Genomic DNA, 113151 nt, shown 5'->3' on the forward strand with positions numbered 1-113151 from the left:
GCGTGGGGCTGGCGGGTCCTTCCCGGCACGCGGGGGTGGCCCCCCGGTGCCGGCAGGGGCCCCCCGGGGGCCCGCCCCCCCGGGGGGGCCCCCCCCCGGGGGGCCGGGGCCGCCGGCTACTCCACGCCGATCAGGAGGGGCGGGGCCCCGGCGCCCGCGTGGTACGTGGCCGTGTCCACCGCCAGATACGTCTCACGGACGTGGCGTTCCAGGGAGTCCGACAGGGACGGCGGCGTCTCGTCCGAGACGATCAGGGTCACCAGTTCGCCGCCCGCCGAGAGCATGCGGTCCAGGACCGTGCGGGCCGTCTCCGCGAGGTCCTGGCCGATGACCGCCACGTCGCCCTCGATCAGGCCGAGGACGTCGCCGGCCTGGCAGACGCCCGCCGAGGTGAAGGACTGGCGTTCGGCGACGGCGAGTTCCGCGTAGCGGGTCGCGCCCGCCGCCGCCGTCATCGCCACGACGTCCTCGTCGAAGCGCCGGTCCGGCTCGTGGACGGCCAGCGCCGCGATGCCCTGGACGGCCGCCCGGGTGGGGATCAGGGCGACGCGGATGCCCTCGGCGCGGGCCTGTTCGGCGGCCGCGCCCGCCGTGTGGCGCAGGTCGGTGTCGTTGGGCAGCAGTACGACCTCGCGCGCGTGGGCCCGCCGGATCGCGTCGACCAGGTCCCCGCTCGCGGGCGGCGCCCCCGGTCCGGCCAGCACCGTCGTCGCGCCCGCCTCCGCGCACAGGCCCGCGAGCCCCTGACCGGGTACGACCGCCACCACGGCGCGCTGCAGCCGCTCCCGGGCCTCCGAGGCGCCCGCGAAGTGCGTGATGCGGATCCGGTACGGGCGACCCGCCTCCACGCCGGCCTCCACGGCCGCACCCGCGTCGTCGACGTGGACGTGCACGTTCCACAGCCCGTCCCCGCCCACCACGACCAGGGAGTCGCCGAGCCCGTCGAGCCTGGCCCGTAGCCGGTCCACGGCCGCGTCCTCGGCCTCAAGGAGGTAGATCACCTCGAAGGCCGGCCCGCCCCTCGGGGCGCAGTCCTCCGGCGAGGACGCGGGCACCGCGCGCGTCGGCGGGCGCAGCTGCGCCTCGCCCGACACGGCCTCCACCAGCGCCCCGAGGACCGCCACCAGACCCCGTCCGCCCGCGTCCACGACCCCCGCGCGCTCCAGGACGGCCAACTGTCCGGGGGTCGCCTCCAGGGCCGTCCTGGCCCCCTCGTACGCCCCTCTGGCCACCGCCACCAGGCTTCCGCCGCTCCCGCACGCGTCCGCGGCCGCCGTCGCCACGCTCAGGATCGTTCCCTCGACCGGGTGCGCCACGGCCTCCCGGGCCGCGCGGGCGGCCGCCGCCAGGGCGCGGGCGAGGTGCTCGCCGTCGCGCCCGTCGGCGAGCACGGACGCCATGCCGCGCAGCAGCTGCGAGAGGATCGTCCCGGAGTTGCCCCGGGCCCCGATCAGGGCGCCGTGCGCCATGGCGCGTACGACCTCACCCGCGTCGGGATCGTCCGCCGCGAAGACCGCCTCGACCGCCTGGGCCGCGGACTCCACCGTCAGGTACAGGTTCGTTCCGGTGTCGCCGTCGGCGATCGGGTAGACGTTGATCGCGTCGATCTCCTCGCGCTCCCGGCCGAGCGCGTCCAGCGCCCGTACGCACCAGGATCGGACCGCTGCGGCGTCCAGGGTCTGCGCGGTCTGCGGCAACTGGTGATCCTCCTGCTAGGCGGCCTTCTGCGGTGAGCTCACCGCAGGGTAGACCCGCTCGTGACCTGGGGCCGGGGCGGGGGCCGCGATGTCCGTGGTAGTTTCGTTCTACGGGAGCAGCCGTTGTATGCTGCTTCGGTTGCCCGGCGAGAGTCGGGCCATTCCCCCGGCAAGCCACTTCAGAACTCTGATTCCGGTGCGCCGGTTTCACTGTAAATCTGAAGTCTTTGGAGTGACCCGTGGCTGCCAACTGCGACGTCTGCGGCAAGGGGCCGGGCTTCGGCAACAACATTTCGCACTCGCACCGCCGTACGTCTCGTCGCTGGAACCCGAACATCCAGCGTGTGCGTGCCGTGGTCGGTCGGACGCCGAAGCGGCTCAACGTCTGCACCTCGTGCATCAAGGCCGGCAAGGTCTCGCGCTAACGCCGACGTTTCGTCGTAGCGCAGCCCCTGCGGTTGCCTTGAAAGGCCGGTTCACCTTGGTGAACCGGCCTTTTGCCATGCCCGGCGCCCGCTAGGCGCGCAAGCGCCAGCCGTGGTCCACCGGGCCGATCCCCGCGCCCAGCGCGAAGCCGGCCGCGATCGCCCCGGTGACGTACGCCTTCGCCTCCTGCACCGCCTCCGGTACGGCGAGCCCCTTCGCGAGGCCCGACGCTACCGCCGAGGCGAGGGTGCAGCCCGTGCCGTGGGTGTGCCGGTTGTCGTGGCGCGGCGCACGCAGCCAGTGCTCCTCGTCGCCGTCGGTGAGCAGGTCCACGGCGTCCCCGTCGAGATGCCCGCCCTTGATGAGCGCCCAGCGCGGCCCGTACGACAGGATCGCGGCCGCGGCCTCCCGGAGATCCGCCTCCGATCCGACCCGTACGCCTGTGAGCTGCGCCACCTCGTCCAGGTTGGGCGTGGCGACGGTGGCGACCGGCAGCAGCTTCGTCCGTACGGAGTCCAGCGCCGAGGCCGCGAGCAGCGGGTCGCCGTGCTTGGAGACGCCGACCGGGTCCACGACGACGGGCGCGACCGTCCCGGCGAGGAGCTCCGCGACCGTCTCGACCAGCCCGGCGGAGGCGAGCATGCCGGTCTTGACGGCCTGGACGCCGATGTCGTCGACGACGGCGCGGTACTGGGCCCGCACGGCCTCCTCGGGGAGCTCCCAGGCGCCTCGCACGCCCTGCGAGTTCTGCGCGGTGACGGCGGTGATCACGCTCATGCCGTGGACGCCGAGGGCGAGCATCGTCTTCAGGTCGGCCTGGATGCCCGCGCCGCCGCCGGAGTCGGATCCGGCGACGGTCAGGACGAGCGGCGGCGGCGTCACTCGTGACCCCCGAAGTGGTCCCAGCCGCCCTTGCTGTGCCAGGGCGCACCGTCCACGGTGACCTGCGGCAGCGCGGAGGGGTTCAGGACCTCGCCGATGACCTTCCAGCGGGCCGGCAGCTTCACGTCCGGCGGGAAGGTGGCCACGATCGCGTGGTCCTCTCCCCCGGTGAGCACCCACTGCAGCGGGTCCACGCCCACGGCCTGGCCGATGTCGTTCATCTGGGTGGGAATGTCGATGAGTCCCGAGCGCAGGTCGATGCGGACCTTGCTGGCCTCGGCGATGTGGCCGAGGTCGGCGATGAGCCCGTCGCTGACGTCGCACATGGCGGTGGCGCCGAGCCCGGCGGCCGCGGGGCCCGCGTGGTAGGGCGGCTCGGGCCGCCGGTGGGCCTCGACGAAGGCGCGCGGGGAGCGGAAACCGCGGGAGAGCACCGCGTAGCCGGCCGCGGACCAGCCGAGCCAGCCCGTGTACGCGACGACGTCGCCCGGCTGGGCTCCGCCGCGGGTCACCGGGTCGTGGTTGCGCAGGTCGCCGAGGGCGGTGATGGCGACGGTGATGGTGTCGCCGCGGACGACGTCGCCGCCGACGACGGCCGCGCCCGCCACCTGGCACTCGTCCCGCAGACCGTCCATCAGCTCGGTGGGCCAGGTGACCGGGAGTTCGGCCGGGACGACCAGGCCGAGGAGGAGAGCGGTCGGGACGGCGCCCATGGCGGCGATGTCGGCGAGGTTCTGCGCAGCGGCCTTGCGGCCGACGTCGTACGCCGTCGACCAGTCGCGGCGGAAGTGACGTCCTTCGAGCAGGATGTCCGTACTGGCCACCACGCGCCGGTCGGGTGCGGAGACGACCGCGGCGTCGTCGCCGGGTCCGATCCGCACCGCCGGGGTGGAGGTGAGCCGGGAGGTGAGCTCTCTGATGAGCCCGAACTCCCCCAACTCTCCTACTGTGCCCTTCACCGCGTCTCACCTCGTGTTGTCGTGCGGTACCGTCAATGAGGAACCGTCTAGACCGTCAACTGCTGTCTTGTCTACGCCACACTGTGGGCGCCTCGGGGCACGCAGGTCTCCCCGCGGCCCGCGGCGACGCGGTACCGTGGCGTCTCTTTCTCCCACAAGATCCTCGTGGCCGCCCTGGAGGTTCCGTGGTACAGGCGTACATCCTCATCCAGACCGAGGTGGGCAAGGCGTCGACCGTCGCCGAGACCATCTCCAAGATCGCGGGAGTGATCCAGGCGGAAGACGTGACGGGACCGTACGACGTCATCGTCCGCGCCCAGGCCGACACGGTCGACGAACTCGGCCGGATGGTGGTCGCCAAGGTCCAGCAAGTGGAGGGCATCACGCGGACCCTCACCTGCCCGGTCGTGCATCTGTAGCCCCCGTCTACCCTTGGCCGGTGATGTCTTCTCACCGGCCTTTCGGCCTGCCCGCCGCCGTCGCGGCAGCGCTGCTGCTGCTGACCGCCGCGGGCTGCTCCTCCACGGACGCGAAGGCTTCGATCCCGGTTCCCAGCCCGCCGGCCGGGGAGGCGACCCTCTGCCAGGCTCTGGCGAAGGAGCTTCCCGACACCGTGGCGGAGCTGGAGCGGAACGATCCTGAGCCGGACTCCGAGCTGACCGCCGGGTGGGGGGATGCGGCGATCGTACTGCGCTGCGGGGTCCCCCGGCCCGAGAAGATGAGCGATCCGCAGACGCAGGGCGTCTCGGCGGACGGCGTGCGCTGGATGCTGGAGCAGCGGGAGGGCGACGGCCCCCGGTTCACCTCGGTGTATCGCGAGACGTACATCGAGGTGAGCCTCGACGAGCGGTTCGCCCATGACATCGGACCGCTCGTCGATCTCGCCGCCCCCGTGCAGAAGACCGTGCCCTGCGCCCTTGAACCGGAGTGCGACTAGCGCCTTCCGCTAGCGCAGGCCCGTGGAGCGGTCGAGGGCCGCCTGGATCAGGCGGTCCACCAGCTCCGGGTAGCCGACACCGCTCTCCTGCCACATGCGCGGGTACATGGAGATCGGGGTGAAGCCCGGCATGGTGTTGATCTCGTTGATCACGAACCCGCCGTCCTCGGTCAGGAAGAAGTCGGCGCGGACCAGGCCCTCGCAGGAGACCGCCTCGTACGCGGCGACCGCGAGCCGCTGGACCTCGGCGGTGGCCTCGTCGCCGATCGGCGCGGGGACGATTCCGGACGCCGAGTCGATGTACTTGGCCTCGAAGTCGTAGAAGTCGTGGTCGGTGACGGGCGGGATCTCCGCCGGCACGCTCGCGCGCGGGCCGTCCTCGAACTCCAGGACGCCGCACTCGATCTCACGGCCGCGCAGCAGCGACTCGACGAGGATCTTGGGGTCGTGGCGCCGGGCCTCCTCGATGGCCTCGTCCAGGCCCGAGAGGTCGTCGACCTTGGTGATGCCCATGGACGAGCCGCCACGGGCCGGCTTCACGAAGAGCGGCCAGCCGTGGTCGGCGGCGAACTCGACGATCTTCTTGCGCGCCGCCGCGGGGCTCTGCTCCCACTCGCGCGGCCGGATGACCTCGTACGGGCCGACGGGCAGCCCGAAGGAGGTGAACACCCGCTTCATGTACTCCTTGTCCTGGCCGACGGCGGAGGCGAGCACGCCCGCGCCGACGTAGGGGACGCCGGAGAGCTCCAGGAGGCCCTGGAGGGTGCCGTCCTCGCCGTACGGACCGTGCAGCATCGGGAAGACGACGTCGACCTCGCCGAGGGCCTTGGGCACGGAGCCGGGCTCGGTGTACACGACCTCGCGGTTGGCCGGGTCGACGGAGAGGACCACGCCGCCCTGCTCGGATTCGGCGAGGTCCGTGACGTTCGGCAGGGTGCGGTCGGCGATCGCCATCCGCTCGGGGGCGTCGGCGGTCAGCGCCCAGCGCCCGTCCGTGGTGATGCCGATGGGCAGCACGTCGTACTTGGTCCGGTCGATGGCCTTGAGGACGGCGCCGGCCGTGACGACGGAGATGGCGTGCTCGGAGCTGCGTCCGCCGAAGACGACGGCCACGCGCGGCTTGCGGGGGCTCTGGGTGTTCTCGCTCATATCGCGTTGAGCGTACCTTGCGTGTTCGATCCGCTTAAGAGCCCCGGCCCGCCGCGCGCGTCCGGGCTAGCGCGCGCCCCGGCGCGAGCCTCAGCGGCGCTCGGACTTGGCGCTGCGCGACATCAGTTCCTTGAGGGCGACGATCGGCGGCTTGCCCTCGTGGACGATCGAGACGACCGTCTCGGTGATCGGCATGTCGACCCCGTGGCGGCGGGCCAGATCGAGCACGGACTCGCAGGACTTGACGCCCTCCGCGGTCTGCTTGGTCGCCGCGATGGTCTCCTCCAGGGTCATCCCGCGGCCCAGGTTGGTGCCGAAGGTGTTGTTCCGGGAGAGCGGCGAGGAGCAGGTGGCGACCAGGTCGCCGAGGCCGGCGAGGCCGGAGAAGGTGAGCGGGTCGGCGCCCATGGCGAGGCCGAGCCGGGTGGTCTCGGCGAGGCCGCGGGTGATGAGGGTGGCCTTGGAGTTGTCACCGAGCCCCATGCCGTTGGCGATGCCGACGGCGAGCCCGATGACGTTCTTGACGGCGCCGCCGAGCTCGCAGCCGACGACGTCGGTGCTGGTGTACGGGCGGAAGTACGGGGTCATGCAGGCGGCCTGGAGCCGCCGCGCGACCGATTCGTCGGCGCAGGCGACGACGGCACCGGCGGGCTGCCGGGCGGCGATCTCCTTGGCCAGGTTGGGACCGGTCAGGACGGCGACGCGCTCGGCGGGCACGTCGGCGACCTCCATGACGACCTCGCTCATGCGCTCGGCGGTGCCGAGTTCCACGCCCTTCATCAGCGAGACGAGGACGGTGTGGGGGGCCAGCTTGGGGGCCCACTCGGCGAGGTTGGCGCGGAGGGTCTGCGAGGGGACGACCAGGACGGTGAAGTCGGCGTCCTGGGCGGCCTCGGCCGGGTCGGTGGTGGCCCTGACGTTCGCGGGGAGTTCGACACCCGGGAGGTAGTCGGGGTTGGTGCGGGTCGTGTTGACGGCCTCGACGAGCTCGGCGCGGCGGCCCCAGAGCGTCACGTCGCATCCCGCGTCGGCGAGCACCATGCCGAAGGCGGTACCCCAGGACCCGGTTCCGAATACGGCTGCCTTGGTCACTTCGTGCCCTCCCCGGCGGCCTTGCGCCGCTGCTCCAGACGCGCCCTGCGGTGGTCGTACGGCTCGGCCGGCGCCTTCTCGCCCCGGACGTCCTCCAGAAGCGACGTGATCGCCGCCATGATGACCTCGGTCGCCTCGCGCAGCACCTCGGGCGTGGGCTCCTGGCCGTGGAATCGGGAGAGGTCGACGGGCGGACCGGCCTGCACGATCAGCGTCTTGCGCGGGAACAGGCTGAGCTTGTTCTCCTTGGCGTACGGCGGCATGGCGAGGTTGGCGCCCCACTGGGCGACCGGGATGACCGGGGCCTTGGTGAGGAGTGCGACGCGGGCGGCGCCGGTCTTGCCCGCCATGGGCCACATCTCGGGGTCGCGGGTGAGGGTGCCCTCGGGGTAGAAGGCGACGCACTCGCCGCGCTCGATGGCGTCGACGGCGGCCCGGAAGGCGTCCAGGGCGTTGGTCGTCTCGCGGTAGACGGGGATCTGTCCGGTGCCGCGGAGCATGGTGCCGACGAACGAGCCCTTGAAGAGAGCGGCCTTGGCGAGAAAGCGCGGGACACGTCCGGTGTTGTACTGGAAATGCGCGTAGGACAGCGGGTCCAGATACGAGTTGTGATTGACGGCGGTGATGAATCCGCCGTCGGCCGGAATGTGTTCCGTTCCGCGCCAGTCCCGCTTGAACAGAACCACCAGTGGGGGTTTGGCGATGACCGCCGCCAGGCGGTACCAGAAGCCGATTCTGCGGCGGGACACTCGTGCACCTTCCTCTGGGACTGGCGTGCAGGGGGCCAAGTGTCGCCCCATGCTCCTGGTCTGTCGAGAACACCGTACGCCCCGAGATCGCGCGGGCGCCGGGCGCCGGGCTCTCCGGCTCGTCGGACGCGGGGGCGTGGTGCCGGGTCACAATGGGCCGCGATGAACATCGATCCGGACGACGGCTGGTCCCTGGTCGTACCCCTGAAGCCCCTTGCCCGGGCGAAGAGCAGGCTCGCCGCGACCGCCGGGAGCGGCTTGCGTCCACGGCTCGCGCTGGCGTTCGCGCAGGACACGGTGGCCGCGGCGCTGGAATGCGGGCGGGTGCGGGATGTGGCGGTCGTCACGGACGATCAGGCCGCCGCGGTGGCGCTGACGGCGCTCGGGGCGCGCATCGTGCCCGACTCCCCGGCCGCCGGGCTCAACGCGGCGCTGGCGCACGGGGCGCGGACGGTACGGGACGCCCGGCCCCACGCGCGCGTGGCGGCGCTCAACGCGGACCTGCCCGCGCTGCGGCCGGAGGAACTGGCCCGGGTCCTCGATGCCGCCTGTGAATTCCCCCGGACATTTCTCGCGGATGCCGCCGAAATAGGTACGACATTCCTCTCGGCGGGCCCTGGGGTGGAATTGGCACCTGCATTCGGAGGCGCTTCGCGGCTCAGGCATTTGTCGTCGGGGGCCGTGGAAATCAGACTGGCCGGGGTGGATTCCGTACGCCGGGACGTGGACACCGGCGAGGATCTGGCGGCCGCGCTGGCGTTGGGGATCGGTCCGCGGACGGCCGCCCGCTGGGATCGTGCGGCCGGTGATCGCGCGGCCGGATAGGCTGCGGCCCATGCAGGCGACCGCGTACACGTACGACCCCGAGACCCGCAGCGGCAGTGTGCTGCTCGACGACGGCACCCCGGTGGACTTCGGGGCCGAGGCCTTCGACGCGGGCGGGCTGCTGCTCCTGCGTCCGGGGCAGCGGGTGCGGATCGAGACGGAGCCCGGCGCGAGCGGCGCGGGGCTGCGGATCACGCTGGTGACGCTGCAGACCCTCTGAGCGACCGGTCCGGCTCACTGGGCCGAACAGGGCGGCGGCCACGAGCCGAAGAGCGTGCGGACGCGCCGCGGGCCGGGCTCCCCGAGGGGAGCCCGGCCCGGCGTGTGAGTGGCCTTCGACCCTTGTGCCGCTTACTTCTACTTCTTCGCGGCGGTCTTCTTGGCGGTGGTCTTGCGCGCCGTCGTCTTCTTGGCGGGCGCCTTCTTCGCCGTGGCCTTCTTCGCCGGCGCGGTCTTCTTCGCGGTGGTCTTCTTGGCCGCGGCGGTGGTGGTCTTCTTCGCCGGGGTCGCCTTCTTCGCCGCCGAGGTGGTCTTCTTGGCCGCGGCGCTGGTCTTCTTGGCCGCCGCCGTCGTCTTCTTGGCCGCCGCGGTGGTCTTCTTGACGGCCGCCTTCTTGGCGGTGGTCGCCTTCTTCGCGGCTGCCTTCTTGGCGGTGGTGGCCTTCTTGGCCGCCGCCTTCTTCACGGTCGCCGAGGCGCCGCCCATCAGGCTGCCCTTGGGCGCCTTCTTGACCGCGACCTCGCCGCCCTTGGGGAGCTTCTTCGAGCCGCTGACCAGGTCCTTGAAGCCCTGACCCGCACGGAAGCGCGGAACCGAGGTCTTCTTGACCCGCACGCGCTCACCCGTCTGCGGGTTACGGGCGTACCGGGCCGGACGGTCGACCTTCTCGAACGAGCCGAAGCCGGTGACCGAGACACGGTCTCCGGAGACCACGGCACGCACGATGGCGTCGAGCACGTGGTCGACGGCGTCGGCCGCCTGCTGGCGACCGCCCATCTTGTCGGCAATCGCTTCTACGAGCTGCGCCTTGTTCACGTCTTCCCCTTCGGAGACATTGCCAGAACGAAAGTGTTCAAGCTTTTTCGCACGTTAGGCATGTATATACCGCAAATCAAACACGAAACGGGCTAATCACCCTAGTGCCGCAACGCGGAAGTGCCGTTGCGGAGTTCCTGGTGTCAGTCGTCTTCAGGGAATCGGCCCTCGTCGAGGTCCTTCATCAACCGGTCGAGACGCGTTGCCGCGTCCGCGAGATCGTGCTTCGCCGCTGCCGTGACGACCAGCAGCTTCCGGGACAGCGCCATCCTTACGCCCTCCGGGACTTGCAGTGAGCGCACTCTTGTGTGCGCTTCCTTCAATCGGGCGGCGACTGCCTCGTAGAGCTCGAGTTGGCTGTCGCGTTCCATGCACCGATTGTGCCATCTAGGGCGAGTTGTCGCCCGACAGGGTCTCAACAAGCGACTGCGCCCCCCACCGGACGGTGGGGGGCGCAGTCGTGGAAAAGCGCTGCTCAGGCCGTAATTGTACGGGGCTTGAAGGCCGGCCTTGACGCCTCGTAGGCGGCGATGTCGGCTTCGTTCTGAAGGGTGAGGCTGATGTCGTCCAGACCGTTCAGGAGACGCCAGCGGGCGTTCTCGTCGAGCTCGAAGTCGGCGTCGATCCCGGTCGCCAGCACCTTGCGGCGCTCCAAGTCAACAGTGATTTCGGCCGTCGGGTCGGCCTCCGTCAGCTCCCAGAGGGCGTCCACGGTGGACTGGTCGAGGACGACCGTCAGCAGACCGTTCTTCAGCGAGTTGCCGCGGAAGATGTCGGCGAAGCGGGAGGAGATGACGGTCTTGAAGCCGTAGTTCTGCAGCGCCCAGACGGCGTGCTCACGGGAGGAGCCGGTACCGAAGTCGGGGCCGGCGACCAGGACCGAGGCACCCTGCCGCTCGGGGCGGTTGAGCACGAACTCGGGGTCCTTGCGCCAGGCCTCGAACAGCCCGTCCTCGAAGCCGTCGCGGGTGACCTTCTTGAGCCAGTGCGCGGGGATGATCTGGTCGGTGTCGACGTTGCTGCGGCGCAGCGGGACGGCCCGGCCGGTGTGCGTGGTGAAAGCTTCCATGGTTCCTCAGACCCCCGCGGGCGTAGCGACGTCGGACAGATCGGCCGGGGAGGCCAGGTGGCCCAGTACGGCGGTGGCGGCGGCGACCTGGGGCGAGACCAGGTGGGTGCGTCCGCCCTTGCCCTGCCGGCCCTCGAAGTTGCGGTTGGAGGTGGACGCGGAGCGCTCACCGGGCGCCAGTTGGTCGGGGTTCATGCCCAGGCACATGGAGCAGCCCGCGTGCCGCCATTCGGCGCCGGACTCCTTGAAGACCTTGTCCAGGCCCTCCTCGACGGCCTGCAGGGCGACGCGCACCGAGCCGGGGACGACCAGCATCCGGACGCCGTCGGCGACCTTGCGCCCCTCCAGCAGGGCGGCGGCGTTGCGCAGGTCCTCGATGCGGCCGTTGGTGCACGAGCCTACGAAGACGGTGTCGACCTTGATGTCCCGCAGCGGCTGCCCGGCGGTCAACCCCATGTACTCCAGGGCCTTTTCGGCGGCCAGGCGCTCCGAAGCGTCTTCGTACGAAGCCGGGTCGGGGACGTTCGCCGAAAGCGGCGCGCCCTGGCCGGGGTTGGTTCCCCAGGTGACGAACGGCGCCAGGGAGGCGGCGTCGATGACGACCTCGGCGTCGAAGACCGCGTCCTCGTCGGACTTCAGGGTCTTCCAGTACGCGACGGCGGCGTTCCAGTCCTCGCCCTCGGGGGCGTGGGCGCGGCCCTTCAGGTACGCGAAGGTGGTCTCGTCCGGGGCGATCATGCCCGCGCGGGCGCCGGCCTCGATCGACATGTTGCAGATGGTCATCCGGGCTTCCATCGAGAGCTTCTCGACGGCGGAGCCGCGGTACTCCAGGACGTAGCCCTGACCGCCGCCGGTGCCGATCTTGGCGATGATCGCCAGGATCAGGTCCTTGGCGGTGACGTCCTCGGGCAGCTCGCCGTCGACCGTGATCGCCATGGTCTTGGGGCGGGCCAGCGGCAGGGTCTGGGTGGCCAGGACGTGCTCGACCTGACTGGTGCCGATACCGAAGGCCAGTGCGCCGAAGGCACCGTGCGTGGAGGTGTGGGAGTCGCCGCAGACCACGGTGGTGCCGGGCTGGGTCAGGCCCAGCTGCGGGCCCACGACGTGGACGACGCCCTGCTCGACGTCGCCCAGCGGGTGCAGCCGTACGCCGAACTCGGCGCAGTTCTTCCGCAGCGTCTCCAACTGGGCGCGCGAGACCGGGTCGGCGATGGGCTTGTCGATGTCGAGGGTCGGGGTGTTGTGGTCCTCGGTGGCGATGGTGAGGTCGAGGCGCCGCACCTGCCGGCCGTTCTGACGCAGGCCGTCGAACGCCTGGGGGCTGGTCACCTCGTGCAGCAGGTGCAGATCGATGAAGAGGAGGTCGGGCTCGCCCTCGGCGCGCCGGACGACGTGGTCGTCCCAGACCTTCTCCGCGAGTGTCCTACCCATCGCTTTCCCTCCGGCCGACGTCTACGTCGGCACAACTAGAGACCCGTTTCGCGAGCCGTTGTGCGGCCGCCTCACCAGGGTCGCAAGATCCCCGGAAAATTGAACTTGCGTTTCACAGAGTGAGACGTGAATATCGTTGCATGGACAACTCTAGCGGCGTGGGTGTTCTCGACAAGGCAGCCCTTGTCCTGAGCGCCCTGGAGTCCGGTCCGGCCACCCTCGCAGGTCTGGTCGCGGCGACGGGACTCGCAAGACCCACGGCACATCGCCTCGCCGTGGCACTGGAACACCACCGGATGGTGGCGCGCGACATGCAGGGCCGGTTCATCCTCGGACCGCGCCTGGCGGAGCTCGCCGCCGCGGCCGGTGAGGACCGCCTGCTCGCCACGGCCGGCCCGGTACTGACGCATCTGCGCGATGTCACCGGCGAGAGCGCCCAGCTCTACCGGCGCCAAGGCGACATGCGCATCTGCGTGGCGGCCGCCGAGCGGCTGTCCGGCCTTCGGGACACCGTCCCGGTCGGCTCCACGCTGACGATGAAGGCCGGCTCCTCGGCGCAGATCCTGATGGCCTGGGAGGAGCCCGAGCGGCTCCACCGCGGCCTTCAGGGTGCCCGCTTCACGGCGACGGCCCTCTCGGGCGTACGGCGCCGCGGGTGGGCCCAGTCGATCGGCGAGCGGGAGCCGGGCGTCGCGTCCGTCTCCGCGCCCGTACGCGGCCCCTCGAACCGCGTGGTGGCCGCCGTGTCGGTCTCCGGGCCGATCGAGCGCCTGACCCGCCACCCGGGGCGCATGCACGCCCAGGCGGTCATCGACGCCGCCGCCCGCCTCTCCGAGGCGCTCCGCCGCAACGGCTGACGCGCTTCGCCCCTTCCTGCCCGTACGACCGGCCCACCGCTTCAACGCCGCAGCGGTGGGCCGGAGTTGTGTCCTCACACCCCGAACGACGAAGAAGCCCTCCCCCGAAGGGGAGGGCTTCTTCGTTCTGTACCCCCGACCGGATTCGAACCGGCGCTACCGCCTTGAGAGGGCGGCGTGCTAGGCCGCTACACAACGGGGGCCTTGCGGATGAGATCCGCGTACGTGCAGATGAGCTCTGCGAGCTGGCCTACCAGGACTCGAACCTAGAATGACGGTACCAGAAACCGTAGTGTTGCCAATTACACCATAGGCCATGGTGGTTTAGACCAGTACCCCCGACCGGATTCGAACCGGCGCTACCGCCTTGAGAGGGCGGCGTGCTAGGCCGCTACACAACGGGGGCCCTAGCGATCCTGCATCGGGTTCACCGGGTGCGACCCAGGTGATCCCGCGGGAAGGATCTGTACCCCCGACCGGATTCGAACCGGCGCTACTGCCGTGAGAGGGCAGCGTGCTAGGCCGCTACACAACGGGGGCTTTGCGGATGAGATCCGCGTACGTGCAGATGAGCTCTGCGAGCTGGCCTACCAGGACTCGAACCTAGACTAACTGAACCAGAATCAGTCGTGCTGCCAATTACACCATAGGCCACCAAAACGCGATCCCCGCCGTGGGGGATCTTGTTCAGGTTGCGCTTCGTGGGTTTCTGCCTTTCGGCTTGCTCCCCTCGGCGCAGGAAGAACATTACCCGAAGGTGTCCGGGGCTCCAAAACGGGTATCCCCGCGCAGCAGTCCGGGGAGCTGGTGGAGGTCGGTGATCCGGGTCAGCTCGGGCCGTCCGCCGGTCCCGGCCCGGTCCAGCCAGATGCCCCGCAGGCCCGCCGCCTCCGCGCCCAGGGCGTCGATGTCCGGCTGGTCACCGACGTACGCCACCTCCTCCGGGGCCAGCCCGAGGGCGGCGCAGGCGGCGTGGAAGGCCTCCGCGGCCGGCTTGGCGACCCCGAGCTCCGCGGCGCAGACGACCGCCTCGAAGCGGTCCCGTACGCCGAGCACGCGCAGCTTGCGGTCCTGGTTGTGGATCGAGGAGTTCGACAGGACGGCGTGACGGTAGTCACGCGCGAGCAGGTCGAGCACGGGGACGGCGTCGGGAAAGAGCTCCCAGGCCGCCTCGTAGTGCGCGAGATACCGCTCGAACCAGGCGTCGGCCTCCACGGCGACCAGGCCGGGCACCGCGAGGAACGCCCGCACCCGTTCGCGCCGCTGCTCCTGGAAGTCCACGCCGCCGGCCTCGAAGCGCCGCCAGTGCACGACCGTGAGCTCCTGCCAATGACGGAGGGCCTGCTCGACGGAGTCGAATCCGTCCACCAGGCCCTCGGCCGTCAGATGGTCGCGCATGCCGGTCAGGTCCGCTCGCGAGTAGTCGAAGATCGTGTCGTCGACGTCCCAGAGGACCGCGCGGATGGCCATGCCCCGAACGTACTCCAGCGCCGGCCGCGGTGTGGGGTGTTCCGCCCGGGATCAGCGGCGCAGCGCCTCCGCGGGCTGGATCCCGGCCGCGCGCCACGCCGGGTGGAGGCCCGCGACGACGCCCGTCATCAGGCGGACGGCCGGGGCGGCCGCCGCCGTCACCGGGTGGATGACCGGTGCCCAGTCACGGACGACGGCGACCACCACGACCGTCAGGTCGCCCAGGGAGGTCCCGACGAGCCCGCCGAGGCGGGTGTGCTCGACATGACGGAGCTCCCGCGCAGCACCGAGATCTGTGCGGCGCACGGCACGCGCCGGTGCTCCTGCCCGCGGCGTGAGCGGCGGGCAGGACGGCAGGACACGACACGAGAAGGGGCGCCGGCCATGTGGCCGGCGCCCCTTCTCGTGTCTCTGCGACCGCTACGCGGCGAGCTTGGCCAGCGCCGCGTCGATGCGAGTGAGGGTCTTCTCCTTGCCCAGGATCTCCAGGGACTCGAAGAGCGGCAGACCCACGGTGCGGCCCGTGACCGCGACGCGGACCGGGGCCTGGGCCTTGCCGAGCTTCAGGCCGTGCTCCTCGCCGGCGGCCAGGACGGCGTTCTTGAGCGACTCTGGGTCGCTCCAGTCGGCCGACTCCAGCTTGCCGCGGGCGGTGGTCAGGAGGGCCGCCGGCTCGCCCTTCATGGCCTTGTCCCACGAGGGCTGGTCGAAGACCGGCTCGGGCAGGAAGAGGAAGTCCACGTTGGCCGTGATGTCGGAGAGGACCGTGAGGCGGGTCTGGGCGTGCGGAGCGATGGCCTCCCAGGCGGCGCGGTCGAAGTCCTCGGGCGCCCAGTCGGCGTGCGGCGCCGTCAGCCAGGGCTCACAGGCCGCCGCGAAGGTCTTCACGTCCAGCATGCGGATGTGGTCCGCGTTGATCGACTCGGCCTTCTTCAGGTCGAAGCGCGCCGGGTTGGCGTTCACGTCGGAGATGTCGAACTTCTCGATCATCTGCTCGATCGTGAAGATGTCCTGGTCCGCCGAGAACGACCAGCCCAGGAGCGAGAGGTAGTTCAGGAGGCCCTCGGGGAGGAAGCCCCGCTCCCGGTAGAGGTTGAGGGAGGCCTGCGGGTCGCGCTTGGAGAGCTTCTTGTTGCCCTCGCCCATCACGTACGGCAGGTGGCCGAAGGCGGGGATCTCCTTGGCGACGCCCAGCTCGATCAGCGCCTTGTAGAGCGCGATCTGGCGCGGGGTGGAGGAGAGCAGGTCCTCGCCGCGCAGGACGTGGGTGATCTCCATCAGCGCGTCGTCGACCGGGTTGACCAGGGTGTACAGCGGGGCGCCGTTGGCGCGCACGATGCCGTAGTCCGGGACGTTGTCCGGGGTGAAGGTGAGCTCGCCGCGGACCAGGTCGGTGAAGGTGATCGGCTCGTCGGGCATCTTGAAGCGGACGATCGACTCGCGGCCCTCGGCGCGGTAGCGCTCGATGCGCTCGGCGCTCAGGTTGCGGCAGGTGCCGTCGTAGCCCGAGGGCTTGCCGGCCAGGCGGGCGGCGTCACGGCGGGCCTCCAGCTCCACGGCGGTGCAGAAGCAGTGGTACGCGTGTCCGGCGTCGAGCAGCCGCTGGGCGACGTCCTTGTAGATGTCCATCCGCTGCGACTGGCGGTACGGCTCGTGGGGGCCGCCGATCTCCGGGCCCTCGTCCCAGTCGAGTCCGAGCCAGCGCATCGAGTCGAGCAGCTGCGCGTACGACTCCTCGGAGTCGCGCGCCGCGTCGGTGTCCTCGATGCGGAAGACCATGGTGCCCTCGTTGTGCCGGGCGAAGGCCCAGTTGAAGAGGGCGGTGCGGACCAGACCCACGTGGGGGTTGCCGGTCGGCGAGGGACAGAAACGTACGCGGATGTTCGCGTTAGCCACGCTTGATCACCTTGTTGGTGAGAGTGCCGATGCCTTCGATGGTGACGGCGACCTCGTCGCCGACGTTGAGGGGGCCGACCCCGGCCGGAGTGCCGGTGAGGATGACGTCGCCCGGGAGCAGTGTCATGGCCTCGGTGATGTGGACGACCAGGTCCTCGATGGAGCGGACCATGTCACTCGTACGACCCAGCTGGCGCTGTTCGCCGTTGACCGTGGCCTGGATGGTGAGGTCGCTCGGGTCGAGGTCCGTCTCCACCCAGGGGCCGAGCGGGCAGCTGGTGTCGAAGCCCTTGGCCCGGGCCCACTGCTTCTCGCGCCGCTGTGCGTCGCGGGCGGTGACGTCGTTGGCGCAGGTGTAGCCGAAGACGACGTCCTTGACCCGCTCGCGGGGAACCTCGCGGCACATACGGCCGATGACCACGGCCAGTTCGGCCTCGTGGTGCAGTTCGTTCGAGAAGGAGGGGTACTCGATGGCGTCGCCGGGGCCGATCACGGAGGTGGTCGGCTTGAAGAAGGCGACGGGGACCTCCGGCACCTCGTTGCCGAGTTCGGCGGCGTGCTCCGCGTAGTTGCGGCCGATGGCCACGACCTTGTTGGGGAGCACGGGCGGCAGGAGCCGTACCTTGCTGAGCGGGACCTTCGTGCCGCTCAGCTCGAAGTCGGTGTACGGGATGCCCTTGATGATGTCGAGGACGAGACCGCCGGACTCGACGGTTCCCTCGCCCTCGACGGCGCCGAAGGCGACATTGCCGTCGATGGAGAATCTGGCGATGCGCACGAGTGCTGTCGCCCCTCACTTGGTACTGGCTGGAGTCTGACGCTCCAGGCTAACGCGGCGAGGGACGCCGTCCGGCGGATTACTGTGCGGGGAGCGCGGCCTCGGGGGCGGTCATGAGGACGGTGCGGCGGGGGTTGGCCGTCTGGGTGGGCAGCTCGACCGTGTGCTCCGTCTGCACACCCCGGCCGAGCTGCTCGGCGTCGTCGAGGTGGGCGAGCGTGGTGCGGCGGGGGTTGGCCGTGGAGCGGAGCAGCATCGTCGTCTTCATCGTCATCGCGGAAGGCCTCTACAGAACGGGGGGTCGTGTAAAGCGTCAGGCTAAACGTGCAATTCCCTTCGAATGCATGGGGGAGACATCGATCTACGTGTGAGTTTGCTCACCACTGCCGGGACGATCCCGACATTACGGGCCACGCTTCGGGGTCAAGCAACCGGACATTTCCCCACTGAATGCTTCATTCCGCTCCTGATCATGGCGACTGGGACACACGGAGTCCATGAGCCTTTGGGGGTAATAAATCCGATTCATCCATGATCATCTTCTACGTGGGGTGACATGATGCGTACGGGTTGTCATGCCGTCCGGTGGCCGACACGCGGCCCTTGTTGGAGATCCGGCACTGTGCTGGAATTCCACGCACCGCCGCGGGTTTCAAACCGGCGCGCAGGTGGCGCAACGCAGCGCCGGGTGAGCGGCGGGGAAGGGGGAACTGCGCCGGTCATCGACGACCACCACTGGGGCGCATTCGCGTCCCGAGACGCCGACACCGTCCGATCCGTTCATCCGGAAGGACGCCTGGTCCAGAGGTTGCGACGCTAGTGCAGGGACGATTCAAGAGGGATGGCAGCAACGCTGCCGCGGAGCAGGAGCCTCGCGCCGGGACCGACCGCGGTTCCTCGGCCCAGCACGCCCAGAACCCCGGTCAGGGTGCGTCGGGTGGCGACGGCTCGACGGCCGCCGCTTCCGAGTCCACCGCCCCGGCCGCCAAGAAGCCCAGGGGCGAGAACGAGGTCGGGCCTCGAATAGCCCTCCGCAACTGGCGCATCTCGACGCGTCTGGTCGCCCTGCTGACCCTCCCCGTGGTCGCGGCCACCAGCCTCGGCGGCATCCGGATCAGCGAGTCGCTCCAGGACATGGAGCAGCTCGACCACATGCAGCTGCTCACGAAGCTGACCGAAGAGGCGACCGACCTCGCCAAGGCGCTCCAGGCCGAGCGTGACCTGTCCGCCGGCCCGCTGGCCAACGGCAAGTCGGCCAGTGACTACCAGATCGCGAACCCGCGGAAGAACACCGACCGGGCCCAGAAGGCGTTCATGGACGCCACCTCGGAGATCCCGGCCACCGAGGGCGACGAGGCGCTGCAGAGCATCCGCCAGAACGTCAGCCAGATCGCGTCCCAGGTCGTCCAGATCGGCGGCATCCGCCAGGAGGCGTACAAGGACGGCGTCGCGCGCTCGGTGACGGTCGAGGCGTACAGCCGCCTCATCCGCTCGCTGCTCAGCCTCTCCCAGGACATGGCTCAGGCGACCAGCAACCCCGAGATGATCAAGCGGACCCGTGCCCTCGCGGCCTTCTCGTCCGCCAAGGAGTACGCCTCCGTCCAGCAGGCGATCATCGCCTCGGCGCTCCCCGCGAACGACAGCCGGACCGGCAAGCTGGAGCCCGGTGACCGTCTGTACGGCTACGCCGCCCAGCAGGGCGAGAAGGTGGAACTCAAGCAGTTCCAGACCATCTTCGAGTCGGCCGGCGGCGACGCCGACGGGCTGACCAGCTCGCTGAGCACCGGCAACCCGTCCATCGACGCCGCTGACAAGTACGCGGACCGGGTGCTGAGCAACGACTCCGGGCTGGCCGGCCGCGCCCCGCGTGGTTACCTCAACTTCACGGACGAGTACGGCACCAAGATCACGGCCATGAACAAGATCGAGGCCGACCTCCTCGACAAGATGGAGACCAAGGCCCGTGAGCTGCGCGCGGAGTCGCAGCGCGAAGCGATCATCAACGGTGCCCTGATCCTGCTCGTCCTCGGCGTCTCCCTCGTCGGCGCCTTCGTCGTGGCCCGGTCCATGATCCGGTCGCTGCGGCGACTGCAGGACACCGCCACGAAGGTCGCCCAGGACCGTCTGCCCGAGCTCGTCAAGCAGCTCTCCGAGGCCGACCCGCAGGATGTCGACACCTCGGTCGAGTCCGTCGGTGTGCACTCCCGGGACGAGATCGGCCAGGTGGCCGCGGCCTTCGACGACGTGCACCGCGAGGCGGTCCGCCTCGCCGCCGAGCAGGCTCTCCTCCGGGGCAACGTCAACGCGATGTTCACCAACCTCTCGCGCCGCTCCCAGGGCCTCATCCAGCGTCAGCTCTCGCTCATCTCCGAACTGGAGTCCCGCGAGGCCGACCCGGACCAGCTCTCCTCGCTCTTCAAGCTCGACCACCTCGCGACCCGCATGCGGCGTAACGGTGAGAACCTCCTCGTCCTCGCCGGTGAGGAGCCGGGCCGCCGGTGGACCCGTCCGGTCCCGCTGGTCGACGTGCTCCGTGCCGCCGCCTCCGAGGTGGAGCAGTACGAGCGCATCGAACTGGCCGCCGTCCCGGCGACCGAGGTCGCCGGCCGCGTCGTCAACGACCTCGTGCACCTGCTCGCCGAGCTGCTGGAGAACGCCACCTCGTTCTCCTCGCCGCAGACGAAGGTCCGCGTCACCGGTCACGCGCTGCCCGACGGCCGGGTGCTCGTCGAGATCCACGACACCGGCATCGGCCTCTCCCCCGAGGACCTCGCCGCGATCAACGAGCGGCTCGCGTCGCCGCCCACCGTGGACGTCTCCGTCTCCCGCCGCATGGGTCTGTTCGTGGTCGGCCGCCTGTCCCTGCGACACGGCATCCGTATCCAGCTCCGCCCGTCGGACTCCGGCGGCACCACCGCGCTCGTCATGCTCCCGGTCGACGTCGCCCACGGCGGCAAGAAGCCTGCGCCCAAGCCGGGTGCCGGCGGCCAGGGCGCGATGCCCCAGGGCCCGTCCGCTCCCGGTGGCCGTCTGACCGGCGGTCCCGGCGCGGCCGGAGGCGCCGGTGCCGGTGCCCGTCCGGGCCTCGGCGGTCCGCCGTCGGCGTCCGCCGCCGGCCGGATCGGTGCCGGGGCGGCCCCCCGTGGACAGGTCGGCGCCGGAAACGGTCCGCGGGCCGCGCTCCCGGGTCGCGACGGCGCTCCGCGCCAGAACGCGCCGCAGGGCCAGGCACAGCAGCAGTCTCAGCAGCAGGGCCAGCCGACGGCGCAGATGCCGCAGGTCCCCGCGGAGCCGCAGCGGCCGGGCCTCGGCGCCGGTGGCTTCGGCGGCGCGCAGAGCGCCATCCCGTCCCGTACGGACGTCTGGGGCGGACAGCCCAACCAGGGCCAGGGCAACCAGGGCCAGCCCAACCAGGGCCAGGGGCAGCAGGGCCAGGGTCAGCAGCCGCAGCAGCAGGGCCAGGGCGGTTTCTCGCGTGGCGAGCTGCCCGGTGGCAACCCGCAGCAGCAGCGTCCGCAGTCCGCGAGCTGGGGCAACGACCAGGCTCAGCCGGTCCGCCGCCCGCAGCAGGACATGTCGCCGCTGGACGCGCCGCGCGGTCACGAGGAGCCGGAGAACACGGGCCAGTACGCCCGTCCGTCGGCGCCGCAGGGACCGGGCTCCACGGGCCAGTTCCCGCGCCCGGACTTCGGTCAGCAGCAGGCGCCCCAGCAGCAGGCCCCGCAGGGCTACCAGGCCGGACCGCAGGACGCGGCGTCCACCGCCCAGTTCCCGCGCCCGGACTTCGGTCAGCAGCAGGCGCCCCAGCAGCAGGCCCCGCAGGGCTACCAGCAGCAGGCTCCCCAGGGTCCGGCCCCGCGTCAGCGCGGCGGCGGCGACTACGGTGCGCCCCGCCCGGGCGGGAACCTGCCCCAGCAGCCCCAGCAGCCCCAGCTTCAGCAGCCCCGCCAGCCCGAGGCGCTGCCTCCGGCCGGCTCCTCCGCCGACGCTCGTACCCCGCTGTACGACACGCTGGAGACGAACTGGTTCCACCAGAGCCAGGGCGGCCAGCAGCAGGGCGGCCCGGGTCAGGGCAACCAGGGTCAGGGCGACCAGGACCAGCAGCGCTCCAACGGCATGGGCCCGGACGGCCGGCAGGCCCCGCAGGGCCCGTCCGCTCCCCCGGCTCAGCGGCGCCCCGCCGCTCCGGCCGGCGGCAACGCCGGTCAGCAGCAGGCCGGTCCCGCCTCCTGGCGGACCTCGCCCAACGACGAGCTGGTGCGCCAGGCCGAGCGGGTCCGCAAGCCCGCGGCCGGCGGCATCACCACCTCCGGGCTGCCGAAGCGCGTACCCCGCGCCAACCTCGTACCCGGGACCGCGCAGGAGCAGGCCCACACGGCCGGCCCGCAGGTCTCGCGTGCACCCGATGACGTCCGCGGCCGGCTCACCAATCTGCGCCGCGGCATCCAGCAGGGCCGCCAGGCGGGCAACTCCACGACCGGCAGTTTCCACGTCGGCCCCACCACCCAGCAGGAGCACTAGTTGAGCGCGATGAGCCAGGCTGCGCAGAATCTGAACTGGTTGATCACCAACTTCGTGGACAACACCCCCGGGGTGTCCCACACGGTGGTGGTCTCCGCCGACGGTCTGCTCCTTGCCATGTCGGAAGGCTTCCCCCGCGACCGCGCCGACCAGCTCGCGGCGGTCGCCTCGGGACTGACCTCGCTGACCGCGGGCGCGTCCCGGATCTTCGAGGGCGGTCCCGTCTCCCAGACGGTCGTGGAGATGGAGCGCGGCTTCCTCTTCCTGATGTCCGTCTCCGACGGTTCCTCGCTGGCCGTACTCGCGCACCCCGAGTGCGACATCGGCCTCGTGGGCTACGAGATGACGCTGCTGGTCGACCGGGCCGGCAGTGTCCTCACCCCGGACCTCCGTGCCGAGCTCCAGGGGAGCCTGCTGCACTAGACACGTTTCGGCACATGTATCGACAGGGCGGCACGCCCCTCCGTGCCGCCCTGGGCATCAAGAAACCGTCCGGCCGCCCCACCCGGCCCCCCACCGGCCCCATCGAACGGCATGACCTCGTGCCGTCACGCCCGGAGGATTCATGACCCCGCCCCCCGCCTCTCACGATCCGTACGGCGGCTCGCTCGACGAGTCGTACGGACATGAGGGCGACCAGCCGCTGGTCCGGCCCTATGCGATGACCGGCGGCCGGACCCGGCCGCGGTACCAACTCGCCATAGAGGCCCTGGTCAGCACCACGGCCGACCCGGCGCACCTCGCCACCCTGCTCCCCGAGCACCAGCGCATCTGCCACCTCTGCCGCGAGGTCAAGTCGGTGGCGGAGGTCTCGGCACTCCTGTCGATGCCGCTCGGTGTGGCCCGGATCCTCGTGGCCGACCTGGCCGAGGCGGGCATGGTGGCCATCCACCAGCCGGGCAACGGAGAGGCCGGCGGTACGCCGGACGTGACACTGCTCGAAAGGGTGCTCAGTGGACTTCGGAAGATCTAGCGGCGGTTCCGCTCCTCAGGCGGCCCGGTCGACCACCAGCGCGAAGATCGTGGTGGCGGGCGGCTTCGGCGTGGGCAAGACCACGTTCGTCGGCGCCGTCTCCGAGATCAACCCGCTGCGTACCGAGGCCGTGATGACCTCGGCCTCGGCCGGCATCGACGACCTCACGCACACCGGCGACAAGACCACCACCACGGTGGCCATGGACTTCGGCCGTATCACCCTGGACCAGGACCTGATCCTGTACCTCTTCGGTACGCCCGGTCAGGACCGCTTCTGGTTCATGTGGGACGACCTGGTCCGCGGCGCCATCGGCGCCGTCGTGCTCGTCGACACCCGCCGCCTCGCCGACTGCTTCCCGGCCGTCGACTACTTCGAGAACAGCGGCCTGCCGTTCGTCGTCGCCCTGAACGGATTCGAGGGGCACCAGCCGTACACGCCCGAGGAGGTCCGCGAGGCCCTCCAGATCGGCCCCGGCACCCCGATCATCACCACCGACGCCCGTCACCGTGCCGACGCCAAGAGCGCGTTGATCACGCTGGTGGAGCACGCATTGATGGCACGACTCAAGTAGGAGAACGCGTACGGAAGTTGTCGTACGCCTTTTGGGGGGCGGCCTGTGTCCTTTGCCACGGTCCGCCCCCGTGTTCATAACGTTTCGACAGAGAATTGTGCCGCGACGGACACCCGACGCATCCGATCGGTACCACTGCGCTCACATGAGCCCCGTCATTTGGCGGGGCTCGTTCTTTATGCCCGTTTTATCTGGGGCTTCAGACGACGAAAACCGAAGCTCAGCGACGTTTGGAGGGGACCCCCTTCACGTGCTGCAATTCATGAACTCCCGAGTAGTACGGCCCTGAACGAAACACCGGCACAACGTAGGTGCCGACGCCGAGAGGTTGTTGGTCGAGTGAGGCGAAGCAAGGAAAGCTCCGCGGAGCAGCAGGCGCGAGGCAACTTCACGCCGCCTGCGCGTACGGTGGCGCCTCCCGCGGAGGTGCCCGCGACGCCCGCCGCCACCAGCGGCAAGGGGAGCTCCAGCAAGCTGTCCCCCCGCAACTGGCGCGTGCCGACCAGGCTGAACGCGATCCTGCTCGTACCCGTGCTGGTCGGCCTCGTCATGGGCGGCTTCCAGGTGAACGGGGCGATCAACACCTGGCAGGAGGCGCAGAACGCCGAGAAGACGGCGCTCATCGTGCGAGCCGCCTCGGAGTACAGCCAGGCGCTGCTCAACGAGCGTGACCTGACCGCCGCTCCCCTGCTGACGGCGAAGTCCGCCGAGGACCGCAAGAGCGACGAGGTGGCCCAGGCGTACGCCGCCACCGACGCCGCCAAGGTCAAGTTCGACGAGGCCGTCAAGGACATGCCGGAGGGCGAGGGCCTCGAGCGCCGCCTGCGGCTGTTCCAGGACGAGATACCCAAGCTGGAGAAGCTCCGCCAGGCCGCGTACACGCGGGCCCTGGACCCGGTGAACACCCAGCTCGGGTACACCGGCGTCCAGCACTACCTGATGGAGTTCTCCAACGAGCTCGGGCTCGGCACCGGCAACGTCACCGCCTACGGCCGTACGCTCTACGCCGTCCAGCTCGCCAAGGGCGCCGCGTCGCTCCAGCGCTCGATCGGCACCCAGCTCCTGGTCCGCCCCAGCCAGAAGGGCGACGTCTTCGCCCAGCAGTCGGTGGCGTTCAACTCGTACAACTACCTGGAGCAGATCGCCCTCGGCGAGTACAACTCCGGTGGCACCCAGGCGGACGTCGACCGCCTGAAGGAAGTCATGGCCGGCAAGGCCGCCGAGGGCGCCAAGAGGATGGAGGCGGCGGGCATCACGCTGCCCAAGGGCCCCGACGGCTCCGTCTTCACCGGTATGGCCAAGGAGATCGGTTCCGCCAAGGACGCCGACGCGATCGAGGACCTCCAGAAGAAGGGCATCACGCCCGAGACCTGGATGGCGGTCGCCACCGGCAAGTTCGACGGCTACACCGAGGTCGAGAAGGAGCTCGTCGACAAGGCCGTGACCGAGGCCGCCGACATCTCCTCCGACGCCAAGACCGACGCGTGGGTCACCGGTGGCATCGTCGTCATCGCGCTGCTGGCCGCGTTCATCCTCGCGGGGATGATGGCCCGCCAGATGAGCCGCTCGATGCGCGAGCTGCGCACCGCCGCCTTCGCCATCGCCGAGCAGCGCCTGCCGATGCTCGTCGACCAGCTCTCCCGGACCGAGCCGGGCCGCGTGGACACCCGTGTCCAGCCGATCCCGATCGACTCCCAGGACGAGATCGGCGAGGTCGCCCGCGCCTTCGACCAGGTCCACCGCGAGGCCGTCCGGCTCGCCGCCGAGCAGGCCATGCTGCGGGGCAACGTCAACGCGATCTTCACCAACCTCTCGCGCCGCAACCAGTCGCTGATCGAGGGCCAGCTGACCCTCATCACCGACCTGGAGAACAACGAGGCCGACCCGGACCAGCTGGAGAACCTCTTCCGCCTGGACCACCTGGCCACCCGTATGCGCCGCAACGGCGAGAACCTCCTGGTCCTCGCCGGCGAGGAGCCGGGCCGCCGCTGGGACCAGCCGGTCCCGCTGGTCGACGTGATGCGCGCCGCCGCCTCCGAGGTGGAGCAGTACGAGCGCATCGAGCTGGCCGGTGTCCCCGAGGCGGAGATCCACGGCCAGGCCGTGACCGACCTCGTGCACCTGCTCGCCGAGCTCCTGGAGAACGCCACCACGTTCTCCTCCCCGCAGACCAAGGTCCGCGTCACCGCGACCCGGCTGCCCGACGGCCGCGTGATGGTCGAGATCCACGACAAGGGCATCGGCCTCACCGCCGAGGACTTCGCGGACATCAACCACAAGCTGGCCAACCCGCCGACCGTGGACGCCGCCGTCTCGCAGCGCATGGGCCTCTTCGTGGTCGGCCGACTGGCCGACCGGCACGGCATCCGTGTCCAGCTCCGTCCCTCGGGCGAGCAGGCCGGTACGACCTCGCTCGTCATGCTGCCCGACGCGATCACCCACGGTGGTGGTGGCGAGCAGCTCCCCGAGAACGACTTCACGGTCTCGCAGATCATCCCGCAACAGCAGCAGCACGCCTTCGAGCCGGCGCAGCCGCAGATGCGGACGGCGGCGGAGCTGGGCTTCGACGACTCCCGTTACGAGCAGCCGGCCGACGACCGTCAGCTCGACCCGGTGAACCGTTCGCTGATGCGCGAGGAGCGCAGGGCGGCTCTGGAGTCGCAGGCTCAGGGCGGCGAGCGTCCCCTGTTCCGCGACGAGATCGACGCCTCGCAGCAGGGCTACGTCCAGCACGAGCGCGAGCAGGAGTACGCGCAGGACCAGCAGTACGGGCAGGAGTACGCCGCGGAGTACGGGCAGCAGCAGGCCGCCCCGCACGACGGCTACGCCTACCAGGAGCAGGGCTACGACGGCTATGCGCAGCCCGCTGCCGGCTACCCCGAGCAGTCCTATGCGGAATCCGGCTATCCGGCTCAGGACAACGGCCACGTCGCGTACGACAACGGCTACGAGTCCCAGGCACAGCAGGGCGAGTGGCAGGATCAGGCCGCATACCAGGGCGGCTACGAACAGTCGTACGGAACGCAATCGGAATCTGCCCCTGGCGCTCCCGAAGCGGCTCCCGAGCGCGTAGGCTTCGACCGTCCGGGTTCGACTCCGAACCCCACCCCGGATGCCGGCCACGCGCTGACCGACGCCGGTCTGCCGCGTCGTGGCAGCAGCGCTCCGCAGGGCTCCCAGCCCACGCAGCAGCCTCTGTCGACGCGGACGGCCCAGCAGTCGGCCCAGCGACCGGCGGCGGCGCAGCAGAACCAAGCCGAAGGCTCCGAAGAGTGGCGCTCGACGAACGACGAGCGCTGGCAGCGGGCCGAGAAGCTCCGCGACCCGAAGGCGGGCGGGGTCACCTCCTCCGGTCTTCCGAAGCGGGTCCCCAAGGCCAATCTGGTCGAGGGCACGGCGGAGCAGACCCCGCAGGGCGGCCCCCAGGTCTCCCGCGCTCCTGAGGACGTGCGGGGCAGGTTGAGCAACCTGCGCCGTGGTGTGCAGCAGGGTCGCACCGCGGGAACGGACACGAACGGATCGGGCCTCGGCCCGGGCAGTACCTACAACCAGGAGCGTTAGTGTGAGCATGAGCCAGGCGGCGCAGAATCTGAACTGGTTGATCACCAACTTCGTGGACAACACCCCCGGGGTGTCCCACACGGTGGTGGTCTCCGCCGACGGACTCCTGCTGGCGATGTCCGAGGGTTTCCCCCGGGACCGAGCCGACCAGCTGGCGGCCGTCGCCTCCGGACTGACCTCGCTGACCGCGGGCGCGTCCCGCATCTTCGAGGGCGGTGCGGTCAACCAGACCGTCGTGGAGATGGAGCGCGGCTTCCTCTTCATCATGTCGATCTCGGACGGCTCCTCGCTGGCCGTTCTCGCGCACCCGGAGGCCGACATCGGTCTCGTGGGCTACGAGATGGCTCTGCTCGTCGACCGCGCGGGCAGTGTTCTGACGCCTGACCTCCGGGCGGAACTTCAGGGAAGTCTTCTCAACTAACAGACAGACAGTGCGTTTCACGCCACCGCACCGTAAGGTGCGGTGGCGCGGCTCCACAGGGACATGGACCGCGAGGCAGTCGGAGGAGGAGACGTGGGGACACCCCCGGGCGGACACCCGTACAACGGTTTTGACGCGCACGCACAGGGAGAAACCGCGCAGAACCGGTTCAACTTCCCCTCTGCCCCGAGCAGACAGGGCATGCAGCAGCCCTATCAGGCCCCGCAGGCACCGCAGGCACCCGTGGGCGGCCCCGCCGCCCAGCGGAACGCGGGCGGCGGGGGCGGTTCGCGTGGCGCGGCGGGCAGGCAGGGCGGGAACAACAACCCGCTCGTGCGCCCGTACGCCATGACCGGCGGCCGGACCCGGCCGCGTTACCAGCTCGCCATCGAGGCGCTGGTCAGTACGACGGCCGATCCGTCACGGCTGCAGGGGCAGTTGCCCGAGCACCAGCGGATCTGCCAGCTGTGCTTCGAGATCAAGTCGGTGGCCGAGATCTCGGCGCTTCTCTCGATTCCCCTCGGCGTTGCCCGGATCCTCGTGGCCGACCTGGCCGAGGCCGGACTTGTCGCCATCCACCAGCCCGGCGGCGACGAGGCCGCCGGCGGTCAGCCAGACGTGACACTGCTCGAAAGGGTGCTCAGTGGACTTCGCAAGCTCTAGCGGCGGCGCGGCCCGTTCAACCACCAGCGCGAAGATCGTGGTGGCGGGTGGCTTCGGCGTGGGCAAGACCACGTTCGTCGGCGCCGTCTCGGAGATCAACCCGCTGCGTACCGAGGCCGTGATGACGTCTGCGTCCGCGGGCATCGACGACCTCACGCACACCGGCGACAAGACGACGACGACTGTCGCGATGGACTTCGGCCGTATCACCCTGGACCAGGACCTGATCCTGTACCTCTTCGGTACGCCCGGTCAGGACCGCTTCTGGTTCATGTGGGACGACCTGGTCCGCGGCGCCATCGGCGCCGTCGTGCTCGTCGACACCCGCCGCCTCGCCGACTGCTTCCCGGCCGTCGACTACTTCGAGAACAGCGGCCTGCCGTTCGTCATCGCCCTGAACGGATTCGACGGTCACCAGCCGTACAACCCGGAGGAGGTCCGCGAGGCCCTCCAGATCGGCCCGGACACGCCGATCATCACGACGGACGCCCGCCACCGCGCGGACGCCAAGAGCGCGCTCATCACCCTGGTCGAGCACGCCCTGATGGCCCGCCTGCGGTAGCCGTCCCCTCGGCAGTACGGAGAAGGCCTCGCGCACCGGTCCCGGTGCCGCGAGGCCTTCCGCGTCCCCACATGCCCTCCAGACGGCCGCGTGGGCTCTCCAGGGCCCCGCGGGAGCCCCGGGCATGGCGAAGGCCCCGTCTCCGGTCGGAGACGGGGCCTTCGGTGCGGCGGGGGTCAGCCCTGCCAGGAGTGGGAGGGGCGGAAGCCCGACTGGCGCTCCAGGCGGCGCCAGCCGGCCGTGGAGCGGCCGTGGCGGGACGTCGAGGCGTCGTCGGCGGGCTGGGCCGCCGCGCGGGCCAGGAGGACCGCGGTGATGGCGGCCAGCTCCTCGGGGTCGGCGTGGCCCTTCTCGACTCGGAGAAGGTTGGCGGCTGTGGCAGGCGTGGTCACGTCTGTGGCTCCTCTTACTGAGGCGGGTTGCCGTGCTTGCGGGACGGCAGGTCGGCGTGCTTGGTGCGGAGCATGGCGAGGGACCTGATGAGGACCTCCCGCGTCTCCGCGGGGTCGATCACGTCGTCGACCAGACCGCGCTCCGCGGCGTAGTACGGGTGCATCAGCTCGGCCTTGTACTCCTTGACCATGCGGGCCCGCATGGCCTCCGAGTCCTCGGCCTCCGCGATCTGCTTGCGGAAGATGACGTTCGCGGCGCCTTCGGCGCCCATCACCGCGATTTCGTTGGTGGGCCAGGCGTACGTCAGGTCGGCGCCGATGGACTGGGAGTCCATGACGATGTACGCGCCGCCGTACGCCTTGCGCAGGATCAGGCTGATCCGGGGCACGGTCGCGTTGCAGTACGCGTACAGCAGCTTCGCGCCGTGGCGGATGATTCCACCGTGCTCCTGGTCGACGCCCGGGAGGAAGCCGGGCACGTCCAAAAGGGTGATGATCGGGATATTGAAAGCATCGCACATCTGGACGAACCGGGCGGCCTTCTCCGAGGCCTCGATGTCCAGCACACCCGCCAGCGACTGCGGCTGGTTGGCGACGATGCCCACGACCTGGCCGTCCAGACGGGCCAGCGCGCAGATGATGTTGCGTGCCCAGCGCTCGTGGATCTCCAGGTAGTCGCCCTCGTCGACGAGCTCCTCGATCACCTTGTGCATGTCGTACGGACGGTTGCCGTCCGCCGGCACCAGGTCGAGCAGGACGTCCGAGCGGCGGTCCGCCGGGTCCTCGGAGGCCGCGGTCGGCGGGTTCTCGCGGTTGTTCTGCGGCAGCATCGACAGGAGGTAGCGCACCTCCGCGATGCAGGTCTCCTCGTCGTCGTACGCGAAGTGGGCCACACCGCTGGTCTCCGCGTGCACGTCCGCGCCGCCGAGGCCGTTCTGGGTGATCTCCTCGCCGGTGACCGCCTTGACGACGTCCGGGCCGGTGATGAACATCTGCGAGGTCTCACGGACCATGAAGACGAAGTCGGTGAGGGCGGGACTGTAGGCCGCGCCGCCGGCGCACGGGCCGAGCATCACGCTGATCTGCGGGATGACTCCGGACGCCTTGGTATTGCGCTGGAAGATGCCGCCGTAGCCGGCAAGAGCGGAGACGCCCTCCTGGATACGGGCGCCGGCGCCGTCGTTCAGCGAGACCAGCGGAGCACCGGCCGCCATGGCCATGTCCATGATCTTGTGGATCTTGGTGGCGTGGGCCTCGCCCAGGGCGCCGCCGAAGATCCGGAAGTCGTGCGCGTAGACGAAGACCGTGCGGCCCTCGACGGTGCCCCAGCCGGTGATGACACCGTCGGTGTACGGCTTCTTGGCCTCCAGGCCGAAGCCGGTGGCGCGGTGCCGGCGGAGCTGCTCGACCTCGTTGAAGGAACCCGGGTCGACCAGCAGCTCGATGCGCTCACGAGCGGTCAGCTTGCCCTTGGCGTGCTGCGCCTCGGTCGCCCGGTCGCTCGGCCCGCGCCGCGCTTCCTCGCGCAGGGCGTGCAGTTCGGCCACGCGGCCTCGGGCGTCGGTCGGCTCGCTCGGGATCTGGTCCACAACGGTCATGTACCGACCCTACGAAGCCGACCAAGGAAATCCTGCCGTTGACTCCGTACAGTCTCCCGAGTCGAATCCTGGTGGAGTAAGACAGAACCGTGTCCGGCACGGGCCGAGTCGACAGCCGGAGGCCCCTTCGCTTTGTGGAGATCTCACAGAAGCGGCTTCAGCGGCTCTCCAGTGAGCCTACAGCGATCCTCACGACGGTGGGTGACTCCGACAGTACCCGGCGTGATCCGCGGCGCAGCGCGCGGGGCCCGGCCCCGGCGTCGAAGCCGGAGCCGGGCCCGACGGCGGGACGCCCTAGCCTCCGCAGTGGAAGCGCGCGTCTCCCCAGTCCGCGTGGTCGTTGCCGTTGCCGTCCCCGCCGTCGTCGGCCACGAGCTCCACGTAGGACGCTCCGGTGACGTCGGCGGTGAGCGACCAGGCGGAGTCGGCCGCCTTCAGGACCGGCGACCTCACCTTCTCCGTACCGTCGGCGACGACGCTGAACCGGACCGAGCCGCGACTGGTCTGCGCGTCGTCCACGCCGACCTCGGCGGTGAAGGAGGTGCATCCGCCGCCCAGGTAGTAGCGCACCTTCGACGGGGCGTGGGCGCCCAGGCCCTTGGTGTACGTCACTCCCCCGATCCGCAGCGGTCCGCCGTCGCCGGTGCCCGTCTCGCCGTTGGAACCGTCGCGCTCGACCGGTCCCCAGCCGTTCGCGGCCGACGTCCAGTCCAGGTCACTGGCCCAGCTGTCCGTGGCGGGCGGCGGGGGCAGCGTACGGACCGTGGCGGTGGCGCTCAGCTTCCGCGACTGCCCCCCGACGGTGTAGGCGAGCGTCGAACCGAGCGCGTACGGCTGGAACTTCGCGTCCGCCGGGGGTGTCACGCGCCAGGTGACGGTGGCCTCGGCGCCGGCGGCGACCGTCCCGAGCGCCACGGGGGCGGCCGGCTCGGCGGTCCAGCCCGCGGGAAGCTCCAGCGACGCCGTGGCGCCGTCCACGGCCCCGGCCTCGTCGTTGGCGAAGGTGGCCGTGACCTGGTTCGGCCGCCCCGGCTCCAGCGTCTCCGGCGCGGCGAGCGCGAGCGTGCCGCAGGCCGCCTTCTCGGGCGCCGGGCCCAGGTCGGTGACGGTGAAGGAGTCGAGGACGAAGTCGGCGCCCTCGGGAGCGTCGGCCCGCTTGCGCAGGCCGGTCCAGGTGTCGCCGCAGCCGGCGGTCACGGTCTCGGAGAAGCGGCCGGTGGTCCGCTGCTGCCCGATGGGCGTACGCCGGGTCTCCACCGAGGTCCCGTCCGCGCGGTCGTAGCCGGTGATCCACTCGTAGGCGCCCGCGTGGCTGGACTGGTGGTCGTACGTGACGCGGTAGGCGTGCCCGTCCTTCATGGGCACGGTCCACGGCGCGGTCCGGTAGACCAGGCCGCTGTTCTCGTCGTGGGACTTCAGCGACTCGGCGCCGCCGATGACGTCGTCGACGAGCTTTCCGTTCCAGCCCGCCTGGGTGTACGGGGCGTGGAGCTGGGCGATGTGGGTGCGGGGGTCGGTCGTGCCTCCGGAGTCGCCCTTGAGGAAGGGGCCCCAGCCCTGGTCGACGGCCTCGAAGTCCTCGTACGCGAGCGCTCCGGGCCTGGCCGCCGGGTCGTTGGCGACGACGCGGACGTCGTCGATCCGGACGCGGGCCGTGCTGCCTGCCGCGGCCTGGATCCCGAGCGTGGTGGAGCCGCCCGCGGGGGCGGTGAAGGTGACCTTGGCGCGCTGCATGCGGGTGCCGTTCCAGTCGGACGCGGCGACCCGGTCCTCGATCGACGAGCGCTCCACGGTGACCGACCTCCCGCCGACGGAGAGGGTGGTCGGGCGGGTCCGGCCCGGCTCGACCTCGATCAGGGCGGAGGCGGTGTAGCGCGTGCCGGGGGTGAGTCCGGTGATCCGCTGGCGTACGGAGGCGGCTGCGGCGCCGGCCAGTTCGGCGCTGTTGCGGCCCTGGTCGTCGGTGTCACGGACGACCGTGCCCGTCGTGGACCAGGCGTCGAGGCCGGCATCGTTGAAACCGGGGTCGTCGACCGGGGTGCCCTGGCCCCAGCGCGGGTCGCGTGGCTCGGGGGCGCGGTCGGGGTAGAGGACGTACGGCTGTCCCGCGACGGCGTCGAGGGTGATCGTGCCGTCGCTCGGCCGGACCGTCCCGGTCCTGACGCGTCCGTTGTCGGTGAGCTTGTAGACGCTGTACGAGCCGGTGGCGGGCACCGCCCAACTCGTCTTCCCGCCGGTCTTGTTGTAGTGGTACAGCTTCTTGCCGCCGTCCCAGGGCAGCAGGTAGTTCTCGCCGTCGAGGACCTTGCGCCCGTTCTCGTGGAAGGTGCGGCGGCCGTTCTCGACGGTGCCGCGGACGCCGCCGGTGAAGGTGAGGTCGTCACCGTTCCAGCGGGTGATCCGCTGCTGCTGGAGGTACTTGGCGGGCAGGTTCTTCTGCCAGATGTTGGCGTAGAAGCGGTTCCAGTCGGTCTCGCCGGTCCAGCCCTCGAAATCCTCCAGGGCGGTCTGGCCGAGTACCGGGTGGTTGTTCCAGACGTCCTTCTCGCCGTTGCGGATGAAGCGGACGATCTGGGAGTTGAGGCCCTTGTTGGTGGCGCCGCCGTAGTTCAGGTCGTTGGCCCAGTGGGACCAGAGGGAGGCCCGCTCGAACTTCTCGGACCACTCGGTGGCGACGTTCCAGCCCTGGGCCTGCACGGCCTGGAGCGTCTTGTCGGCGATCCAGCCGTGTGTGTAGTAGACGTCGACGTAGAGCGTGGACAGGTTCGGGTCGGTCTCGTCGCGGAGCTGCTGGAAGCGGCGGGCGAGGTCGCCGCTGTTGATGTCCCGGCGCTGGTCGATGTAGTAGCTCTGGTTGAGCCAGTTCCAGCCGGGCTTGGTCCTGTCGACGAGGGTCTCGCTGAAGTTCTTCGCCTCGGGATAGGACTCGGTGGCGTTGACGTGGACGCCGAAGCCCGCACCCCACTTCCTGCCTTCCTTGAGGAGGGTGTTGAGGTCCGCGAGGCCGCCGGCCCGCTTGTTGTAGTTGCCGCCGTAGTCCGGGTGGGCGGAGTCGTGGCCCTCGGAGCCGTACCCCTTGAGCAGGGCGAACTGGCCGAGTCCGTCGGTGGCGAGGGAGATCCGCTTGACGTCGTCGAGGGTGCGCAGGAAGGGGTGGGTGGCGTGGGAGGCGAAGTTGAAGGGGATGTGGGCGATCACCCGGTCCGGGGTCTGCTCGCCGCCCGGGGTCCTGATGCCGATGGCGGGGAAGGCGAGGGCGCCGTCCTGCCAGTCCACGCGTCCGTCGCCGTTGGCGTCGGGGGTGACGACGACCTTGGCCCAGGGGAGGTTCTCCCCGCTCTCGGGGGCGGGGGCGCCCTCGCCGCGGTAGGTCCACTGGCCGGACCAGACGCCGACGCGGGTCTCGCCGCCGTTCTTGCGGGCCTGGTGCCAGAAGCGGGCGCCGTCGCGGGCGCTCGGGCCGGAGGGCTTGTCGTAGGAGGAGTTGGACTCGACGGCGGCGGCGAGGGAGCCGGTGTTGACCAGGGCGTAGCTCGCGCCGGTGGCGGTGGCCTCGGCCGGGGTGGCGTCCGTGATGTCGGCGAAGACGTCGGCGGTACGGGTGGAGTCGGGGTCGAGCCGGGTGAAGGCGGTCTCGGCGCCCGCGTCCGAGGAGCCGACGGAGACGAGGTCGTGGCCGGGTATGTCGATCGTGCCGACCCGGAGGGCCTCGGTGTCCCGGACGGCGTTCACCTTGAAGGTGGTGGCCCGGCCGGTGACGCTCAGCGTGGCGTCGATCTCGACGCCCGGGAGGGCCGGGAAGGCCAGGGTGTACGCGGCGGAGGAGGCGGTCAGGACGGGCGCGCCGGTGACCCGGACGTCGTACGCGGTGCCGTTGAGCACGATCTGGGTGACCGGTGCCGTACTGCCGAGGAGGCGGGCGCCGGTGGCACGGTCCGTGTACGAGACGACGCGCGGGAAGTCCTCGGCGACGGCGACGGAGAGCTGGGCGGAGCCGATGCGGGCCTCGGCGGCCTCGGCCCCGGCGGGCGCCCTCGACTCGGCGAGGGCCGGTCCCGAGAGGGCGAACACGGCGGATGACGCGGCGGCGAGCGCGCAGGCCACACGGATTCTTGGCGACTTGGGGAGGGGCATGGGGACTAGTTGGGCCCGTTCGACAGGACACCGTCAACGAGATCGCGCCCCGGCGGCCCCACCAGTCCAAGAACCCCCTTCGGTTAGTCCAAGCGGGGGGACATCGAACCAGGATGTTGAAAGTTGAACGGAATAGGGTTATGGTCGTTCTCGTTGAAGGTTCAACGAACTGCATCACAAGCCTCCGCGCCACCCGCGCACCGTCCCCAAGGAGCACGTCATGGGCATCTTCAACCGCAAGAACGACACCGCCACCGCCGTCGCCACCCTCCCCGTCGACCCGGCGCTGGCCGCCCTGACCGGCGAGTACACGATCGACCCGGCGCACAGCAGCATCGGCTTCACCGTGCGTCACGCCATGGTCACCAACGTGCGCGGCTCCTTCGGAGACCACGAGGGCACCCTGCAGCTGGACGGCTCGAACCCGGGCGCCTCCGCCGCCTCGATCGAGATCAGGATCGCCTCCGTCGACACCGGCATCGGCGACCGTGACAACCACCTGCGCAGCGGCGACTTCTTCGACGCCGAGCAGTTCCCGCTGATGACCTTCCGCTCGACCGAGGCGGAGCAGCTGGGCGGCGACAAGTACCGCATGACCGGCGACCTCACGATCAAGGACGTCACCAAGCCGCTCTCCCTCGACCTGGAGTTCAACGGCTCGGCCACCGACCCGTACGGCAACGAGCGTGTCGGCTTCGAGGGCTCGGCCGAGATCCTCCGGTCCGACTGGGGCCTGACCTGGAACGCGGCGCTGGAGACCGGTGGTGTCGTGGTCAGCGACAAGGTGAAGCTGAACTTCGACATCTCCGCGATCAAGAACGCCGCCTGATCCCGGGTCCGGGATCCCGGATCCCGGATCGCGCCCAACGAGGGCACCACGAGCGCGCCCGCCTCTCCGTCCCGACGGAGGGCGGGCGCTCGGCGTTCCGGTGGAGCCGGGGCGTTGTCAGTGTGGCCCGCTAGCGTCGCGGACATGGAATTCCGTATCGACAGCAGCGAGTTGACCGACGCCGTGGCCTGGGCCGCGCGCGTGCTCCCGGCCCGGTCCCCCGTCCCGGTGCTCGGCGGGCTGCTCCTGGAGTCGGCCGAGGGCCGGCTGCGCGTGTCCGGGCTCGACTACGAGGCGTCGGCGCGCATCGAGGTCGAGGCCGACACCGTGCGGGACGGCCGTGCGCTCGTTCTCGGGCGTCGGCTGCTCGACATCTGCAAGGTGCTGCCCAGGGGCCCGGTCGAGTGCGCGGTCGAGGGGGCGCGGCTCTCCGTGACGGGCGGGGGCGCCCGCTTCGGGCTCTCCCTGCTGCCGCTTGACGACTATCCGGCGCCGCCCGGGCTGCCCGCGTTCCGGGGCGTCGTGGACGCAGGGGCGTTCGCGGCGGCGGTCGGGCAGGTGGCGGTGGCCGCCGGCCGGGACGACTCGCTGCCGGTGCTGACGGGGGTACGGCTCGCCCTGGACGGTACGACGATGACGCTGGCCGCGACCGACCGGTACCGCTACGCGGTCCGCACGCTGGAGTGGAAGCCGGAGGGCGAGGAGCCGCGAGGGGACGGGTGCGGCGCGGACGTCGTCGTACCGGCCCGCCGGCTGACCGAGATCGCCCGCTCGCTCCCCTCGGCGGGGTCCGTCCGCCTCGCCCTCGACGGAGGATCGGTCGGTTTCGAGAGCGAGGGGACGCGGACGACGACCCGGCTGCTCGACGGCCGTCTCCCCCGGCACGACAAGCTCTTCGCCCTGGGCGAGCACGCCGTCGCCGAGACGGAGCGGGTTCCGCTGGTCGAGGCCGTGAAGCGGGTCGCGGTGGTCGCGGAGGGCGACAGCCCGGTGCAGCTCGCGTTCGGCGGGGACGCCGTCCACCTCCACGCGGGCTACGAGGACGACGTCGCCTCGCAGCGGCTCCCGGCGGCCCTCTCGGGGTCACAGGCGATGACGGTCGCGTTCAACCCCGGATACCTGCTGGACGCGCTGGGCTCCTTCGACACCGACTCGGTCCGCTTCCACCTGCTGGGTCCGGGGCAGCGCGCCCTGATCACGGACCGTGCGGGCGGGGTCCACCAGCATCTGCTGATGTCGGTGAAGCCCCTGGTGTAGGTCTTCGAGGCGCCGCGCTAGAAGCCGCCGCCGAAGTCCCCGCCGCCTCCGAAGTCGCCGAAGCCGCCACCCCCACCGCCGCCGAAGTCGCCCGATCCGAAGTCGCCGGAGTCGAAGTCGCCCCCGGAGAAGTCGCCGCCCCCGAACTCGCCTCCGCCGTACTCACCGGCGTAGGCGGGGGTGGCGAGCATGGAGCCGAGCAGGGTGCCGGCGAGGAGGCCGGGGAGCAGCCCGCCGCCGAAGTAGCCGCCCGCCCACGGGCCGTACGCCGGTCCCGCCTCCCAGTACGGGCGGCGGCCGGTCTCGGTCTCGACGGTCCGGGCCAGGGGGTCCTGGCCGCTGTCGAGGCGGGTGGCGTCGGCGGCGCAGACCGGGACCTCACGGGCGGTGCCGCCCGTCGGCGTCCAGGTCCGGTCCTCGGTCGAGGGGCCGTGGCGCGGGTCGAAGAAGCAGGGCGGGCGGCGCTCGGGCAGCGGCCGGGACTCGCGGCGCGCGGCCAGGGCGGCGAGCGAGTAGCGGCCGTCCTCCAGCGCCTGGGTCACGGCCCTGACGTCGTGCGGGTGCGTCGCCGATCCCATCAGGGACTTCGCCTTGTCGTACGCGTCGAGCGCCCGCTCGTAGTCGCCGCGCATGGCGTCGTCCGCGCCGGGCTCGGCGGGATGGAAGTCCAGCCGTTCGAGCTCCTCGCCGAAGGCCGTGATGTCCTCGTCGACGACGACCCGGAGCTTGTCGAGCGCCTCGCGCTCCTCTGCCTGCTTGCGGAGCCGGTTGCGGCGGACGATCGCGTAGGCGCCCGCGCCACCGGCGGCGACGAGCGCGCCGAGGGTGATCAGCCCGCCGACCGGGACACCGTCGTCGGCGCCGACCGAGCCCCAGGAGGCGGGGGCGGAACCGTTCATGGTCGGGAGGGCCTGGTCGACGAAGTTGTTCAGCTCGGTGGCGGTGTCCACCCCGGGCTGGCGCACGGAGGTGACCAGGTTGTCCACGGCCTGCGCGGACATCACCGTACGGTCGGCGGCGGCGTCGAACCCGTCGCCGAGCCGGACGGCGTACAGCCCCGTCACCCCGGTCTGGGTGCGCAGGTTGCGCAGCAGGTTCTCGGGCGGGTACTCGCTGCCCGCGGGCAGTACGGCGATGAAGAGCGGCTTGTCCGCGTCCTCGATCTTCTGGGCGAGGGCATCCGCCTGGGCAGTCGAGAGCTGGTCGGCGGCGCCCGGATCAACATAGACCGGCCCCTGCTTCAGGGCCGCTCCGGCGTCCGGGATCCCGGTGATCCCGGCCCCCGCGGAGGGGGCCAGGACCAGGAGCAGCAGCATGGCCAGCCCCGCGAGGGCCGACAGAAGGTGGAACGGCCTGGTCCTCATACCATCGAAACTACCCCTAAAGAGGGTTTCCGAGACATAGCGGACCGAAGGTTGTGGCCGATTCCGCGTCTATTCCGCGGGGTCGATGCCCACGCGCAGCAGTCCGTAGGTGAACGCGTCCTCCAGCGCCTGCCAGGAGGCGGCGATCACGTTCTCCCCCACGCCGACCGTCGCCCACTCGGCGTTGCCGTCGCTGGTCGTGATCAGGACGCGGGTCGTGGACTCCGTGCCGTGACGCCCTTCCAGGATGCGGACCTTGTAGTCCACCAGCTCGAACTTGGCGAGCTGCGGGTAGATCCGCTCCAGGCCGACCCGCATCGCCCGGTCGAGGGCGTTGACGGGGCCGTTCCCCTCGGCGGTGGCGACGATCCGCTCGCCCTTGGCCCAGAGCTTCACGGTCGCCTCGTTGGCGTGGGTGCCGTCGGGCCGGTCCTCGACGATCGCGCGCCAGGACTCCGTACGGAAGTAGCGGCGGGCGCGGCCCTCCACCTCCTCGCGGAGCAGCAGCTCGAAGGAGGCGTCGGCGGCCTCGTAGGTGTAACCGGAGAGCTCGCGCTCCTTGACGCGCTCGACGACACGGGCGACCAGCGCGCGGTCGTCGCCCAGGTCGACGCCGAGCTCCTTGCCCTTCAGCTCGATGGAGGCGCGGCCGGCCATGTCGGAGACGAGCATCCGCATGGTGTTGCCGACGAGCTCGGGATCGATGTGCTGGTAGAGGTCCGGGTCGACCTTGATCGCGGAGGCGTGCAGCCCGGCCTTGTGCGCGAAGGCCGAGACACCCACGTACGGCTGATGCGTGGAGGGCGTCAGATTGACGACCTCGGCGATGGCGTGCGAGATCCGGGTCATCTCGGCGAGCGCGCCCTCGGGCAGCACCCGCTTGTCGTACTTGAGTTCCAGGGCGGCGACGACGGGGAAGAGGTTGGCGTTGCCCACCCGCTCGCCGTAGCCGTTGGCGGTGCACTGGACGTGCGTGGCGCCCGCGTCGACGGCGGCGAGCGTGTTGGCGACGGCGCAGCCCGTGTCGTCCTGGGCGTGGATGCCGAGCCGGGCACCGGTGTCGGCGATGACGGTGGCGACGACGGCCTGGACCTGGGCGGGGAGCATGCCGCCGTTGGTGTCGCAGAGGATCACGACGTCGGCGCCGGCCTCGGAGGCGGCGCGGACCACGTCCTTGGCGTACTGCGGGTTGGCCTTGTAGCCGTCGAAGAAGTGCTCGCAGTCGACGAAGACGCGGCGGCCCTGGGACCGCAGGTAGGAGACGGTGTCGCGGACCATCTCCAGGTTCTCGTCCAGAGTGGTGCGCAGAGCCAGCTCGACGTGCCGGTCGTGCGACTTGGCGACCAGGGTGATCACGGGGGCGCCGGAGTCCAGGAGCGCCTTGACCTGCGGGTCCTCGGCGGCGTTGCCGCCGGCCCTGCGGGTCGCGCCGAACGCGACGAGCCGCGCGTTCTTGAACGTGATCTCCTGCTTCGCCCGGGCGAAGAACTCCGTGTCGCGCGGGTTGGCACCGGGCCAGCCGCCCTCGATGAAACCGACGCCGAAGTCGTCGAGGTGTCGCGCGATGGTCAGCTTGTCCGCGACGGTGAGGTTGATGCCTTCACGCTGCGCTCCGTCGCGCAGCGTCGTGTCGAAGACATGGAAGCTGTCGTCGAGGCGCGAGCTCTCGTCGGTCTCCGTGGTCATGGCTCTGATGGCTCCTGTCGGATGTGGCTCCGGAAGGTCTGGATCCACTTGCCCCCATTCTCACGCGCTGTCCGTTTCCGGCGGTGGTGGGGCCGGAAAACGAAAAAACCTCTCGCGGGTGCGAGAGGTCTGCGCGCGGGTCTGGGGCACGGTGTCCACTGCCGCGGGGGTGGAGTCGCGGATCAGTGGCCACTGCGGACCGGCGCGCTGCTGCCCATAATCATGGTGGTAGCAAGCACGCCCGCAGTCTGCCACACCCCTGCCGCACGCGGGACGCAGGTCTCAGGATGTGGGCACCCGGTCGGCCGTGCCGCCGGAAGAACGCGTTGGCCGGTGTGACGACCGGCGCGAGCAGCGAGAGACGAGCGAGCGAGCCAGCAGGACCCGGCGTGGGTGTAGCCCGCAACGATCGGGAGGACGTACGTTCGCTACGTTCGCAGGAGCAGGGTTTCGGCGACGAACTCCCCTACGTGCGCGATGACATGATCGCGGCCCGTGCCCGGGATGCCGACCGCGACATGGACGCTGAAGCCGTCGAGCAGGGCCCGCATCCGGGCCGCGTAGCGGTCGGGGTCGACGGGCCGGAACTCCCCGCGCGAGACGCCCTCGGCGATCAGGGCGACCAGGTCGCGGTGCCAGGCGCCCTCGATGGCGGCCTGCCGGCCGCGGGCGTCGTCGTCGGCGTTCTGGGAACGGTTCCAGACCTCCAGCCAGAGGGTCCAGTGGGGGTCGCGGGGGCCGTCGGGGACGTAGACGTCGATGTAGCCGTCGAGCCGCTCGCGTGCGGTCCCGGGCCGAGAGAGCAGCGCGCTGCGCTGGGCTCCGAGCCGCCCCTCGCTCCACTCCAGGGTCTGCAGCAGCAGCTCGTCCTTGGTGCGGAAGTAGTAGAGCAGGTGCCCACTGCTCATCCCGACCTCGCGCCCGAGGCCGGCCATGGTCAGCCCGTCGAGACCGCGCTCGGCGATGGTGTCCATGGCGGCGGCGAGAAGCTCCTCACGCGGAGGCGCGGCGTTGTTGCGTCGCCGGGGTCCGGCGGGACTGATGCGGGTCACTCGTCTGTTCTACCTCACGCCTCCGCCGGCGTTCCGGCCGAACGCCGCCTCCAGGACCGCGGGCAGATCCTCGGCGGGCACGGTCGCCCGCAGCTCCGCGAGCACGGGCCCGAACCGCTCGTCGTCGATCGCCCCGAGGTACTCCTCGCGCAGCCCGCGGATGAGCTCGACGAGTTCGGGCCTCAGCCGCATCCACCCCCGTGACGAGCGGATCTCCGCGTCCACGTGCTCCATGTACCAGCGCAGGACGTCGTACGGAATCCGGTGGTGCCCCGACACGGGGTCGACGGACACGGTCGGCTCCCGGGCCGGGTCCTCGTCGGGGACCACGGCGGTCAGTACGGTCCGGTTCTCGGCGACGTGGTCCAGTTCGAGGTACCAGGCCTCGTCCGGTACGGAGTACAGGATCCGGAGCGCGTAGTCGGCTCCGTCGTGGGAGATCAGCGGCATGGCCGCAGGCTGTCACGAGGCCCGCGGCCGCCGCCAAGGGGTTTCAGACCTTCGGCTGCTGCTGGGTGATGCAGTGGATGCCGCCGCCGCCCGCGAAGATGGGGCGCGCGTCGACCAGCGTGACGATCCGGTCCGGGAAGAGCCGGCGGAAGATGCCCGCCGCGATCTCGTCGTGGGGGTCGTCGAAGCCGCACAGGACCACGCCGCCGTTGCAGAGGTAGTGGTTGATGTACGAGTAGTCCACCCAGTCGCCCTCCTCGTCCTTCAGGACGGTCGGGGCCGGGATCTCGACGACCTCCAGGAGGCGGCCCCGGGCGTCCGTCGAGCGGCTGAGGATGTCGACGTACATCCGTGAGCGCTCGTGGTCCGGGTGGGCCGGGTCCTGCTGGCTGTGGACGACCACGACGCCCGGCTTGGCGAAGGCGGCGACGATGTCGACGTGGCCCTGGGTGCCGTACATGCCGTAGTCGCCGGCGAGGCCGTGCGGGAGCCAGATCGCCTTCGTGGTGCCGAGCTTCGCGTGGATCTCCGCCTCGACCTGCGCGCGGCTCCACTCGGGGTTGCGGCCGGAGCCCAGCTGGACGGTGTCGGTCAGCAGGACCGTTCCCTCCCCGTCGACGTGGATCGCGCCGCCCTCGTTCACGAGCGTGCTGCTCAGCACCGGTACGTCGACGAGGTCGGCGACATGGCGGGCGATCTTGGAGTCGTGCTCCCAGCGGGCCCAGTCCTGGGCGCCCCACCCGTTGAAGACCCAGTCGACGGCGGCCAGCTCGGTGCCGTTCGTGACGAAGGTCGGGCCGATGTCGCGCATCCACGCGTCGTCGAGCTCGCGCTCCACCAGGTCGACCGCGTCGCCGAGCAGGGCGCGCGCGGAGTCCAGCTGGCCGGGGCCGACCACCATCGTGACCGGCTCGAAGCGGCGTACGGCGCGGGCCACGGAGGCCCACGCGGTGCGGGCCTCGGCCAGCTCCTCGTCATCGGTGAACGTGGGGTTGGGGCCGGGCCAGGCCATCCAGGTGCGCTCGTGCGGGGCCCACTCGGCCGGCATGCGGAAGGTCTCGGAGGTCATGGGTCAGGTCCTAGAGGGAGTAGGGCGGTTGAGGGAGACGGACTCGGCCGGTTCGGAGCGGAGCGGGTCGCCGTCCAGCGACACCGGGCCCGTCAGGCCGTCGACCTGGACGCGGCCGCAGGCCCCGTGCCCGGGCGAGCTCCGCTGCGCCGAAGAGCGCCGGCCGGTCTCGTGCCGTGGGGGTCAGTCGCACGTCCACACACCTCCTGTTTGAGCGACACTCTAAACGTTCGGCGCTTCGTAGCCAAGCATTGACGTACGCGTCGGTAGTGGGTCACATTGAGCGCCACTCTAAAACCTGTCCATCCGCTTGCACCGCAGGGAGCCCCATGCCGATCGAACAGCGCGGAGTCGACACCATCCCCGAAGCGGAACGCACCAGCGGTCCGCGAGACCTGCTGGCGATCCTCCTCGGCTCGAACCTCTGCCTCGGAGTGATCGTCTTCGGCTGGCTGCCGGTCTCCTTCGGCCTCGGGCTGTGGGCGTCGGTGACCTCCGTGGTCACCGGCACGCTCGTCGGCGTCGCCGTGACCGCCCCGCTCGCCCTCGTCTCGCTGCGCACCGCGACCAACCTCTCCACCTCCAGCGGCGCCTTCTTCGGCGTCCGCGGCCGGCTGGTCGGCTCGGTCGTGGGGCTGCTGCTCTCGCTCGGGTACACGGCGCTGACGCTGTGGATCGGCGGCGACGTGGTGGTCGGAACGCTCGCCCGGCTGGCCGGCGTACCGACCGGGGACACCACGCACGCGGTGGTGTACGCGGTGCTCGCCGCCTGCACGGTCGTCTTCGCGGTCTTCGGCTACGGCCTGCTGCTCCGGCTCAGCAAGGGGCTCGCGATCGGCATGACCCTGCTGCTCGGCCTCGGGCTCGTCGCCTACGCGGGCGACGTCACCGCCGCCCCGGTGCCCGACACCCCGTATCTGCTCGGCTCGTTCTGGCCGACCTGGGTGCTCTCGGCGGTGGCCGCCGGCCTCAGCGGCCCCGTCGCCTTCATCACCCTGCTCGGCGACTACACCCGCTACATATCCCCCGAGCGGTACAGCCCGAAGACCGTCTGGAGGACCACCTGCGTGGGCCTGGTCCTCGGCCTGCTGATCCCTCAGCTCTTCGGTACGTACACGGCGTTGGCGGCGCGCGGCGCACTGGACTACGCGGGCCCGCTCGTCGCGGCCTCCCCCGCCTGGTACGTGGTGCCGCTGCTCCTCGCGGCGACCGCCGGCACCGTCGGCAACGCGGGTCTGATGCTGTACTCGATGGGCCTGGACCTGGACGCGATCCTGCCGCGGGCGACGCGGGCGCGGGCGACGCTCGTGGTGGCGGCGGTGGCGACGGCCTTCGTCTTCCTCGGCCACTTCGCCTCGGACGCGCAGTCGGCGATGACGTCCTTCGTGCTGCTGCTGACGGCGATCGGTACGCCGTGGGCCGTGATCACGCTGATCGGTCACGCGCGCTGTCGTGGCGCGTACGACCCGGAGGCGCTCCAGGTGTACAACCGCCGGGCGCGGGGCGGCGCGTACTGGTTCTCGGCGGGCTGGCACCCGCGGGCCACGGTCAGCTGGGCGCTGGGCGCGACGGTGGGTCTCGCCTCGGTGTCGACCCCGCTGTACGAGGGGCCGCTGCTCACCCTCACGGGCGGGATCGACTGCAGCTTCGTGCTGTCGGGAGTGGTGGGCGGCGCGCTGTACGCGGCGCTGACGCCGCGGGCGGCGACGGCGCCGACGCCGGCGGCCGAGCCTGACGTGGCCGTCTCCTGAGTGTGCCCCCGGGGAGAACGGACCTGACCGCGCAACGACCCTCGGGGGTGGGCACCCGTCCCGCCCTGCGGAACGACTGCCCACCCCCGGGGAGGCTCGGTCAGCCCAGCTGATGCGTCCAGCCGTGGACGTCCTCGGACCTGCCCGTCTGGATCGCGAGCAGCGCGTCGCGGAGCTTCATCGTGACCTCGCCGGGCTGCCCGCCCGACTGCTGCCACTCTCCGCGCGCCGACTTCACGGTGCCGACGGGCGTGATGACGGCGGCCGTTCCGCAGGCGAAGACCTCGGTGAGCGAGCCGTTCTCGCTGTCGGCCTTCCACTGGTCGATGGAGACGCGGCCCTCCTCGGAGCTGTAGCCGAGGTCCTTGGCGAGCTGGAGGAGCGAGTCACGGGTGATGCCGGCGAGCAGGGAGCCCGTGAGCGTCGGGGTGACGATCCTGTCCCCGTACACGAAGTACAGGTTCATGCCGCCGAGCTCCTCGACCCACTTGTGCTCCACGGCGTCGAGGTACGCGACCTGGTCGCAGCCCTTCCCGGCCGCCTCGGCCTGAGCCAGCAGGGAGGCCGCGTAGTTGCCGCCGGTCTTGGCGTCGCCCATGCCGCCGGGGACGGCGCGGACGCGGTCCTCCGAGAGCCAGATCGAGACCGGCTTCACGCCACCGGGGAAGTACGGTCCGGCGGGCGAGGCGATGACACAGAACAGGTACTCGTTCGCCGGCCGCACACCGAGACCGACCTCGGTCGCGATCATGAACGGACGCAGGTAGAGCGACTCCTCGCCGCCGTGGGCCGGAACCCATGCCTTGTCCTGCTGGACCAGGACGTCACAGGCCTCGATGAAGGTCTCGACGGGCAGCTCCGGCATGGCGAGCCGGCGGGCGGAGGCCTGGAAGCGCCGGGCGTTGGCGTCGGGGCGGAAGGTGGCGACGGTGCCGTCGGGACGGCGGTACGCCTTCAGGCCCTCGAAGATCTCCTGGGCGTAGTGCAGGACGTTCGTGGCCGGGTCGAGCGAGAGCGGGCCGTACGGGACGAGCTGGCCGTCGTGCCAGCCGCGCCCCTCCGTCCAGCGGATGGTCACCATGTGGTCGGTGAAGTGGCGGCCGAATCCGGGGTTGGCCAGGATCGCCTCGCGCTCCGCGTCGGACAGCGGGCTGGAGGAGGGCTTGAGCTCGATCGTGGGCGTCGTCATGAGTGCTAGTCCTTCACCGGTTGTGTGTGACGGACCGCGCTCACGCCGCTATCAGTGCTCTGCTAGGACGTCCGAGCTCTACCGCATGCCGCGGCCCCACGTTCGATTATCGCCCGTGGGGACCGGTGCACGAAACGGTGTGTGGCGCGGTCCAGGGTTTGATGGTGGCACCCTGCGACCGCATAGGTACAGCCGCCGGGTGCTGGTGCGACCCGGCGGCTGTGTGCGTGGCTCGTCGGGTCAGCTCGCTACGCGTACCGCGAGCGCGTCGCCGATCTCGTCCGTCGTACGGACGGAGTCGCCCCGCTCGGTCAGGTCCGCCGCGACGGCGGCCTCGATGCGGGCGGCCTCGGACTCGTAGCCGAGGTGGCGCAGGAGGAGGGCGACGGAGAGCACGGTGGCCGTGGGGTCGGCCTTGCCCTGGCCCGCGATGTCCGGCGCGGAGCCGTGGACGGGCTCGAACATGGACGGGAACTCGCCGCTCGGGTTGATGTTGCCCGAGGCGGCGACGCCGATGCCGCCGGAGACGGCCGCGGCCAGGTCGGTGATGATGTCGCCGAAGAGGTTGTCGGTGACGATCACGTCGAACCGCTCGGGCTGCGTGACGAGGAAGATCGTCGCCGCGTCCACGTGCAGGTAGTCGGTGGTGACCTCGGGGAACTCCTCGGCCACCTTGTTGAAGATGTTGGTCCAGAGGTGGCCCGCGTACGCCAGGACGTTGTTCTTGTGGACCAGCGTCAGCTTCTTGCGCGGGCGGGCCTGGGCGCGGGCGAAGGCGTCGCGGACGACGCGCTCGACACCGAAGGCCGTGTTGACGGAGACCTCGGTGGCGACCTCGTGCGGGGTGCCGGTGCGGATCGAGCCGCCGTTGCCGGTGTACGGGCCCTCGGTGCCCTCGCGGACCACGATGAAGTCGATCTCGGGCTGGCCCTTGAGCGGGGTGGACACACCCGGGAGCAGCTTCGAAGGACGCAGGTTGACGTGGTGGTCGAAGAGGAAGCGGAGCTTCAGCAGGAAGCCGCGCTCCAGCACGCCGGACGGGACCGAGGGGTCGCCGATCGCGCCGAGCAGGATCGCGTCGTGCTGCTTGAGGGCCTCGACGTCGGCGTCGGTGAGGGTCTCACCGGTCGCGTGGTAGCGCTTGGCGCCGAAGTCGAACTCCTTCGTCTCCAGCTTCACGTCCTGCGGGAGCGCGGCAGCGAGGACCTTGAGGCCCTGGGCCACGACTTCCTGTCCGATGCCGTCGCCGGGAATGACTGCGAGATTGATGCTGTGAGACATGTCGGCACCCTACTCCTCGTCCCACCGTCTGACATTCGAAGTCCATCATGTGGACGCGGGCGTGTTCTCCGCAGGCAGGCGTCCGCGCTCGCCGGGAGCGGCGAGCGCGTCGACCGCCTCCGAGGCCGGACGTACGGCCCCGGCGTCGCGTCAGTGCCCGGTGGAGCCGCCGTTGTCGCGGCGGTCGAGGGCGCGCTGGAGGGCGGCGGCGGCGTTCTTGCGGGCGTCGTCGCCGGTGGGGCGGACGACGGAGTGGCGGACACGGCGGGTGGTCTCAGCGGCCATGGGGGATCGACTCCTTGAGATCAGTGATGATCCGAGATCAGTGGTGATCGAAGGCGCCGGAAGGGGCGGGGAGCGGGCCCGCAGGGGTTGCCTGCACGGGGGCATCGCGCTCACGACCGCCATTCGCTGATGGAGCGAGACGTTCGGCTCCTACAAAGCTAGGACAGGCGGCCGCATCTGTCTCCACAATTACTCGGACTTCCTACTATCTGAGACGGCGCTCGACTCACACCGACTGCCGGACGGCCCGCAGCTCCCGGACGAGCGCCCGCACCGCGAGGGATTGCGCCAGTTCAGGGGTGGTGACATAGCCGACGGTCCGGGTCGGCCGCTCCGGGCCGAGATCGGTGATCTCCACCGAGGGCGGTGCTCCGATCAGGGAGAGTTCCGGCATCACGGCCATGCCGAAACCACTGCTCACCATCGAGAGCACCGCTCCGTCGTCCTCGGCCTCCACGGTCGCCGCCGGCAGCCACTCCTGCTCCGCCCACCATCGCCGGGTGTAGGAGGTGCAGTTCTCCGCCCAGTCGACGAGCGGCAGCGAGCGCGGCGCCGGATGCCCGGCAGGGTGCACCAGCGCGTACGCCTCCTCGACCAGCACACCCCCGACGAGCTGCGGCGGTACGGGAGAGGTCGTCCCGATCGTCGCGATGCCGAGGTCCGCCCGCCCGTCCAGGACTTCGCCGGCCGTCCCCCGCCCCACCTCCCGGACGATCCGCACCTCCGGGACCACGTCGGGGTACCGGGCGGCGAGCCGCTCCAGGGCGCGCGGCAGCAGATGCAGGGCGGCGCTGCGGAAGGCGGCGATCCGCAGCGGTCCGGCGACGGTGCCGCTCTCGGCCCCGCGCACCTCCGCGGCCATCAGCTCCAGGAGCCGCAGCACCCGCCGGGCATGGGCGAGGGCCCGCTCCCCGGCGGCGGTGGGCGTGGCGCCGGTCCGCCCCCGGTCGAAGAGAACCGCGCCGAGCTTGCGCTCACTGGTCCGTACGGAGTGGGAGACGGCGGACTGGGTCGTACCGAGCGCCCGGGCGGCGGCGGAGAAGCCCCGCTCGCTCCCGACGGCGAGGAGGACGCGCAACTCGTGCGGCGCGAGGTCGGTCATCGGGGCTTCCACCTCGGAGTATGAGGAACTTCGATGGATCGGGGCGATCCATCGGAGCAACCTACTGCCCGGGCTCCGGATTCCTTCCTACGGTCTCCCCCATGACGCACAGCACCATGATCGCCGTCCATCAGACCGCCCGCCCCGACGGTTTCCCCACCGCCGCCCACTTCGCCTTCGTGGAGTCACCGGTCCCCTCCCCGGCGCCCGGCACCGCGCTCGTCGAGAACCTCCTCTGGTCCGTGGACCCGTACCACCGCGAGGCGATGGACGGGGACTTCCTGTGGACGCTCGACTCGCCCATGGAGGGCCGCACCCTGGGCCGCGTCCTGGACTCCCGCACCCCCGCGCTCTCCGCCGGCGACCTGGTCCTGCACCGCAAGGGCTGGCGGACGCACTCCCTCGTCACACCCGGCGAGGTGCGCGCCGTCCCCGCCTTCGAGGGCGTACCGCTCACGGCGCATCTGAGCGTATTGGGCGGCACGGGCCTCTCGGCCTACGTCGGCCTGACCCGGATCGCCCGGCTCCAGCCGGGCGAGGACCTGTTCGTCTCGGCCGCCGCGGGCGGGGTCGGCACGGCGGCCGGCCGCTTCGCCCGGCTGCTGGGGGCCGGGCGGCTCGTCGGCAGCGCGGGGTCGGCCCGGAAGGTCGCGTACCTGACGGAGGAGGCGGGCTTCGACGCGGCCTTCGACTACCACGACGGGCCGGTGGCGGAACTGCTCGCGAAGGCGGCGCCCGAGGGGCTTGACGCGGTGCTCGACGGGGTGGGCGGGGACCATCTGGAGGCGGCGATCGCCTCGCTGCGCGAGCACGGGCGGATCGCCTGGGTCGGCGCGGTCGCGCAGTACCACGCGCTCTCCGCGCCCCCGCCGGCCCCGCGCAACCTCTTCGACGTGGTGGAGAAGAGCATCCGCCTCGAGGGCTTCCTGGTCGCCCGTCACTCCGACGCGCAGCAGGAGTTGTACGACTTCGCCGTGCCACATCTGCGGAGCGGGCGGCTGCCGGTGGACGTGACGGTGGTGGAGGGCTTCGAGCACATCGTGGACGCGTTCCTGGGGATGCTGCGCGGCGAGAACATCGGAAAGATGCTGGTGTCCCGATCCAGCTAGCATCACCATCTAGGTTGCATACCTACCTAGCTGGTGATGGAATACAGCCATGGCCGCAGACCGCAGATCAAGTTGGCTCAAGGGCGTCCTGGACCTCCTCGTCCTCTCCTGCCTCACGGAGGGCGAGAGCTACGGCTACGAGATCTCCAAGGCGCTCGCCGAGGCGGGGCTCGGGGAGATCAAGGGCGGGACCCTCTATCCCGTACTGAACCGGCTGGAGGAGGCCGGGCTGGTGGAGGCCGAGTTCCGGGCCGCGGAGCGGGGGCCGGGGCGCCGCTACTACCGCCTCACGGAGCAGGGCCGGAGCCACCTCACCACCGAGAGCGGGGCGTGGCTGACCTTCCACACCGCCGTACAGACCATGCTGAAGACCGGGGGAACACGATGAACACCGAGCCGAGCGCGTACTTCGACGAGCTGACCGCCGCGCTGCGCGGGGCAGGCGTACCGGCGGAGCAGATCGCCTCCACCGTCGCCGAGTTGCGCGGCCACCTGGCCGACACGGGCACGTCGCCGGAGGAGGAGTTCGGCCCGGCCGCCGGCTTCGCGGCGCGACTGGGCGGAACGGCGCCGGTGGCGGCCGAGCCCGCAGAGCGGGCCGAGACCTGGCTCTGGACGGCGGACATCTACAACGACCGGCGCCTGCTCGCCCTCCACGGCGACCAGGGCTGGGAGGTCGAAGGACTCGACACGCTCGGCCGGTTCATGTGCCGGCGCGTACCCGGGGCCGCGCTGCGCTGGGAGTACCGCCGCGAGCTGATCAACGGGAAGCGGCGCGACGAGGTGCTGGACCGGCTGACACCGGAGGGGTGGGAGCTGTGCGGCGAGTGGATGCTCTTCGCCTACTTCAAGCGCCCGAAGGCGGCGAGCGAGGGGCCGGCCGCGGCGCTCGACACGCTGCCCGAGCGGCCCGGCCGCTGGCTCTTCCTCAGCCGCAAGGGCAAGGCCCTGCTCGCGGTCTGGCTGCTCATGGTCCTCGCCGCGACCGCGGCGACCACGGTCGGCGCCTTCGACCTGCCGCCCTACACGGCGCTCTTCGCCGCGCTGTTCGGCATGGCGGGCGCGGTGATCGGCCTGCGCCGGGACGCCGCCAAGGGCTGTCAGGGCTGACCCCGACACCACGGAGGATCAGGAGATGATCGATTCCTGGACGCAGGGCGCGAACCGGTCCAGGCCGAGGGCTTCGGTGAACTCGGCCGTGACGGCGGCCAGTTCGGCACCGGTCACCGCGATGATCGCCTGCCGGAGGCCCCGGACCGGGGAGCCCGTGCGCTCCGTCCGCTCGCTCGACGGCATCAGACGGCAGGGCGAGACGGGCGTCCCGGCCGAGTTCCGCGACCCGCTCAGCCCCGACACCTGGCACCACGGCGCCGCCCCGATGGCCCGGGACGGCCAGGACGCGAGGCCTTCCTCGGCGACCTTCCCGACGCGGAGGTCCACCTGCTGCCGACGGGCCACTCCGCCCTGGAGAGGCACGCGCCGCGGATCGTCGAGCTGATCGCGGACTTCCTCGCGCGGCGCGTCCCCGTCAGGCCGTGGCCTTCTCCAGATCGCGGACCATCCGCTCCATCCAGTCGGTGAACTCCGCTCGACCGCGCGCCTCGTCCCCGCACATCGCCGCGACCTGTGCATCGGTGATCCGGTCCGGTCCCGACACGGTCAGCAGCCGGTGCAGCTCCTTCATCAGGGACGTCATACGCAGTGCGTCGAGGTGGTCGATCGCGTCGACCCCGTGCCCGGGGCCGAGCGTCGTCGAACCAGGCATGTCGTACCTCCTCGCCGAGCCCCCTCCCAGCAGCGTAAACCCCCCGCATGAGAACCGCCCCCGTCCTGGTTTGGGGGTCCAGGAGGGGGGCGGTGTCAGGGGTGGGCCTCAGGGAGGCCCAGGGGGCGTCAGCCCATGTGGGGGTAGCCGTACTCGGTCGGCGGGACCAGCGTCTCCTTGATCGCGCGGGTCAGCGTCCAGCGCATCAGGTTCTGCGGGGCGCCCGCCTTGTCGTTCGTACCCGAGGCACGGCCGCCGCCGAAGGGCTGCTGGCCGACGACGGCACCGGTCGACTTGTCGTTGATGTAGAAGTTGCCCGCGGCGAAGCGGAGCTTCTCCATCGTGTACGCCGTGGCGGCACGGTCGCCGGAGATGACCGAGCCGGTCAGCGCGTAGTCCGAGGCCGACTCCATCTGGGTCAGCATCTCGTCGTACTTGTCGTCCTCGTAGACGTGGATCGCGAGGATCGGGCCGAAGTACTCGGTCGTGAAGACCTCGTTCTCCGGGTCGGTGCACTCGATGACGGTCGGGCGGACGAAGTAGCCCTCCGAGTCGTCGTAGGTGCCACCGGCGACGATCGTGCAGGTCTCGTCGGCCTTCGCACGGTCGATCGCGGCCTTGTTCTTGGCGAACGACCGCTCGTCGATGACGGCGCCGATGAAGTTCGTCAGGTCGGTGACGTCACCCATCTTGATGCCGTCGACCTCGGCCGCGAACTCCTCCTTGAAGCCCGAGTTCCAGAGGGAGGCCGGGACGTACGCACGCGAGGACGCGGAGCACTTCTGGCCCTGGAACTCGAAGGAGCCGCGGGTCAGCGCGGTCTTCAGGATCGCGCGGTCGGCGCTCGGGTGGGCGACGACGAAGTCCTTGCCGCCCGTCTCGCCGACGATCCGCGGGTAGGAGCGGTACGACTCGATGTTGTTGCCGACCGTCTTCCACAGGTGCTGGAAGGTCTTGGTCGAGCCGGTGAAGTGGATGCCGGCCAGGTCGCGGTGGTTCAGGGCCACCTCGGAGACGGCGATGCCGTCGCCGGTCACCAGGTTGATGACGCCCTTCGGCAGACCGGCCTCCTCCAGGAGCTCCATGAGGAGCACGGCGGAGTGGGTCTGGGTCGGGGACGGCTTCCAGACCACCACGTTGCCCATGAGGGCCGGGGCGGTGGGCAGGTTGCCCGCGATGGCGGTGAAGTTGAAGGGCGTGATCGCGTAGACGAAGCCCTCGAGCGGGCGGTGGTCGAGGCGGTTCCACACGCCGGGCGAGTTCGCCGGCGGCTGCTCGGCCAGGATCTGGCGGGCGTACGCCACGTTGAAGCGCCAGAAGTCGACGAGCTCGCAGGGGGTGTCGATCTCGGCCTGCTGCGCGGTCTTGGACTGGCCCAGCATCGTGGAGGCGGCCAGCGTCTCGCGCCAGGGGCCGGCGAGCAGCTCGGCGGCGCGCAGGATGATCGCGGCGCGGTCGTCGAAGGACATCGCGCGCCAGGCCGGGGCAGCGGCCAGGGCGGCGTCGATGGCGTCCTGGGCGTCCTGCTGCGTGGCACCGGCGAAGGTACCGATGACGGACTTGTGGTTGTGCGGCTGCACGACGTCGACACGCTCGCCGCCGCCCATGCGCTTGACGCCGCCGATGGTCATCGGCAGGTCGCGCGGGTTGTCGGCCAGCTCCTTGAGCTTGGCCTCCAGACGGGCACGCTCGGCGGAACCGGGGGCGTAGCTGTGCACCGGCTCGTTGACCGGAGCGGGGACCTGGGTCACAGCGTCCATGAGTCTCGTAACTCCTTTTGAGGGGTGGGCTCAGCCCTTGGTGAGGATGGAGCGGACGAAGAAGAGGAGGTTGGCCGGCTTCTCCGCGAGGCGGCGCATGAAGTAGCCGTACCAGTCGGTGCCGTACGCGGTGTAGACACGCATGCGGTGTCCCTCGGCGGCGAGGCGGTTCTGCTCCTCGCTGCGGATGCCGTACAGCATCTGGAACTCGTACTCGTCCAGCTTGCGCCCCGCGCGGCGGGCGAGCTCCTGTCCGACGGAGATCAGACGGGGGTCGTGGGAGCCGATCATCGGGTAGCCCTCGCCCTCCATCAGGATCTTCATGATCCGGACGTAGGCCTTGTCGATCTCGGGCTTGTCCTGGATGGCGACGGAGGCGGGCTCCTTGTAGGCGCCCTTCACGATCCGGACGCGGGAGCCGTTCGCGGCGAGGCGGCGGGCGTCCTCCTCCGTGCGGAAGAGGTACGCCTGGATGACACAGCCGGTCTGCGGGAAGTCCTTCCGCAGCTCCTCGTGGATGGCGAACATCGAGTCGAGGGTGGTGTGGTCCTCGGCGTCCAGGGTGACCGTGGTGCCGATCTCGGCGGCGGCCGCGACGACGGGGCGGACGTTGGCGAGGGCGAGCTCGTGGCCGCCCTCCAGTGCCTGGCCGAACATCGAGAGCTTGACGGACATCTCGGCGCGCTCGCCGAGGCCCAGCTCCTTCAGGCGGCCGATGAGCTCCAGGTAGGCGTCACGCGCGGCGTGGGACTGCTCGACGGTGGTGATGTCCTCACCGACGACGTCGAGGGTGACCTCCAGGCCGCGGCCCGTGATGTCCTGGACGATCGGGATGACGTGGTCGACCGTCTCACCGGCGATGAACCGGTCCACGACCTGCTTGGTCCCGGGGGCGGCCGACACGAAACGGCGCATCTTGTCGCTGCGGGACGCGGCGAGGATCACGGGACCCAGCACGGGGACCTCCAGAAGGGCAGGGTGACGAAGGGTGCCTACCCGAACTTTCGTAAGCAATCGGGAACAGCACGGAGAACCACCGTGAAACCTAAGGATCGCTCCGATCCTCTGCCATCGACAGCTGTCACGCATCCGTGCGCGGCATCTCATACACATGTCTGAAGGGGTGCGAGAATGGCGCCGTGAAGGGCGATTACCAAGAACTGGTGGACGAGATCTCCGCGCTTCTGGGAGCGCCGGCGACGCTGGAGAACCGTGACTTCGGGCTGATCGCCTTCGGCGCCCACGACAGCGACGACGACGCGGCCATGGACCCGGTCCGGACGCGCTCGATCCTGACGCGGAAGTCGACCCCGGCGGTCCGCGCCTGGTTCGAGGGCTTCGGCATCACCCGGGCGACGGGCCCGGTCCGCATCCCGGCCGCCCCGGACGCCGGGGTGTTCCGGGACCGGATCTGTCTTCCCGTACGGCATCGGGGCGTCGTCCTCGGGTACGTCTGGCTGCTGGACGCCGAGCCCCATCCCACGCACGCCCAGCTCACGGCGGCCATGGAGGTCGCCACCCGGATCGGCGGCCTGCTCGCGGACGAGGAGCGCGCGGGCTCGGACCTCTCGCGCGAGCTGCGGGCGGCCCTGACGGCGGAGCGCGGCTGGCAGTACGACATGGCGCTCACGGCCCTGCGTACGGCCCTGGGCCCGGACGCGGACGGGCTGCACGCGATGGTGTGCGTGGCGCCCTGGCCGGGCGAGGACAGCCCGTCGCCCCGCACGGTCCCGGCCGCCGCGGCGCTCTGCACCGTGCCGTGGCACCTCCCGGCGGGCCCTGCGGGGCGAGCCGCGGGCACGGAGCCGGGCGGAGGCCCGGACGCGCGCGGGGGCCGGGCCACCGGCGGAGGCACGGACGCGCGCGGGGGCCGGGTCACGGGCGGAGGCAGGGAGGTGCGCGGAGGCCGGGCCTCGGGCGGGGGCGCGCAGGCGCGCGGCGGTCAGGAGGCGGAGGGTGTGGCCGCGGGGCTCGGCGGCGAGGGTGTCCGAGCGCTCGGCGTGCTCGTGCGGCTGCGGGCCGCGGACAACCTCGCGCCCGCCGCCTCCGCCGCCGGGCGGCTGCGGGACACCGCGGGCGCCGGGGCCGTCGCGGGCGTCGCGCTCCCGCGCCGGGGGCTCGCCGACCTGGACACCGCCTGGCGCGAGGCCTCGGCGGGCGCGCGGGCGGCGACGGCCCAGCCGGCGCTCGGGCCGCTCGCCGAGTGGTCCGCGATCGGGCCGTACCGCCTGCTCACCGCACTCCCCCGGACCGCCCCGGACCCCGCGCTCCGCGATCTGCTCACGGCCGCGCACAGCGAACTGGCCCACACCGCCGAGGTGTTCCTCGACCACGCGGGCCAGGCGGGCCGCACGGCCGCGGCGCTCGGCATCCACCGTCAGACGCTCTACTACCGCCTCTCCCGCGTCGAGCAGCTGACGGGTCTCGACCTGGACGCGGGCGAGGACCGCCTGCTGCTCCACATGGCACTCAAGGCGGCGAAGCTGTAGTCACCTTTCGGCTTTCCCTCCCCCGGGTATTTCTCAGGGATCCACGGGGGTGTTCTCGGGGCCGTCCCGGGACGGTCCCGCGCTCGTACCGTCGAAAGCCCGCTGAGCGAGGCGGCCGAGGCCATCAGCTACCTGGAGATCGAGCACGCGCGCGAAGGTCGTCGTCAGTTCCCCTCCCCCATCAGCACCTTGAGCCCCGCGGTGAGGTCGTCGGCCGTGGGGGCCGTCTCCGGGTCCACCATCCACTGGATCATCACGCCCGTCGCCAGGGCCTGACAGAGCAGCCCCGCGACCCGGGCCCTCTCCGGGTCGGCCTCCGGGTCCAGGCCGAGGAACATCTCGGCCATCCCCAGCCGCCCCTCGCGCTGCGGGTCCTTGATGGCCTCGCGGAGCTTCTCGTCGTCGTCCAGGCGGGTGACGACCTCGGTCTGGAGCTTCCAGACCGGGCGGCTGGCGTCGGCGGCGGCGATGACCTGATCCCAGACGGCGTGGAAGCGCTCGTACGGGTCGGCGGGGAGCGTCGTGCCGTCCTCACCGCTCCCGGCCGTGCCCACCCGGTTGCCCCACTCCTCGGTGAGCGCGAGGAACGCCTGCTGGAGCAGAGCCTCCTTGGAGCCGTAGTGGTAGCCGATGGAGGCCAGGTTGGTGCCCGAGGCGGCGACGATGTCGCGGGCCGTGGTGCGGGCGTACCCCTTCTCCAGGAGGCAGCGCTTGGCGCCGTCCAGCAGGTCTTCCTTGTGTCCCATGACAGCACTGTACCCGGCGGCTAGACAATCGTGTAAGACGATCGTCTAGCCACCGGGTATGGAGGTCCGGGCCTGACCCGGACCGGGATCAGACCAGGTTGACCGAGCGGGCCGACGCCGCGCCGATCTCCTCCGAGATCTCCGCGAGCACCGCCGACGGGACGGTGTCGTCCACGGTGAGCACGACGAGCGCCTCGCCGCCCTCCTCCGCGCGCGCCACCTGCATGCCCGCGATGTTCAGACCGGCCTCGCCGAGGATGCGGCCCACGGTGCCGACGACGCCCGGGCGGTCCTCGTAGCGCAGGACCACCATGTGGTCGGCGAGCGCCACGTCCACGTCGTAGTCGCCGACGGCGACGATCTTCTGGAGGTGCTTGGGTCCCGCCAGCGTGCCGGAGACCGCGACCTCCTCGCCGCTCGACAGCGTGCCGCGCACGGTGACGACGTTGCGGTGGTCGGGCGACTCGCTGGAGGTCGTCAGACGGACCTCGACACCGCGCTCCTGCGCGAACAGCGGGGCGTTGACGTACGAGACGGTCTCGTCGACGACGTCCTCGAACACGCCCTTGAGCGCGGAGAGTTCGAGCACCTTGACGTCGTGCTGGGTGATCTCGCCGTACACCTCGACGTCGAGCCGCGCCGCGACCTCGCCCGCGAGCGCGGTGAAGATCCGGCCGAGCTTCTCGGCGAGCGGCAGACCCGGCTTGACGTCCTCGGCGATGACACCGCCCTGGACGTTGACCGCGTCCGGGACCAGCTCGCCGGCGAGCGCGAGGCGCACCGAGCGGGCGACCGCGATACCGGCCTTCTCCTGGGCCTCGTCCGTGGACGCGCCGAGGTGCGGGGTGCAGACGACCTGGTCGAGCTCGAAGAGCGGGGAGTCCGTGCAGGGCTCCTTCGCGTACACGTCGAGACCCGCGCCGGCGACCCGGCCCTCCTTGAGCGCCGAGTACAGCGCCTCCTCGTCCACGATCCCGCCGCGCGCGGCGTTGACGATGCGGACGGACGGCTTGACCTTGTGCAGGGCCTCGTCGCCGATGAGACCGAGGGTCTCGGGAGTCTTCGGCAGGTGGACGGTGATGAAGTCGGCGACCTCCAGGAGCTCGTCCAGGGCCAGCAGCTTCACCCCCATCTGCGCGGCGCGGGCGGGCTGCACGTAGGGGTCGTACGCGACGATCTTCATGCCGAACGCGGACATCCGCTGGGCGACCAGGACACCGATGCGGCCGAGGCCGACGACGCCGAGGGTCTTCTCGCTGAGCTCGACACCCGTGTACTTCGAGCGCTTCCACTCGCCGTTCTTCAGCGCGGTGTTGGCCTGCGGGATGTTGCGCGCGGTGGCGACGAGCAGACCGCACGCGAGCTCGGCGGCGGTGACGATGTTGGAGGTCGGGGCGTTCACGACCATCACGCCGGCCTTGGTGGCGGCGGAGACGTCGACGTTGTCCAGGCCGACACCGGCCCGGGCCACGACCCGGAGCTTGTTCGCGGCGGCGATGGCCTCCGCGTCGACCTTGGTGGCGGAGCGGACCAGGATCGCGTCCACGTCGGCGATGGCGGGGAGGAGCTCGGCGCGGTCCGCGCCGTTGCAGTGCCGGATCTCGAAGTCCGGGCCCAGTGCGTCGACGGTGGCGGGCGACAGCTCTTCAGCGATGAGTACGACGGGTTTCGAGCTCACGTGAGTCCTCACAGATCCAGTGCGGACGGCCGTCCCGACGGCCGCAGGCGGTGGAGGGGGCTTGCCGCGTGAAAGCGCACGACGCTGTGGGCCTGAACGCGAATGTTGTTGAGCAGTGTAGTGGTGCGTCGGCGCCGATCATGCGCCTCGTTGGAAGGATCACCCGTCCGTGGTTGGACGGCCTGTCCAACGGTTCGGCGCGGGGCCGGACAGTGTGTCCGGCCCCGTGCCCGAAGGCTTACGCCTCCTCGTCGTTCACCCAGCTCATGAGCTTGCGCAGCTCCTTGCCGGTGGTCTCCAGGAGGTGCTTCTCGTCCTGGGTCTTGTACTCGTTGTACTTCTTCAGACCGCCGTGGTACTCGTCCATCCAGTTCTGGGCGAAGGTGCCGTCCTGGATCTCCGCGAGGACCTGCTTCATCTCGGCCTTGGTGGCGTCGGTGATGATGCGCGGGCCGGTGATGTAGTCGCCCCACTCGGCCGTCTCGGAGACGGACCAGCGCATCTTCTCCAGGCCGCCCTCGTACATGAGGTCGACGATGAGCTTCAGCTCGTGCAGGCACTCGAAGTAGGCGATCTCCGGCTGGTAGCCGGCCTCGACCAGGGTCTCGAAGCCCGCCTTGACGAGGGCGCTGGCGCCACCGCACAGGACGGCCTGCTCACCGAACAGGTCGGTCTCGGTCTCCTCGGTGAAGGTCGTCTTGATGACGCCCGCACGCGTGCCGCCGATGGCCTTGGCGTAGGAGAGCGCCAGGGCGAAGGCGCTGCCCGTCGCGTCCTGCTCGACCGCGGCGATCGCGGGGACGCCGCGGCCCTCCTCGTACTGGCGGCGCACCAGGTGGCCCGGGCCCTTCGGGGCGACGAGCGCGACGTCGACGCCGGCCGGGGGCTTGATGAAGCCGAAGCGGACGTTGAAGCCGTGCGCGAAGAAGAGGGCGTCGCCGTCCTTCAGGTTCGGGGCGATCGACTCCTCGTAGACCTTGGCCTGGATCGGGTCCGGGATCAGGATCATGATGACGTCGGCCTCGGCGGCGGCCTCGGCGGGCGTCACCACGCGCAGACCCTGCTCCTCGGCCTTGGCCTTGGACTTGGAGCCCTCGTGCAGACCGACCCGGACGTCGACACCCGAGTCACGGAGCGACAGCGCGTGGGCGTGGCCCTGGCTGCCGTAACCGATCACCGCGACCTTGCGGCCCTGGATGATGGACAGGTCGGCGTCGTCGTCGTAGAACAGCTCGGCCACTGGGATTCTCCTTGGTGTGCTGGTGTTGCGTCCCACCGTACGGCGGGCGGGGGAAGGGAAGTCTTCTGTCTCGTCAGGCGGACCGGTCGAGGGCCCGCAGGGAACGGTCCGTGATGGACCGCGCACCACGCCCTATGGCGATCGTGCCGGACTGCACGAGCTCCTTGATGCCGAACTGCTCCAGCATCTTGAGCATCGCGTCGAGCTTGTCACTCGAACCGGTGGCCTCGATGGTGACCGCCTCGGGCGAGACGTCCACGGTCTTGGCGCGGAACAGCTGGACGATCTCGACGATCTGGGAGCGGGTCTCGTTGTCGGCGCGGACCTTCACCAGGACGAGCTCGCGCTGGATCGCAGCGGAGGGCTCGAGTTCGACGATCTTCAGGACGTTGACCAGCTTGTTGAGCTGCTTGGTCACCTGCTCCAGCGGCAGGTCCTCGACATTGACCACGATGGTGATGCGGGAGATGTCGGGGTGTTCGGTGACACCGACGGCGAGCGAGTCGATGTTGAAGCCGCGGCGGGAGAACAGCGCGGCGATCCGGGCGAGGATTCCGGGGGTGTTCTCCACCAGGACGGAGAGCGTGTGCCTAGTCATGTGTCGTTCCTCTTCCTACGGCTCTCGGTCTCAGTCGTCTTCGTTGTCGCCGAAGTCGGGGCGGACGCCCCGGGCGGCCATGACCTCGTCGTTGGAGGTGCCTGCGGCGACCATGGGCCAGACCTGGGCGTCCTCGTGGACGATGAAGTCGATCACGACCGGGCGGTCGTTGATGGCGTTGGCCTCTTCGATGACCTTGTCCAGGTCGGCCGGGTCCTCGCAACGCAGGGCGACACAGCCCATGGCCTCGGACAGCTTGACGAAGTCCGGGATGCGGGTGCCCTTGCGGGGCGCCGTGCTGGCACCGACCTGGGAGCCCGTGGCGCCGTGGCCGGTCTCGTCGGCGTGCAGGACCGTGCTGGAGTAGCGCTGGTTGTAGAAGAGGGTCTGCCACTGGCGGACCATCCCGAGGGCGCCGTTGTTGATGATGGCGACCTTGATCGGGATGTTGTTGAGCGCGCAGGTGACGAGCTCCTGGTTCGTCATCTGGAAGCAGCCGTCGCCGTCGATCGCCCAGACCGGGCGGTCCGGCATGCCGGCCTTGGCGCCCATGGCGGCGGGGACCGCGTAGCCCATCGTTCCGGCGCCGCCGGAGTTCAGCCAGGTGGCCGGCTTCTCGTAGTCGATGAAGTGCGCCGCCCACATCTGGTGCTGGCCGACGCCGGCCGCGTAGATGGTGTCGGCGGGGGCGAGCTGGCCGATCCGCTGGATGACCTGCTGCGGCGAGAGGCTGCCGTCCTCCGGCAGGTCGTAGCCGAGCGGGTACGTCTCGCGCCAGCGGTTCAGGTCGCTCCACCAGGAGGTGTAGTCGCCCTGGTTGCCCTCGCTGTGCTCGGCCTGGACGGCCTGGACCAGGTCGGCGATGACCTCGCGGGCGTCACCGACGATCGGGACGTCGGCGGCGCGGTTCTTGCCGATCTCGGCCGGGTCGATGTCCGCGTGGACGATCTTGGCGAAGGGGGCGAAGCTGTCCAGCTTGCCGGTGACGCGGTCGTCGAAGCGGGCTCCGAGGGCGACGATCAGGTCGGCCTTCTGCAGCGCGGTGACGGCGGTGACCGCACCGTGCATGCCCGGCATTCCCACGTGCAGCGGGTGGCTGTCGGGGAACGCGCCCAGCGCCATCAGGGTGGTGGTGACGGGGGCACCGGTCAGCTCGGCGAGCACCTTCAGCTCGGCGGTGGCGCCGGCCTTCAGGACGCCGCCGCCGACGTACAGCACCGGGCGCCGGGCGCCGGTGATCAGCTTGGCGGCCTCGCGGATCTGCTTGGCGTGCGGCTTGGTCACCGGGCGGTAGCCGGGCAGGTCGGTCTGCGGCGGCCAGCTGAAGGTGGTCTTCGCCTGCAGGGCGTCCTTGGCGATGTCGACCAGGACCGGGCCGGGACGGCCGGTGGAGGCGATGTGGAACGCCTCGGCGATCGTCCTCGGGATGTCCTCGGCCTTGGTGACCAGGAAGTTGTGCTTGGTGATCGGCATCGTGATGCCGCAGATGTCCGCCTCCTGGAAGGCGTCCGTGCCGATGGCCTTGGAGGCGACCTGGCCGGTGATCGCGACCAGCGGGACGGAGTCCATGTGGGCGTCGGCGATCGGGGTGACCAGGTTGGTGGCGCCGGGGCCGGAGGTCGCCATGCAGACGCCGACCTTGCCGGTCGCCTGGGCGTAGCCGGTGGCGGCGTGGCCCGCGCCCTGCTCGTGGCGGACCAGGATGTGGCGGACCTTCTGGGAGTCCATCATCGGGTCGTACGCGGGGAGGATGGCGCCGCCCGGAATACCGAAGACGGTGTCGGCCCCCACTTCCTCGAGAGAACGGATGAGGGACTGCGCACCCGTGACGTGCTCGACGGTGGTGGCGGTCTGTCCGCCGCTACGGGCCCGCGGCTGCGGATGGTGCCCGGTGGCCTGCTCGGTCATCAGCATTCTCTTCTCGAAGCAGAGGGTTTTTGCGAGGGTTTGGGAGGAGCCGGTGCAACAAAAAACCCCTCGTGCCGGGAGGCAAGCGAGGGGAGCGCGTCGGTAGCGTTTCAAGCCGGGCCGTCATGGCCCTGCTTCAGCCGACGCGCTTTCCAAGTACGAGAATTCGGGTGCGCATGGCACTGACCCTCCCCCCGACGCACCATCAGTGTCAAGTGGGTGGGACGGGCGTCTCATTATTTGAGCGCATCGGGGGATGGTTTCCGGCCGGAACCGCCTCCCCACCGGGGACGGGGTACTCCTCGCGCACGAGCGCGCGGCGCAGCCGGTACTCGTCGAGCGGGCCCGAGAACGCCATGCCCTGGCCGTGGGTGCAGCCCATGGCACGCAGGGCGAGCACCTGCTCGGGGACGTCCACGCCGTCGGCGACGGACTGCAGCCCGAGATCGGAGGCGATCCGGAGCAGCCCACTGGTGATCTTGCGGAGCCGGGCGGACTCCACCACGCCCTCGACGAGTCCCCGGTCCAGCTTCAGTACGTCGACGGGGAGGCGGCGCAGTGCGTTGATGGCCGCGTAACCGCTGCCGAAGCCGTCGAGCGCGATCCGGACGCCCAGCCGGCGCAGCACGACCAGGCGCTGCTCCAGGTCGTCGAAGGAGACCCGGGGGTCGCTGTCGGCCAGCTCGATCATCAGGGAGCCCGAGGGGAGCTCGTACCGGGTCAGGAGCGCCTCGACGGAGGCGAGGGGCAGCGAGCGGTCGAGCAGGCGGCGGGCGGAGAGCCGGACGGAGACCGGGGTGCGGTGGCCCAGCGCGGCCCGCTCGGCGGCGTGCTCGACGGCCTGCTCCAGGAGCCAGCGGCCGAGCTGGGCGACCCGCTCGCCGTCCTCGGCGACCCGCAGGAACTCTGCCGGGGTGAACAGCACCCCCTGGGCGGAGCGCCAGCGCGCCTGGGCGGCGACGGCGGTGATCCGGCCGGTGGCGAGGTCCACCACCGGCTGGTGGAGCAGGGCGAACTCTCCGCCGTCCAGGGCGGTGCGCAGCCGCGTGGCCAGTTCGGTCCTGCGGACGATCTCGGCCTGCATCTGCGGGGCGTACATCTCGACGCGGTCCTTGCCGGCCGCCTTGGCCCGGTACATGGCCAGGTCGGCGTTGCGCAGCAGGTCCCCGGCGCCGATGCCGGGTTCGGCGAACGCGACGCCGATGGAGGCGGCGACCCGCACCTCGTTCCCGCCCTCGACCTGGTACGGCTGGGACAGGGTGAGGCGCAGCCGGTCGGCGATCTCGTGGACCTGGTACTCGCGGGCGGAGCGGTCGCGTGTGCCGTCGCCCAGGATGAGCGCGGCGAACTCGTCGCCGCCGAGCCGCGCGGCGGTGTCCCCGGCCCGTACGGAGTCCTGGAGGCGGCGCGCGGCCTGGACGAGCAGTTCGTCGCCCGCCTGGTGGCCGAGCCGGTCGTTGACCGCCTTGAAGCCGTCGAGGTCGATGAAGAGCACGGCGGTGCCGGGGTCGGAGGAGCGCCGGCCGGCGAGCGCCTTGCGGACGCGCCGGGTGAACAGCGCCCGGTTGGGCAGGTCGGTGAGCGGGTCGTGCTCGGCGTTGTGCTGGAGCTGCGCCTGGAGGCGGACCCGTTCGGTGACGTCCCGGCTGTTGAAGATCAGCCCGCCCTGGTGACGGTTGACGGTGGACTCGACGTTGAGCCAGTCGCCGCGACCGGAGCGGAAGCGGCACTCGATCCGTGTGGTCGGCTCCTCCGAAGGAGAAGCCGCCAGGAAGCGGCGGACCTCGTGAACGACTGCGCCGAGGTCCTCGGGATGGATGAGCGAGGCCAGCTCGGAGCCGATCAGGTCCTCGGCCTCCCGTCCGTAGACCCCTGAGGCGGCGGGGCTGACGTAACGGAGTATGCCGGTGGGCGCGGCGATCATGATGACGTCGCTGGAGCCCTGCACCAGGGACCTGAAGTGGTTCTCCTTCTGGGCCAGTTCGTGGGTGAGGGCGATGTTGTCGAGGAGCATGATGCCCTGCCGGACGACCAGGGCGAGCACGACCGTGCAGCCGGTGAGGACGACCACGCGGTCCACTCTGCGTCCCTCGACGACGTTGTACAGGATGCCGAGCGTGCAGACCGCCGCGGCGAGATACGGGGTGAGGGCGGCCAGCGACCCGGCGACGGGGCGGCTGTGCTGGCGCTGGCCGCGCGGGGAGGGAACGCCCTCGGGCGTCCGGCGCGCTCCCCAGGGGGCGTACGCGAGGAGCAGCGAACCGGCGAACCAGCCCGCGTCGAGCAGCTGGCCGGAGGTGTAGTTCTCGCGGAGCAGCGGCGAGGTGAACAGGGCGTCGCACAGGACGGTCAGGGCGAGGGCGGCGATGGCCGTGTTTGTCGCGGAGCGGTTCGCGTGCGAGCGGCGGAAGTGGAGGGCGAGGACCATGCTGACGAGGACGATGTCCAGCAGCGGGTACGCCAGGGTGAGCGCGGCCCGTGCGACGCTCTCGCCCTCGAAGTGGGCGGTGTGCGCGAGGGCGAGGCTCCAGGAGAGGGTGAGCAGGGAGCCGCCGATGAGCCAGGCGTCGAGAGCGAGGCAGACCCAGCCGGCCCGGGTGACGGGCTTCTTGGCGAGCACGAGCAGGCCGACGATGGCGGGCGGCGCGAAGAGCAGGAAGAAGACGTCCGCGACGGAGGGGCTGGGCACTTCCCTGTGGAGCACGACTTCGTACCACCCCCAGACGGCGTTCCCCGCGGCGGCCATCGCCGAGGAGAAGGCGAAGAGCAGCCAGGCGGGGCGGGAGCGGCTCTCGTGGACGCGGGCGTAGAGGAAGCAGGAGACGCCCGCGGCGAGGGCGGCGACGCTGAGTCCGAAGTCGCCCATGATCAGGGCCAGTTGCTCGGACCCCCAGCCGAGGGCGGCACCCGTCGCGTATCCCCCGCAGACCAGGCCGAGGAGAATCTGGGTCAGGACCACCGGGGACCCGGAGCGGATGGGGCCGCGTCGGCGCTCGCCCGGTCCGGGGGCGACGGCGGGGCCCGCGACGCGGCCGCGCTCGATGAGCGCGCCGGGCGCGCTCATCGCTGCCCCCGGGCCTTCGTGCGCACCGGGACGCGGGGGTGCGGTGAGGCGACCGGCGCGGGGACGCGCGGCGCCCGCGGCGGAGCCTGAACCGACCTCGACGGAGTCCGGGGCGGCCACCGAGAGGCCTGGGGCCGCCGGGGCGGGGCCTGAGGCGGCCGGGGGCGAGGCGAGTGGGTCCAGGGCGTCCGCGCCGCGGTCCAGGGCTCCGGGACCCCGGGCCGCCGCGTCGCCCGGGTCCGGGACGTCCGGCTCGGCGGTGCGGCGGTCGACCTGGACGGGAAGGCCGGCTCCGCCGGCCGGCGTGTGGAGGCAGGCGCCCGGGCGGGGCGGCCCCGCGCCGTCGTCGCGTGCGAGGGTCGTGGACGGCGGCCCCGCCGCGTCGGATCGTCGGTCCATCGGCCGTACATCACCCGTCGCCCCCCTCGGAATCTGATGACCCGTCACGTCGCTCCCCGGCGTCAGCTCGTACTCGACGCAGCCCCCCGCTCCGGGACGATACACCAGGACCGTCACTCAGGGACAGGGTTGCTGTACTCTGCGTGACGGCCCCGGGGTTCGCGACAGGCGCACTGAGGGGGCGCGCTGCACGACCGCTCGGCTCAGGTGGTCAGGACCACGTTCGCCAGCCCCTCCCCCGCCGCGAACCGGGTGAGCTGGGCGGCGATCAGCCGCTTGGCGCGGGGCATGAACGCCGAAGTGGAGCCGCCGACATGGGGACTCACCAGAACACCGGGAGCGTGCCACAACGGGTGGCCCGGCGGCAGCGGTTCGGGATCGGTGACGTCGAGCGCGGCGGTGATCCGCCCGCTCTCGACCTCCTTGAGCAGCGCGGCGGTGTCGACGACGGGGCCGCGGGCCACGTTCACCAGAAGGGCGCCGTCCTTCATCCGGGCGAGGAACCCCGCGTCGGCAAGGTGCCTGGTCGCGGGCGTGAGCGGGGTGGAGAGCACGACCACGTCCGCCTGCGGTAGGAGGGCGGGCAGTTCCGAGAGGGGATGGACGGGACCGCGCTCCGTGGTGCGTGCGGAGCGCGCGACGCGCACCACCCGCGCGCACTCGAAGGGCACGAGCCGGTCCTCGATGGCGGCGCCGATCGACCCGTACCCCACGATGAGGACGGACTTGTCGGCGAGGGCCGGATAGAAGCCGTCCCGCCACTCCTCCTTGTCCTGGCCCCTGACGAAGCCGGGGATCCCGCGCAGCGAGGCGAGGATCAGGGCGAGCGTCAGCTCGGCGGTGCTGGCCTCGTGGACGCCCTTCGCGTTGCACAGCTCGACGCCCGGGGCCAGCGAACCGAGGCCGGGCGTCACATGGTCCGTGCCCGCCGAGAGCGTCTGCACGGCGCGCACCGAGGTCATCGCGGCGAGCGGCCGGACGGCGACCTCCGAGCCCTTCATGTACGGGACGACGTAGAACGCGCAGCGCGCCGGATCGGCGGGGAAGTCGCGACCGCCGTCCCAGAGAAGGTAGTTGAACCCCGACGCGCCCGGGTCGGGAAGTCCGTCGATCTCGTCCGCGGGAATCGGAAGCCACACGTCGGCGGCCGTCTCATCGAGTGTCATGACCGGGAGGCTATGCGAAGAATCCCGCTCGCCATTGGTTACTTTGGGGGCGGCACAGGGAGGGGTACCGGCAGGTGGAGCGCAGGACTATCGGGGCGGCGGCGCTCGACGTGGGCGCGGTCGGCCTGGGCTGTATGCCGATGAACTGGGCCTACAGCGCCTCGCAGCGGCGCGGTGACCGCTCGCTGCGAACGGTGCACGCGGCGCTCGACGCCGGGGTGAGCCTGCTCGACACCGCCGACATGTACGGCCCGTTCACCAACGAGCTGCTCGTGGGACGGTCCTTGAAGGAACGCAGGGCGGAGGCCTTCGTGTCGACGAAGTGCGGCCTGCTCGTGGGCGACCAGCACATCGTGGCCAACGGCCGGCCCGGGTACGTACGGCGGGCCTGCGACGCCTCGCTGCGGCGGCTGCAGACGGACGTGATCGACCTCTACCAGCTGCACCGAGCGGACCCGGAGGTCCCGGTCGAGGAGACCTGGGGCGCGATGGCCGAGCTGGTGTCGGCCGGCAAGGTGCGGGCGCTCGGGTTCTGCGCGGTCGGGGCGCGGGCGGCGCGCCGTGGCGGGGCGCACATGCACGAGGAAACGATCCGGCAGTTGGAACGGATCCAGCAGGTCTTCCCGGTGAGCGCGGTGGAGGCGGAGCTGTCGGTGTGGTCCCCGGAGGCGCTGGAGCGGCTTCTGCCGTGGTGCGAGGCGCGGGGTGTGGGATTCCTGGCCGCGATGCCGCTGGGGAACGGGTTCCTGACCGGGACGCTGACGCCGGGCGGTGGCTTCGAGCCGGATGATCCGCGGGCCAGGCATCCCCGGTTCACCGCCGAGATGATGGCCGCGAACCAGCCGCTGGTGGCGGGGCTGCGGCGGGTGGCGGCGCGGCACGGGGAGGACGTCACTCCCGCGCAGGTGGCGCTGGCGTGGACGCTGGCCCAGGGGCCGCACGTGGTGCCGATCCCGGGGACGAAACGGGAGTGCTGGGCGGTGGAGAACGCGCGGGCGGCGGAGCTGGTGCTCACGGCCGGGGATCTCGCGGAGATCGCGGGCCTTCCGGGGCCGCGCGGATCGTGGGACTGAGGGCCGGGATCACGGGCGGGCACGGAGACGGGAACCTGATCGGGCCGAGCGGTGTATCAAGGGTAGTGATCGCCGTTCGAAGGGATCGGGACCGTGGGCCGAGCTTATGTGGGAGCCGTGGGGGCCGCCGCCGTTCTGGGGCTGCTGGCGGGCTGTGCGTCGGGCGGGGACGGGGAGGGGGCCGCTTCACCCTCCGGAGCGCCCTCCGCGACCGTGTCCGCCACGGAGTCGGGGACGCCGGGCCCTCGGGGCTCCGTGCGCGTCGCCGGGACGCTGGCCGAGGATCTGGAGTCGCCGTGGGGCGTGGCCGCCCTGCCGGACGGTGATCTCCTCGTCGCCTCGCGTGACGAGCGCACGATCACCCGGGTCGACGCGGAGACGGGAAGAAAGACGCCGGTCGGAGAGGTGCCGGGGGTGGTGCCCGGCGGTGAGGGCGGTCTGCTCGGACTCGCCGTGCGGGACGGCCACGTGTACGCGTACGTCACGGCGGAGTCCGACAACCGCATCGTCCGCATGCCGTACGGAGGCGGGGCGTCGGACCGGCTCGGTGCGCCCGAGGTGGTCCTCGCGGGCATCCCGAAGGGGAACGTGCACAACGGCGGGCGGATCGCCTTCGGCCCGGACGGATTGCTGTACGCGGGCACGGGCGAGCGCGGCGAGACGGGGCTCGCGCAGGACGTGGAGTCGCTGGGCGGCAAGATCCTTCGGATGACGCCGGAGGGGAAGCCGGCGCCCGGCAATCCGTTCCCCGGCTCGGTGGTCTATTCGTACGGTCACCGCAATGTGCAGGGCCTGGCCTGGGACGCGGACGGGCGGCTGTGGGCGGCCGAGTTCGGCCAGAACACCTGGGACGAGCTCAATCTGATCCGGGCCGGGAAGAACTACGGCTGGCCGAAGGTCGAGGGCACGGCGGACGTGTCGGGGTTCGTGGACCCGGTGGCCCAGTGGAAGACGGACGAGGCGTCGCCGAGCGGTATCGCCTACGCCCAGGGCGCCATCTGGATGGCGGGCCTGAGAGGCGAGCGGCTCTGGCGGATCCCGCTGTCCGGAGCGGAACGCTCCGGGGACCCCGAGGCGTTCCTCGTGGAGGAGTACGGCCGGCTGCGCACGGTCCTGGCGGCGGATGACGGCCGGCTCTGGCTGACGACGAGCGAGACCGACACCCGGGGCACGCCCGAGGCCGGTGACGACAAGATCCTCCGCCTGGAGGTCGGATAGGGGCCCGATGTTCCACCTGATGGAAGAGCTGTTCGCGCCGAGCCAGAAGCACGCGTCCGACGAGCGGCAGCGGCTCGAACTGACCCGGGAGGACCTGGGCGACGCCGACCCCGGGCGCGGGCCGATCGACCTCGCCTCGGGCGCGGTGACGATACGCGTGCCGGCCCTGGCGACCCGCGACGACGGGGACGAGGACGGGGACCGCGGGGACGACGGCGATGACGGGGACGGGAAGCCCTAGGCGGTCGGCGCGGCCTCCTGCGGGATGGGCTCCAGGAGGCGGAGACGGTGCGCCAGGGCGGCCGCCTCGCCTCGGCCGGAGACCCCCAGCTTGGCCAGGATGTTGGAGACGTGGACGCTCGCCGTCTTCGGGGAGATGAAGAGCTCCTCGGCGATCCGGCGGTTGGTGTGGCCGGCGGCGACCAGGCGCAGGACGTCCTGCTCACGGGGGGTCAGGCCGAAGGCGTCGTCGCCCGGTTCGGGTTCCGGGGCGCGGTCGGGCGAGCTCAGCGGGAGGCGGGCACGGGCGGCCAGCAGCTCGACGTCCTCCCGGAGCGGGTGCGCGCCGAGCCGGACGGCCGTGGCGTGGGCTTCGCGGAGCAGCGCGGCGGCCTCGTCGCGCCGGCCGCCCTCGGCGAGGAGGGCGTCGGCGAGGCGGTGCCGGGCATGGGCCAGCAGGTAGGGGCGCTCCAGCGGCTCGTGGGCGGCGACGGTCTCCGCCCAGCGGTCCACCCGGTGGCGGCCCTCGGCGCGGTCCAGCTCCGCGGAGGTGTGCAGGGCGTACGCCTCCCAGACGGGTGCGGGGGTCGCCATCCCCCGGGCGCAGCGCCGGAGCAGGGCGAGCGTCTCGGCGCGGCCCTCCTCGGCGGCGGGCAGGCCCAGGGCGTCCGCCTCCGCGGAGGCGGCGGCGAGGAGCAGCGGCCAGGCCTCGCGGTGGGTGCCGGGCGGAAAGCCGGCCTCGACGGCGGCGGCGAGCACGGTCCGTACGTCCTGGATCCGGCCGGTGACGGCGGCGAGGCTCAGCTCGACCATGCGGGTGGGGATGACGTACTGGGGCATCGGGTCGGCCTCGCCGAAGTACTCGCGCGCGACGGCGAGCTGCTCGGCCGCCACGGTCGGCTCGCCGCGGGAGATGGCCAGTTGGGCAAGGCGGAGCGCCACGGCGCCGCGCGGCTTGGACCGGGTTCCGGAGCGCTCCAGCCACTCGCAGTTGCGTTGCGCCTCGCACCAGAGGCCGAGCGAGAGCTGCGTCTCCGCCAGGTTGGAGCGGATCCAGCCCTCGCTGTCGAGCAGGCCGTGGTCGCGGGTGAGCCGGATGCCGTCCTCGGCGACCTGGGCGGCCTCCCGGGAGCGGCCGAGGTTCTCCAGGGAGTGGGAGAGGTTGACGTGGGCCCGGGCGGACTCGTGGTGGAGGCCGAGGGCGCGGGTGCGGTCGCGCACCTCGTACATGGTGGCGAGTCCGGTCTCGCGGTCGCCGGCGCTGACCTGGAGGGTGCCGAGGGTGAGGCGGGCGGAGAGTTCGATGGACTCGTCCTTGACGAGCCGGGCGTACTCGACGGCCCGTTCGGCGGCGACGAGGCTCTCGGGGCCGGGTGTGTGGAGCATGCCCCAGCCCGCGGCCACGACGAGCACGCGGGCGTGCACGCCGGACGGGGGCAGGCCCTTGACGAGTTCCTGGGCGGTGGCGATCTCGGCCCAGCCGTCGGAGCGGCCGAGTCCGGAGACGATGCGGGAGCGTTCGGTCCAGAACCAGGCGGACCGCAGCGGGTCGCGCTCCTCGGCCTCGTCCCCTTCGAGGAGCCGCAGAGCCGTCTTGCCGATCTTCAGGGCGCGTTCGCGCTCTCCGCACAGCCGGGCGGCGTACGCCGCCTCGGCGAGCAGGTCGAGATAGCCCAGCGGGGTGGTCTCGGGGTCGCAGCCGCAGGGCGGATAGGCCTCGGCGTAGTCCATCGGCCTCAGGGAGCGGCGTACTTCGTCGGGGACCTCGTCCCAGAGCTCCATGGCCCGCTCGAGGAGACGGAGTTGCTCGGCGTAGGCGTACCGCTTGCGGGCCTCGACGGAGGCGCGGAGCACGGCCGGCAGCGCCTTGGCGGGGTCGTGGGCGCGGTACCAGTAGGTGGCGCTCCGGGTGGCGCGCTCGTCGGCGCGGACCAGGGTGGGATCGGCCTCCAGGGCCTCGGCGTAGCGCCGGTTGAGGCGGGAGCGTTCACCGGGGAGCAGGTCGTCGCTGACGGCCTCGCGGACCAGGGAGTGGCGGAAGCGGTAGCCGTCGCCGTCCGGGACGGCGAGCAGGATGTTGGCACCGACGGCAGCCCTGAGCGCCTCGATGAGGTCGTCCTCGGAGAGCCGGGCGACGGCGGCGAGCAGCGCGTACTCGACGGTGGAACCGCCCTCGGCGACGATCCGCGAGACGCGCTGGGCGTCCTCGGGGAGCGCCTCGACCCGGACGAGCAGCAGGTCGCGCAGGGATTCGCTGAGGGAGCCGGGGGCGCAGCCGGCCTCGTGGGAGACGACGAGCTCCTCGACGAAGAAGGCATTGCCGTCGGAGCGGTCGAAGACCCCGTCGACGAGGGCGGCGTCGGGTTCGGCGGCGAGGATGCCGGTGAGCTGGCGGCGTACCTCGGCGCGGGTGAAGCGGGCGAGTTCGATCCGCCGGATGGTCCGCAGCCGGTCGAGTTCGGCGAGGAGCGGGCGCATCGGGTGGCGCCGGTGGATGTCGTCGGAGCGGTAGGTGGCGACGACGACGATCCTGCCGCGGCGCAGGGTGCGCAGGAGATAGGCGAGGAGGTGCCGGGTGGAGGCGTCGGCCCAGTGCAGGTCCTCCAGGACGAGCACGAGCGTACGGTCGGCGGCGAGGCGTTCCAGGAGCCGTACGGTCAGTTCGAAGAGGCGGGCGGTGGAGTTCTCGTGGGAGGGCTCGTGGCTGCCGACGTCGCCGAGTTCGGGGAGGAGCCGGGCGAGTTCGCCCTCCTGGCCGGCCGCGGCTTCGGCCAGTTCGGCCGGGAGCCGGCGGCTCAGGGCGCGCAGGGCCGTGGAGAACGGCGCGAACGGAAGGCCGTCCGCGCCGATCTCGACACAGCCCCCGACGGCGACGAAGGCGCCACGGTCGTGGGCCGTGGCCACGAACTCCTCGATGAGCCGCGTCTTGCCGACGCCCGCCTCGCCGCCGACGAGCAGAGCCTGGGGCTCTCCCTCGGCGGCCCGGACGAAAGCGTCGGTGAGGGCGGTGAGTTCACCGGCCCGGCCGACGAACACGGGGCTGACTGACCTGGTCTCCACGGCGCCGAGCATCGCACAGACGTCCGGCGTCCGGGCCATGCGGGGTTCACGCGGCCCGGACGAAACGGCCGGGCTCGGTGCTCACCCGCCCCTCGGCTTCGTGGCTGCCGGACCGCTCGGCCTTCGCGGCCCGCCGCGCCTTGACGGCCTGGCGGGACAGGCGGTGGGCGGCGGCCTCGCGGATGAGCTCGGAGTGGTGCATGCGGTGCAGTTCGTACGCGAACATCTCGTTCTCCCTGGTGTCGGTATCGCTCCTTGCGATGCCTCGACTCTCGTCTCCCAGGGGGTGCGGCCGCATCGGGCGAGTGCCGCATGTTCGGCGTACGGGGGGCCTTAGGAGCGCCCCAGGGTGCCTTAGGGCGTGGGCGCGGTGGGGAGGTTCAGGAACAGGTCGAAGTACATCCCCGCCGACAGGAAGAGGCCGACCGCGCCCAGGACGGCGCCGGCGAGGGCCACGGCACGGACCCAGCCGGGCCGCTGCGGGCGGACCAGGACGAGCACGGCGACGACGAGGGCGAGGAACGCGAAGACGCCGTTGACAAGTGCGGTGCTGTGCCAGGCGTCGGCGTAGATCTCGTTGATCTGCTGGGCGGCGGTGCCGCCCTGGGCCTTGATCTGCCCGACGAGGGTCTCGCGCTCGCTGACGACCTTGCCCACCCAGGTGCCGGTCAGGGCGGCGACCCCGAGGCCGGCCGAGACGACGGCCGCGGCGGCCGCGCCCACGCCGTCGCCGGAGGCCTCGGCGGAGGCCGATCCCGCCTCGGTGCCGTCCTCGTCGTCGTCGAACTCGTCGAGCTCCGCGACGCCGTCGAGCTCGGCCGGCTCCCCCTGCGCGGACTTCACGGGTGCCACGGCATCCGCGGGCTCCACGGCCTCGACAGCCGCGCCCCCGGCGTCGTTCCCGGCCTTGTCCGCCGTCCCGGCCTTCTCCGCCTTCTCCGTCGTCTCGTCGGGCGCCGGCGTCTCGTCAGTCTTGATAGGTGCCGCGCATGAGAAGCGTCTTAACGAAGAGCCATGGGCGAGCCCTCAGGCCGCCTGCTCGGCCCTGAGGACCTTCCACTCCGGCGCGAGCACCGACCAGACCTCCATGTCGAGGCGGCGGCCCCGGTACGCGTAGCTCTCGCGCAGGACGCCGTCCCGCGTCATCCCGAGCCGTCGGGCCACCGCGATGCTGCTCTCGTTCTTCGAGGAGACCAGCCACTCGACGCGGTGGATGGAGCGTTCGCCGATCGCCCAGTCGATGATCGTCCGCGCGGCCCGGGTGACCAGGCCCCTGCCGACGGCCGACGGCTCCAGCCAGCAGCCGGCCTCGGCCGTTCCCTGGTTCACGTCCATCGCGCGGAAGAGCACACCGCCGACGAGGGTGCCCTCGCTCCAGATGCCGTAGATCCGGCCCGCGTCGTTCGCGGCCTTCTCGGCGTACGCCTGGAGGAAGGAGCGGGCCGAGTCGAGGTCCGCGACCACGTCGGCGAGGGCGATGTGCTCCCCGACGTACTCCCGTCCCCGGTCCATGTGGGTGAGGAACTCCTCGGCGTACGAGGGCTCCAGCGGCCTCAGTTCGGCGCCGTCGTCACCCAGCGATATCGCGAACACTGTTGTCGTCCTCCGCAGTCCAGACCGTCACACGCTGTGCGGGGATCTTCGCACGGGCGTCGGCGGCGGCGCGGGACTCCGGCGGTTCGATGCTGATCCGGGGCAGCCGGCGGTCGAGCCAGCGGGGCAGCCACCAGTTCGCCCCGCCGAGCATGTGCATGAGCGCCGGTACGAGGAGGGTCCGCAGGACGAAGGCGTCCAGAGCCACGGCCGCGGCGAGCGCGATGCCGAACATCGCGACGACCCGGTCGCCGGAGAGGACGAAGGCGAGGAAGACGGAGATCATGATGACCGCCGCGGAGTTGATCACGCGGCTGGTCTCGGCGAGCCCGACCCGGACCGCGCGCCGGTTGTCGCCGGTCTCCAGCCACTCCTCGTACATCCGGCTGACCAGGAAGACCTGGTAGTCCATGGAGAGCCCGAAGAGCACCGACACCATGATGACCGGCAGGAAGGGTTCGATCGGGCCCGCGCTGCCGAGGCCGAGTAGCTCGCTCCCCCAGCCCCACTGGAAGACCGCGACGACGATGCCGAAGGCGGAGGCGACGGCGGCGACGTTCATCAGCGCGGCCTTCAGCGGGATGCCGAGGGACCGGAAGGCGACCAGGAGCAGCAGACAGCCGAGCGCGATGACGACGCCCACGAAGAGCGGCAGCTTGCCGACGATGATCTCGGCGAAGTCGTCGTAGGAGGCGGTGACGCCACCGACGTGGACATCGAGCGAGGTGCCCTGCTCGGCCGCCGGGAGCACGTCCGCGCGCAGCCGGTCGACGAGGTCGCTCGTGGACTTCGACTGCGGTGAGGAGTCCGGTACGACGGTCAGGACGGCGGTGTCACCGCCGCTGTTGTAGACGACCGGGGAGACGGAGTCGACACCGCGGGTGTGCGCCAGCTCGGCCGGCAGCTCGCCCATCGCGACACGGTCGTCGGCGCCGTCGATCTCGGCGACGAGGGTGAGCGGCCCGTTGACGCCCGGCCCGAAGCCGTCGGCCAGCAGGTCGTACGCCTGTCGGGTGGTCGCCGTGGCCGGGCCGTTGCCCTGGTCGGAGGTGCCGAGGTGGAGGGAGAAGGTCGGCAGGGCCAGGACCAGCATGACGACGGCGGCGACCGCGCCGAGCAGCTTGGGGTGGCGCTCGACGAAGGCGGACCAGCGCGCGGCGAAGCCGGTCGGAAGCTCGGGCTGCGGCCCGTGCTCGGCGAGGTGCCGGCGCTCGCGGCGGGAGAGCGCCCGCATCCCGATGAGGGAGAGCAGCGCGGGCAGCAGGGTGACGGAGGCGGCGACCGTGAGGACCACGGTCAGCGAGGCGGCGATGGCGACGCCGTTGAGGAAGCTGAGCCGCAGGATGAGCATGCCGAGGAGGGCGATGCAGACGGTCGCGCCGGCGAAGACGACGGCCCGGCCGGTGGTCGCCACCGCGATCTGCGCGGATTCGGGGACCGACAGCCCGCGTTTGAGCCCCTTGCGGTGGCGCGTGACGATGAAGAGCGCGTAGTCGATGCCGACGCCGAGGCCGATGAGCATGCCCAGCATCGGGGCGAAGTCGGCGACGGTCATGACGTGGCCGAGGAGCACGATCCCGGAGTACGCGATGCCGACGCTGACGAGCGCGGTGGCGATGGGGAGCGCGGAGGCGGCGAGCGAGCCGAAGGCGAGGAAGAGGACGACGGCCGCGACGACGACGCCGACGGCCTCGGCGACATGGCCGCCGGAGGCTTCGGTGAGGGCGACGGCGCTGCCGCCGAGCTCGACCTGGAGGTGGTCGGAGGCGGCCCCGCGGGCCGTGTCGACCAGGGCCTGGGCCTGCGCCTTCGGGATGTCGTCGGCCTGCGCGTCGAAGATCACGGGGGCGTAGGCGGTCCGCCCGTCCTCGCTGATCTGCGCCTGGGAGGCCGGGCCGTCGGCGTACGGGGAGGTCACGGAGGCGATGCCGGGCAGTTCGGCGACCTCGTCGAGCACCTCGGTCATGCGCTGCTCGACACCGGTGGCGCGGACGCTGCCCTGGTCGGTGTGCCAGACGATCGTGTTGCTGTCGCCGCCGGCGCCGGGGAAGCCCTTCTCGAGGAGGGCGGTGGCACGACCCGACTCGGTGCCGGGGACCTCGTAGTCGTTGGAGTAGGCCGAGCCCGCTGCCGATGCTCCGGCGACGGCTCCGCCGAGGGCGATGAGCCAGAGCAGGACGGCGACGAGGCGGTGCTTGATGCACCACCGTGCGATGGCTGCCAAAGGACGTGCTCCCTGGTGGTTCGTGGATCTTTACCGGGGAACAGCCCGCAAAGAACGCATGACCTGGATAAGGCCACTGTTGCAGCCTTAAGAGATTCTTTGTCCCTTTCGTGTCGTTACTCACAGGGGTGCGCGGAAGCTCGGGCCGTTGGTCCCGGGCTCCCGCGCGTGCCGCCCGGGGGAGGCGTCGGGCGGGTCAGCCGGAGACGCTCGCCCGCCCGTTCTCGATGTGCCCCATGAGCCGCCGGCGGAAGCCGCCGGGAGCGGTCACCTCGACGTCGTACCAGCCGTGCGCGTCGGCCGCCGAGTGGACGAGGGTGCGGCTCCGGCCGGGCTTCACGGTGACGGTACGGGTCCAGTCGCGCAGGTCGTCGCGGTCCACGTAGCCGAGCGGGCGGACGGTGAAGGAGACCGGCGCGGTGCCCGTGTTCCGTACGGTGAGGTGCAGGTCACGGTCATGATGGTCGATGTGCGAGGCGAGGTCGGCGCCGCCCGTGGCAGGTCCCTCGAACTCGCGGCGGAAGCCGTTCGGGCCGGTGATCGTGAATCGGTAGTGATCACGCGTGAGGGGCACGGCCCACTGCGCCTCGCCCCTGACGTCCCGGTGCTGGGGGACGGCGAACTCGCCCGCGTACGGGTACAGCGCGAAGTGCGCGGAGGCCTTTCCGCTGTTCTTCAGGCCGACGGTGATCGCGCCGGCGCCGACGCGCGCCTGGGCGTCCGGCTGGTACGGCAGCGGGCGGGCCGGGCGGGTGCCCGGCTCCTGGACCGGCATCTGCTGGACGGCCGGGGGCTGCGGCCGCCAGCGGCCGGAGAACGGCGGGATCGGGCCGGGCTCCTCGACGGCGGGCTGCCGGTGCGCGCGCCGGAAGTCGAAGGCGGAGGTCAGGTCGCCTGTGACGGCCCGCCGCCACGGGGTGATGTTGGGTTCCTCGATACCGGTGAGCCGCTCCAGGAACCGGATCACGGAGGTGTGGTCGAAGGTCTCGGAGCAGACGTAGCCGCCCACCGACCAGGGCGAGACGACGAGCAGCGGGACGCGGATGCCGAGACCGGTGGGCAGGCCCTTCCAGCGCTCGTCCGTGTCGTCGGCCGGCGGGACGGGCGGCGGCACGTGGTCGAAGAAGCCGTCGTTCTCGTCGTAGTTGATCAGGACGACGGTGTGGCGCCAGACGTCCGGGTGTGAGCCGAGGGCGTCGAGCACCTTGTAGACGAGCGAGGCCGAGGCGATCGGCGAGGAGGAACCGGGGTGCTCGGAGTCGATCGCGGACGGGACGAGGTACGAGACCTCCGGGAGCGTCCCGGCGGCCACGTCGGCGCGGAAGGTGTCGGCGAGCTTCCCGGTCTCGACACGGCGCAGACCGCGCTCGAAGAGCGAGCGCTCGGCGGCGGTGAGCGTGGCGACGCCGTCCTCCAGGGCGGCGAGGAGCCTGGCCCGCTCGCTCGGGTCCTCCGTGTCGCGCACGGCGGCGTAGAAGGACTCCATGAAGGTGTGCCCGCCGGTGGCGGCGAGGGCCTTGCGGGCGATCTTCTTGAACGAGGTGAAGAACTCGATGTTGTTGTCGGTGAAGTTCTCCCACTCGGTGTACGTCTTCCAGCTCCGCCCGGCCGCTTCGAGGCGCTCGGCGTAGGTGGGCCAGGGGTAGCCGGGATGGGTGCCCTCGGCGTACGCGGCGTTGGTGACGGCGCGGCTGCCGTCGGCCTCGTAGCCGGTCCAGCCGGACCAGAGGTGGTTGCGGTTGGGGCTCGTCGAGGTGTGGGTGGACGAGTGGTAGGCGTCGCAGATGGTGAAGGTGTCGGCGAGTTCGTAGTGCAACGGGATGTCCCGGCGGTCGTAGTACGCCATCGTCGCCGCGGTCTTCGCGGAGACCCAGCCGTCCATCCAGCCGTCGTGCCAGGCCTTGGCGCCGCCGCTCCAGGAGTGGTCGAGGTCGCCGATGTACTGGAGGTCCTTCTTCTGCGTCTCGGCGGCGCCGCGGATCGGGAACGGCAGGACCGTCCGACCGAGGGCGGCAGGCTGCTCGAACACGGGTGTGCCGGAGGGGAGTTGGATCGCGTTGCGGTCGCCGAAGCCGCGGACACCGCGGAGGGTGCCGAAGTAGTGATCGAAGGAACGGTTCTCCTGCATCAGGATCACGACGTGGCGGACGGCCGACATACCCCCGGCCGGCGGTCCCGCGGCGATCGCCTCCTGGAGCGACGGCGGGAGCAGCGAGCCTGCGGCGGCGGCGCCGAGCGCGCCTCCGCCCAGCGCGAGGACCCTGCGGCGGGACATGCGGGCATTCTCGGGGGACAAGACCGACCTCCAGTCGACGGCCAATGGTTCGCCTTCGAGCCATTGGGTGGTACTCCGGGGACGGTAGTGAGGCCGGATGACGCGCGGAAGACCCGACGCGGACCGGGCGGTGAACGTCCAACAGCCTCCGACAGGAGTCCAAGGCCGGAAATATTCGGTGCCGTACAGGCCGACGGGTGTGCAGACTCGGTCCATGGCGGACATGTGGGCGTTCCGGGACGCGGTCGGTGACTGGGCGGCGGGCGGTGACGGCGGGCCGGCGCGGGAACTGGCCGCGCAACTGGGGCTGCGGACGGCGGTGCTGCTGGAGGGGCCGAGCGACCTCGCGGCCGTGGAGACGCTGGCCGCCCGGCGCGGCCGGGACCTGGCCGCCGAGGGCGTGTCCGTGGTCGCGATGGGCGGGGCGATGAACGTGGGCCGCTACGCGGGCCTTCTGGGTCCGCCCGGGCTCGGGCTGCGCCTGACGGGACTGTGCGACGAGCGCGAGGCGCCGTACTACGACCGCGGCCTGGACCGGGCCGGAGCGCCGCGCGACGGCGTCTTCGTGTGCGTGGCGGACCTGGAGGACGAACTCCTCCGCACGCTGGGCACGGAGCGGGCCGAGCAGATCGTGCGGGCCGAGGACGACGACCTGCGCGCCTGGCAGACGTTCCTGCGCCAGCCCGCCCAGCACGGCCGGACCCGGCACCAGCAGCTGCGGCGCTTCCTCGGCACGAAGAAGGGCCGCAAAATCCGTTACGGCCGCCTCCTCGTCGAGGCCCTCTCCCCCGACCGAACCCCGGCCCCGCTCGACGACCTCTTCAGGAGCCTGTGACCGCCGGGCCGGCCGCCCGGCCGACCGCCCGGGCCCATCACGCCGGACACGCGAAACGCGAGAGGGCGGCTCCCCGGGCCGTGGAAGACCCGGGGCGCCGCCCTCGTACGCGTACGGAACCGGACGGTCAGCCCTCGCTGACGCCCAGCTTCTCCAGGATCAGGTCCTTCACGCGCGCCGCGTCCGCCTGGCCGCGGGTGGCCTTCATGACCGCGCCGACCAGGGCGCCGACCGCCGCGACCTTGCCGCCGCGGATCTTGTCGGCGATGCCGGCGTTGGCCGCGATGGCCTCGTCGACCGCCGTGCCGAGCGCGCCCTCGTCGGAGACGACCTTCAGGCCGCGCTTCTCGACGACCTCGTCCGGGCCGCCCTCGCCGGCCAGCACGCCCTCGATGACCTGACGGGCCAGCTTGTCGGTGAGGTCGCCGGAGGCCACGAGCTCGGTCACCCGGGCGACCTGCGCCGGGGTGATCGGCAGCTCGTCCAGGGCCGTGCCCGACTCGTTGGCGGAGCGGGCCAGCTCGCCCATCCACCACTTGCGGGCCTGGTCCGCCGGAGCACCGGCGTCCGTCGTCGCGACGATCAGGTCGACCGCGCCCGCGTTGAGGATCGACTGCATGTCGTGCTCGGAGACGCCCCACTCCTCACGGAGCCGGTTGCGGCGCACGCGCGGCAGCTCGGGCAGAGCGGCGCGCAGCTCCTCGACCCACGCGCGGGCCGGGGCGACGGGGACGAGGTCGGGCTCCGGGAAGTACCGGTAGTCCTCGGCGTTGTCCTTGATACGGCCGGACGTGGTGGAGCCGTCGTCCTCGTGGAAGTGACGGGTCTCCTGCACGATCGTGCCACCGGAGGAGAGCACGGCCGCGTGGCGCTGGATCTCGAAGCGCGCCGCGCGCTCCACGGAGCGGAGCGAGTTGACGTTCTTCGTCTCCGAGCGGGTGCCGAAGACCGTGGTGCCGTTGGGGCGCAGCGACAGGTTCACGTCGCAGCGCATCTGGCCCTTGTCCATGCGCGCCTCGGAGACGCCCAGCGCGCGGATCAGCTCGCGCAGCTCGGCGACGTACGCCTTGGCGACCTCGGGGGCCCGCTCGCCCGCACCCTCGATCGGCTTGGTGACGATCTCGATGAGCGGGATGCCCGCGCGGTTGTAGTCGAGCAGCGAGTGCGAGGCGCCGTGGATCCGGCCCGTCGCGCCGCCGATGTGCGTCGACTTGCCGGTGTCCTCCTCCATGTGGGCGCGCTCGATCTCCACGCGGAAGATCTCCCCGTCCTCCAGCTGGACGTCCAGATAGCCGTTGAAGGCGATCGGCTCGTCGTACTGCGAGGTCTGGAAGTTCTTCGGCATGTCCGGGTAGAAGTAGTTCTTCCGGGCGAAGCGGCACCACTCGGCGATCTCGCAGTTCAGCGCGAGGCCGATCTTGACGGCCGACTCGACGCCGATCGCGTTGACGACCGGGAGCGAGCCGGGCAGGCCGAGACAGGTGGGGCAGGTCTGCGAGTTGGGCTCGGCGCCCAGCTCGGTCGAGCAGCCGCAGAACATCTTGGTCTTCGTGCCGAGCTCGACATGGACCTCCAGGCCCATGACGGGGTCGTACGCAGCGAGCGCCGCGTCGTACGACAGCAGTTCAGTGACGGTCACAGTGAGACTTTCCCTCTCAGCCCAGCAGGACGTCGTCGTCGCCCAGGCGCTTCAGCTCCCGGTAGAGGATCGCCAGGCCGGTAACGATGGCGGCGGCGGACACGGCGGAGTCGATCAGCCGCAGCATGTCGTTGTCGTTGCGGGCCATCTTGGCCTGCTTCGCGACGCTGATGGCACCGAACGCGGTGGTCGCCAGCGAGACGTAGACGCCGGTCTTCGACTTCTTGAAGTTCTTGGCCTTCTTTGCCATGGCACTCACAGCGACGGAGCCTCCTCAAGCAGTGGGTGACCCCACTTTTCCACGAAGGCGGCCTCGACGGCGGCGCCGACCTTGTACAGCCGGTCGTCCTTCATGGCGGGGGCGATGATCTGCAGGCCGACCGGCAGGCCGTCCTCCGGCGCGAGGCCGCAGGGCAGCGACATGGCGGCGTTGCCCGCCAGGTTGGTCGGGATGGTGCACAGGTCCGCGAGGTACATGGCCATCGGGTCGTCGGCGCGCTCGCCGATGGGGAAGGCGGTGGTCGGGGTCGTCGGGGAGACGATCACGTCCACCTGCTCGAAGGCCTGCTCGAACTCGCGGGTGATGAGCGTGCGGACCTTCTGCGCCGAGCCGTAGTACGCGTCGTAGTAGCCGGAGCTCAGCGCGTACGTACCGAGGATGATGCGGCGCTTGACCTCGTCGCCGAAGCCGGCCTCACGGGTGAGGGCGGTGACGTCCTCGGCCGACTTCGTGCCGTCGTCGCCGACCCGCAGGCCGTAGCGCATGGCGTCGAAGCGGGCCAGGTTGGAGGAGCACTCCGACGGCGCGATCAGGTAGTACGCCGAAAGGGCGAGGTCGAAGGTCGGGCAGTCCAGCTCGACGATCTCGGCGCCCAGCTCCCTGAGGAGCTCGACGGACTCGTCGAAGCGCTGCACGACACCGGCCTGGTAGCCCTCGCCGCGGAACTGCTTGACGACACCGACGCGCATGCCGGCCACGGAGCCGTTGCGCGCGGCCTCGACGACCGGCGGGACCGGGGCGTCGATGGAGGTCGAGTCCAGCGGGTCGTGCCCGGCGATCGCCTCGTGCAGCAGGGCCGCGTCCAGGACCGTACGGGCGCAGGGGCCGCCCTGGTCGAGGGAGGAGGAGAAGGCCACCATGCCGAAGCGGGAGACCCCGCCGTAGGTCGGCTTGACGCCGACGGTGCCGGTGACGGCGGCGGGCTGGCGGATCGAGCCGCCGGTGTCCGTGCCGATGGCCAGGGGCGCCTCGTACGCGGCGAGCGCGGCGGAGGAGCCACCGCCGGAGCCGCCGGGGATCCGGGTGAGGTCCCAGGGGTTGCCGGTGGGGCCGTACGCGCTGTTCTCGGTGGAGGACCCCATGGCGAACTCGTCCATGTTGGTCTTGCCGAGGATGACGACGTCGGCGGCCTTGAGGTTCTTCACCAGGGTCGCGTCGTACGGCGGGATCCAGCCTTCGAGGATCTTCGAACCGACGGTCGTCGGCACGCCGGCGGTGGTGAAGATGTCCTTGAGCGCCAGCGGGACGCCGGCCAGCGGGCCGAGCTTCTCGCCCTTGGCGCGCTTCTCGTCCACGGCGCGGGCCTGGGCGAGGGCGCCCTCGCGGTCGACGTGCAGGAAGGCGTGGACCTTCTCGTCGACGGCCTCGATCCGGGCGAGGTGGGCCTCGGTCACCTGGACGGCGGTCAGCTCGCCGGAGGCGATCTTCCCGGCGATCTCGGCGGCCGTGAGCTTGATGATGGTGCTGTCCGTCATGTGATTAGTCCTCCCCCAGGATCTGCGGCACCTTGAAACGCTGCTGCTCCTGGGCCGGGGCGCCGGAGAGCGCCTGCTCGGGGGTGAGCGACGGACGGACCTCGTCCGCGCGCATGACGTTCGTCAGCGGCAGCGGGTGGGAGGTCGGCGGTACGTCTTGGTCGGCGACCTCGGAGACGCGGGCGACCGCGCCGATGATGTCGTCGAGCTGACCGGCGAAGTGATCGAGCTCTTCGCCCTTCAGCTCCAGACGCGCCAGCCGTGCGAGGTGGGCGACCTCCTCGCGCGTGATGCCAGGCATGCGATCCTCACGGGGTGAGTCTGATGGTGTTGGCCCCAATCCTATGGGGCCCGCACCGCTGCCCGTGAAACGGTGCGCACCGCCGCCCGCCGCGCGGCTACTGCACCACCTGGCCGGAGGGCTGGTCGAGGTCCGCGGCCGCTGCCGCCTCGGCGGCCTGCAGCGCGGCCTCCTCCGAGGGTCGGCGCCAGCCGCGCTCGCCCCGGGCCAGCAGCCAGGCGGTGGTCTCGGCCGGGGGCATCGCGGCGGCCACCAGCCAGCCCTGGACGGCGTCGCAGCCCAGGTCCCGCAGGCGCTCCCAGGTCTCGTCGTCCTCGACGCCCTCGGCGACCACGAGCAGGCCGAGGGAGTGGGCGAGGTCCAGGGTGCAGCGCACGATCTCGGCGTCCTCGGCGTCGACGGCGAGCCGGGCGACGAAGGAACGGTCGATCTTCAGCTCGCTCACCGGGAGGCGCCGGAGGTGGACGAGGGAGGAGTAGCCGGTGCCGAAGTCGTCCAGGGACATCTTCACGCCGTGGCCGGTCAGCCCGGCCATCGTGTCGGCGGCGCGCTGCGGGTCCTCCAGGAGCACGTGCTCCGTTATCTCCAGCTGCAGGGCCCCCGCCGGGACGCCGTGCCGGGCGAGCCGGGCTGCGACCGCGCCGGCGAAGCCGGGGGTGTGGACGTCCCGGGGCGAGACGTTGACGGCCACAGGAACGTTCAACCCCTGGGCACGCCACCGGGCGACCTGCGCGAGCGCGGTCTCCAGGACGTACTCGGTGAGGTGGGGCATCAGGCCCGAGGACTCGGCGATGGCGATGAACTCGTCCGGGGGGACCCGGCCGCGCTCCGGGTGCACCCAGCGCACCAGGGCCTCCAGGCCGGCGACCTGCCCGTCGAAGCGGACCTTGGGCTGGTAGTGGAGCTCGACCTCGCCGGCGTCCAGGGCGCGGCGGAGGTCGCCGAGGAGGCCGAGCCGGTCGGGGGTGTTGGAGTCGCGCTTCGACTCGTACACCTCGACGCCCGTACGGTCCCGCTTGGCCTGGTACATCGCGACGTCGGCCCGGCGCAGCAGCCCCTCGGCGTCGAGCGCGTGGTCGGGGAAGACCGCGACGCCCGCGCTGGCCTCCAGGACGAGGGTGAGGCCGTCCAGGTCGAGCGGCGAGGAGAGCTCGGCGACCAGGTGGCGGGCGACCCGCTGGGCGCTGGTGGTGGAGTCCGCGGTGGGGAGCAGGACGGCGAACTCGTCGCCGCCGAGCCGCGCCGCCTCCGCGCCGCGCGGCAGGGCGAGCTTGAGCCGCTCGGCGATCTGGAGCAGCAGCCGGTCCCCGGCGAGATGGCCGAGGGTGTCGTTGACCGAGCGGAAACGGTCGAGGTCGATCAGGACGAGCGCGGAGCGGGCGCCCTCTCCCTCGGCCTCCTCCAGGGCGGTCCAGGCCCGCTCCAGGAGCCACTGCCGGTTCGGCAGGCCGGTGAGCGGGTCGCGCAGCTGCTCCTCGGCACGGGCGCGGGCGATCCAGAGCGTGGAGTCGAGGGCGATGAGCGGGACCGCGAAGAGCGGCAGCAGCAGTGGCTGCGCGACGGCGACGACGCAGATCAGCGGGGCGATGCCGAGCAGGGCGACGGCGACGAGACCCTGGCGGAGCAGGGCGGTGCGCGCGACGGTCGGCAGGCCGCCGCCGCGGGGCGAGAGGGCGTACCACAGGAGGAGCCTGGTCACCACGAGGTAGGTCCCGGCGGCGAGCACGACTTCCGGTACGTCGGCGATCCCCCAGTCGGGGGGCTGCCAGGGGTGCTCGACGGTCGGTACGTCTCCGAACGCGGCGAGGACCAGGGCCGCCGCGCCGACGCCGAGGACGTCCACGGCGCCGTGCAGCAGGCCCTGGCGCCAGCGGTGCCGGCGGGCCGCGCCGACGAGGAGCACGACGGCCATGGAGACGAGTCCGGCGGGCACCCAGCCGTAGAGGAGCAGGACGGCGAGGGTGAGGGCGGCGCCCGAGCCGGTCCCGCCCCACCAGCGGTCGCGGCCGAGGGCGACCAGGTGTCCGACGATGAGTCCGGTGAGGACGGCGAGGGACCAGCCCTCGGCACCGCCGGGGAACAGACCGTGCCCGGCGCTCAGCACGTGGTAGAGCCCGGTGACGAGCGCCCCGGCGGCGAGCCCCACCACGGCTCCGGGAAGCCCGGAGGTGATGCCCACGAAGGCCGCGCGTGCACGCGGCCGTGAGACCGGGGCGGCGGCACTCTCGGTCGGTTTCATTCCGTCCCTCTCACAGCCGGCGGTGCCGTTGCAACGCGATGGGCCGTTGTCATGCCGCCACGACCGGCAGAGCCCTCACTCGGCCGTGTGCGACAGACGCACGGTCTCAACACTAGGCCGCGGAGGGCTCCGACGGGCAGCGCTCTCCATCTCTTGCCCGAATGCGACCTGGCCACCCGTAACGATCTGGTATGCGCCGAACGGGTGATGTTCGCGCGCTGGTCTCCCCGGCTCCCTCGCGGGCTCCCCCGGCCCCCGCCGGCTATCCCTCGACCGGAACCGCCGCCTCCCGAGCGGCCTCGGGCCCTTGTTCGAGCAGCACGGCGAAGCCGGCCTCGTCGAGGACCGGAACCTTCAGCTGCATCGCCTTGTCGTACTTGGAACCGGGGTTCTCGCCCACCACCACGAAGTCGGTCTTCTTCGAAACGGAACCGGTCACCTTCGCTCCGCGGCTCTGCAGCGACTCTTTTGCGCCATCCCTGGTGAAGTTCTGCAGCGTGCCGGTGACGACGACGGTCAGCCCCTCCAGCGGGCGCGGCCCCTGGTCCTCGCCGGCGCCCTCGTCCTCGAACGCCACCCCCGCCGCACGCCACTTGCGCACGATCTCGCGGTGCCAGTCCTCGGAGAACCAGTCCTTCACCGCCGTGGCGATGATCCCGCCGACCCCGTCGACCGCCGCCAGCTCCTCCTGGCTCGCCTGCTCGATGCGGTCGAGGGAGCGGAACTCGCGGGCCAGCGCCTGGGCGGCCACGGGCCCCACGTGCCGGATGGAGAGGCCGTTGATGAACCGGGCGAGCGGGCGGCTCTTGGCGGCCTCGATGTTGGCCAGCATGGCAAGCGCGTTCTTCTTCGGCTCGCCCTTCTGGTTGGCGAAGACCGTGACGACCTTCTCCTCCCCGGTCTTCGGGTCCCGCTTCGGCAGCCCGCTGTCCGGGTCGAGGACGTACGCCTTGATCGGCAGGAGCCGCTCGATGGTGAGGTCGAAGAGATCGCCCTCGTCGACCACCGGGGGCTCGGTCGGCTCCAGGGGCCGGGTCAGCGCGGCCGCGGCCACCGCGCCGAAGTTCTCGATGTCCAGGCACTCACGGCCCGCCAGATAGAAGAGACGTTCACGCAGTTGGGCGGGGCAGGTCCGCGCGTTGGGGCAGCGCAGATCGATGTCGCCCTCCTTCATGGCCCGCAGCGGCGTGCCGCACTCGGGGCACTCGGCGGGCATCACGAACTCCCGCTCGCTGCCGTCCCGGAGGTCGGCGACGGGGCCGAGGATCTCCGGGATCACGTCACCGGCCTTGCGCAGCACGACCGTGTCACCGATCAGCACACCCTTGGCCTTCACCACCTCCTGGTTGTGGAGGGTGGCGAACTCGACCTCGGAACCGGCGACCGTGACCGGCTCCACCTGGGCGTACGGAGTGACCCGGCCCGTCCGGCCGACACCGACCTTGATGTCGACCAGCTTGGTGTTGACCTCCTCGGGCGCGTACTTCCACGCGATCGCCCAGCGCGGGGCGCGCGCGGTGGAGCCCAGCCGGCCCTGGAGCGGGATCTCGTCCAGCTTGACGACGACCCCGTCGATCTCGTGCTCCACGGAGTGACGGTTCTCGCCGAAGTACGCGATGAACTCCCGTACCTCGTCGAGCGAGGCGACGACCCGGTTGTGCCGGGCGGTCGGCATGCCCCACTCGCGCAGCAGCTCGTACGCCTGGCTGAGGCGGTCGATGTCGAAGCCCTCACGGGCGCCGATGCCGTGGACGACCATGCGGAGCGGGCGGGTCGCGGTGACCTTCGGATCCTTCTGCCGGAGCGAACCGGCCGCCGCGTTGCGCGGGTTGGCGAAGGGCTTGTCGCCGGCCTCCACGAGACGCGCGTTCAGCCCTTCGAAGGCCTCCATCGGGAAGTAGACCTCGCCCCGGATCTCCACGAGGGCCGGGACGCGGTCCCCGTGCAGACGCTCCGGGATGTCGGCGATCGTACGGACGTTGGGCGTGATGTCCTCACCGGCCCGGCCGTCGCCGCGGGTGGCGGCCCGGGTCAGCCTGCCGCGCTCGTACGTCAGGTTGACCGCGAGGCCGTCGACCTTCAGCTCGCACAGCAGGTGGTAGTCGGGCGTGCCGACGTCACGGGCGGTGCGCTCGGCCCAGGCGGCGAGCTCCAGGTCGTCGAAGGCGTTGTCCAGGGAGAGCATGCGCTCCCGGTGCTCGACGGAGGTGAACTCCGTCTCGTACTGCCCCGCGACCTTCTGGGTCGGCGAGTCCGGCGTGCGCAGCTCGGGGTACTCCTCCTCCAGCGCCTCCAGGGAGCGGAGGAGCTTGTCGAACTCGCCGTCGCTGATGACCGGCTGGTCCTTCACGTAGTACCGGAAGCGGTGCTGCTCGACCTGCTCGGCCAGGTCGGCGTGCTTCTCCCGTGCCTCGGCGGGCAGGGCCCCCTGTTCGACTGCCACCGTTACTCGTCCTCCCGTTTGCCTCTGACCGAAGTCACTCAGGGTTGTCCGCGAGCGATCTCGCCGCCCGGACGCAGTGGGCGAGCGCCGCGCGGGCGTACGCGGGCGAAGCACCCGCGAGACCGCACGTCGGGGTGACCACCACGGACTCGGCGAGAGTCCCCGGATTCAGCCCCAGCCTGCGCCACAGCGTCCTGACACCCATGACGCTACCGCCCGGGTCGGACAATGCCGTGTCGGTGGACGGCACCACGCCCACGAAGAGCTTGGTACCGGCCTCGACGGCCTCACCGATGGGCTCCTCGTCACGTTCGGTGAGGAGACCGAAGTCGAACGAGACCCCGGCGACACCGGCCCGTCGCAGCAGCCCGAACGGCACCTCGGGGGCACAGGAGTGGACGACGACCGGACCGTCGTGGACCGCCACCACGTCGCGCAGGGCGCTCTCGACGACCTGCCGGTCGACCGCGCGGTACGTGCGGTAGCCGGAGGCGGTACGGACCCGGCCGCGCAGGACGGCCGTGAGGGAGGGCTCGTCGAGCTGGAGGACGAGCCGGGCGCCGGGGATCCGCTTGCGGAGCTCGGCGAGGTGGGCGCGCAGGCCCTCGGCGAGGGAGCCGGTGAGGTCCCGGCAGGCGCCCGGGTCGCCGAGGGCGGCCTCGCCGCCGCGCAGTTCGAGCGCCGCGGCCAGCGTCCAGGGCCCCACGGCCTGGACCTTGAGCGGGCCCTCGTACCCCTGGGTGAACTCCTCCAGGGCGTCCAGGTCCTCCCCCAGCCAGGAGCGGGCCCGCCGGGTGTCGCGGCCCGGCCGGTCGCTGACCCGCCAGCCGCTCGGCTCCACGTGCGCGTACATCTCGACGAGCAGCCCGATGGTCCGCCCGATCATGTCGGCGCCGGGGCCGCGCGCGGGCAGTTCGGCGAGGAGGGGGAAGTCCTCGAAGGAACCGGTGACGGTCCTGGCGGCCTCGCGGGCGTCACCGCCGGGCAGGGAGCCGACGCCGGTGGCGGGCCCCCAGGTGAACACTTGCTGCTCGCTCGTGTCGCTCACTCTTCTGCTTCCTACCGTCCCGGACGGACTGTCAGGTCGTTGATCTCGGCGTCGCGCGGCAGGTCGACGGCCGTGAGGATCGTGGTCGCGACCGACTCGGGGTCGATCCACTTCGAGGGGTCGTACTCCTTGCCCTCCTGGGAGTGCACCTTCGCCTGCATGGGGCTGGCGGTGCGGCCGGGGTAGACCGAGGTGACCCGCACCCCGTTGCCGTGCTCCTCGTGGCGGAGCGAGTCGGCGAGCGCCTTCAGGCCGTGCTTGGAGGCCGCGTAGGCGCTCCAGTCGGCGTGGGCGCTGAGCCCGGCACCGGAGTTGACGAAGACCACGTGGCCCTGGGAGACGCGGAGCTGGGGCAGGAAGTGCCGGGTCAGCTCGGCGGGGGCGACGAGGTTGACGTTGAGCTGGTGGCGCCAGGTCTTGGGGGTGAGGTCGCCCACCGGGCCGAGGTCGACCACGCCCGCGATGTGGAGGAGGGTGTCGACCCGCTCGGGCAGGCTCTGGTGCGAGAACGCCCAGGAGAGCCGGTCGGGGTCGGCGAGATCGCCGACGAGCGTCCTGGCGCCGGGGAACTCGGCGGCGAGCTCCTTGGCCCGGCCGGCGTCGCGCGCGTGGAGCACGAGTTCGTCCCCGCGCGCGTGGAGCCGTCGCGCGACCGCCGCGCCGATGCCGGAACCTGCCCCGGTGATCACATGAGTAGCCATGGGGACCATGGTCCCATCACCGTGCGGCGATCGACTCCTCCAGGTAGGCGAGAGCGGATGGGCCGTCCTCGGCGAAGAACACCAGGTCGGCGAGAGGGAGGGGCAGGAAGCCCTCCGCCTCCATGCGCTGGAACTGCGCCTTCAGGCCGTCGTAGAACCCGGCCGTGTTCAGCAGGACCACCGGCTTGGTGTGCTTGCCGTGCTTCCTCAGCTCCAGGACCTCGGTGGCCTCGTCGAGGGTGCCGGTGCCGCCCACCATGATCACGATCGCGTCGGACTTGGCCAGGAGCAGCGCCTTCCGCTCGGCGAGGTCCTTGGCCACGATCATCTGGTCGGCTCCGGGCCGGGCCTTGGCGGCGAGGAAGTCGACCGAGACGCCGACGAGCCGGCCGCCCGTCCTCTCCACCCCGTCCGCGACGACCTTCATCAGGCCGACGTCGGACCCGCCCCACACCAGGGTGTGGCCCGCCTTGCCGAGCCGTTCGGCGAAGTCGCGGGCGGGGGCGGTGTAGCGCTCGTCGAGCTCGGCGGCCGAGAGGAAGACGCAGATGTTCATGGCCCCCACCGTATCCCTGACCTCGGCTTTCAAGATTCTTCGGGGAATTTCCGTCCCGCGGCGATGAGTTCTACGCCCCCGTCCGGTCAGCACTGCCATGGACGAGATGAGCGGGACTCTGCACAGGTTCCGGGGGCGGGTCAGGTCCGCGGACGGGACGCGGATCGCGTACGAGCGGCGCGGGGAAGGGGCCCCGGTGATCCTCGTGGGCGGGGCCCTGTCGACGGCGGGGACGGAACGGCCGCTGGCCGATCTGCTGGCGCCGCACTACTCGGTGGTGACGTACGACCGGCGGGGGCGCGGCCGGAGTGGTGACACCGGTCCGTACGGGGTGCGGCGGGAGTTCGACGACCTGGCCGCGCTGATCGACGCGGTGGGCGGCCGGGCGTTCGTGCACGGCGTCTCGACGGGCGGGGCGCTGGCCCTCGCGGCGGCGGGCGGCGGGGTGCCGATCGAGCGGCTGTCCGTCTACGAACCGCCGTTCTCGACGGAGGCCGGTGCCGGTGACGCCTTCGCGTGGCGGCGGCGCCGGCTGGCCGGGCTGCTCGACCGCGGGCAGCACGGCGCCGCCGTCGAGATGTTCCTGAGGGACGAGGCGGTGCCGGTGCAGGACGGGCCACGGCTGGAGGCCGTCGCGCACACCCTGGCGTACGACCACGAGGTACTGGGCGACGGGACGGTGCCGGCGGCGCGGCTGGGGCGGGTCCACACGCGCGCGCTCGTCGTCGACGGCGGTTCGAGCCCGGCTCGGACGCGTCGCGCGGCCTTGGCGGTCGCGAGGGCCCTCCCCCGGGGCCGTCACCGCACCCTGACGGGCCAGACACACCAGGTGGCGCCGCACGTCCTCGCGCCGGTCCTCGAGGACTTCTTCGAGGAGGAGTGACCCGGGGCGTGACGCCTCGGGTGACGGTGGCGCGTCTGCCTCAGACCGTCGCCGTCGCCGTCGCCCCGCGCCGTACCGTCGTCGCGATCGTCGCCGAGCCCACCACGCGTGTGTCGTCGTACAGCACGATCGCCTGGCCGGGGGCCACGCCGCGGACCGGCTCGTCGAAGGTGACCGTCAGCCCGCCGTCCACCAGCGCCGCCGTCACCGCCGTCTCACCGCCGTGGGCGCGCAGCTGCGCGGTGTAGCGGCCGGAGCCCTCCGGAGCCGTGCCGCACCAGCGGGGCTTGATCGCCGTGAGGCCCGTGACGTCGAGCGCCTCGACGGGACCCACGGTGACCGTGTTGTTCACGGGCGAGATGTCCAGGACGTAGCGCGGCTTGCCGTCCGGCGCCGGGTGCCCGATCCGCAGGCCCTTGCGCTGGCCGATCGTGAAGCCGTACGCGCCCTCGTGGGTGCCCACCTTCTCCCCCGACTCGTCGACGATGTCGCCCTCCGCCCGGCCGAGCCTGGAGGCCAGGAAGCCCTGGGTGTCGCCGTCGGCGATGAAGCAGATGTCGTGGCTGTCGGGCTTCTTCGCCACCGCGAGCCCACGACGCTCCGCCTCCGCCCGGATCTCGTCCTTGGTGGTGAGGGTGTCGCCCAGCGGGAACATCGCGTGGGCGAGCTGCTTCTCGTCCAGGACTCCGAGGACGTACGACTGGTCCTTGGCCATGTCGGAGGCGCGGTGCAGCTCGCGCGAGCCGTCCTCGTTGAGCACGACCGTGGCGTAGTGGCCGGTGCAGACCGCGTCGAAGCCGAGCGCGAGGGCCTTGTCGAGCAGCGCCGCGAACTTGATCTTCTCGTTGCAGCGCAGGCAGGGGTTGGGGGTGCGGCCCGCCTCGTACTCCGCGACGAAGTCGTCGACGACGTCCTCGCGGAAGCGCTCGGCGAGGTCCCAGACGTAGAAGGGGATGCCGATGACGTCGGCCGCGCGGCGGGCGTCGCGGGAGTCCTCGATGGTGCAGCAGCCGCGCGCACCGGTACGGAAGGACTGCGGGTTCGCGGAGAGCGCCAGGTGGACGCCGGTGACGTCGTGCCCGGCTTCGGCGGCCCGGGCGGCGGCGACGGCGGAGTCCACGCCGCCGGACATGGCGGCGAGGACACGGAGGGGGCGCTGCGGCGGAGTCTGAGTCATAGCCCTACCAGGGTACGGGGCTCCGGGAACCGCGGTCGCGTGAGTAAGCGTTGTCCTGCACATGGGGAGCGAGAAGAAGCGGGGGGTGGGACGGCGGGCCGTCCTGCTCGGCGGCGGCGCGGCCGTCCTCGGTACGGCGGCGCTGGCGCGTGACGAGCTGGCGCGCGCGTGGTGGCGGCTGCCGGGCACGGAGAAGGACCGGGTGGAGGGTGAGCTCGACCACAAGGGCGCGGACTGGTCGGCGGCGTCCCGGGCGAACTGGCGGCGGGCGGACCGCCCGGCCGACTACACGATCGACCGAGTGGTGATCCATGTCGTCCAGGGCAGCTACGCGAGTGCCCTGAAGGTCTTCAAGAACCCGGGGCACGGTGCCGCCACGCATTACGTCGTCCGCAAGGACGGGCACGTGGCGCAGATGATCCGTGAGCTCGACGTGGCGTTCCACGCGGGGAACCGGGACATGAACGAGCGGAGTATCGGGATCGAGCACGAGGGGTTCGTGGACCGTCCGCAGGACTTCACGGCGGCGATGTACGCCTCCTCGGCGCGGCTGACGGCGGGGATCTGCGGCCGGTACGGCATACCCGTGGACCGGGAGCACGTCATCGGGCACGTCGAGGTGCCCGGGACCGACCACACGGACCCCGGGCCGCACTGGGACTGGGACCGCTACATGAAGCTCGTACGGGAGGCTTCGAAGAGGGTCACGTGAGCCCGGCGGTGCGGGCGCGCTCGACGGCGGGGCCGATGGCGGCGGCGACCGCCGCGACGTCCTCCTTGGTGGAGGTGTGGCCGAGGGTGAAGCGCAGGGTGCCGCGGGCGAGGTCCGGGTCGGTGCCGGTGGCGAGCAGCACGTGGCTCGGCTGGGCGACGCCGGCGGTGCAGGCGGAGCCGGTCGAGCACTCGATGCCCTGGGCGTCGAGGAGCAGGAGGAGGGAGTCGCCCTCGCAGCCGGGGAAGGTGAAGTGGGCGTTGGCGGGGAGCCGGTCGACCGGGTCCCCGCCGAGGATCGCGTCGGGGACGGCGGCGAGGACGGCCGCGACGAGGTCGTCGCGCAGGGCGCCGATCTCGCGGGCGAACTCCTCGCGCCGCTCGGCGGCGAGCCGCCCGGCGACGGCGAAGGCGGCGATGGCGGGCGCGTCCAGGGTACCGGAGCGGACATGGCGCTCCTGGCCGCCGCCGTGGAGGACGGGCACGGGGCTGTACTCGCGGCCGAGGAGCAGCGCGCCGATGCCGTAGGGGCCGCCGATCTTGTGGCCGGAGACGGTCAGGGCGGCGAGGCCGGAGGCGCCGAAGTCGACCGGGAGCTGACCGAAGGCCTGGACGGCGTCGGCGTGCAGCGGGACGTCGAACTCGTCGGCGACGGCGGCGAGTTCGCGCACCGGCATGACGGTGCCGATCTCGTTGTTCGCCCACATGACGGTGGCGAGCGCGACGGTCTCGGGCTCGCGGGCGATCGCCTCGCGCAGGGCGCCGGGGTGCACGCGGCCGTACCGGTCGACGGGCAGGTACTCGACGGTGGCGCCCTCGTGCGTGGCGAGCCAGTCCACGGCGTCGAGCACGGCGTGGTGCTCGACGGGGCTGGCGAGGACGCGGGTGCGGGCGGGGTCGGCGTCACGGCGGGCCCAGTACAGGCCCTTGACGGCGAGGTTGTCGGCCTCGGTGCCGCCGGAGGTGAAGACGACCTCGCTGGGCCGCGCGCCCAGGGCGGCCGCGAGGGTCTCGCGCGCCTCCTCGACGACCCGCCGGGCGCGCCGCCCGGCCGCGTGCAGGGAGGATGCGTTGCCCGTGACGGCGAGCTGGGCGTTCATCGCCTCGATCGCCTCGGGGAGCATGGGCGTGGTCGCGGCGTGGTCGAGGTAAGCCATGGTGCCTCGATTCTACGAGGGCGGTGTCCCCCGCTGGGCCACGCCCCCGCGGCTCCCGCGTCGCCCGCGGGGCCGGCCCGCGGGCGGCGCCGCCGCACCGGCCCACCCCGCACCCTGACGCCGAGAAACCCCGAGGCTCAGTCGCGCGGCGCGCGGGCCAGTTGGCGGGACTGCGCGACGAGCCGGTCCGCGCTGTCCCAGACCTCCGCGTCCTCCTCCAGGAAGCCGCCGGCGAGGTTCCGCGTGGTGATGGAGACCCGCAGCGGTCCGGGGGCCGGGCGGCAGCGCACGTGCGTGGTGAGCTCGACGGTCGGGGTCCACCCCTTGAGGCCGAGCTCGAAGGAGGTCGGCGGCAGCGCGTCGACGGTGAGGAGCAGGGAGAGCGCGTCGGGCTCGCGGCCGTCGGCGAGCGCGAACCAGCCGCGCATCTCGCCCTTCCCCGACGGCGCGCCGATCGCCCAGCCGACGGTGGCCGGGTCGAGCTTGAGGTCGAGGCGGTCGGTGATGGCGTTGGAGCCGGGGATCGGCGGCCTGGGGCCGTCGGAGGGGCCGAAGCACTGGTCGAGGGGGGCGACGGCCGGGGGCGTGGCGGAGGTGCGGACGTCGTCGCTGAGCGCGTCGAGATCACCGTACGAGGCGAGGACGCGGATGCGCTCTACCTCGGTGCCGTCCTCGGCGTACTGGAAGAGGGACGCCTGGCCGGTCGAGAGCGTACGGCCGGTGCGGACGGTCTCCGTGCGGATCACGGCGGGGCCGGGCACGGACGGCGTGAGGTAGTGCGCCGAGATCGTGAACGGGTCCGGGTGCGGCAGGTGGTCGCCGAGGGCCCGGCCGAGCAGGGCGAGGAGGTAGCCGCCGTTGACGGCGTTGATGATCGTCCAGCCTGCGGAGAGGTCGGCGTCGTAGACACCGGGGGCGCGGAGGGTGACGGTGGTGTCGCGGTCGAACTCGCTGACCGCTTCGCTCGTCGTCGTCTCGATGCTCGTGCTCATGTCCCGACGGTACAACACGATGCTACTGAGCGGTAGCTTTTTCGGGTTCCTCGCGGGCGGAGGAACGGCGGTTCCACGCGCGGGGCGCGCGCCAGTGGTAGCGCATGGCGAGCAGGCGCAGCGCGAAGGCCAGGAGGACGGCGGCGCCGCTCGTGAACGCGTTGAGCACGTCGAACCGGATGCAGACGACGACCGTCGTGGCGCCGACGATCGCCGGCACGGCGTAGAGGTCGCGGTCCCAGCGGAGCAGGGAGGGGATCTCGTTGGCGAGCACGTCGCGCAGGACACCGCCGCCGACGGCGGTCGCGAGACCGAGGGCCGCGGAGGAGGTCAGACCGAGACCGTACTCGTACGCCTTGATGGTGCCGGTGACGGCGAAGAGCCCGAGCCCGGCGGCGTCGAAGACGTTGACGGCGGTCTGGGTGCGTTCCACCTCGGGGTGCAGGAAGAAGACGAACGCCGTGGCGACGAGCGGCATCAGGAAGTAGCCGAGGTCGGTGAAGGCGGCCGGGGGCACGGCGCCGATGATCAGGTCGCGCAGGAGCCCGCCGCCGAGGGCGGTGACCTCGGCGAGGACGGCGATGCCGAAGACGTCGAAGTTCTTCCGGACGGCCAGCAGGGCGCCGGAGATGGCGAAGACGAAGATGCCGATCAGGTCGAGGGCATGTTGTACGGAGGGACTGAACAGATCGTGGAACACGGCGCCCATTGTGACGGGTGCGAAGGGTGCCGCCGGCGGGCGCGGGCGGGGACGGGAGGTTTCCCCCCGCCCCGCCCCTCCCGGAAACCCTGACGGGCCCTGGGGCCGTCCCCACGAACCCCCGCGAGGCGGCGGCTTCGCGCCGCTCGCGCCGCAGGCCCGCCGGGCATGCGCGCGGCCCCCGCTGCCTTGTGGCAGCGGGGGCCGCGTCGCGTAGCCACACCTTCGGGCCTCACCCTCGGACGAAGCGCCGTGCTACTCCTTGGCCGTACCGCCCTCGGACGGCGCGTCACCCTCGGACGGAGCGTCCGCCTTCGACGGCGCGTCGTCCTGGGCCGGAGCGTCCACCTCCGCGGACGCGTCGTCTCCGGACGGAGCGTCCGCCTCCGCCGCGGCGACGGCCGCGGTCGAGGTGGCCGCCCCGACCGCGGTGGCCGCCTCCGTGGCCGGCGGCTTCGTGATCGACACCTCCACCGACTCCCGCGCCGACGGCACCGTCACGCCCTCCGCGTTCTCCGGGTGGTGGCACGCGACCCGCTGGCCCGGACGGAGTTCGAGCAGCGGGGGCTCCACCGTCCGGCAGACCTCCGTCGCCTTCCAGCAGCGCGTGTGGAAACGGCAGCCCGGCGGCGGGGCGATCGGGGACGGGACGTCGCCCTTCAGCAGGATGCGCTCGCTCTTCGCGCCCTTGCGGCGGGGGTCCGGGATCGGGACCGCCGACATCAGCGCCCGGGTGTACGGGTGCATCGGCGACTCGTAGAGGGACTTGCGGTCCGCGAGCTCCACGATCTTGCCGAGGTACATGACCGCGATCCGGTCCGAGACGTGCCGGATCACCGACAGGTCGTGGGCGATGATCACGTACGTCAGGCCCAGCTCGTCCTGGAGGTCGTCCAGGAGGTTCACCACCTGCGCCTGGATCGAGACGTCGAGCGCCGACACCGGCTCGTCCGCCACGACCAGCTTCGGCTTCAGGGCGAGCGCCCGCGCGATGCCGATGCGCTGGCGCTGGCCGCCCGAGAACTCGTGCGGGTAGCGGTTGTAGTGCTCCGGGTTCAGGCCGACCAGGCCGAGGAGGCGCTGGACCTCCTTCTTGACCCCGCCCTCGGGCTCCACGCCCTGGAGCTTGAACGGCGCCGAGACGATCGTGCCGACCGTGTGCCGGGGGTTCAGCGAGCCGTACGGGTCCTGGAAGATCATCTGGATGTCACGGCGCAGCGGACGCATCTTGGCCACACCGAGGTGCGAGACGTCCACACCCTCGAACTCGACCGTGCCGCCCGTCGGTTCGAGCAGCCGCGTGATCAGCCGGCCCATCGTCGACTTGCCGCAGCCCGACTCGCCGACGACGCCGAGGGTCTCCCCCGGGTACACCTCGAAGTCGATGCCGTCGACCGCCTTGACCGCCCCGACCTGGCGCTGCAGCAGCCCCTTCTTGATCGGGAAGTGCTTCACCAGGCCGTTGACCTTGAGCAGGGGCTCAGTGCTCTTGTTGTCGCTCACAGCTTCGGCGCAATCTCTTCGGTCCAGATCCGGGTCCGCTCCTCCGTCGACATGTGGCAGGCGGAGTAGTGACGGTCGGCGTGCTCGCCGCCCGTCGGCGCGAGCCGCAGCTCGGGGCGCTCGGTGCGCGTGATGCCGCCCTTGGGCACATCCGCGTACGGGCATCGCGGGTTGAAGGCACAGCCGCTGGGCACGTTGATCAGGCTGGGCGGGTTGCCCTTCACCGGGATGAGCCGCTCGGTCTGGTCGCGGTCGATCCGCGGCATCGAGCCGAGCAGGCCCCAGGTGTAGGGGTGCTGAGGCTCGTAGAAGACCGCCTCGGCCGGCCCGCGCTCCACGCACCGGCCGCCGTACATCACCAGGATGTCGTCGGCGACCTCGGCGACGACGCCCAGGTCGTGCGTGATGATGACGACCGCGGAGCCGAACTCCTTCTGCAGGTCCCGGATCAGGTCGAGGATCTGCGCCTGGACCGTCACGTCGAGCGCGGTGGTCGGCTCGTCCGCGATGAGCAGTTCGGGGTTGTTGACCAGCGCCATCGCGATCATCGCGCGCTGGCGCATACCGCCGGAGAACTCGTGCGGGTAGTTCGAGAAGCGCTTGGCCGGCTCGGGGATGCCGACCCGGTCGAGGAGTTCGACGGCCCGCTTCTTCGCGGTCTTCTTGTCGACCGGGTGGTGGACCCGGTACGCCTCCACGATCTGCGCGCCGACGGTGTAGTACGGGTGCATCGCGGAGAGCGGGTCCTGGAAGATCATCGCCATGTCGCGGCCGCGCAGCCGGCGCACGTCCTCCGGGTCGGCCGAGAGCAGCTCCCGGCCGTTGAGCCAGATCTCTCCGGAGATCCGCGCCTTCTGACGGCCGTACTGGCCGACGGTGTGCAGACCCATGATGCCGAGCGAGGTCACCGACTTGCCGGAGCCGGACTCGCCCACGATGCCGAGGGTCTTGCCCTTCTCCAGCTGGAAGGAGAGCCCGTCGACGGACTTGACCAGACCGTCGTCGGTCGGGAAGTGGATCTTCAGGTCGCGGACGTCGAGGAAGGCGTCGGACGGGGCGTTCCCGGACGCGACCGGTTCTCCCAGGGCCGCGCCGGTCTTGGTCAGCTTGTCCGTCATGCGAGCCTCACTCGGGGGTCGATCACCGCGTACAGAAGGTCCACCACGAGGTTGGCGATGACGACGGCGGCCGCGGTGATGAGCGTGACCGCCAGGATCAGCGGCAGGTCGCGGTCGCTGACCGCCTTGAAGGCCGCGTTTCCGAGGCCCGGCAGGTTGAACGCGGTCTCGGTCAGGACGGCGCCGCCCATGAGGGCGCCGAGGTCCATGCCGAAGATGGTCAGGATGGGGGTCATCGTGGAGCGCATGGCGTGCTTGCCGAGCACGACCCGCTCCTGGAGACCCTTGGCCCGTGCCGTACGGATGTAGTCCTCGCCGAGGACCTCCAGCATGGTGGCGCGGGTGAGCCGCGCGTACATCGCCGCGTACAGGAAGGCGAGCGTGATCCACGGCAGAAGCAGGCCGCCGAACCAGCTGCCGAACGAGTCGCTGATCGGCACGTACTTCGCGTCCAGCCAGCCCAGCTGGGTGCGGAAGAGGAACATCACCAGCATGGCGGTGAAGTAGATCGGGAGCGAGACACCGGCCAGGGCGGTGATCATGGCCGCGCGGTCGACGGCCGTGCCGCGCTTGAGCGCGGAGAGCACGCCGGTGGCCACGCCCATCACGAGCCACAGCAGGGCCGCGCCGATGACCATGGAGATCGTGACCGGGATCCGGTCGACGAGCAGGGTCCAGACGTCCTGTTCCGTACGGAACGAGTAGCCGAAGCAGGGCGCCGCGCAGTGGATGGTGTCGCCGCCGCCGGTGTAGTCCCGGCCGACGAAGATTCCGGAGACGAAGTGCCAGAACTGCACCAGGATCGGCTCGTCCAGGCCCAGCTTCTGGCGGACGCCCTCGATGGAAGCCGGATCCGCCTGCTTGCCGACGAACATCGCGGCAGGGTCGCTGCCGGTCAGCTTGGGGATGAGGAAGAAGATGCTGAGCGTCACCAGGGTGACGACCATCAGCATCACTGCGACGGCGAAGAGCCGTCGAACGAGATATGCAAGCATGCGGTCGGCCGTCCGGTGGCCGGGGATCCCGGTCGGGATCCCCGGCCACCGTGAGCGGCCATCACCTGCCCTTCGGACCTAGCGGCGGGTGGTGCGCCGTTGGAGCGGGTGGATTGACTCTGGACTTACTTCATGACGCCGAGCGACGCGTAGTCGTAGCGGCCGTTGTAGGCGTCGGCCGTGTAGACGTTGGTCAGTCGCGAGGAGCGCCAGATGATGTTCTTCTCGTGCGTGAAGGGCAGGTAGACCGCGGCCTCGGAGACCTTGGTGTTGATCTGCTTGTAGAGCTCGCCGGCCTTGGCCGGGTCGGTCTCCTTCAGCGCCTGGTCGAACAGGCCGTTGACGGCCGGGTCGTTCAGCTCCGAGAAGTTGTTGTTACCGCTCTGCAGGATGAAGCGGCCGTCGACCAGCGGCTGCAGGAAGCCCTGGCCCGACGGGAAGTCGGCGCCCCAGCCCATGATGATGATGCCGTAGCCCTTCTCCTTGACCACCTTCGGCGAACCGATGATGCCGGAGGTCTGGGCGCCGTCGAACTGGTCGATCTGGGCGTCGATGCCGACGGCCTTCAGCGACTGCTGGAGGGACTCGGCGGTGGCGATCTCGATCGGCTTGTTGTTGCGGACCGCGATGGTGGTCTTGAAGCCGTTCGGCTTACCGCACTTCTGCAGCGCCTCCTTGGCCTTCGCGACGTCCGCCTTGCCGGCCAGCTTGCCGTACGGGTCGGCCTTCGGGTCGGCACCCTTGATCGCCGGCGGCAGCATGTTGGCGGCGATGTCGCCACCGGCCTGCGGGCCGCCACGGGCGGTCTGGAGGGACTTGGAGTCGGCCGCGTAGATGATCGCCTTGCGGCACTCGACGTTGTCGATGACCGTCTGCGGGAAGACCGCGTAGCGGATGAAGCCGGTCTGCGGGTTGTCCGCGTTCTCCTTGTGCTGCTGGAGCACCTTGGCACGGGCCGCCGCGCCGACGCCGGTGGCGTTGAGGTCGAGGTCGTACTCGCCCTCGATGAGACGGTTGTCCATGTCGTCGGCGTTCGTGGTGAACGTGACGCTGATCTTGTCCGGCAGGGCCTTGCGGACGGTGTCCGTCTTGGCGTCCCACTTGTCGTTGCGGACGAGCAGCATCGACTTGTTGGGGGTGTACTCCTGCCACTTGTACGGGCCGGAGGAGAAGGGCTTCAGGCCGTACTTGGCCTTGGTGTCCTTGTCCTGGCGGACCGGGGAGGCGGCGGGCATGGCCAGCATCTGCAGGAAGTCACCGTTGGCGACCGGCAGCTTGAAGATGATGGTCTTGTCGTCCGGCGTCTCGATCGCCTTCAGGCCGAGCTTGTCCGCGGAGGTGTCCTTGTAGGGACCCTTGTACTCGCCCTTGGGGTCGAGGACCTGCTGGAGGTAGATCGGACCGCCGGAGATGACGTCCTGGGCCCAGATGCGCTCGATGCCGTACTTGATGTCCTTGGAGGTGATCGGCTTGCCGTCCTCCCAGGTCACCCCGTCCTTCAGCGTGAAGGTGTAGGTGAGGCCGTCGGGCGAGACCTTGCCGGCGTCGGTGGCGAGGTCGGGGACCAGCTCGGTGGAGGCGGCGCCCGGCTCGGCCTTGAAGGTGACCAGCTGACGCGTGTAGTAGCGCGCGAAGTCCCACACGAAGCCGTAGTAGCCGCGCTGCGGGTCCCACGAGTCGGCCTCCTGCGAGCCGATGAACTTCAGCTCGCCGCCCTTCTTGTCGGAGGCGTTGGCGACCTTGTTCACGGCGGCGTTGAAGCCGGCCGCGCCGGCCTTGCCCTTGTCGCCGTCGCCGCTGCCGCCGCCACAGGCGGTGGTGACGACCATCGTGGCCGCGGCGAGCAGCGCACCGGCGGCGATTCTGCGCCGCGAAGAGCTGTTCAGAGTCATGGTCTCGCAACCTCCGGAATAGTGGCGGCCGTCGAAGCGGTCCGCCGGTCTTGACTGCCTCCTGTCACCAGCGGCAGGGGCGGGGTCGTACGGGCGTGCGGGCGGTCTGGTGGGTGCCGAGCGGGTGCTCAGCGGGCACCCTTCGGGTCGAGCGCGTCACGCACGCCGTCGCCGAAGAGGTTGAACGCCAGAACGGTGATGAAGATCGCGAGGCCGGGGAACACCATGAACAGCGGATCCGCCTCATAGGTGTTGACGGCCTTCGACAGCATCTGCCCCCAGGAAGCGGTGGGAGGCTTCACTCCCGCGCCGAGGAAGCTGAGCGCGGCCTCGGTGAGGATGTTGGTGGGGATCATGAGGGTCGCGTAGACCGTGATCGGGGCGATCAGGTTGGGGAGCAGCTCCCGGCGCAGGATGTAGAGCCGGCCGGCGCCCAGGCTGCGGGCGGCCTCCACGTACTCGCGCTCACGCAGCGAGAGGGTCTGGCCGCGGACGATCCGGCCGACGTACGGCCAGCCGAAGAAGCCGATCACGATCACCAGGGCACCGATGCGGACGCCCGAACCCTCGATCCCGAAGAGCTCGTTGGGGAGCACGGAGACCAGGGCGATGGTGAAGAGCAGCTGGGGGAAGGCGAGCATGACGTCCATGACACGGCTGAGCGCCGCGTCGACCCAGCCGCCGAAGTAGCCCGCGACGATGCCGAGGATCGTGCCGAGGACGACGGCGAAGACCGCCGCGAGGAAGGCGACGAGCAGGGAGATGCGGGCGCCGTAGACGATGCGGCTGAAGACGTCACGGCCGTTGACCGGCTCGACTCCGAGCAGGAAGTCGGAGGTGATCCCGCCGTAGGAGCCGATCGGGGTGCCGAAGAGCGGGTCGATCTGGTCCTCGTGGAACTCGTCCGGCGGGTGGCCGAGGAGACCCACGATGAGCGGTGCGCAGACGGCGACCAGGATCAGGAACAGCACGATCGCGCCGCCCGCGAGGGCGATCTTGTCCCGCTTCAGCCGCATCCAGGCGATCTGCCAGGGGGAGCGCCCCTCGATCGTCTTGCCCGGCGGCGCGTCGGGCACGGCGTCGACGGCGGTGGTCGCGTCGACCACGCTCGTCTCGTGCAGTGGTGCCGTCATCGTGGTCAGGACCCCTCTCGGCCGCCGGTAGCCGGCCCTTGCCCGCCGCGGGTAGCGGCTTGGTGGAACAACTGCGGGACAGCGGCCAGGAGGCCGAACGCCCGGTGTTCCGGGGAGTCTTCAATGGGTTCGCGATCACCCGCCAGACCTCACGATGAATGTTTGCTCAACCGTGATGCGGTTCGTTGCCTTCCGTTATCCGGACGCTGAGATCACGTCAGCGGACCATCTCGCCCGCTATTCGGTCAGAACGGACATGTAGCCCAACCCCTGGGATACATGCGCCGATTGGGGTGACGGAAGGGGCGTATCAGTACGCGCGGGGTGCGGCCGGAGGGTAGCCGTAGCCGGGCGTGTGCGGCGCGGGGGCGGCGTGCGCGTCACGGTCGTAGAACGGCCGCGCGTTGGCCCGCAGCCACATCGCGACGGGGTCGTACGCATCGGACATCGCGACCGTCGAGACGGGCAGCCCGTCGGGTACGCCGGAGATCGACTGGCGCATCATCGCCCGTACCGACTCGACGGAGGCGGCGGAGGTGTCGTACAGGTCGAGACCGATGGCGAGGTACGGAGATCCCACCGAGGGCTGCACCCAGGCACGGCGCAGCGCCCTGACGGCAGGGGTGCGATGGGCGTTCTGGGTCAGAAGGGCATAGAACTGGGGGATTTCCAGCGCGGGTTCCGAGAGCCGCAGCGGTCCGGCGGGCATCCGGTCGAGACCGGTGGCGATCCGGCGGAGGTCGGTCCAGGGGATGCCGACGCCTCCGCCCGTCTCGTGCGGATTGAGCCAGATCCCCCAGCGGTCGGGGTAGAGAGCGCGGGCGATCTCCCGGCCGGTGACGACCTCGTGCGCGCGGTTCCAGCCGGAGGCGGCGAGCTCCTGGGCGGAGGTGACGCACGGGGCGTACCCGAAGCCGTCGACCTCCATGTTCCCGTACTGGGCCTCGGGCGCGCCGGGGGTGCCCTGCCACAGCAGCATCCAGACGCTGCCGTCGGCGAGGGCGTGCAGCAGCTGCTCGTACGCGTCGTAGCGTCCGGGTGCCACCTGGCGCAGCATGTGCTCGACCTGTCCGGCCGCAGCGGTGCCTGACGCGCTCACCCTGGTTCCCGCCCCTCTTCCGTCCACCGCACCAGCTTAATTACAGGGAGGCCCGCTGATAGAAGGGGCGCACCCGCTCCAGCATCCAGTCGCCCACCGGGTCCTGCGCGACGTCGAGCAGGATCAGGTTGACGGGCCAGGCGACCTCGACCCGGCCGAGCGCGCGGCCGAGGGCGTCGAGCGGGGCGTTCCGGTCGACGCCGTCCCAGGCGACGAGCTCCACGCCGACGAAGAGGGCCGGCTCGGTGCCCTCCACGCTGGCCAGGGCGCGGCGGGCGGAGACCACGACACCGGTGGCCTCGAACTCGGCGGCCGCGGCGGAGAGGAAGTCGACGGGGTCGTCCTGCCAGTCGGGCTCGAACAGCCGGACCCGGCCACCGCTCGCGGGGCCGTCCAGCGGGGTGCGTCCGACACGGCAGAGCTCGGCGACGGCGGGCGGCGGCAGCGGGGCGCCGACGGTGCCTCCGGGGTTCACGGCGATACCGAGCTGCGGTGGCAGACCGCGGGCGAATTCACGGGCGGGCGCGACGGTGAAGGACATGTGGCTGCCGACGCAGGCGAGGAACTGCTGCTCGGAGCTGAAGACGGGGACGTACGGGAGTCCGTCGATCTCCAGCGTGGGCAGGTCGAGGTCCCGGCTCTCGGGGCTGCCGCCGTTGGGCAGCGGCACCCAGACGGGGCTCCGGCCGAGCACCTCCACGAGCCGGCCTCCGGCGGAGGCGTTGCCGAGCGAGGCCGCGAGGACCTCTTCGAGCTCGTTGCCCGGCCACGTAACGTCCACGGTTCCCGTATCCCCTTCTCGCGCGCCCTGGTCACGACGCCCTCGGGGCAGAACCCTAACGCCGCCCTGATGTCGTCGTGGCCAAAAGTACTCAGTGGGCGGCGCGGAAGGCGATCGTGCGCAGAGCGCCCGCGGCGTCCCGGTCGAGCAGGGTCGCCGAGGCGCAGCCGCGGGGCAGGCGGCCCGACTCGACGGAGCCGATCATCCGGCCGACGGCCCGGCGGTGGCGGGCGAAGGCGTACCCGGAGACCCCGCGGCCGCGCTCGCGCTGTCCCTCGCGGGCGGTGTCGGGGGTGACGTCGAGCAGGATCAGGTGCAGGGCGCGGCCGCGGCGGCGGGCCTCGCGGGCCAGCCAGTTCCGCACCCAGGACTGGGTGCCGCAGTCGTGGACGACGACGCTCCGTCCGGAGCGCAGCGCCCGCCACAGCCCGGCGTAGTGGGCGATCCGGGCCAGGGGGCGGTAGACCGCGTACGGCAGGAAACCGGGCAGCCGGGCCTCCCAGCGCTCGCGGGCGTCCTGGGAGTCGATGCCCAGACCCTGGGCCGCGCGCCGCATCAGGGTCGACTTGCCGCTTCCGGGCAGCCCGGAGACGACCACGAGGTCGCCCGCGGCGAAGGCGAGCGTCCGGGGACCCCGGCCGCCGCGCTCGCGCAGGTCCCGCAGCAGGGGCGCGGCGAAGCGGCGCCTTCGCGTCCTGGCGCGGGCGCGCTGGGCCGGTATGCCCGTGCCCGTCGCGTATGCGCCGCTGTGCTGGAACGTCATCTTTTCTCCCCCTGTCGGGTCCCGGAGACCCCTGCCCACAAAGTGTAAAGAAGGGGTAATGAGGCACAAGCGATTTGCCGATCGGACACCGCATGCAATGATGTGCGCGCCAAGCGCACACAACCGCATACCGGCCGCTCGAATCCGCGCGGGAGAGTCCCGGAACCACCACGGTGGGCCCCGGGCGCCGAAGGAGCAAGACCCTCCCTTGAATCTCTCAGGCCCCGTACCGCGTGGATGAGGCAGATCTGAAAAGCGGGACGCCCCAGGCGTTCCCACCCAAGGTGCAAGCCGAACTCTCGGAGACGAGATGCCCTCGGTGAACCTCTCAGGTTCCATGACAGATGGGGAGGACGTCCTCGCCCGTCATGTTTTCCGCCCTTGGGACCCGGGAGCCACCCATGAGCACGTCTGCCCCCCGTCTGACCGCCCTCGATGCCCTGCATCGGTCCCTGGGCGCGACCATGACCGACTTCGCCGGCTGGGACATGCCGCTGCGCTACGGCAGCGAGCGTGACGAGCACAACGCCGTCCGCACCAAGGCGGGCCTCTTCGACCTCTCCCACATGGGCGAGATCACGGTCACCGGCCCGCAGGCCGTCGAGCTCCTCGACTTCGCCCTCGTCGGCAACATCTCCACCGTCGGCGTGGGCCGCGCCCGCTACACGATGATCTGCCAGGAGGACGGCGGCATCCTCGACGACCTGATCGTGTACCGCCTCGGCGAGACGGAGTACATGGTCGTCGCCAACGCCTCCAACGCGCAGATCGTCCTCGACGCGCTGACCGGGCGCGCGGCCGGCTTCGACGCCGAGGTGCGCGACGACCGGGACGCGTACGCCCTGCTCGCCGTCCAGGGCCCGGAGTCCCCCGGCATCCTGAAGTCGCTCACCGACGCCGACCTGGACGGTCTGAAGTACTACGCCGGCCTCCCGGGCACGGTCGCCGGGGTCCCCGCGCTGATCGCCCGCACCGGCTACACCGGCGAGGACGGCTTCGAGCTGTTCCTGAAGCCGGAGCACGCCGAGGGCGTCTGGAAGGCGCTGACCGAGGCCGGAGCCCCGGTCGGCCTGATCCCGTGCGGCCTCTCCTGCCGTGACACGCTCCGCCTGGAGGCGGGCATGCCGCTGTACGGGCACGAGCTGACGACCTCGCTCACTCCGTTCGACGCGGGCCTGGGGCGGGTCGTGAAGTTCGAGAAGACGACCAACGAGGGTCGCTTCGTCGGCCGTGAGGCGCTGGAGAAGGCCGCCGAGCGCGCCGAGACCGCGCCGCCGCGCAAGCTGGTCGGCCTGATCGCCGAGGGCCGCCGCGTCCCGCGGGCCGGCTTCTCCGTCGTCGCGGACGGCCAGGTCGTGGGCGAGGTCACCTCCGGTGCCCCGTCGCCCACCCTCGGTAAGCCGATCGCCATGGCGTACGTGGACGCGGCGCACGCCGAGCCCGGCACGCAGGGTGTAGGTGTGGACATCCGCGGCACCCACGAGCCGTACGAGGTCGTGGCGCTGCCCTTCTACAAGCGCCAGAAGTGACGCATCCGTCTCGTCCGGCGTCTCACCCCGCAAGACCCACGTTCATCAGCACTCGTCCGATCCAGGAGAATCAGGTCATGAGCAACCCCCAGCAGCTGCGCTACACCAAGGAGCACGAGTGGCTGTCGGCCGCCGAGGACGGCGTCGCGACGGTCGGCATCACGGAGTTCGCGGCCAACGCGCTCGGTGACGTCGTCTACGCCCAGCTCCCGGAGGTCGGCGACACGGTGACCGCGGGCGAGACCTGCGGCGAGCTGGAGTCGACCAAGTCCGTCAGCGACCTGTACTCCCCGGTCACCGGTGAGGTCGTGGCGGCCAACCAGGACGTGGTGGACGACCCGTCGCTGGTGAACACCGCTCCGTTCGAGGGTGGCTGGCTGTTCAAGGTGCGCGTCACCGGAGAGCCGGACGACCTGCTGACCGCCGACGCGTACGCCGAGTTCTCCGCCGGGAACTGAGACCCCTTAGGGATCGATTCATGTCTGTGCTGAACACCCCTCTCCACGAGCTGGACCCGGAAGTCGCCGCCACGGTCGACGCCGAGCTCCACCGCCAGCAGTCCACCCTCGAGATGATCGCCTCGGAGAACTTCGCTCCGCTGTCGGTCATGGAGGCCCAGGGTTCGGTCCTCACCAACAAGTACGCCGAGGGCTACCCGGGCCGCCGCTACTACGGCGGCTGTGAGCACGTCGACGTGGCCGAGCAGATCGCCATCGACCGGATCAAGGACCTGTTCGGCGCCGAGTACGCGAACGTCCAGCCGCACTCCGGCGCGTCCGCGAACCAGGCCGCGCTCTTCGCGATGGCCCAGCCCGGCGACACGATCCTCGGTCTGGACCTGGCCCACGGCGGTCACCTGACCCACGGCATGCGCCTGAACTTCTCCGGCAAGCAGTTCAACGTGGTCGCTTACCACGTCGACGACGCCGGCCTGGTCGACATGGCCGAGGTCGAGCGGCTGGCCAAGGAGCACCGCCCCAAGGTGATCATCGCGGGCTGGTCCGCCTACCCGCGTCAGCTGGACTTCGCCGAGTTCCGCCGGATCGCCGACGAGGTCGAGGCGTTCCTCTGGGTCGACATGGCCCACTTCGCGGGTCTGGTCGCGGCCGGCCTGCACCCGAACCCGGTCGAGTACGCGGACGTGGTGACCTCCACCACGCACAAGACCCTCGGCGGCCCGCGCGGCGGTGTCATCCTGGCGAAGCAGGCGTTCGCCAAGAAGATGAACTCCTCGGTCTTCCCCGGCTTCCAGGGCGGCCCGCTGGAGCACGTGATCGCGGCCAAGGCCGTCTCCTTCAAGATCGCGGCCTCGGAGGAGTTCAAGGAGCGCCAGCAGCGCACGCTGGACGGCGCCCGGATCCTCGCCGAGCGCCTGGTCCAGGAGGACGTCACCGCGCACGGCGTCTCGGTCCTGTCCGGCGGTACGGACGTGCACCTGGTCCTGGTGGACCTGCGCAACTCCGAGCTGGACGGCCAGGCGGCCGAGGACCGGCTGCACGAGCTCGGCATCACCGTCAACCGGAACGCGATCCCGAACGACCCGCGTCCGCCGATGGTGACCTCGGGTCTGCGCATCGGTACGCCGGCGCTCGCGACCCGCGGCTTCGACGCCGAGGACTTCCGTGAGGTGGCCGACATCATCGCGGAGGCCCTGAAGCCCGGCTTCGACGCCGACGCGCTGAAGGCCCGGGTGACCGCACTCGCGCAGAAGCACCCGCTGTACCCCGGCCTGAAGTAATTTCGTACGCTTTAGTTCCAGAGCTCGTCCGTACGAAACTTCCGGGGCACCGCGCACACTGGACAGTGAGCGCGGTGCCCCACCCCCTTTTTCCTGCTGTTCTGCACCACCCCGGCAGACAACGGCGTCTAGCCCCCCACAAGGAGTTCCCCGTGGCCATCTCGGTCTTCGACCTGTTCTCGATCGGCATCGGCCCGTCCAGCTCCCACACGGTGGGGCCTATGCGGGCGGCCAGGATGTTCGCCCGCCGGCTGAAGAACGAGGGCCTCCTCGCCCACACCGCGTCGATACGGGCCGAGCTGTACGGCTCGCTGGGCGCGACCGGCCACGGCCACGGCACGCCGAAGGCGGTCCTGCTGGGCCTGGAGGGCAACTCTCCGCGCACGGTCGACGTCGAGTCGGCGGACGACGAGGTCGAGCGGATCAAGTCGAGCGGCCGGATCAACCTGCTCGGGGCGCACGAGATCCCCTTCGACTTCGACGAGGACCTGATCCTGCACCGCCGCAAGGCGCTGCCGTACCACGCCAACGGCATGACGATCTTCGCGTACGACGCGGAGGGCGCGCTCGTCCTGGAGAAGACGTACTACTCGGTCGGCGGCGGCTTCGTCGTGGACGAGGACGCGGTCGAGGGGGAGAGCCCGATCGTCCCGGACGACACGGTCCTGAAGTACCCCTTCCGCACCGGTGACGAGCTGCTGCGCCTGGCGAAGGAGACCGGCCTGTCGATCTCCGCGCTCATGCTGGAGAACGAGAAGGCCTGGCGCACCGAGGACGAGATCCGGGCGGGCCTGCTGGAGATCTGGCGGGTCATGCAGGCCTGCGTCTCGCGCGGCATGTCCCGCGAGGGCATCCTGCCCGGCGGTCTGAAGGTCCGCCGCCGCGCCGCGAACACGGCCCGCAAGCTGCGCTCCGAGGGCGACCCGGCGTCGCTGGCGATGGAGTGGATCACGCTCTACGCGATGGCCGTGAACGAGGAGAACGCGGCGGGCGGCCGCGTGGTCACCGCCCCGACGAACGGCGCGGCGGGCATCATCCCGGCGGTCCTGCACTACTACATGAACTTCGTGCCCGGAGCGGACGAGGACGGCGTGGTCCGCTTCCTCCTCGCGGCCGGCGCGGTCGGCATGCTCTTCAAGGAGAACGCCTCGATCTCCGGCGCCGAGGTGGGCTGCCAGGGCGAGGTCGGCTCGGCCTGCTCGATGGCGGCGGGCGCGCTCGCCGAGGTCATGGGCGGCAGCCCGGAGCAGGTCGAGAACGCGGCCGAGATCGGCATGGAGCACAACCTCGGCCTCACCTGCGACCCGGTCGGCGGCCTGGTCCAGATCCCGTGCATCGAGCGCAACGGCATGGCGGCGGTGAAGGCGGTCACGGCGGCGAAGATGGCCCTGCGGGGCGACGGCAGCCACATGGTCTCGCTCGACAAGGTCATCAAGACGATGAAGGAGACCGGCGCGGACATGTCGGTCAAGTACAAGGAGACCGCCCGCGGCGGTCTGGCGGTGAACATCATCGAGTGCTGAGCCCTCGGGCCGCCGGCGTGATCGGGAGTCTCGGAGCCGGCCGCGGCGTCGGCCCGGGCCCTCGCCGGACGCCCGCGTCGGCAAGGGCAGGCATGGGGCGGAGCATCGTGGGCACTCGCTGGGGGACTCACTACCACGGAGGTGTCGCCATGGTCCCGCTGCTCATCGTGTTGGCCCTGATCCTGATTCTCTTCGGAGCAGGGTTCGCGGCCGACGTGCTCTGGTTCATCGCCATCGCCGTGCTGGTGCTGTGGGTGCTCGGGTTCTTCATGCGCAGCAGCGGGGCGCGTTGGTATCGCTGGTGAGGTTCACCGGCGGACCGGACGGGCGGCGAGTCGTTCGCCGCCCGTCCCGCTTCCGGTGGGTCAGGCCTTGTTGAGGTGCGCCCAGAACTCGTCCCAGGACAGCTTGCCGTCGCCGTTGTCGTCACGCTGCTTGATGAGCGCCTCGGCGACCGTCTCGGTGACGTTGAAGTCACCCAGCTGAGCCATGACGCTCTTGTACTCGGCGGCCGTGATGAGACCGTCCCCGTCCACGTCGAACCGCTCGAACGCCGTGCGTGCCGACTCGATGTCCGCCACTGATTCCGCCCCTTCTCGATGCTTCGATGTCGGGGGAAAGATTATCGGGCGGTCCGCCGGGTCCGGCCGCCGGGCCATGGCGGAACGTGGGAGATCATGGGGGTATGAGCGACGAGGTGGCACGGATCCTGGCGGCTGCGGCGCGGGGGCAGTTCCCGCCGCCGGACGGTACGACGACCGTCGTCCCGCCGCCGAACGACCGGGACGCCGGCGTCCTCGCCTTCACCGCGCACTCGGTCGTCTTCACGGACGCGGATCCCGCCTGGGTACGGGCCGAGCTGGCGGCCACCTCCAGTGACCCGCTGGCCGCCTCGATGAACCCGGGCTTCCTGCTCGCCCTGATGCGGCACACGGGCCGGCGGATGAACACCATCGACCTGCTGACGGTCGCCCCGGCGCTGCCCGGGGAGCCGGAGCTGGCGCTGCGGGAGATCGAGGACCCGGAGCACCCCCGGGTGGCGCGGGCGCTGAAGTTCCGCGACGACGTGCGGGTGTGGGCCGCAGACGGCGGGGTGGTGATCCTGGGGCGCGGCGTGGCCGGCCGCTGGGAGGCGGCCATCGAGGTCGACGAGGGCGTCAGGCACCGCGGGATCGGCCGGGCGCTGGCCCTCGCCGCCCGGCATCTGACGCCGGGCGACGTGGTGTGGGCGCAGCAGTCCCCCGGCAACGCCCGCAGTGTCCGCGTCTTCCAGGCGGCGGGGTACCGCCCGGTGGCCTCCGAGGCCCTTCTGACGGCGGACTGATCACCACCGGGCCCCCTCCGGCGCGCGGGGATCAGCGGAAGACGCCCGTGTGGCCGAGGGAGTAGCGGCCGGGCTGGGGGTAGACGGCGAGGCCGTGGGGGCCGCCGCCGACCGGGATGCGGGCCAGCTGCTCGCCGGTCGTGGTGTCGATCGCGTACACCTCGGAGTGGTAACGGCCGGACAGCCACAGCACCTTGCCGTCGGCGGAGACCCCGCCCATGTCCGGTGAGCCGCCGTTCGGCAGGCGCCACTTCTTGGTCAGCTTGTTCTGGCCGAAGTCGAAGACCGAGACGGATCCCTCACCGCGGTTGGGGATGTACATCTCCTTGGAGTCGCGGGAGATGTAGAGGCCGTGGGCGCCCTTGCCGGTCGGCATCAGCTGTGGCGTGGTGAACTTCTCGCCGTCCAGGACCCACATGCCGTGGGCCATCATGTCGGCGATGTAGAAGGTCTTGCCGTCCGGGGAGATCTTCACGTCCTGCGGCATGGCGCCCTGGAGGGGCAGCTTCTGCTGGCCGATGACCTCCATCTTCGCCGTGTCGACCTTCAGGAGCTCGCCGGAGAACTCGCAGGAGACGACGAAGTACCGGCCGTCCGCGGAGAAGTCGGCGTGGTTGACGCCGTAGCAGGAGACCGGGACGGACTTCTTCCGCTCCATGGTGTGCGGGTCGCGGAAGACCAGCTCGCGGTCGAGGGAGGCCATGACGACGGCGTACTTCCCGTCGGGCGTGAAGTACAGGTTGTACGGGTCGTGGACCTCGACCGGCTTGCCCGCGACGCCGGTGGCCGGGTCGATCGGGGTGAGCGTGTGGCCGCGGTTGTTGTTGACCCAGAGGGTCTTCAGGTCCCAGGACGGGACGACGTGCTGGGGCTGGATGCCGACCGGGATGGTCTCGATGACCTTGTACGTCGCCGGGTCGATGACCGAGACCGTGTTGGAGTTGGTGTTGGGCACGTAGACCCGGGACGGGAAGTCCTTGACGACGGGCGAGAGCCTGCCGGGCCGGTCCGCCGCGTAGATGTCGTCCGGGTCGAGGACCGGCGGCATGCCGGGCAGTCCGGCCGGGGCGGCCTTCTTCGGCGGGGCGGGAACGGCGGCGGCCTCCTTCTTGGCACCGCCCCGGGGTTCGGGCGCCTCGTCGGCGATGCCGCATCCGGCGAGCGCGGTGAGCAGGGCGGCGGCGAGGAGGCTCTTCGTACGCGTGGTGAGTGGCGGCATCAGGTCAGCAGCTCCGTGGTCGTCACCGCGCGCAGGCCGCGGCGGTCGAGGTCGGCGAGGAGAGGCGGCAGCGCGGCGAGGGTGTCCGCGTAGCCGAGGTGCAGGCTCACCACGGATCCGCCCCGGATCTGTCCGGTGACGGTGCGGACGACGGCCGGTCCGCCGGGCGAGGTGTGGTCGAGGGAGTCGACGTCGTACGAGAGGACGTGCGGGTAGCCGGCGCGGGCGGCCGCGCGCAGGACGGTCTCCGAGGCGCGGCGGGTCCTGGAGGGCCGGAACCAGGTGCCGATGGAGCCGGTGAGGCGCCGCAGCCGGGTGGCACAGGCCGCGATCTCGGCGTACGCCTCCGCCTCGGCCATCGCGTTGACGTCGATGTGGCGCTGGGTGTGGTTGCCGAGGTCGTGGCCGCCGTCGAGGATCCGGCGGGCGATCTCGGGGTACCGGTCGAGCCACTCGCCGACGGCGAGGACGGTGACCCGGGCACCGCCCTTCTCGGCCTCGGCGAGCACGGCACGGGCGAGGGCGGGGTCGCCCGCGCCGTGGAAGGTGAGGGCGACCCGGGGGTGGTCGCGCGGGCCGCTCTCGATCTCGGCGGGGAGGCCGGCGAACCGGCGGGGAGCCGGTGCGGCGGGCTTCGCGGCGGGGTCGGGACCGCGCGGCGCGGGGCGTCGCGGCGGCGGGCCGGTCTCCGTGCCGCAGGCGGTGGTGAGGGCCCCCGCGAGGGCGGCCGCCGCACCGGCCCGCAGTGCGGCACGACGGTCGGTGAGGGTCACGCGCCCATTAAAAGGGTGAGATGCCCGAAAAATAACGATTAAGCCAATTCAGGACGTTTGCAGACCCCTGCCGGGTGTCCGACATGCGGACGCGGCGAGGAAACACCCGATGAACACCATACCTATTCAGCATTTATAAGGGTGGTGCTCCATGTCACCAACGATTCATTGGTGAACTATGCAGTTTTGACCGATATTGACCCTATAAGGACTTTTGGCGACAAGGCCGCCCGTCTGCCATAGTCGAAGCCACGACCCCCATTGACCCGGGCCAGGTCGTCTTCACGGCCGTGGATTACACCCCCCCGATCCACGGCCGTCTCACGGAAGCCCCCAGGCGCCCCACAGCGGCGGACGGGGGCTTCTGTGCATGCAGGGGGCGGGGGTCAGCGGTCGGAGACCCTCATCTCGAACCAGGTGGTCTTGCCGCGCGGCTGCAGATCCACACCCCAGCGGTCGGAGAGCTTGTCGACGAGGAAGAGCCCGCGGCCACTGATGTCCATCTCCTGGACCGGCATCAGACAGGGCAGACCGCGCGAGGGGTCACGGACCTCGACGCGGATCCAGCCGCGGCGGCGCAGCAGCCGCAGCGCGAAGACGCGCGCACCGGTGTGGCGCACGGCGTTGCCGACGAGTTCCGAGACGAGTAAAACCGCGTGTTCCGCGATCTGCGGGGTCAGCGCCCACTGGCGCAGCACGACGCACTGGGTGAGTCGGCGGGCCACCGCGGCGGACTCGGGGCGGGACGGCAGCCGGACGTCGTCCTCGGCCGGATTGCCGTACAACTCCAAGGCTTTGAGGGCCTGTTCGTCTTCGACGGTCGGTACCCACCGCGCGGCGGTCGCACCGCCGTGCTGCCGCGGTTGTTCCACACCCTCCAGGCCCGCCATGCCCCCATCATGGCCGGACGGACAGGGCCGTGTGGGCGTTCCGGAGGAATAGGTACCACCGGAATCAACAATTCCGCGAGATTCCTCCGGCATATGCCAGAGGCGGGCGGCGGTACTCGCGAGTACGTACGGAGCGCACCCGGGAAACCGCCGCTCGCCACACCGGTCAGACGAACTTGGCCTT

103 protein-coding genes, 5 tRNA genes and 1 riboswitch (1 of these 109 cut by a window edge) are annotated in these 113151 nt (G+C 71.3%); of the genes, 33 read left to right on the forward strand and 75 right to left on the reverse strand.

Annotated elements, in window-relative coordinates; all coding sequences use genetic code 11:
- Positions 1-116: 116 nt before the first annotated feature.
- Positions 117-1697, reverse strand: coding sequence for a DAK2 domain-containing protein (locus tag ACZ3IJ_RS05435; RefSeq protein ID WP_467466381.1), 1581 nt, complete (start codon positions 1695-1697; stop codon positions 117-119).
- Positions 1698-1936: 239 nt separating this feature from the next.
- On the opposite strand from ACZ3IJ_RS05435, the gene rpmB reads away from it, so the two are divergent.
- On the forward strand, positions 1937-2122 hold the full coding sequence (rpmB, locus tag ACZ3IJ_RS05440; protein ID WP_003957616.1) for a 50S ribosomal protein L28: 186 nt from the start codon (positions 1937-1939) through the stop codon (positions 2120-2122).
- Between the two features lie 91 nt (positions 2123-2213).
- Here rpmB and thiD read toward each other — a convergent pair whose 3' ends face one another.
- Positions 2214-3005 carry a bifunctional hydroxymethylpyrimidine kinase/phosphomethylpyrimidine kinase gene (thiD, locus tag ACZ3IJ_RS05445; RefSeq protein ID WP_467466382.1) on the reverse strand — a complete coding sequence of 264 codons (792 nt, stop codon included), beginning with the start codon at positions 3003-3005 and terminating at the stop codon, positions 2214-2216.
- Positions 3002-3964: a thiamine-phosphate kinase gene (locus ACZ3IJ_RS05450; protein WP_352190330.1), complete on the reverse strand. Its 963-nt coding sequence runs from the start codon at positions 3962-3964 to the stop codon at positions 3002-3004. Before ACZ3IJ_RS05450 ends, thiD begins: the two co-directional genes overlap by 4 nt.
- Positions 3965-4149: 185 nt before the next feature.
- On the opposite strand from ACZ3IJ_RS05450, the gene ACZ3IJ_RS05455 reads away from it, so the two are divergent.
- Both ACZ3IJ_RS05455 and ACZ3IJ_RS05460 read left to right on the forward strand, forming a co-directional pair.
- Positions 4150-4383: an Lrp/AsnC ligand binding domain-containing protein gene (locus ACZ3IJ_RS05455; RefSeq protein ID WP_352190331.1), complete on the forward strand. Its 234-nt coding sequence runs from the start codon at positions 4150-4152 to the stop codon at positions 4381-4383.
- A 23-nt stretch (positions 4384-4406) separates the two neighbouring features.
- The gene (locus tag ACZ3IJ_RS05460; protein WP_467466933.1) at positions 4407-4901 is read left to right on the forward strand and encodes a DUF3515 domain-containing protein; all 495 of its coding nucleotides are present in this window, start codon (positions 4407-4409) and stop codon (positions 4899-4901) included.
- A gap of 9 nt (positions 4902-4910) precedes the next feature.
- Here the strand turns inward: ACZ3IJ_RS05460 and ACZ3IJ_RS05465 are convergent, their stop codons facing one another.
- The 3 genes from ACZ3IJ_RS05465 to ACZ3IJ_RS05475 all read right to left on the reverse strand — a co-directional run bounded on the left by ACZ3IJ_RS05465 (position 4911) and on the right by ACZ3IJ_RS05475 (position 7891).
- On the reverse strand, positions 4911-6050 hold the full coding sequence (locus ACZ3IJ_RS05465) for a D-alanine--D-alanine ligase family protein (RefSeq protein WP_467466383.1): 1140 nt from the start codon (positions 6048-6050) through the stop codon (positions 4911-4913).
- A 90-nt stretch (positions 6051-6140) separates the two neighbouring features.
- Positions 6141-7142 carry an NAD(P)H-dependent glycerol-3-phosphate dehydrogenase gene (locus ACZ3IJ_RS05470; protein WP_467466385.1) on the reverse strand — a complete coding sequence of 334 codons (1002 nt, stop codon included), beginning with the start codon at positions 7140-7142 and terminating at the stop codon, positions 6141-6143.
- Positions 7139-7891 (reverse strand): lysophospholipid acyltransferase family protein, encoded by a 753-nt coding sequence (locus ACZ3IJ_RS05475; protein ID WP_467466386.1) that lies wholly within the window; start codon positions 7889-7891, stop codon positions 7139-7141. Before ACZ3IJ_RS05475 ends, ACZ3IJ_RS05470 begins: the two co-directional genes overlap by 4 nt.
- Before the next feature lie 162 nt (positions 7892-8053).
- Here ACZ3IJ_RS05475 and cofC point away from each other — a divergent pair, with 162 nt between their 5' ends.
- Together cofC and ACZ3IJ_RS05485 are read left to right on the forward strand one after the other, a co-directional pair.
- On the forward strand, positions 8054-8716 hold the full coding sequence (cofC, locus tag ACZ3IJ_RS05480) for a 2-phospho-L-lactate guanylyltransferase (RefSeq protein ID WP_467466387.1): 663 nt from the start codon (positions 8054-8056) through the stop codon (positions 8714-8716).
- A gap of 10 nt (positions 8717-8726) precedes the next feature.
- Positions 8727-8936, forward strand: a complete 210-nt coding sequence (locus tag ACZ3IJ_RS05485; protein ID WP_391798266.1) for a hypothetical protein — start codon at positions 8727-8729, stop codon at positions 8934-8936.
- Between the two features lie 137 nt (positions 8937-9073).
- On the opposite strand, the gene ACZ3IJ_RS05490 is transcribed toward ACZ3IJ_RS05485, so the two are convergent.
- From ACZ3IJ_RS05490 to leuC, 4 genes are all read right to left on the reverse strand, one after another.
- Positions 9074-9751, reverse strand: a complete 678-nt coding sequence (locus ACZ3IJ_RS05490; protein WP_467466388.1) for an HU family DNA-binding protein — start codon at positions 9749-9751, stop codon at positions 9074-9076.
- A 143-nt stretch (positions 9752-9894) separates the two neighbouring features.
- A complete protein-coding gene (locus ACZ3IJ_RS05495) occupies positions 9895-10122 on the reverse strand; it encodes an SCO5555 family protein (protein WP_147979841.1) in 228 nt (75 codons plus the stop codon).
- Positions 10123-10226: 104 nt separating this feature from the next.
- Positions 10227-10820 carry a 3-isopropylmalate dehydratase small subunit gene (leuD, locus tag ACZ3IJ_RS05500; RefSeq protein WP_467466389.1) on the reverse strand — a complete coding sequence of 198 codons (594 nt, stop codon included), beginning with the start codon at positions 10818-10820 and terminating at the stop codon, positions 10227-10229.
- A gap of 6 nt (positions 10821-10826) precedes the next feature.
- On the reverse strand, positions 10827-12251 hold the full coding sequence (leuC, locus tag ACZ3IJ_RS05505) for a 3-isopropylmalate dehydratase large subunit (protein WP_467466390.1): 1425 nt from the start codon (positions 12249-12251) through the stop codon (positions 10827-10829).
- 140 nt (positions 12252-12391) lie between these two features.
- On the opposite strand from leuC, the gene ndgR reads away from it, so the two are divergent.
- Entirely contained in the window at positions 12392-13108 is a 717-nt protein-coding gene (ndgR, locus tag ACZ3IJ_RS05510; protein ID WP_005311436.1) for an IclR family transcriptional regulator NdgR, read from the forward strand.
- A gap of 130 nt (positions 13109-13238) precedes the next feature.
- Here ndgR and ACZ3IJ_RS05515 read toward each other — a convergent pair.
- The 10 genes from ACZ3IJ_RS05515 to ACZ3IJ_RS05560 all read right to left on the reverse strand — a co-directional run bounded on the left by ACZ3IJ_RS05515 (position 13239) and on the right by ACZ3IJ_RS05560 (position 17520).
- Positions 13239-13311 (reverse strand) — tRNA-Glu (locus ACZ3IJ_RS05515).
- Positions 13312-13353: 42 nt separating this feature from the next.
- Positions 13354-13425 (reverse strand) — tRNA-Gln (locus ACZ3IJ_RS05520).
- A gap of 16 nt (positions 13426-13441) precedes the next feature.
- Positions 13442-13514, reverse strand: a tRNA-Glu gene (locus ACZ3IJ_RS05525).
- Positions 13515-13575: 61 nt separating this feature from the next.
- Positions 13576-13648: transfer RNA gene (locus tag ACZ3IJ_RS05530), tRNA-Glu, on the reverse strand.
- A 42-nt stretch (positions 13649-13690) separates the two neighbouring features.
- Positions 13691-13762, reverse strand: a tRNA-Gln gene (locus ACZ3IJ_RS05535).
- Between the two features lie 93 nt (positions 13763-13855).
- Positions 13856-14578 carry an HAD family hydrolase gene (locus ACZ3IJ_RS05540; protein WP_467466391.1) on the reverse strand — a complete coding sequence of 241 codons (723 nt, stop codon included), beginning with the start codon at positions 14576-14578 and terminating at the stop codon, positions 13856-13858.
- 51 nt (positions 14579-14629) lie between these two features.
- Entirely contained in the window at positions 14630-14884 is a 255-nt protein-coding gene (locus tag ACZ3IJ_RS05545) for a hypothetical protein (protein ID WP_467466392.1), read from the reverse strand.
- Positions 14885-14998: 114 nt separating this feature from the next.
- On the reverse strand, positions 14999-16474 hold the full coding sequence (gene gltX / locus ACZ3IJ_RS05550; protein WP_467466393.1) for a glutamate--tRNA ligase: 1476 nt from the start codon (positions 16472-16474) through the stop codon (positions 14999-15001).
- Positions 16467-17252, reverse strand: coding sequence for a fumarylacetoacetate hydrolase family protein (locus ACZ3IJ_RS05555; RefSeq protein ID WP_467466394.1), 786 nt, complete (start codon positions 17250-17252; stop codon positions 16467-16469). Before ACZ3IJ_RS05555 ends, gltX begins: the two co-directional genes overlap by 8 nt.
- A 79-nt stretch (positions 17253-17331) precedes the next feature.
- Positions 17332-17520, reverse strand: a complete 189-nt coding sequence (locus ACZ3IJ_RS05560; RefSeq protein WP_467466935.1) for a hypothetical protein — start codon at positions 17518-17520, stop codon at positions 17332-17334.
- Positions 17521-18071: 551 nt separating this feature from the next.
- Between ACZ3IJ_RS05560 and ACZ3IJ_RS05565 the strand changes: the two genes are divergently transcribed.
- From ACZ3IJ_RS05565 to ACZ3IJ_RS05600, 8 genes are all read left to right on the forward strand, one after another.
- A complete protein-coding gene (locus ACZ3IJ_RS05565) occupies positions 18072-21773 on the forward strand; it encodes a sensor histidine kinase (RefSeq protein ID WP_467466395.1) in 3702 nt (1233 codons plus the stop codon).
- 9 nt (positions 21774-21782) lie between these two features.
- Positions 21783-22196, forward strand: a complete 414-nt coding sequence (locus tag ACZ3IJ_RS05570) for a roadblock/LC7 domain-containing protein (protein ID WP_352190359.1) — start codon at positions 21783-21785, stop codon at positions 22194-22196.
- Positions 22197-22338: 142 nt separating this feature from the next.
- The gene (locus ACZ3IJ_RS05575; protein WP_260227791.1) at positions 22339-22746 is read left to right on the forward strand and encodes a DUF742 domain-containing protein; all 408 of its coding nucleotides are present in this window, start codon (positions 22339-22341) and stop codon (positions 22744-22746) included.
- The gene (locus tag ACZ3IJ_RS05580; RefSeq protein WP_352190351.1) at positions 22727-23320 is read left to right on the forward strand and encodes a GTP-binding protein; all 594 of its coding nucleotides are present in this window, start codon (positions 22727-22729) and stop codon (positions 23318-23320) included. The genes ACZ3IJ_RS05575 and ACZ3IJ_RS05580 overlap by 20 nt, the downstream gene beginning before the upstream one ends.
- A gap of 339 nt (positions 23321-23659) precedes the next feature.
- Complete coding sequence (locus ACZ3IJ_RS05585) at positions 23660-26881, forward strand: sensor histidine kinase (protein WP_467466396.1); 3222 nt, start codon at positions 23660-23662, stop codon at positions 26879-26881.
- 7 nt (positions 26882-26888) lie between these two features.
- The gene (locus ACZ3IJ_RS05590; RefSeq protein ID WP_005311461.1) at positions 26889-27302 is read left to right on the forward strand and encodes a roadblock/LC7 domain-containing protein; all 414 of its coding nucleotides are present in this window, start codon (positions 26889-26891) and stop codon (positions 27300-27302) included.
- Positions 27303-27395: 93 nt separating this feature from the next.
- A complete protein-coding gene (locus tag ACZ3IJ_RS05595) occupies positions 27396-27965 on the forward strand; it encodes a DUF742 domain-containing protein (protein WP_467466397.1) in 570 nt (189 codons plus the stop codon).
- A complete protein-coding gene (locus ACZ3IJ_RS05600; protein WP_050791473.1) occupies positions 27946-28527 on the forward strand; it encodes a GTP-binding protein in 582 nt (193 codons plus the stop codon). Before ACZ3IJ_RS05595 ends, ACZ3IJ_RS05600 begins: the two co-directional genes overlap by 20 nt.
- A gap of 176 nt (positions 28528-28703) precedes the next feature.
- Here ACZ3IJ_RS05600 and ACZ3IJ_RS05605 read toward each other — a convergent pair whose 3' ends face one another.
- The 3 genes from ACZ3IJ_RS05605 to ACZ3IJ_RS05615 form a co-directional block, all read right to left on the reverse strand.
- Positions 28704-28919 (reverse strand): acyl-CoA carboxylase subunit epsilon, encoded by a 216-nt coding sequence (locus ACZ3IJ_RS05605; RefSeq protein ID WP_391798278.1) that lies wholly within the window; start codon positions 28917-28919, stop codon positions 28704-28706.
- Between the two features lie 14 nt (positions 28920-28933).
- A complete protein-coding gene (locus ACZ3IJ_RS05610; protein WP_467466399.1) occupies positions 28934-30517 on the reverse strand; it encodes an acyl-CoA carboxylase subunit beta in 1584 nt (527 codons plus the stop codon).
- 294 nt (positions 30518-30811) lie between these two features.
- A complete protein-coding gene (locus ACZ3IJ_RS05615) occupies positions 30812-34651 on the reverse strand; it encodes an endo-alpha-N-acetylgalactosaminidase family protein (protein WP_467466400.1) in 3840 nt (1279 codons plus the stop codon).
- 220 nt (positions 34652-34871) lie between these two features.
- Here ACZ3IJ_RS05615 and ACZ3IJ_RS05620 point away from each other — a divergent pair, with 220 nt between their 5' ends.
- Positions 34872-35480 (forward strand): YceI family protein, encoded by a 609-nt coding sequence (locus ACZ3IJ_RS05620; protein WP_467466402.1) that lies wholly within the window; start codon positions 34872-34874, stop codon positions 35478-35480.
- Positions 35481-35624: 144 nt separating this feature from the next.
- A complete protein-coding gene (gene dnaN, locus ACZ3IJ_RS05625) occupies positions 35625-36737 on the forward strand; it encodes a DNA polymerase III subunit beta (RefSeq protein WP_467466403.1) in 1113 nt (370 codons plus the stop codon).
- Between the two features lie 17 nt (positions 36738-36754).
- Here the strand turns inward: dnaN and ACZ3IJ_RS05630 are convergent, their stop codons facing one another.
- From ACZ3IJ_RS05630 to ACZ3IJ_RS05650, 5 genes are all read right to left on the reverse strand, one after another.
- A complete protein-coding gene (locus tag ACZ3IJ_RS05630; RefSeq protein ID WP_467466404.1) occupies positions 36755-38101 on the reverse strand; it encodes a hypothetical protein in 1347 nt (448 codons plus the stop codon).
- Positions 38102-38170: 69 nt separating this feature from the next.
- Positions 38171-39787, reverse strand: coding sequence for a citramalate synthase (gene cimA / locus ACZ3IJ_RS05635; RefSeq protein ID WP_467466405.1), 1617 nt, complete (start codon positions 39785-39787; stop codon positions 38171-38173).
- Positions 39788-40215: 428 nt separating this feature from the next.
- On the reverse strand, positions 40216-40830 hold the full coding sequence (locus ACZ3IJ_RS05640; protein ID WP_467466936.1) for a TetR/AcrR family transcriptional regulator: 615 nt from the start codon (positions 40828-40830) through the stop codon (positions 40216-40218).
- 18 nt (positions 40831-40848) lie between these two features.
- Positions 40849-41289, reverse strand: coding sequence for a hypothetical protein (locus ACZ3IJ_RS05645; RefSeq protein WP_467466406.1), 441 nt, complete (start codon positions 41287-41289; stop codon positions 40849-40851).
- Positions 41290-41332: 43 nt separating this feature from the next.
- Complete coding sequence (locus ACZ3IJ_RS05650; RefSeq protein ID WP_467466408.1) at positions 41333-42358, reverse strand: agmatine deiminase family protein; 1026 nt, start codon at positions 42356-42358, stop codon at positions 41333-41335.
- 329 nt (positions 42359-42687) lie between these two features.
- Between ACZ3IJ_RS05650 and ACZ3IJ_RS05655 the strand changes: the two genes are divergently transcribed.
- The gene (locus tag ACZ3IJ_RS05655) at positions 42688-44109 is read left to right on the forward strand and encodes a cytosine permease (protein ID WP_467466409.1); all 1422 of its coding nucleotides are present in this window, start codon (positions 42688-42690) and stop codon (positions 44107-44109) included.
- Between the two features lie 100 nt (positions 44110-44209).
- On the opposite strand, the gene ACZ3IJ_RS05660 is transcribed toward ACZ3IJ_RS05655, so the two are convergent.
- From ACZ3IJ_RS05660 to ACZ3IJ_RS05675, 4 genes are all read right to left on the reverse strand, one after another.
- Positions 44210-45298, reverse strand: coding sequence for a branched-chain amino acid aminotransferase (locus tag ACZ3IJ_RS05660; protein WP_467466411.1), 1089 nt, complete (start codon positions 45296-45298; stop codon positions 44210-44212).
- A gap of 240 nt (positions 45299-45538) precedes the next feature.
- Positions 45539-46579, reverse strand: a complete 1041-nt coding sequence (locus tag ACZ3IJ_RS05665; protein WP_391798290.1) for a 3-isopropylmalate dehydrogenase — start codon at positions 46577-46579, stop codon at positions 45539-45541.
- A 150-nt stretch (positions 46580-46729) separates the two neighbouring features.
- A complete protein-coding gene (locus ACZ3IJ_RS05670; RefSeq protein ID WP_467466413.1) occupies positions 46730-46864 on the reverse strand; it encodes a hypothetical protein in 135 nt (44 codons plus the stop codon).
- 226 nt (positions 46865-47090) lie between these two features.
- Positions 47091-47966, reverse strand: a complete 876-nt coding sequence (locus ACZ3IJ_RS05675; protein WP_467466415.1) for a LysR family transcriptional regulator — start codon at positions 47964-47966, stop codon at positions 47091-47093.
- 101 nt (positions 47967-48067) lie between these two features.
- Here ACZ3IJ_RS05675 and ACZ3IJ_RS05680 point away from each other — a divergent pair, with 101 nt between their 5' ends.
- From ACZ3IJ_RS05680 to ACZ3IJ_RS05690, 3 genes are read left to right on the forward strand one after another with little or no spacing between them, the layout of a single operon-like run.
- Positions 48068-49075 carry a zinc-binding dehydrogenase gene (locus tag ACZ3IJ_RS05680; RefSeq protein WP_467466416.1) on the forward strand — a complete coding sequence of 336 codons (1008 nt, stop codon included), beginning with the start codon at positions 48068-48070 and terminating at the stop codon, positions 49073-49075.
- Positions 49076-49124: 49 nt separating this feature from the next.
- Positions 49125-49463 carry a PadR family transcriptional regulator gene (locus tag ACZ3IJ_RS05685; RefSeq protein WP_352191223.1) on the forward strand — a complete coding sequence of 113 codons (339 nt, stop codon included), beginning with the start codon at positions 49125-49127 and terminating at the stop codon, positions 49461-49463.
- Positions 49460-50185 carry a hypothetical protein gene (locus ACZ3IJ_RS05690; RefSeq protein WP_467466417.1) on the forward strand — a complete coding sequence of 242 codons (726 nt, stop codon included), beginning with the start codon at positions 49460-49462 and terminating at the stop codon, positions 50183-50185. Before ACZ3IJ_RS05685 ends, ACZ3IJ_RS05690 begins: the two co-directional genes overlap by 4 nt.
- 18 nt (positions 50186-50203) lie before the next feature.
- Here ACZ3IJ_RS05690 and ACZ3IJ_RS05695 read toward each other — a convergent pair whose 3' ends face one another.
- The 4 genes from ACZ3IJ_RS05695 to ACZ3IJ_RS05710 form a co-directional block, all read right to left on the reverse strand.
- Entirely contained in the window at positions 50204-50551 is a 348-nt protein-coding gene (locus tag ACZ3IJ_RS05695; RefSeq protein WP_467466418.1) for a hypothetical protein, read from the reverse strand.
- A gap of 52 nt (positions 50552-50603) precedes the next feature.
- Positions 50604-50840, reverse strand: coding sequence for a hypothetical protein (locus tag ACZ3IJ_RS05700; RefSeq protein ID WP_467466420.1), 237 nt, complete (start codon positions 50838-50840; stop codon positions 50604-50606).
- Positions 50841-50968: 128 nt separating this feature from the next.
- Positions 50969-52600, reverse strand: a complete 1632-nt coding sequence (gene pruA, locus ACZ3IJ_RS05705; RefSeq protein WP_352191227.1) for an L-glutamate gamma-semialdehyde dehydrogenase — start codon at positions 52598-52600, stop codon at positions 50969-50971.
- Positions 52601-52630: 30 nt separating this feature from the next.
- Positions 52631-53557 carry a proline dehydrogenase family protein gene (locus ACZ3IJ_RS05710; RefSeq protein ID WP_467466421.1) on the reverse strand — a complete coding sequence of 309 codons (927 nt, stop codon included), beginning with the start codon at positions 53555-53557 and terminating at the stop codon, positions 52631-52633.
- Between the two features lie 182 nt (positions 53558-53739).
- Between ACZ3IJ_RS05710 and ACZ3IJ_RS05715 the strand changes: the two genes are divergently transcribed.
- Positions 53740-55089: a PucR family transcriptional regulator gene (locus ACZ3IJ_RS05715; protein WP_467466422.1), complete on the forward strand. Its 1350-nt coding sequence runs from the start codon at positions 53740-53742 to the stop codon at positions 55087-55089.
- A gap of 164 nt (positions 55090-55253) precedes the next feature.
- On the opposite strand, the gene ACZ3IJ_RS05720 is transcribed toward ACZ3IJ_RS05715, so the two are convergent.
- From ACZ3IJ_RS05720 to ACZ3IJ_RS05750, 7 genes are all read right to left on the reverse strand, one after another.
- Positions 55254-55835: a TetR/AcrR family transcriptional regulator gene (locus ACZ3IJ_RS05720; RefSeq protein ID WP_467466423.1), complete on the reverse strand. Its 582-nt coding sequence runs from the start codon at positions 55833-55835 to the stop codon at positions 55254-55256.
- A gap of 88 nt (positions 55836-55923) precedes the next feature.
- Positions 55924-57513 carry a phosphoglycerate dehydrogenase gene (serA, locus tag ACZ3IJ_RS05725; RefSeq protein ID WP_467466424.1) on the reverse strand — a complete coding sequence of 530 codons (1590 nt, stop codon included), beginning with the start codon at positions 57511-57513 and terminating at the stop codon, positions 55924-55926.
- 238 nt (positions 57514-57751) lie between these two features.
- Positions 57752-58753 (reverse strand): ketol-acid reductoisomerase, encoded by a 1002-nt coding sequence (gene ilvC, locus ACZ3IJ_RS05730; protein ID WP_467466425.1) that lies wholly within the window; start codon positions 58751-58753, stop codon positions 57752-57754.
- A gap of 73 nt (positions 58754-58826) precedes the next feature.
- A complete protein-coding gene (ilvN, locus tag ACZ3IJ_RS05735) occupies positions 58827-59351 on the reverse strand; it encodes an acetolactate synthase small subunit (RefSeq protein ID WP_215065241.1) in 525 nt (174 codons plus the stop codon).
- Positions 59352-59381: 30 nt separating this feature from the next.
- On the reverse strand, positions 59382-61259 hold the full coding sequence (locus ACZ3IJ_RS05740; protein ID WP_391798303.1) for an acetolactate synthase large subunit: 1878 nt from the start codon (positions 61257-61259) through the stop codon (positions 59382-59384).
- Between the two features lie 211 nt (positions 61260-61470).
- The gene (locus tag ACZ3IJ_RS05745) at positions 61471-64323 is read right to left on the reverse strand and encodes a putative bifunctional diguanylate cyclase/phosphodiesterase (protein WP_467466938.1); all 2853 of its coding nucleotides are present in this window, start codon (positions 64321-64323) and stop codon (positions 61471-61473) included.
- Between the two features lie 602 nt (positions 64324-64925).
- Complete coding sequence (locus ACZ3IJ_RS05750) at positions 64926-65888, reverse strand: 2-hydroxyacid dehydrogenase (RefSeq protein WP_467466426.1); 963 nt, start codon at positions 65886-65888, stop codon at positions 64926-64928.
- 74 nt (positions 65889-65962) lie between these two features.
- Between ACZ3IJ_RS05750 and ACZ3IJ_RS05755 the strand changes: the two genes are divergently transcribed.
- The 3 genes from ACZ3IJ_RS05755 to ACZ3IJ_RS05765 all read left to right on the forward strand — a co-directional run bounded on the left by ACZ3IJ_RS05755 (position 65963) and on the right by ACZ3IJ_RS05765 (position 68420).
- On the forward strand, positions 65963-66961 hold the full coding sequence (locus ACZ3IJ_RS05755) for an aldo/keto reductase (RefSeq protein WP_467466427.1): 999 nt from the start codon (positions 65963-65965) through the stop codon (positions 66959-66961).
- 93 nt (positions 66962-67054) lie between these two features.
- Complete coding sequence (locus ACZ3IJ_RS05760) at positions 67055-68179, forward strand: PQQ-dependent sugar dehydrogenase (protein WP_467466428.1); 1125 nt, start codon at positions 67055-67057, stop codon at positions 68177-68179.
- A gap of 19 nt (positions 68180-68198) precedes the next feature.
- Positions 68199-68420, forward strand: a complete 222-nt coding sequence (locus tag ACZ3IJ_RS05765; protein ID WP_467466430.1) for a DUF6191 domain-containing protein — start codon at positions 68199-68201, stop codon at positions 68418-68420.
- Here ACZ3IJ_RS05765 and ACZ3IJ_RS05770 read toward each other — a convergent pair.
- The 6 genes from ACZ3IJ_RS05770 to ACZ3IJ_RS05795 form a co-directional block, all read right to left on the reverse strand.
- Positions 68417-71470 (reverse strand): helix-turn-helix transcriptional regulator, encoded by a 3054-nt coding sequence (locus ACZ3IJ_RS05770; RefSeq protein WP_467466939.1) that lies wholly within the window; start codon positions 71468-71470, stop codon positions 68417-68419. The two genes, ACZ3IJ_RS05765 and ACZ3IJ_RS05770, sit on opposite strands and share 4 nt — an antisense overlap.
- 34 nt (positions 71471-71504) lie before the next feature.
- Complete coding sequence (locus ACZ3IJ_RS05775; protein ID WP_467466431.1) at positions 71505-71684, reverse strand: hypothetical protein; 180 nt, start codon at positions 71682-71684, stop codon at positions 71505-71507.
- Positions 71685-71812: 128 nt separating this feature from the next.
- A complete protein-coding gene (locus ACZ3IJ_RS05780; protein WP_467466432.1) occupies positions 71813-72301 on the reverse strand; it encodes a hypothetical protein in 489 nt (162 codons plus the stop codon).
- Positions 72302-72484: 183 nt separating this feature from the next.
- The gene (locus ACZ3IJ_RS05785; RefSeq protein WP_467466433.1) at positions 72485-73051 is read right to left on the reverse strand and encodes a GNAT family N-acetyltransferase; all 567 of its coding nucleotides are present in this window, start codon (positions 73049-73051) and stop codon (positions 72485-72487) included.
- Positions 73029-75275: an MMPL family transporter gene (locus ACZ3IJ_RS05790; protein WP_467466434.1), complete on the reverse strand. Its 2247-nt coding sequence runs from the start codon at positions 75273-75275 to the stop codon at positions 73029-73031. Before ACZ3IJ_RS05790 ends, ACZ3IJ_RS05785 begins: the two co-directional genes overlap by 23 nt.
- 196 nt (positions 75276-75471) lie before the next feature.
- Positions 75472-77550 carry a phosphocholine-specific phospholipase C gene (locus tag ACZ3IJ_RS05795; RefSeq protein WP_467466435.1) on the reverse strand — a complete coding sequence of 693 codons (2079 nt, stop codon included), beginning with the start codon at positions 77548-77550 and terminating at the stop codon, positions 75472-75474.
- A gap of 214 nt (positions 77551-77764) precedes the next feature.
- Here ACZ3IJ_RS05795 and ACZ3IJ_RS05800 point away from each other — a divergent pair, with 214 nt between their 5' ends.
- Positions 77765-78385 (forward strand): TOPRIM nucleotidyl transferase/hydrolase domain-containing protein, encoded by a 621-nt coding sequence (locus tag ACZ3IJ_RS05800; RefSeq protein ID WP_467466436.1) that lies wholly within the window; start codon positions 77765-77767, stop codon positions 78383-78385.
- A 127-nt stretch (positions 78386-78512) separates the two neighbouring features.
- Here the strand turns inward: ACZ3IJ_RS05800 and gatB are convergent, their stop codons facing one another.
- From gatB to ACZ3IJ_RS05845, 9 genes are all read right to left on the reverse strand, one after another.
- Positions 78513-80024, reverse strand: a complete 1512-nt coding sequence (gatB, locus tag ACZ3IJ_RS05805) for an Asp-tRNA(Asn)/Glu-tRNA(Gln) amidotransferase subunit GatB (protein ID WP_467466437.1) — start codon at positions 80022-80024, stop codon at positions 78513-78515.
- 16 nt (positions 80025-80040) lie between these two features.
- Entirely contained in the window at positions 80041-80274 is a 234-nt protein-coding gene (locus ACZ3IJ_RS05810) for a hypothetical protein (protein ID WP_189513203.1), read from the reverse strand.
- Between the two features lie 5 nt (positions 80275-80279).
- Positions 80280-81779 (reverse strand): Asp-tRNA(Asn)/Glu-tRNA(Gln) amidotransferase subunit GatA, encoded by a 1500-nt coding sequence (gatA, locus tag ACZ3IJ_RS05815; protein ID WP_467466438.1) that lies wholly within the window; start codon positions 81777-81779, stop codon positions 80280-80282.
- Positions 81780-81783: 4 nt separating this feature from the next.
- Positions 81784-82080 carry an Asp-tRNA(Asn)/Glu-tRNA(Gln) amidotransferase subunit GatC gene (gene gatC / locus ACZ3IJ_RS05820; RefSeq protein WP_015036350.1) on the reverse strand — a complete coding sequence of 99 codons (297 nt, stop codon included), beginning with the start codon at positions 82078-82080 and terminating at the stop codon, positions 81784-81786.
- A 97-nt stretch (positions 82081-82177) separates the two neighbouring features.
- On the reverse strand, positions 82178-84319 hold the full coding sequence (locus ACZ3IJ_RS05825) for a putative bifunctional diguanylate cyclase/phosphodiesterase (protein ID WP_467466439.1): 2142 nt from the start codon (positions 84317-84319) through the stop codon (positions 82178-82180).
- Positions 84320-84581: 262 nt separating this feature from the next.
- Complete coding sequence (gene ligA / locus ACZ3IJ_RS05830) at positions 84582-86762, reverse strand: NAD-dependent DNA ligase LigA (protein WP_467466440.1); 2181 nt, start codon at positions 86760-86762, stop codon at positions 84582-84584.
- Between the two features lie 34 nt (positions 86763-86796).
- Positions 86797-87810, reverse strand: coding sequence for a methionine synthase (locus ACZ3IJ_RS05835; RefSeq protein WP_467466441.1), 1014 nt, complete (start codon positions 87808-87810; stop codon positions 86797-86799).
- A gap of 11 nt (positions 87811-87821) precedes the next feature.
- Positions 87822-88520 (reverse strand): SDR family oxidoreductase, encoded by a 699-nt coding sequence (locus tag ACZ3IJ_RS05840; RefSeq protein WP_467466442.1) that lies wholly within the window; start codon positions 88518-88520, stop codon positions 87822-87824.
- A 7-nt stretch (positions 88521-88527) separates the two neighbouring features.
- Positions 88528-89067 (reverse strand): LOG family protein, encoded by a 540-nt coding sequence (locus ACZ3IJ_RS05845; protein ID WP_467466443.1) that lies wholly within the window; start codon positions 89065-89067, stop codon positions 88528-88530.
- 97 nt (positions 89068-89164) lie between these two features.
- On the opposite strand from ACZ3IJ_RS05845, the gene ACZ3IJ_RS05850 reads away from it, so the two are divergent.
- A complete protein-coding gene (locus tag ACZ3IJ_RS05850; protein ID WP_467466444.1) occupies positions 89165-89950 on the forward strand; it encodes an alpha/beta fold hydrolase in 786 nt (261 codons plus the stop codon).
- 40 nt (positions 89951-89990) lie between these two features.
- Here the strand turns inward: ACZ3IJ_RS05850 and mnmA are convergent, their stop codons facing one another.
- On the reverse strand, positions 89991-91127 hold the full coding sequence (mnmA, locus tag ACZ3IJ_RS05855; protein WP_467466445.1) for a tRNA 2-thiouridine(34) synthase MnmA: 1137 nt from the start codon (positions 91125-91127) through the stop codon (positions 89991-89993).
- A 61-nt stretch (positions 91128-91188) separates the two neighbouring features.
- Between mnmA and ACZ3IJ_RS05860 the strand changes: the two genes are divergently transcribed.
- Complete coding sequence (locus tag ACZ3IJ_RS05860; protein WP_467466446.1) at positions 91189-91839, forward strand: N-acetylmuramoyl-L-alanine amidase; 651 nt, start codon at positions 91189-91191, stop codon at positions 91837-91839.
- On the opposite strand, the gene ACZ3IJ_RS05865 is transcribed toward ACZ3IJ_RS05860, so the two are convergent.
- The 11 genes from ACZ3IJ_RS05865 to ACZ3IJ_RS05915 all read right to left on the reverse strand — a co-directional run bounded on the left by ACZ3IJ_RS05865 (position 91832) and on the right by ACZ3IJ_RS05915 (position 103971).
- Positions 91832-92995: a cysteine desulfurase family protein gene (locus ACZ3IJ_RS05865; RefSeq protein ID WP_467466447.1), complete on the reverse strand. Its 1164-nt coding sequence runs from the start codon at positions 92993-92995 to the stop codon at positions 91832-91834. The genes ACZ3IJ_RS05860 and ACZ3IJ_RS05865 overlap by 8 nt on opposite strands.
- Positions 92996-93132: 137 nt before the next feature.
- The gene (locus tag ACZ3IJ_RS05870) at positions 93133-93987 is read right to left on the reverse strand and encodes a thioesterase family protein (protein WP_467466448.1); all 855 of its coding nucleotides are present in this window, start codon (positions 93985-93987) and stop codon (positions 93133-93135) included.
- Positions 93988-94009: 22 nt separating this feature from the next.
- Positions 94010-94687: a trimeric intracellular cation channel family protein gene (locus ACZ3IJ_RS05875; protein ID WP_467466450.1), complete on the reverse strand. Its 678-nt coding sequence runs from the start codon at positions 94685-94687 to the stop codon at positions 94010-94012.
- Positions 94688-94942: 255 nt separating this feature from the next.
- Positions 94943-96190, reverse strand: coding sequence for an ABC transporter ATP-binding protein (locus ACZ3IJ_RS05880; protein ID WP_467466451.1), 1248 nt, complete (start codon positions 96188-96190; stop codon positions 94943-94945).
- Positions 96187-97308, reverse strand: a complete 1122-nt coding sequence (locus ACZ3IJ_RS05885) for an ABC transporter ATP-binding protein (RefSeq protein ID WP_383222135.1) — start codon at positions 97306-97308, stop codon at positions 96187-96189. Before ACZ3IJ_RS05885 ends, ACZ3IJ_RS05880 begins: the two co-directional genes overlap by 4 nt.
- Positions 97305-98303, reverse strand: a complete 999-nt coding sequence (locus ACZ3IJ_RS05890) for an ABC transporter permease (RefSeq protein WP_352189553.1) — start codon at positions 98301-98303, stop codon at positions 97305-97307. The genes ACZ3IJ_RS05885 and ACZ3IJ_RS05890 overlap by 4 nt, the downstream gene beginning before the upstream one ends.
- Before the next feature lie 125 nt (positions 98304-98428).
- A complete protein-coding gene (locus ACZ3IJ_RS05895; protein WP_467466452.1) occupies positions 98429-100195 on the reverse strand; it encodes an ABC transporter substrate-binding protein in 1767 nt (588 codons plus the stop codon).
- 128 nt (positions 100196-100323) lie between these two features.
- Entirely contained in the window at positions 100324-101328 is a 1005-nt protein-coding gene (locus ACZ3IJ_RS05900; RefSeq protein ID WP_467466453.1) for an ABC transporter permease, read from the reverse strand.
- Positions 101329-101638: 310 nt separating this feature from the next.
- On the reverse strand, positions 101639-102427 hold the full coding sequence (locus ACZ3IJ_RS05905; protein WP_467466454.1) for an enhanced serine sensitivity protein SseB C-terminal domain-containing protein: 789 nt from the start codon (positions 102425-102427) through the stop codon (positions 101639-101641).
- A 40-nt stretch (positions 102428-102467) separates the two neighbouring features.
- On the reverse strand, positions 102468-103208 hold the full coding sequence (locus tag ACZ3IJ_RS05910) for an enhanced serine sensitivity protein SseB (RefSeq protein ID WP_391798331.1): 741 nt from the start codon (positions 103206-103208) through the stop codon (positions 102468-102470).
- A 91-nt stretch (positions 103209-103299) separates the two neighbouring features.
- Positions 103300-103971: an AAA family ATPase gene (locus ACZ3IJ_RS05915; RefSeq protein ID WP_383222125.1), complete on the reverse strand. Its 672-nt coding sequence runs from the start codon at positions 103969-103971 to the stop codon at positions 103300-103302.
- Between the two features lie 139 nt (positions 103972-104110).
- A riboswitch (glycine riboswitch) is annotated at positions 104111-104213 on the forward strand.
- A 159-nt stretch (positions 104214-104372) separates the two neighbouring features.
- Here ACZ3IJ_RS05915 and gcvT point away from each other — a divergent pair.
- From gcvT to ACZ3IJ_RS05940, 5 genes are all read left to right on the forward strand, one after another.
- Positions 104373-105500 (forward strand): glycine cleavage system aminomethyltransferase GcvT, encoded by a 1128-nt coding sequence (gene gcvT, locus ACZ3IJ_RS05920; RefSeq protein WP_385853296.1) that lies wholly within the window; start codon positions 104373-104375, stop codon positions 105498-105500.
- 77 nt (positions 105501-105577) lie between these two features.
- The gene (gene gcvH / locus ACZ3IJ_RS05925) at positions 105578-105958 is read left to right on the forward strand and encodes a glycine cleavage system protein GcvH (RefSeq protein WP_260227860.1); all 381 of its coding nucleotides are present in this window, start codon (positions 105578-105580) and stop codon (positions 105956-105958) included.
- A 20-nt stretch (positions 105959-105978) separates the two neighbouring features.
- Positions 105979-107238, forward strand: coding sequence for a serine hydroxymethyltransferase (glyA, locus tag ACZ3IJ_RS05930; protein WP_467466456.1), 1260 nt, complete (start codon positions 105979-105981; stop codon positions 107236-107238).
- 152 nt (positions 107239-107390) lie between these two features.
- Positions 107391-108761, forward strand: a complete 1371-nt coding sequence (locus ACZ3IJ_RS05935; RefSeq protein ID WP_467466458.1) for an L-serine ammonia-lyase — start codon at positions 107391-107393, stop codon at positions 108759-108761.
- A 149-nt stretch (positions 108762-108910) separates the two neighbouring features.
- A complete protein-coding gene (locus ACZ3IJ_RS05940; RefSeq protein ID WP_467466459.1) occupies positions 108911-109066 on the forward strand; it encodes a hydrophobic protein in 156 nt (51 codons plus the stop codon).
- 60 nt (positions 109067-109126) lie between these two features.
- Here ACZ3IJ_RS05940 and ACZ3IJ_RS05945 read toward each other — a convergent pair whose 3' ends face one another.
- Positions 109127-109342 (reverse strand): EF-hand domain-containing protein, encoded by a 216-nt coding sequence (locus ACZ3IJ_RS05945; protein ID WP_352189563.1) that lies wholly within the window; start codon positions 109340-109342, stop codon positions 109127-109129.
- A gap of 104 nt (positions 109343-109446) precedes the next feature.
- Here ACZ3IJ_RS05945 and ACZ3IJ_RS05950 point away from each other — a divergent pair, with 104 nt between their 5' ends.
- Entirely contained in the window at positions 109447-110085 is a 639-nt protein-coding gene (locus ACZ3IJ_RS05950; protein WP_467466461.1) for a GNAT family N-acetyltransferase, read from the forward strand.
- Positions 110086-110116: 31 nt separating this feature from the next.
- Here the strand turns inward: ACZ3IJ_RS05950 and ACZ3IJ_RS05955 are convergent, their stop codons facing one another.
- The 4 genes from ACZ3IJ_RS05955 to ACZ3IJ_RS05970 form a co-directional block, all read right to left on the reverse strand.
- Complete coding sequence (locus ACZ3IJ_RS05955) at positions 110117-111304, reverse strand: YVTN family beta-propeller repeat protein (protein WP_391798336.1); 1188 nt, start codon at positions 111302-111304, stop codon at positions 110117-110119.
- A complete protein-coding gene (locus ACZ3IJ_RS05960) occupies positions 111304-112077 on the reverse strand; it encodes a polysaccharide deacetylase family protein (protein WP_467466463.1) in 774 nt (257 codons plus the stop codon). The genes ACZ3IJ_RS05955 and ACZ3IJ_RS05960 overlap by 1 nt, the downstream gene beginning before the upstream one ends.
- A 386-nt stretch (positions 112078-112463) precedes the next feature.
- Positions 112464-112967, reverse strand: a complete 504-nt coding sequence (locus ACZ3IJ_RS05965) for an ATP-binding protein (protein WP_391798338.1) — start codon at positions 112965-112967, stop codon at positions 112464-112466.
- A 166-nt stretch (positions 112968-113133) separates the two neighbouring features.
- A protein-coding gene (locus ACZ3IJ_RS05970) for an enoyl-CoA hydratase/isomerase family protein (protein ID WP_467466466.1) crosses the window boundary here: on the reverse strand, positions 113134-113151 show its 3' end. 750 nt of this gene lie beyond the right edge of the window; only the last 18 of its 768 coding nucleotides appear in the window; the start codon falls outside the window, past its right edge; the stop codon is at positions 113134-113136.

Source organism: Streptomyces sp. NPDC013317 (genome assembly GCF_055563155.1).

Excerpts from the sequence above, each read along its gene's own strand:
- ACZ3IJ_RS05460 (WP_467466933.1), top strand. The coding sequence starts at position 4,407 with ATGTCTTCTCACCGGCCTTTCGGCCTGCCCGCCGCCGTCGCGGCAGCG.
- ACZ3IJ_RS05465 (WP_467466383.1), bottom strand. The coding sequence starts at position 6,050 with ATGAGCGAGAACACCCAGAGCCCCCGCAAGCCGCGCGTGGCCGTCGTC.
- cofC (WP_467466387.1), top strand. The coding sequence starts at position 8,054 with ATGAACATCGATCCGGACGACGGCTGGTCCCTGGTCGTACCCCTGAAG.
- ACZ3IJ_RS05485 (WP_391798266.1), top strand. The coding sequence starts at position 8,727 with ATGCAGGCGACCGCGTACACGTACGACCCCGAGACCCGCAGCGGCAGT.
- ACZ3IJ_RS05495 (WP_147979841.1), bottom strand. The coding sequence starts at position 10,122 with ATGGAACGCGACAGCCAACTCGAGCTCTACGAGGCAGTCGCCGCCCGA.
- leuD (WP_467466389.1), bottom strand. The coding sequence starts at position 10,820 with ATGGAAGCTTTCACCACGCACACCGGCCGGGCCGTCCCGCTGCGCCGC.
- leuC (WP_467466390.1), bottom strand. The coding sequence starts at position 12,251 with ATGGGTAGGACACTCGCGGAGAAGGTCTGGGACGACCACGTCGTCCGG.
- ndgR (WP_005311436.1), top strand. The coding sequence starts at position 12,392 with ATGGACAACTCTAGCGGCGTGGGTGTTCTCGACAAGGCAGCCCTTGTC.
- ACZ3IJ_RS05540 (WP_467466391.1), bottom strand. The coding sequence starts at position 14,578 with ATGGCCATCCGCGCGGTCCTCTGGGACGTCGACGACACGATCTTCGAC.
- ACZ3IJ_RS05560 (WP_467466935.1), bottom strand. The coding sequence starts at position 17,520 with ATGAAGACGACGATGCTGCTCCGCTCCACGGCCAACCCCCGCCGCACC.
- ACZ3IJ_RS05570 (WP_352190359.1), top strand. The coding sequence starts at position 21,783 with ATGAGCCAGGCTGCGCAGAATCTGAACTGGTTGATCACCAACTTCGTG.
- ACZ3IJ_RS05575 (WP_260227791.1), top strand. The coding sequence starts at position 22,339 with ATGACCCCGCCCCCCGCCTCTCACGATCCGTACGGCGGCTCGCTCGAC.
- ACZ3IJ_RS05590 (WP_005311461.1), top strand. The coding sequence starts at position 26,889 with ATGAGCCAGGCGGCGCAGAATCTGAACTGGTTGATCACCAACTTCGTG.
- ACZ3IJ_RS05610 (WP_467466399.1), bottom strand. The coding sequence starts at position 30,517 with ATGACCGTTGTGGACCAGATCCCGAGCGAGCCGACCGACGCCCGAGGC.
- ACZ3IJ_RS05615 (WP_467466400.1), bottom strand. The coding sequence starts at position 34,651 with ATGCCCCTCCCCAAGTCGCCAAGAATCCGTGTGGCCTGCGCGCTCGCC.
- ACZ3IJ_RS05620 (WP_467466402.1), top strand. The coding sequence starts at position 34,872 with ATGGGCATCTTCAACCGCAAGAACGACACCGCCACCGCCGTCGCCACC.
- dnaN (WP_467466403.1), top strand. The coding sequence starts at position 35,625 with ATGGAATTCCGTATCGACAGCAGCGAGTTGACCGACGCCGTGGCCTGG.
- ACZ3IJ_RS05630 (WP_467466404.1), bottom strand. The coding sequence starts at position 38,101 with ATGAGGACCAGGCCGTTCCACCTTCTGTCGGCCCTCGCGGGGCTGGCC.
- cimA (WP_467466405.1), bottom strand. The coding sequence starts at position 39,787 with ATGACCACGGAGACCGACGAGAGCTCGCGCCTCGACGACAGCTTCCAT.
- ACZ3IJ_RS05645 (WP_467466406.1), bottom strand. The coding sequence starts at position 41,289 with ATGCCGCTGATCTCCCACGACGGAGCCGACTACGCGCTCCGGATCCTG.
- ACZ3IJ_RS05650 (WP_467466408.1), bottom strand. The coding sequence starts at position 42,358 with ATGACCTCCGAGACCTTCCGCATGCCGGCCGAGTGGGCCCCGCACGAG.
- ACZ3IJ_RS05655 (WP_467466409.1), top strand. The coding sequence starts at position 42,688 with ATGCCGATCGAACAGCGCGGAGTCGACACCATCCCCGAAGCGGAACGC.
- ACZ3IJ_RS05660 (WP_467466411.1), bottom strand. The coding sequence starts at position 45,298 with ATGACGACGCCCACGATCGAGCTCAAGCCCTCCTCCAGCCCGCTGTCC.
- ACZ3IJ_RS05665 (WP_391798290.1), bottom strand. The coding sequence starts at position 46,579 with ATGTCTCACAGCATCAATCTCGCAGTCATTCCCGGCGACGGCATCGGA.
- ACZ3IJ_RS05670 (WP_467466413.1), bottom strand. The coding sequence starts at position 46,864 with ATGGCCGCTGAGACCACCCGCCGTGTCCGCCACTCCGTCGTCCGCCCC.
- ACZ3IJ_RS05675 (WP_467466415.1), bottom strand. The coding sequence starts at position 47,966 with ATGACCGACCTCGCGCCGCACGAGTTGCGCGTCCTCCTCGCCGTCGGG.
- ACZ3IJ_RS05680 (WP_467466416.1), top strand. The coding sequence starts at position 48,068 with ATGACGCACAGCACCATGATCGCCGTCCATCAGACCGCCCGCCCCGAC.
- ACZ3IJ_RS05685 (WP_352191223.1), top strand. The coding sequence starts at position 49,125 with ATGGCCGCAGACCGCAGATCAAGTTGGCTCAAGGGCGTCCTGGACCTC.
- ACZ3IJ_RS05690 (WP_467466417.1), top strand. The coding sequence starts at position 49,460 with ATGAACACCGAGCCGAGCGCGTACTTCGACGAGCTGACCGCCGCGCTG.
- ACZ3IJ_RS05700 (WP_467466420.1), bottom strand. The coding sequence starts at position 50,840 with ATGCCTGGTTCGACGACGCTCGGCCCCGGGCACGGGGTCGACGCGATC.
- pruA (WP_352191227.1), bottom strand. The coding sequence starts at position 52,600 with ATGGACGCTGTGACCCAGGTCCCCGCTCCGGTCAACGAGCCGGTGCAC.
- ACZ3IJ_RS05720 (WP_467466423.1), bottom strand. The coding sequence starts at position 55,835 with ATGGGACACAAGGAAGACCTGCTGGACGGCGCCAAGCGCTGCCTCCTG.
- ilvN (WP_215065241.1), bottom strand. The coding sequence starts at position 59,351 with ATGACTAGGCACACGCTCTCCGTCCTGGTGGAGAACACCCCCGGAATC.
- ACZ3IJ_RS05740 (WP_391798303.1), bottom strand. The coding sequence starts at position 61,259 with ATGACCGAGCAGGCCACCGGGCACCATCCGCAGCCGCGGGCCCGTAGC.
- ACZ3IJ_RS05745 (WP_467466938.1), bottom strand. The coding sequence starts at position 64,323 with ATGAGCGCGCCCGGCGCGCTCATCGAGCGCGGCCGCGTCGCGGGCCCC.
- ACZ3IJ_RS05750 (WP_467466426.1), bottom strand. The coding sequence starts at position 65,888 with ATGACACTCGATGAGACGGCCGCCGACGTGTGGCTTCCGATTCCCGCG.
- ACZ3IJ_RS05765 (WP_467466430.1), top strand. The coding sequence starts at position 68,199 with ATGGAAGAGCTGTTCGCGCCGAGCCAGAAGCACGCGTCCGACGAGCGG.
- ACZ3IJ_RS05770 (WP_467466939.1), bottom strand. The coding sequence starts at position 71,470 with ATGCTCGGCGCCGTGGAGACCAGGTCAGTCAGCCCCGTGTTCGTCGGC.
- ACZ3IJ_RS05775 (WP_467466431.1), bottom strand. The coding sequence starts at position 71,684 with ATGTTCGCGTACGAACTGCACCGCATGCACCACTCCGAGCTCATCCGC.
- ACZ3IJ_RS05795 (WP_467466435.1), bottom strand. The coding sequence starts at position 77,550 with ATGTCCCGCCGCAGGGTCCTCGCGCTGGGCGGAGGCGCGCTCGGCGCC.
- ACZ3IJ_RS05800 (WP_467466436.1), top strand. The coding sequence starts at position 77,765 with ATGGCGGACATGTGGGCGTTCCGGGACGCGGTCGGTGACTGGGCGGCG.
- ACZ3IJ_RS05810 (WP_189513203.1), bottom strand. The coding sequence starts at position 80,274 with ATGGCAAAGAAGGCCAAGAACTTCAAGAAGTCGAAGACCGGCGTCTAC.
- gatA (WP_467466438.1), bottom strand. The coding sequence starts at position 81,779 with ATGACGGACAGCACCATCATCAAGCTCACGGCCGCCGAGATCGCCGGG.
- gatC (WP_015036350.1), bottom strand. The coding sequence starts at position 82,080 with ATGCCTGGCATCACGCGCGAGGAGGTCGCCCACCTCGCACGGCTGGCG.
- ACZ3IJ_RS05825 (WP_467466439.1), bottom strand. The coding sequence starts at position 84,319 with ATGAAACCGACCGAGAGTGCCGCCGCCCCGGTCTCACGGCCGCGTGCA.
- ACZ3IJ_RS05840 (WP_467466442.1), bottom strand. The coding sequence starts at position 88,520 with ATGGTCCCCATGGCTACTCATGTGATCACCGGGGCAGGTTCCGGCATC.
- ACZ3IJ_RS05845 (WP_467466443.1), bottom strand. The coding sequence starts at position 89,067 with ATGAACATCTGCGTCTTCCTCTCGGCCGCCGAGCTCGACGAGCGCTAC.
- ACZ3IJ_RS05850 (WP_467466444.1), top strand. The coding sequence starts at position 89,165 with ATGGACGAGATGAGCGGGACTCTGCACAGGTTCCGGGGGCGGGTCAGG.
- mnmA (WP_467466445.1), bottom strand. The coding sequence starts at position 91,127 with ATGACTCAGACTCCGCCGCAGCGCCCCCTCCGTGTCCTCGCCGCCATG.
- ACZ3IJ_RS05860 (WP_467466446.1), top strand. The coding sequence starts at position 91,189 with ATGGGGAGCGAGAAGAAGCGGGGGGTGGGACGGCGGGCCGTCCTGCTC.
- ACZ3IJ_RS05865 (WP_467466447.1), bottom strand. The coding sequence starts at position 92,995 with ATGGCTTACCTCGACCACGCCGCGACCACGCCCATGCTCCCCGAGGCG.
- ACZ3IJ_RS05870 (WP_467466448.1), bottom strand. The coding sequence starts at position 93,987 with ATGAGCACGAGCATCGAGACGACGACGAGCGAAGCGGTCAGCGAGTTC.
- ACZ3IJ_RS05885 (WP_383222135.1), bottom strand. The coding sequence starts at position 97,308 with ATGACGGACAAGCTGACCAAGACCGGCGCGGCCCTGGGAGAACCGGTC.
- ACZ3IJ_RS05890 (WP_352189553.1), bottom strand. The coding sequence starts at position 98,303 with ATGCTTGCATATCTCGTTCGACGGCTCTTCGCCGTCGCAGTGATGCTG.
- ACZ3IJ_RS05895 (WP_467466452.1), bottom strand. The coding sequence starts at position 100,195 with ATGACTCTGAACAGCTCTTCGCGGCGCAGAATCGCCGCCGGTGCGCTG.
- ACZ3IJ_RS05900 (WP_467466453.1), bottom strand. The coding sequence starts at position 101,328 with ATGACGGCACCACTGCACGAGACGAGCGTGGTCGACGCGACCACCGCC.
- ACZ3IJ_RS05915 (WP_383222125.1), bottom strand. The coding sequence starts at position 103,971 with ATGACGTTCCAGCACAGCGGCGCATACGCGACGGGCACGGGCATACCG.
- gcvT (WP_385853296.1), top strand. The coding sequence starts at position 104,373 with ATGAGCACGTCTGCCCCCCGTCTGACCGCCCTCGATGCCCTGCATCGG.
- gcvH (WP_260227860.1), top strand. The coding sequence starts at position 105,578 with ATGAGCAACCCCCAGCAGCTGCGCTACACCAAGGAGCACGAGTGGCTG.
- glyA (WP_467466456.1), top strand. The coding sequence starts at position 105,979 with ATGTCTGTGCTGAACACCCCTCTCCACGAGCTGGACCCGGAAGTCGCC.
- ACZ3IJ_RS05940 (WP_467466459.1), top strand. The coding sequence starts at position 108,911 with ATGGTCCCGCTGCTCATCGTGTTGGCCCTGATCCTGATTCTCTTCGGA.
- ACZ3IJ_RS05950 (WP_467466461.1), top strand. The coding sequence starts at position 109,447 with ATGAGCGACGAGGTGGCACGGATCCTGGCGGCTGCGGCGCGGGGGCAG.
- ACZ3IJ_RS05955 (WP_391798336.1), bottom strand. The coding sequence starts at position 111,304 with ATGCCGCCACTCACCACGCGTACGAAGAGCCTCCTCGCCGCCGCCCTG.
- ACZ3IJ_RS05965 (WP_391798338.1), bottom strand. The coding sequence starts at position 112,967 with ATGGCGGGCCTGGAGGGTGTGGAACAACCGCGGCAGCACGGCGGTGCG.